Annotated in this window: 106 protein-coding genes, 2 tRNA genes and 6 pseudogenes (1 of these 114 only partly in view); 74 read left to right on the top strand and 40 right to left on the bottom strand. The window is 64.2% G+C overall.

Annotation, left to right across the window (positions count from 1 at the left end):
• The 5 genes and pseudogenes from HAP54_RS44200 to HAP54_RS44180 all read left to right on the top strand — a co-directional run.
• Positions 1–806: the 3' portion of a zinc-binding dehydrogenase gene (locus tag HAP54_RS44200; protein WP_166297704.1), read on the top strand. It extends 346 nt beyond the left edge of the window; only the last 806 of its 1,152 coding nucleotides appear in the window; its start codon lies beyond the left edge, outside the window; the stop codon is at positions 804–806.
• Between the two features lie 168 nt (positions 807–974).
• Complete coding sequence (locus HAP54_RS44195; protein ID WP_224741517.1) at positions 975–2,858, top strand: cyclic nucleotide-binding and patatin-like phospholipase domain-containing protein; 1,884 nt, start codon at positions 975–977, stop codon at positions 2,856–2,858.
• 59 nt (positions 2,859–2,917) lie between these two features.
• A complete protein-coding gene (locus HAP54_RS44190; RefSeq protein WP_166297700.1) occupies positions 2,918–4,057 on the top strand; it encodes an amidohydrolase/deacetylase family metallohydrolase in 1,140 nt (379 codons plus the stop codon).
• Positions 4,058–5,070: 1,013 nt separating this feature from the next.
• Positions 5,071–5,802, top strand: a complete 732-nt coding sequence (locus HAP54_RS44185; RefSeq protein ID WP_166297698.1) for a phosphotransferase enzyme family protein — start codon at positions 5,071–5,073, stop codon at positions 5,800–5,802.
• A gap of 28 nt (positions 5,803–5,830) precedes the next feature.
• Positions 5,831–5,968, top strand: a pseudogene (locus HAP54_RS44180) (IS5/IS1182 family transposase); the annotation flags it as partial.
• Here the strand turns inward: HAP54_RS44180 and HAP54_RS44175 are convergent.
• A pseudogene (locus tag HAP54_RS44175) lies at positions 5,965–7,183 on the bottom strand (ABC transporter substrate-binding protein). The pseudogenes HAP54_RS44180 and HAP54_RS44175 overlap by 4 nt on opposite strands.
• A 487-nt stretch (positions 7,184–7,670) precedes the next feature.
• Here HAP54_RS44175 and HAP54_RS44170 point away from each other — a divergent pair.
• Entirely contained in the window at positions 7,671–9,680 is a 2,010-nt protein-coding gene (locus HAP54_RS44170) for an SPFH domain-containing protein (RefSeq protein ID WP_166297696.1), read from the top strand.
• 192 nt (positions 9,681–9,872) lie between these two features.
• Here the strand turns inward: HAP54_RS44170 and HAP54_RS44165 are convergent, their stop codons facing one another.
• Positions 9,873–11,483 carry an ABC transporter substrate-binding protein gene (locus tag HAP54_RS44165; protein ID WP_166297694.1) on the bottom strand — a complete coding sequence of 537 codons (1,611 nt, stop codon included), beginning with the start codon at positions 11,481–11,483 and terminating at the stop codon, positions 9,873–9,875.
• Between the two features lie 385 nt (positions 11,484–11,868).
• Between HAP54_RS44165 and HAP54_RS44160 the strand changes: the two genes are divergently transcribed.
• The 4 genes from HAP54_RS44160 (at position 11,869) to coaA (ending at position 16,615) form a co-directional block, all read left to right on the top strand.
• Positions 11,869–12,729 (top strand): FAD binding domain-containing protein, encoded by an 861-nt coding sequence (locus HAP54_RS44160; protein WP_166307041.1) that lies wholly within the window; start codon positions 11,869–11,871, stop codon positions 12,727–12,729.
• Positions 12,730–12,733: 4 nt separating this feature from the next.
• Entirely contained in the window at positions 12,734–13,216 is a 483-nt protein-coding gene (locus HAP54_RS44155; protein WP_166297692.1) for a (2Fe-2S)-binding protein, read from the top strand.
• Entirely contained in the window at positions 13,213–15,471 is a 2,259-nt protein-coding gene (locus tag HAP54_RS44150; protein ID WP_166297690.1) for a xanthine dehydrogenase family protein molybdopterin-binding subunit, read from the top strand. Before HAP54_RS44155 ends, HAP54_RS44150 begins: the two co-directional genes overlap by 4 nt.
• 211 nt (positions 15,472–15,682) lie before the next feature.
• Entirely contained in the window at positions 15,683–16,615 is a 933-nt protein-coding gene (gene coaA, locus HAP54_RS44145; RefSeq protein WP_224741519.1) for a type I pantothenate kinase, read from the top strand.
• A gap of 57 nt (positions 16,616–16,672) precedes the next feature.
• Here the strand turns inward: coaA and HAP54_RS44140 are convergent, their stop codons facing one another.
• The gene (locus HAP54_RS44140) at positions 16,673–17,617 is read right to left on the bottom strand and encodes an ornithine cyclodeaminase family protein (RefSeq protein WP_166297686.1); all 945 of its coding nucleotides are present in this window, start codon (positions 17,615–17,617) and stop codon (positions 16,673–16,675) included.
• Positions 17,618–17,795: 178 nt separating this feature from the next.
• On the opposite strand from HAP54_RS44140, the gene HAP54_RS44135 reads away from it, so the two are divergent.
• Both HAP54_RS44135 and HAP54_RS44130 read left to right on the top strand, forming a co-directional pair.
• Positions 17,796–18,536 carry a hypothetical protein gene (locus HAP54_RS44135; protein WP_166297684.1) on the top strand — a complete coding sequence of 247 codons (741 nt, stop codon included), beginning with the start codon at positions 17,796–17,798 and terminating at the stop codon, positions 18,534–18,536.
• Positions 18,537–18,787: 251 nt separating this feature from the next.
• Positions 18,788–19,174: a hypothetical protein gene (locus tag HAP54_RS44130; protein ID WP_175619315.1), complete on the top strand. Its 387-nt coding sequence runs from the start codon at positions 18,788–18,790 to the stop codon at positions 19,172–19,174.
• A gap of 110 nt (positions 19,175–19,284) precedes the next feature.
• On the opposite strand, the gene HAP54_RS44125 is transcribed toward HAP54_RS44130, so the two are convergent.
• Positions 19,285–19,866: an HdeD family acid-resistance protein gene (locus HAP54_RS44125; protein ID WP_166206548.1), complete on the bottom strand. Its 582-nt coding sequence runs from the start codon at positions 19,864–19,866 to the stop codon at positions 19,285–19,287.
• Between the two features lie 251 nt (positions 19,867–20,117).
• Here HAP54_RS44125 and HAP54_RS44120 point away from each other — a divergent pair, with 251 nt between their 5' ends.
• Entirely contained in the window at positions 20,118–20,339 is a 222-nt protein-coding gene (locus HAP54_RS44120) for a dodecin (protein WP_166297682.1), read from the top strand.
• Positions 20,340–21,281: 942 nt separating this feature from the next.
• Here HAP54_RS44120 and HAP54_RS44115 read toward each other — a convergent pair.
• The 7 genes and pseudogenes from HAP54_RS44115 to HAP54_RS44085 form a co-directional block, all read right to left on the bottom strand.
• Positions 21,282–21,842, bottom strand: a complete 561-nt coding sequence (locus HAP54_RS44115; RefSeq protein ID WP_166297680.1) for a GNAT family N-acetyltransferase — start codon at positions 21,840–21,842, stop codon at positions 21,282–21,284.
• An 18-nt stretch (positions 21,843–21,860) separates the two neighbouring features.
• A complete protein-coding gene (locus HAP54_RS44110; RefSeq protein ID WP_166297678.1) occupies positions 21,861–24,218 on the bottom strand; it encodes an Orn/Lys/Arg decarboxylase N-terminal domain-containing protein in 2,358 nt (785 codons plus the stop codon).
• Between the two features lie 99 nt (positions 24,219–24,317).
• Complete coding sequence (locus HAP54_RS44105) at positions 24,318–24,740, bottom strand: cupin domain-containing protein (RefSeq protein ID WP_166297676.1); 423 nt, start codon at positions 24,738–24,740, stop codon at positions 24,318–24,320.
• 322 nt (positions 24,741–25,062) lie between these two features.
• Complete coding sequence (locus tag HAP54_RS44100) at positions 25,063–25,671, bottom strand: tetratricopeptide repeat protein (RefSeq protein ID WP_224741520.1); 609 nt, start codon at positions 25,669–25,671, stop codon at positions 25,063–25,065.
• 376 nt (positions 25,672–26,047) lie between these two features.
• Positions 26,048–27,780 (bottom strand): annotated as a pseudogene (locus tag HAP54_RS44095) (adenylate/guanylate cyclase domain-containing protein).
• Between the two features lie 144 nt (positions 27,781–27,924).
• Entirely contained in the window at positions 27,925–28,479 is a 555-nt protein-coding gene (locus tag HAP54_RS44090) for a PAS domain-containing protein (RefSeq protein ID WP_166297674.1), read from the bottom strand.
• Between the two features lie 453 nt (positions 28,480–28,932).
• On the bottom strand, positions 28,933–29,226 hold the full coding sequence (locus HAP54_RS44085) for a GIY-YIG nuclease family protein (protein WP_166307035.1): 294 nt from the start codon (positions 29,224–29,226) through the stop codon (positions 28,933–28,935).
• 210 nt (positions 29,227–29,436) lie between these two features.
• Between HAP54_RS44085 and HAP54_RS44080 the strand changes: the two genes are divergently transcribed.
• Both HAP54_RS44080 and HAP54_RS44075 read left to right on the top strand, forming a co-directional pair.
• On the top strand, positions 29,437–30,234 hold the full coding sequence (locus HAP54_RS44080) for a rhomboid family intramembrane serine protease (protein WP_166297673.1): 798 nt from the start codon (positions 29,437–29,439) through the stop codon (positions 30,232–30,234).
• 188 nt (positions 30,235–30,422) lie between these two features.
• Positions 30,423–30,851, top strand: coding sequence for a CBS domain-containing protein (locus tag HAP54_RS44075; protein WP_166297671.1), 429 nt, complete (start codon positions 30,423–30,425; stop codon positions 30,849–30,851).
• Between the two features lie 18 nt (positions 30,852–30,869).
• Here HAP54_RS44075 and HAP54_RS44070 read toward each other — a convergent pair whose 3' ends face one another.
• The gene (locus tag HAP54_RS44070; protein ID WP_414646169.1) at positions 30,870–31,904 is read right to left on the bottom strand and encodes a patatin-like phospholipase family protein; all 1,035 of its coding nucleotides are present in this window, start codon (positions 31,902–31,904) and stop codon (positions 30,870–30,872) included.
• 256 nt (positions 31,905–32,160) lie between these two features.
• On the opposite strand from HAP54_RS44070, the gene HAP54_RS44065 reads away from it, so the two are divergent.
• The gene (locus HAP54_RS44065) at positions 32,161–33,240 is read left to right on the top strand and encodes a hypothetical protein (RefSeq protein ID WP_166297667.1); all 1,080 of its coding nucleotides are present in this window, start codon (positions 32,161–32,163) and stop codon (positions 33,238–33,240) included.
• A gap of 181 nt (positions 33,241–33,421) precedes the next feature.
• A complete protein-coding gene (locus tag HAP54_RS44060; protein WP_166297665.1) occupies positions 33,422–35,905 on the top strand; it encodes a putative bifunctional diguanylate cyclase/phosphodiesterase in 2,484 nt (827 codons plus the stop codon).
• A gap of 112 nt (positions 35,906–36,017) precedes the next feature.
• On the opposite strand, the gene HAP54_RS44055 is transcribed toward HAP54_RS44060, so the two are convergent.
• Positions 36,018–36,581 (bottom strand): nitroreductase family protein, encoded by a 564-nt coding sequence (locus HAP54_RS44055; RefSeq protein WP_166297663.1) that lies wholly within the window; start codon positions 36,579–36,581, stop codon positions 36,018–36,020.
• Positions 36,582–36,664: 83 nt separating this feature from the next.
• Entirely contained in the window at positions 36,665–38,710 is a 2,046-nt protein-coding gene (gene thrS / locus HAP54_RS44050) for a threonine--tRNA ligase (protein WP_166297661.1), read from the bottom strand.
• Positions 38,711–38,939: 229 nt separating this feature from the next.
• Here thrS and HAP54_RS44045 point away from each other — a divergent pair, with 229 nt between their 5' ends.
• Together HAP54_RS44045 and HAP54_RS44040 are read left to right on the top strand one after the other, a co-directional pair.
• Complete coding sequence (locus tag HAP54_RS44045; protein ID WP_166297659.1) at positions 38,940–40,229, top strand: hypothetical protein; 1,290 nt, start codon at positions 38,940–38,942, stop codon at positions 40,227–40,229.
• A gap of 112 nt (positions 40,230–40,341) precedes the next feature.
• On the top strand, positions 40,342–41,475 hold the full coding sequence (locus HAP54_RS44040) for an MFS transporter (RefSeq protein WP_166307033.1): 1,134 nt from the start codon (positions 40,342–40,344) through the stop codon (positions 41,473–41,475).
• Between the two features lie 114 nt (positions 41,476–41,589).
• On the opposite strand, the gene HAP54_RS44035 is transcribed toward HAP54_RS44040, so the two are convergent.
• Both HAP54_RS44035 and yidD read right to left on the bottom strand, forming a co-directional pair.
• A complete protein-coding gene (locus tag HAP54_RS44035; RefSeq protein ID WP_166297657.1) occupies positions 41,590–41,757 on the bottom strand; it encodes a hypothetical protein in 168 nt (55 codons plus the stop codon).
• 135 nt (positions 41,758–41,892) lie between these two features.
• Entirely contained in the window at positions 41,893–42,204 is a 312-nt protein-coding gene (gene yidD, locus HAP54_RS44030; RefSeq protein ID WP_166297655.1) for a membrane protein insertion efficiency factor YidD, read from the bottom strand.
• A gap of 283 nt (positions 42,205–42,487) precedes the next feature.
• Between yidD and HAP54_RS44025 the strand changes: the two genes are divergently transcribed.
• Complete coding sequence (locus HAP54_RS44025) at positions 42,488–43,405, top strand: hypothetical protein (protein WP_175619314.1); 918 nt, start codon at positions 42,488–42,490, stop codon at positions 43,403–43,405.
• A 21-nt stretch (positions 43,406–43,426) separates the two neighbouring features.
• On the opposite strand, the gene HAP54_RS44020 is transcribed toward HAP54_RS44025, so the two are convergent.
• Positions 43,427–43,873, bottom strand: coding sequence for an iron-sulfur cluster assembly scaffold protein (locus HAP54_RS44020; protein ID WP_029080129.1), 447 nt, complete (start codon positions 43,871–43,873; stop codon positions 43,427–43,429).
• Between the two features lie 241 nt (positions 43,874–44,114).
• Here HAP54_RS44020 and folE point away from each other — a divergent pair, with 241 nt between their 5' ends.
• The 4 genes from folE to HAP54_RS44000 all read left to right on the top strand — a co-directional run bounded on the left by folE (position 44,115) and on the right by HAP54_RS44000 (position 47,331).
• Entirely contained in the window at positions 44,115–44,795 is a 681-nt protein-coding gene (gene folE / locus HAP54_RS44015; RefSeq protein WP_166206497.1) for a GTP cyclohydrolase I FolE, read from the top strand.
• A 28-nt stretch (positions 44,796–44,823) separates the two neighbouring features.
• Positions 44,824–45,252, top strand: a complete 429-nt coding sequence (gene hisI / locus HAP54_RS44010; RefSeq protein ID WP_166297653.1) for a phosphoribosyl-AMP cyclohydrolase — start codon at positions 44,824–44,826, stop codon at positions 45,250–45,252.
• Between the two features lie 203 nt (positions 45,253–45,455).
• The gene (locus HAP54_RS44005) at positions 45,456–46,067 is read left to right on the top strand and encodes a c-type cytochrome (RefSeq protein WP_175619313.1); all 612 of its coding nucleotides are present in this window, start codon (positions 45,456–45,458) and stop codon (positions 46,065–46,067) included.
• Positions 46,068–46,080: 13 nt separating this feature from the next.
• Positions 46,081–47,331 (top strand): c-type cytochrome, encoded by a 1,251-nt coding sequence (locus HAP54_RS44000; protein WP_166297649.1) that lies wholly within the window; start codon positions 46,081–46,083, stop codon positions 47,329–47,331.
• A 9-nt stretch (positions 47,332–47,340) separates the two neighbouring features.
• Here HAP54_RS44000 and HAP54_RS43995 read toward each other — a convergent pair whose 3' ends face one another.
• On the bottom strand, positions 47,341–48,405 hold the full coding sequence (locus HAP54_RS43995) for an IS630 family transposase (protein ID WP_166204319.1): 1,065 nt from the start codon (positions 48,403–48,405) through the stop codon (positions 47,341–47,343).
• A 56-nt stretch (positions 48,406–48,461) separates the two neighbouring features.
• Here HAP54_RS43995 and HAP54_RS43990 point away from each other — a divergent pair, with 56 nt between their 5' ends.
• The 6 genes from HAP54_RS43990 to HAP54_RS43965 all read left to right on the top strand — a co-directional run bounded on the left by HAP54_RS43990 (position 48,462) and on the right by HAP54_RS43965 (position 54,041).
• Positions 48,462–48,641 (top strand): hypothetical protein, encoded by a 180-nt coding sequence (locus HAP54_RS43990; RefSeq protein ID WP_166297647.1) that lies wholly within the window; start codon positions 48,462–48,464, stop codon positions 48,639–48,641.
• Positions 48,641–49,204, top strand: coding sequence for a cytochrome C oxidase subunit II (locus HAP54_RS43985; RefSeq protein WP_166297645.1), 564 nt, complete (start codon positions 48,641–48,643; stop codon positions 49,202–49,204). The genes HAP54_RS43990 and HAP54_RS43985 overlap by 1 nt, the downstream gene beginning before the upstream one ends.
• Positions 49,194–50,819, top strand: coding sequence for a b(o/a)3-type cytochrome-c oxidase subunit 1 (locus tag HAP54_RS43980; protein WP_166297643.1), 1,626 nt, complete (start codon positions 49,194–49,196; stop codon positions 50,817–50,819). Before HAP54_RS43985 ends, HAP54_RS43980 begins: the two co-directional genes overlap by 11 nt.
• Positions 50,816–51,604 (top strand): c-type cytochrome, encoded by a 789-nt coding sequence (locus tag HAP54_RS43975; RefSeq protein WP_166297641.1) that lies wholly within the window; start codon positions 50,816–50,818, stop codon positions 51,602–51,604. The genes HAP54_RS43980 and HAP54_RS43975 overlap by 4 nt, the downstream gene beginning before the upstream one ends.
• 88 nt (positions 51,605–51,692) lie before the next feature.
• On the top strand, positions 51,693–52,697 hold the full coding sequence (locus HAP54_RS43970; protein ID WP_175619623.1) for a transglycosylase SLT domain-containing protein: 1,005 nt from the start codon (positions 51,693–51,695) through the stop codon (positions 52,695–52,697).
• A gap of 165 nt (positions 52,698–52,862) precedes the next feature.
• Complete coding sequence (locus HAP54_RS43965) at positions 52,863–54,041, top strand: DUF2336 domain-containing protein (RefSeq protein WP_166297637.1); 1,179 nt, start codon at positions 52,863–52,865, stop codon at positions 54,039–54,041.
• A 66-nt stretch (positions 54,042–54,107) separates the two neighbouring features.
• Here the strand turns inward: HAP54_RS43965 and HAP54_RS43960 are convergent, their stop codons facing one another.
• The 3 genes from HAP54_RS43960 to HAP54_RS43950 all read right to left on the bottom strand — a co-directional run bounded on the left by HAP54_RS43960 (position 54,108) and on the right by HAP54_RS43950 (position 56,134).
• Complete coding sequence (locus HAP54_RS43960; protein ID WP_166297635.1) at positions 54,108–54,686, bottom strand: Hpt domain-containing protein; 579 nt, start codon at positions 54,684–54,686, stop codon at positions 54,108–54,110.
• Between the two features lie 9 nt (positions 54,687–54,695).
• Positions 54,696–55,241: a response regulator gene (locus HAP54_RS43955; protein WP_024582417.1), complete on the bottom strand. Its 546-nt coding sequence runs from the start codon at positions 55,239–55,241 to the stop codon at positions 54,696–54,698.
• 113 nt (positions 55,242–55,354) lie between these two features.
• Complete coding sequence (locus HAP54_RS43950) at positions 55,355–56,134, bottom strand: NAD kinase (protein ID WP_166297633.1); 780 nt, start codon at positions 56,132–56,134, stop codon at positions 55,355–55,357.
• A 162-nt stretch (positions 56,135–56,296) separates the two neighbouring features.
• On the opposite strand from HAP54_RS43950, the gene HAP54_RS43945 reads away from it, so the two are divergent.
• Positions 56,297–57,871 carry a S10 family peptidase gene (locus HAP54_RS43945; RefSeq protein WP_166297631.1) on the top strand — a complete coding sequence of 525 codons (1,575 nt, stop codon included), beginning with the start codon at positions 56,297–56,299 and terminating at the stop codon, positions 57,869–57,871.
• A gap of 699 nt (positions 57,872–58,570) precedes the next feature.
• Here the strand turns inward: HAP54_RS43945 and HAP54_RS43940 are convergent.
• Positions 58,571–59,689 (bottom strand): LysR substrate-binding domain-containing protein, encoded by a 1,119-nt coding sequence (locus tag HAP54_RS43940; protein WP_224741522.1) that lies wholly within the window; start codon positions 59,687–59,689, stop codon positions 58,571–58,573.
• Between the two features lie 182 nt (positions 59,690–59,871).
• Between HAP54_RS43940 and HAP54_RS43935 the strand changes: the two genes are divergently transcribed.
• The gene (locus tag HAP54_RS43935) at positions 59,872–60,333 is read left to right on the top strand and encodes a (2Fe-2S)-binding protein (RefSeq protein WP_166297629.1); all 462 of its coding nucleotides are present in this window, start codon (positions 59,872–59,874) and stop codon (positions 60,331–60,333) included.
• Between the two features lie 2 nt (positions 60,334–60,335).
• On the top strand, positions 60,336–62,513 hold the full coding sequence (locus HAP54_RS43930) for a xanthine dehydrogenase family protein molybdopterin-binding subunit (protein ID WP_166297627.1): 2,178 nt from the start codon (positions 60,336–60,338) through the stop codon (positions 62,511–62,513).
• Between the two features lie 184 nt (positions 62,514–62,697).
• Here the strand turns inward: HAP54_RS43930 and HAP54_RS43925 are convergent, their stop codons facing one another.
• A complete protein-coding gene (locus HAP54_RS43925) occupies positions 62,698–63,594 on the bottom strand; it encodes a DUF2189 domain-containing protein (RefSeq protein ID WP_166307029.1) in 897 nt (298 codons plus the stop codon).
• A gap of 566 nt (positions 63,595–64,160) precedes the next feature.
• Here HAP54_RS43925 and coxB point away from each other — a divergent pair.
• The 17 genes and pseudogenes from coxB (at position 64,161) to HAP54_RS43840 (ending at position 80,959) form a co-directional block, all read left to right on the top strand.
• Complete coding sequence (gene coxB / locus HAP54_RS43920) at positions 64,161–64,994, top strand: cytochrome c oxidase subunit II (RefSeq protein ID WP_166297625.1); 834 nt, start codon at positions 64,161–64,163, stop codon at positions 64,992–64,994.
• 74 nt (positions 64,995–65,068) lie between these two features.
• Positions 65,069–66,844 carry a cytochrome c oxidase subunit I gene (gene ctaD, locus HAP54_RS43915; RefSeq protein WP_166297623.1) on the top strand — a complete coding sequence of 592 codons (1,776 nt, stop codon included), beginning with the start codon at positions 65,069–65,071 and terminating at the stop codon, positions 66,842–66,844.
• Positions 66,841–67,545, top strand: coding sequence for a cytochrome c oxidase subunit 3 (locus tag HAP54_RS43910; protein WP_166297621.1), 705 nt, complete (start codon positions 66,841–66,843; stop codon positions 67,543–67,545). Before ctaD ends, HAP54_RS43910 begins: the two co-directional genes overlap by 4 nt.
• Positions 67,546–67,560: 15 nt before the next feature.
• Positions 67,561–68,283, top strand: a complete 723-nt coding sequence (locus HAP54_RS43905) for a heme-copper oxidase subunit III family protein (protein ID WP_166297619.1) — start codon at positions 67,561–67,563, stop codon at positions 68,281–68,283.
• Positions 68,284–68,292: 9 nt separating this feature from the next.
• Positions 68,293–68,700, top strand: coding sequence for a cytochrome C oxidase subunit IV family protein (locus HAP54_RS43900; RefSeq protein ID WP_029080150.1), 408 nt, complete (start codon positions 68,293–68,295; stop codon positions 68,698–68,700).
• Positions 68,701–68,777: 77 nt separating this feature from the next.
• Positions 68,778–69,686, top strand: a complete 909-nt coding sequence (locus HAP54_RS43895) for a heme o synthase (protein ID WP_166297617.1) — start codon at positions 68,778–68,780, stop codon at positions 69,684–69,686.
• Positions 69,687–69,801: 115 nt separating this feature from the next.
• Positions 69,802–70,248 carry a hypothetical protein gene (locus tag HAP54_RS43890; protein ID WP_224741523.1) on the top strand — a complete coding sequence of 149 codons (447 nt, stop codon included), beginning with the start codon at positions 69,802–69,804 and terminating at the stop codon, positions 70,246–70,248.
• A gap of 100 nt (positions 70,249–70,348) precedes the next feature.
• A complete protein-coding gene (locus HAP54_RS43885; protein ID WP_166297615.1) occupies positions 70,349–70,750 on the top strand; it encodes a FixH family protein in 402 nt (133 codons plus the stop codon).
• Positions 70,747–72,201, top strand: coding sequence for an efflux RND transporter periplasmic adaptor subunit (locus tag HAP54_RS43880; RefSeq protein WP_166297613.1), 1,455 nt, complete (start codon positions 70,747–70,749; stop codon positions 72,199–72,201). The genes HAP54_RS43885 and HAP54_RS43880 overlap by 4 nt, the downstream gene beginning before the upstream one ends.
• The gene (locus HAP54_RS43875; protein ID WP_224741524.1) at positions 72,198–75,392 is read left to right on the top strand and encodes an efflux RND transporter permease subunit; all 3,195 of its coding nucleotides are present in this window, start codon (positions 72,198–72,200) and stop codon (positions 75,390–75,392) included. Before HAP54_RS43880 ends, HAP54_RS43875 begins: the two co-directional genes overlap by 4 nt.
• A 31-nt stretch (positions 75,393–75,423) precedes the next feature.
• A complete protein-coding gene (locus HAP54_RS43870; RefSeq protein ID WP_166297611.1) occupies positions 75,424–75,981 on the top strand; it encodes a sigma-70 family RNA polymerase sigma factor in 558 nt (185 codons plus the stop codon).
• Positions 75,982–76,120: 139 nt separating this feature from the next.
• Positions 76,121–76,399 (top strand): hypothetical protein, encoded by a 279-nt coding sequence (locus HAP54_RS43865; protein WP_166297609.1) that lies wholly within the window; start codon positions 76,121–76,123, stop codon positions 76,397–76,399.
• A 167-nt stretch (positions 76,400–76,566) separates the two neighbouring features.
• Entirely contained in the window at positions 76,567–77,208 is a 642-nt protein-coding gene (locus HAP54_RS43860) for a DUF1109 domain-containing protein (RefSeq protein ID WP_166297607.1), read from the top strand.
• A gap of 87 nt (positions 77,209–77,295) precedes the next feature.
• The gene (locus tag HAP54_RS43855; RefSeq protein ID WP_166307025.1) at positions 77,296–78,045 is read left to right on the top strand and encodes a cation transporter; all 750 of its coding nucleotides are present in this window, start codon (positions 77,296–77,298) and stop codon (positions 78,043–78,045) included.
• 140 nt (positions 78,046–78,185) lie between these two features.
• Positions 78,186–78,464: a hypothetical protein gene (locus HAP54_RS43850; RefSeq protein WP_166297605.1), complete on the top strand. Its 279-nt coding sequence runs from the start codon at positions 78,186–78,188 to the stop codon at positions 78,462–78,464.
• Between the two features lie 265 nt (positions 78,465–78,729).
• Positions 78,730–79,936 (top strand): annotated as a pseudogene (locus HAP54_RS43845) (MFS transporter).
• A gap of 84 nt (positions 79,937–80,020) precedes the next feature.
• Positions 80,021–80,959, top strand: coding sequence for an NAD(P)-dependent oxidoreductase (locus tag HAP54_RS43840; RefSeq protein ID WP_224741527.1), 939 nt, complete (start codon positions 80,021–80,023; stop codon positions 80,957–80,959).
• A gap of 20 nt (positions 80,960–80,979) precedes the next feature.
• Here HAP54_RS43840 and HAP54_RS43835 read toward each other — a convergent pair whose 3' ends face one another.
• Together HAP54_RS43835 and HAP54_RS43830 are read right to left on the bottom strand one after the other, a co-directional pair.
• Complete coding sequence (locus HAP54_RS43835) at positions 80,980–81,933, bottom strand: IS110 family transposase (protein ID WP_166297397.1); 954 nt, start codon at positions 81,931–81,933, stop codon at positions 80,980–80,982.
• 310 nt (positions 81,934–82,243) lie between these two features.
• Positions 82,244–82,804, bottom strand: coding sequence for a tetratricopeptide repeat protein (locus HAP54_RS43830; protein WP_166297603.1), 561 nt, complete (start codon positions 82,802–82,804; stop codon positions 82,244–82,246).
• A 276-nt stretch (positions 82,805–83,080) separates the two neighbouring features.
• On the opposite strand from HAP54_RS43830, the gene HAP54_RS43825 reads away from it, so the two are divergent.
• From HAP54_RS43825 to HAP54_RS43810, 4 genes are all read left to right on the top strand, one after another.
• Positions 83,081–83,416: a His-rich protein BRANT gene (locus HAP54_RS43825; RefSeq protein WP_166297601.1), complete on the top strand. Its 336-nt coding sequence runs from the start codon at positions 83,081–83,083 to the stop codon at positions 83,414–83,416.
• A gap of 202 nt (positions 83,417–83,618) precedes the next feature.
• Positions 83,619–84,062, top strand: coding sequence for a hypothetical protein (locus tag HAP54_RS43820; protein ID WP_414646168.1), 444 nt, complete (start codon positions 83,619–83,621; stop codon positions 84,060–84,062).
• A gap of 275 nt (positions 84,063–84,337) precedes the next feature.
• A complete protein-coding gene (locus HAP54_RS43815) occupies positions 84,338–85,051 on the top strand; it encodes an outer membrane protein (protein WP_166297599.1) in 714 nt (237 codons plus the stop codon).
• Between the two features lie 148 nt (positions 85,052–85,199).
• Positions 85,200–85,481: a DUF6719 family protein gene (locus HAP54_RS43810; protein WP_224742002.1), complete on the top strand. Its 282-nt coding sequence runs from the start codon at positions 85,200–85,202 to the stop codon at positions 85,479–85,481.
• Positions 85,482–85,539: 58 nt separating this feature from the next.
• Here the strand turns inward: HAP54_RS43810 and HAP54_RS43805 are convergent, their stop codons facing one another.
• A complete protein-coding gene (locus tag HAP54_RS43805; protein WP_166297597.1) occupies positions 85,540–85,791 on the bottom strand; it encodes a hypothetical protein in 252 nt (83 codons plus the stop codon).
• A gap of 478 nt (positions 85,792–86,269) precedes the next feature.
• Between HAP54_RS43805 and HAP54_RS43800 the strand changes: the two genes are divergently transcribed.
• The 3 genes from HAP54_RS43800 to HAP54_RS43790 all read left to right on the top strand — a co-directional run bounded on the left by HAP54_RS43800 (position 86,270) and on the right by HAP54_RS43790 (position 88,766).
• The gene (locus HAP54_RS43800) at positions 86,270–86,638 is read left to right on the top strand and encodes a hypothetical protein (RefSeq protein ID WP_175619312.1); all 369 of its coding nucleotides are present in this window, start codon (positions 86,270–86,272) and stop codon (positions 86,636–86,638) included.
• A complete protein-coding gene (locus HAP54_RS43795; RefSeq protein ID WP_166297595.1) occupies positions 86,635–87,501 on the top strand; it encodes an alpha/beta fold hydrolase in 867 nt (288 codons plus the stop codon). Before HAP54_RS43800 ends, HAP54_RS43795 begins: the two co-directional genes overlap by 4 nt.
• Before the next feature lie 104 nt (positions 87,502–87,605).
• A complete protein-coding gene (locus HAP54_RS43790; RefSeq protein ID WP_166297593.1) occupies positions 87,606–88,766 on the top strand; it encodes a DUF2652 domain-containing protein in 1,161 nt (386 codons plus the stop codon).
• Between the two features lie 62 nt (positions 88,767–88,828).
• Here the strand turns inward: HAP54_RS43790 and HAP54_RS43785 are convergent, their stop codons facing one another.
• From HAP54_RS43785 to HAP54_RS43770, 4 genes are all read right to left on the bottom strand, one after another.
• Positions 88,829–89,383, bottom strand: a complete 555-nt coding sequence (locus tag HAP54_RS43785) for a hypothetical protein (protein WP_166293454.1) — start codon at positions 89,381–89,383, stop codon at positions 88,829–88,831.
• A gap of 528 nt (positions 89,384–89,911) precedes the next feature.
• A complete protein-coding gene (locus tag HAP54_RS43780) occupies positions 89,912–90,085 on the bottom strand; it encodes a hypothetical protein (RefSeq protein WP_166297591.1) in 174 nt (57 codons plus the stop codon).
• An 88-nt stretch (positions 90,086–90,173) separates the two neighbouring features.
• Positions 90,174–90,362 (bottom strand): hypothetical protein, encoded by a 189-nt coding sequence (locus HAP54_RS43775; RefSeq protein ID WP_166297589.1) that lies wholly within the window; start codon positions 90,360–90,362, stop codon positions 90,174–90,176.
• A 175-nt stretch (positions 90,363–90,537) separates the two neighbouring features.
• A complete protein-coding gene (locus HAP54_RS43770) occupies positions 90,538–90,831 on the bottom strand; it encodes a hypothetical protein (protein ID WP_166297587.1) in 294 nt (97 codons plus the stop codon).
• Between the two features lie 247 nt (positions 90,832–91,078).
• Between HAP54_RS43770 and HAP54_RS43765 the strand changes: the two genes are divergently transcribed.
• The 3 genes from HAP54_RS43765 to HAP54_RS43755 all read left to right on the top strand — a co-directional run bounded on the left by HAP54_RS43765 (position 91,079) and on the right by HAP54_RS43755 (position 93,113).
• On the top strand, positions 91,079–91,216 hold the full coding sequence (locus tag HAP54_RS43765) for a hypothetical protein (protein WP_166297585.1): 138 nt from the start codon (positions 91,079–91,081) through the stop codon (positions 91,214–91,216).
• A gap of 491 nt (positions 91,217–91,707) precedes the next feature.
• Complete coding sequence (locus tag HAP54_RS43760; protein WP_166297583.1) at positions 91,708–91,872, top strand: hypothetical protein; 165 nt, start codon at positions 91,708–91,710, stop codon at positions 91,870–91,872.
• A gap of 111 nt (positions 91,873–91,983) precedes the next feature.
• Positions 91,984–93,113 (top strand): IS3-like element ISRj2 family transposase gene (locus HAP54_RS43755; protein WP_166204126.1). Its coding sequence is split into 2 segments (ribosomal slippage): positions 91,984–92,236 and positions 92,236–93,113, totalling 1,131 coding nucleotides; the frame shifts between segments, so codons are not numbered across the junction.
• Between the two features lie 350 nt (positions 93,114–93,463).
• Here the strand turns inward: HAP54_RS43755 and HAP54_RS43750 are convergent.
• Positions 93,464–94,616 (bottom strand): annotated as a pseudogene (locus HAP54_RS43750) (IS3 family transposase).
• A 567-nt stretch (positions 94,617–95,183) separates the two neighbouring features.
• Here HAP54_RS43750 and tnpA point away from each other — a divergent pair.
• The 3 genes from tnpA (at position 95,184) to tnpC (ending at position 97,691) form a co-directional block, all read left to right on the top strand.
• Positions 95,184–95,630 carry an IS66-like element accessory protein TnpA gene (gene tnpA / locus HAP54_RS43745; protein WP_166205731.1) on the top strand — a complete coding sequence of 149 codons (447 nt, stop codon included), beginning with the start codon at positions 95,184–95,186 and terminating at the stop codon, positions 95,628–95,630.
• Entirely contained in the window at positions 95,611–95,964 is a 354-nt protein-coding gene (gene tnpB, locus HAP54_RS43740) for an IS66 family insertion sequence element accessory protein TnpB (RefSeq protein WP_166205730.1), read from the top strand. Before tnpA ends, tnpB begins: the two co-directional genes overlap by 20 nt.
• 125 nt (positions 95,965–96,089) lie before the next feature.
• The gene (gene tnpC, locus HAP54_RS43735; RefSeq protein ID WP_166205729.1) at positions 96,090–97,691 is read left to right on the top strand and encodes an IS66 family transposase; all 1,602 of its coding nucleotides are present in this window, start codon (positions 96,090–96,092) and stop codon (positions 97,689–97,691) included.
• An 883-nt stretch (positions 97,692–98,574) separates the two neighbouring features.
• Here the strand turns inward: tnpC and HAP54_RS43730 are convergent.
• From HAP54_RS43730 to HAP54_RS43720, 3 genes are all read right to left on the bottom strand, one after another.
• A complete protein-coding gene (locus HAP54_RS43730; RefSeq protein ID WP_166297581.1) occupies positions 98,575–98,724 on the bottom strand; it encodes a hypothetical protein in 150 nt (49 codons plus the stop codon).
• Positions 98,725–99,195: 471 nt separating this feature from the next.
• Positions 99,196–99,270: transfer RNA gene (locus tag HAP54_RS43725), tRNA-Thr, on the bottom strand.
• Between the two features lie 173 nt (positions 99,271–99,443).
• Positions 99,444–99,875: a hypothetical protein gene (locus HAP54_RS43720; RefSeq protein WP_166297579.1), complete on the bottom strand. Its 432-nt coding sequence runs from the start codon at positions 99,873–99,875 to the stop codon at positions 99,444–99,446.
• A gap of 149 nt (positions 99,876–100,024) precedes the next feature.
• Between HAP54_RS43720 and HAP54_RS43715 the strand changes: the two genes are divergently transcribed.
• The 4 genes and pseudogenes from HAP54_RS43715 to HAP54_RS43700 all read left to right on the top strand — a co-directional run bounded on the left by HAP54_RS43715 (position 100,025) and on the right by HAP54_RS43700 (position 102,227).
• Positions 100,025–100,339: a dienelactone hydrolase family protein gene (locus HAP54_RS43715; RefSeq protein ID WP_166297577.1), complete on the top strand. Its 315-nt coding sequence runs from the start codon at positions 100,025–100,027 to the stop codon at positions 100,337–100,339.
• 71 nt (positions 100,340–100,410) lie between these two features.
• Positions 100,411–101,106: an urease accessory protein gene (locus tag HAP54_RS43710; protein ID WP_166297575.1), complete on the top strand. Its 696-nt coding sequence runs from the start codon at positions 100,411–100,413 to the stop codon at positions 101,104–101,106.
• Between the two features lie 161 nt (positions 101,107–101,267).
• Positions 101,268–101,740 (top strand): annotated as a pseudogene (locus tag HAP54_RS43705) (hypothetical protein).
• A gap of 79 nt (positions 101,741–101,819) precedes the next feature.
• Positions 101,820–102,227, top strand: coding sequence for a hypothetical protein (locus HAP54_RS43700; protein WP_175619311.1), 408 nt, complete (start codon positions 101,820–101,822; stop codon positions 102,225–102,227).
• A 58-nt stretch (positions 102,228–102,285) separates the two neighbouring features.
• Here HAP54_RS43700 and rlmB read toward each other — a convergent pair whose 3' ends face one another.
• Entirely contained in the window at positions 102,286–103,110 is an 825-nt protein-coding gene (rlmB, locus tag HAP54_RS43695) for a 23S rRNA (guanosine(2251)-2'-O)-methyltransferase RlmB (RefSeq protein ID WP_166297572.1), read from the bottom strand.
• A gap of 310 nt (positions 103,111–103,420) precedes the next feature.
• Here rlmB and HAP54_RS43690 point away from each other — a divergent pair.
• Positions 103,421–103,506, top strand: a tRNA-Tyr gene (locus HAP54_RS43690).
• A gap of 195 nt (positions 103,507–103,701) precedes the next feature.
• On the opposite strand, the gene HAP54_RS43685 is transcribed toward HAP54_RS43690, so the two are convergent.
• The 3 genes from HAP54_RS43685 to HAP54_RS52680 form a co-directional block, all read right to left on the bottom strand.
• On the bottom strand, positions 103,702–104,556 hold the full coding sequence (locus HAP54_RS43685; RefSeq protein ID WP_029080180.1) for a hypothetical protein: 855 nt from the start codon (positions 104,554–104,556) through the stop codon (positions 103,702–103,704).
• 188 nt (positions 104,557–104,744) lie between these two features.
• Complete coding sequence (locus tag HAP54_RS43680; protein WP_166204320.1) at positions 104,745–106,088, bottom strand: IS1380-like element ISBdi2 family transposase; 1,344 nt, start codon at positions 106,086–106,088, stop codon at positions 104,745–104,747.
• Between the two features lie 523 nt (positions 106,089–106,611).
• Positions 106,612–106,806: a hypothetical protein gene (locus HAP54_RS52680; protein WP_166297570.1), complete on the bottom strand. Its 195-nt coding sequence runs from the start codon at positions 106,804–106,806 to the stop codon at positions 106,612–106,614.
• A 453-nt stretch (positions 106,807–107,259) separates the two neighbouring features.
• Between HAP54_RS52680 and HAP54_RS43670 the strand changes: the two genes are divergently transcribed.
• The 3 genes from HAP54_RS43670 (at position 107,260) to HAP54_RS43655 (ending at position 109,098) form a co-directional block, all read left to right on the top strand.
• Positions 107,260–107,493, top strand: a complete 234-nt coding sequence (locus HAP54_RS43670; RefSeq protein ID WP_029080182.1) for a hypothetical protein — start codon at positions 107,260–107,262, stop codon at positions 107,491–107,493.
• A 666-nt stretch (positions 107,494–108,159) separates the two neighbouring features.
• A complete protein-coding gene (locus HAP54_RS43660; protein WP_165124350.1) occupies positions 108,160–108,336 on the top strand; it encodes a hypothetical protein in 177 nt (58 codons plus the stop codon).
• 261 nt (positions 108,337–108,597) lie between these two features.
• Complete coding sequence (locus HAP54_RS43655; protein WP_224741529.1) at positions 108,598–109,098, top strand: Spy/CpxP family protein refolding chaperone; 501 nt, start codon at positions 108,598–108,600, stop codon at positions 109,096–109,098.
• Between the two features lie 78 nt (positions 109,099–109,176).
• Here HAP54_RS43655 and HAP54_RS43650 read toward each other — a convergent pair whose 3' ends face one another.
• Positions 109,177–109,440: a hypothetical protein gene (locus HAP54_RS43650; RefSeq protein ID WP_166297569.1), complete on the bottom strand. Its 264-nt coding sequence runs from the start codon at positions 109,438–109,440 to the stop codon at positions 109,177–109,179.
• Between the two features lie 155 nt (positions 109,441–109,595).
• On the opposite strand from HAP54_RS43650, the gene HAP54_RS43645 reads away from it, so the two are divergent.
• Together HAP54_RS43645 and HAP54_RS43640 are read left to right on the top strand one after the other, a co-directional pair.
• Positions 109,596–110,660, top strand: a complete 1,065-nt coding sequence (locus tag HAP54_RS43645; RefSeq protein ID WP_166204319.1) for an IS630 family transposase — start codon at positions 109,596–109,598, stop codon at positions 110,658–110,660.
• A gap of 197 nt (positions 110,661–110,857) precedes the next feature.
• Positions 110,858–111,286: a universal stress protein gene (locus HAP54_RS43640; RefSeq protein ID WP_166297568.1), complete on the top strand. Its 429-nt coding sequence runs from the start codon at positions 110,858–110,860 to the stop codon at positions 111,284–111,286.
• A gap of 51 nt (positions 111,287–111,337) precedes the next feature.
• Here the strand turns inward: HAP54_RS43640 and HAP54_RS43635 are convergent, their stop codons facing one another.
• Positions 111,338–111,568 carry a hypothetical protein gene (locus HAP54_RS43635; RefSeq protein WP_166297567.1) on the bottom strand — a complete coding sequence of 77 codons (231 nt, stop codon included), beginning with the start codon at positions 111,566–111,568 and terminating at the stop codon, positions 111,338–111,340.
• A gap of 293 nt (positions 111,569–111,861) precedes the next feature.
• Here HAP54_RS43635 and HAP54_RS43630 point away from each other — a divergent pair, with 293 nt between their 5' ends.
• Entirely contained in the window at positions 111,862–112,797 is a 936-nt protein-coding gene (locus tag HAP54_RS43630; protein WP_166297566.1) for a hypothetical protein, read from the top strand.
• The last annotated feature ends 109 nt before the right edge of the window (positions 112,798–112,906 follow it).

Here is a 112,906-nt window from a genome sequence, read left to right as displayed (position 1 = left end):
GCCTGACGCCGGTGTATTACGGCCGCTATCTCGGCTTCGACAAGCCGCCGCACATGTGGGGCGGCTGGGCCGAATATGTCTATGTCGATCTCGACATGCTGCCGGGCACCAAGATCTACAAATTGCCCGACGACATGTCGCTGCGGCTGGGCGCGCTCTCGGAGCCGTTGACCTCCTGCATCCGCGCCTTCAACCGCGCCACGCGCGCCGGCGGCTTCAGCTGGGGCGACACGGTGGTGATCCAGGGCTCGGGTCCGATCGGCATCCTCGCGGTCGCCGCCGCGCAGGAGATGGGGGCAGGGCGCGTGATCTGCGTCGGCGCGCCGGAGACGCCGCGGCTGGCGCTGGCGCGCAAGTTCGGCGCCGAGGCGACCGTCGATATCGAGCAGCTCAAGACGCCGGAGGAGAGGATCAAGGCGGTGCGCGACATCATCGGCGGTTTCGGCGCCGACCTCGTGATGGATTGCTCGGGCCATCCGACCGTCGGCCCCGAAGGCATCGAGATGCTGCGCGACGGCGGCACCTATGTCGAGATGGGCCAGTTCACCGATGCCGGCTCGATCGATACGTCGTGGCACCGCATCTGCACCAAGGATCTCAACGTGCTCGGCTCCTGGGGCTTCACCGGCAACGACCTGCCGCTCGGCGTCGACATGCTCTACCGCACCCGCAACAAATATCCCTGGCTCGACATGCAGACGATCTATCCGTTCACCGAGGAGGGTGTCGGACAGGCGGTCGCGGACGCGATGGCCATGAAGACGGTGAAGTCGACCATCGTGCCGTGGCCGGAATTGGTGGAGTGAGCCCGGCGAATGCGGTGCTGCAAATCCTGTTGCAGTGCCCCCAACAATAGTGGCGAGGGTGAGGCCGGTATGGCCCTGATATCACTCGCCGGGACGGCGGCCCGGGGCTAACATCGGAGCATGCAATCGAACCGAGTGCCGCCGAGTGCAACGTCTGCGTGGGGAAACGTGTCCGAGGACTTCCCGCTGTTCAGAACGCTCAGCGCGGAGCAGCGGCTGATCGCCGTCGGCGCAATGACCCGGCAAGATCTCGTGCGTGGCCAGCTGCTGGTCGAGCAGGGCGGCCCCTCGGACGCATTGTTTCTGGTGCTGCACGGCGCGCTCGCCGTGTACAGGACCGATCATCCTGAACCGATTGCGGAGCTCCGCGCCGGCGAACTGGTCGGCGAGATCGGCTTCTTTGCGAATATCCCGCGTACGGCCAATGTGATCGCGATCCGCGATAGCAGCGTGCTGGTGTTGACGCGTGCGGCCTATGCGACACTCGTGCAGGAAACGCCTGAGATCGTCGAGGCGCTGCTTGCCGCTCTTGCCCAGCGGTTTGCCATCCAGACCGCGCGCCTGTTGCCCGCCCGGGCGTCGCCGAAGGCACGCACCGTCGCGCTGATCTCCGGCGGACGGGAGCCGGTGCCTGCGGCCTTTGAACAGCGCTTGCGTCAGAGCCTTGCCGCCGCCGGTGCCGAGATCGTCGACCTCGCGCGGGTTCAGGCCATGTTTCCCGGCCGCCCGCTGGACGCATCCGAAGTGGCCGATTGGCTCAACAGGATCGAGTATGACGCGCCGCTGGTGGCCTATTTCGGTGGAGCTGACGCATCGGAGTGGGCGCGAAAAACCATCCGCCAGGCTGACCTCGTCGTATTCGCCTGCCGTGGCCACGCGCCCGCGCCTGACCTGACGGAGATTGAAAGGTTCGCCTGCGGGGTGCATCCGGCGTCAACGCGACGCCTCGTTCGGGTTCATGATATCAGGCGCAACGAGGTCAGCGGCACCGCGGCCTGGCTGATGCGGCTGCCCTGCTTCATGCACCACCATGTCGCGCTCGAGGACATGATCGATATCGACAGCCTGGTCCGCTTTCTCTGCGGGCGCGCCGTCGGATTTGTCGCCGGTGGCGGCGGCAGCCTCGGCACGGCGCATGTCGGAATCTACAAGGCGTTTCGTGAGCGCGGCGTGATGTTCGATATCTTTGTCGGCACCAGCGTCGGTTCGGCGATGGCGGCGGGCTTTGCCAAGAACTACGACGCCGAGCATCTCGAGCGCGGCACGCATGAGATCTTCGTCTCCAGCCGCAGCTTCCGCCGTCCGACCTGGCCGCGCTACGCACTGCTGGACCACAAGGCCTTCGATTCCGCACTTGCCGATCAGTACGGCCATCACTGTCGGATCGAGGACTGCTGGCGGCCGTTCGCGGCGGTTGCGACCAATCTTTCGACGCACAGTCTCGAATTGATCCGGACCGGCCTGCTCTGGCAGGCGGTGCGCGCATCGAGCGCCATCCCCGGCCTGCTGCCGCCGTTCTATACCAGGGACGGCTTGATGCTGGTCGATGGATGTCTCGTCGACAACGTTCCGCTAGCGCAAATGCATCAGTTGAAGAGCGGCCCGAATCTGGTGGTCCATTTCGGCGAGCCGGCCAGTGAAATGTTCGACGTCGACTATGCCAAGCTGCCGGGACGGCTTGAACTGCTTGCGTCCCTGCTGACGCCGTTCCGGAGGAAATCGCTCCCGGCCGCGCCGAGCGCCGTCAACGTGTTGTGGCGGAGCCTCGTCGCCCATCAACGCTACGATACGTTGCCGACCACGCCGCTCGACATGGTGATGCGCCCGCCAACGCCCGATGGCATCGACGTGACCGATTTCGACCGCCATCAGGAGATCTTCCAATCCTCCTACCATTGGGCCCGCGAGACCATTGCTGCCTCGGAGGCGGCGCAGAACCCGGCTATTGCGGCCATCGTCGCGTCGGCCAAGGCGGCGGATGAGGGGGCCGACAACAGCGCGGATGAGGCGACGGTGACCGCGCCGCTTTCCCATGAGGCCCGCGCCGGCTGAGCCGCTTGCAGGCTTAGGCGATCTCGACCATCGTGCCGGACTGAAATCCGGAGATGACGATGCCTTTCGATTTGATTCTGCGCGGCGGACGTGTGATCGACCCGTCGCAAAAGCTCGATGCCGTGACTGACGTGGCGTTCTCGGGCGGCAAGGTTGCTGCGGTTGGACAGCGGCTTGTCGCCGATCCTGCAACCCAGGTGCGTGATGTCTCCGGCTTGATCGTGACGCCCGGGATCATCGACCTGCACACCCATGTCTATTGGGGCGGCACCTCGCTCGGGATCGACGCGGAGGAATTCTGCCGCGCGTCCGGCGTCACCACCTCGGTCGATACCGGCAGCGCCGGCCCCGGCAACTTTGCCGGCTTCCGCAAGCATGTGATCGAGCCGAGCCAGGTCCGCATCCTCGCCTATCTGCATGTCTCGCATGCCGGCATCTTCGGCTTCTCGGACCGGGTGATGGTCGGCGAGAGCGAGGAGTTGCGGCTGATGAACCCGGTCGACGCGGCGCGGGTGGCGGATGAGAACCGCGACCTGATCGTCGGCATCAAGGTGCGGGTCGGTTTGTTCGCCTCGGGCACTTCGGGGCTGGTGCCGCTCGAGATCGCGCTGGAGGTTGCGGAACAGGTCGGCATGCCGCTGATGGCGCATATCGACCATCCGCCGCCGAGCTATGAGGAGGTGCTGGCGCGCCTGCGCCCCGGCGATGTGCTGACCCATGCGTTCCGTCCGTTCCCCAACACGCCCGCGACCGCGCAGGGCACGGTGAAGAAGGTGGTGCTGGAGGCGCGCGAGCGCGGCGTGCTGTTCGACATCGGCCACGGCAAGGGCTCGTTCTCCTTCAAGACCGCGCGTGCGATGCTCGCCAACGGCTTTTACCCCGACACCATCTCCTCCGACATCCACCAGCTCTGCATCGACGGCCCGGCGTTCGACCAGGTGACGACGATGTCGAAGTTCCTCTGCATGGGAATGTCGTTGCCGGACGTGATCGCGGCGTCCACCGTCAATGCCGCGATGGCATTGCGGCGTCCGGAGCTCGGCAGCCTCAAGCCCGGCAGCGTCGGCGACGCCACGCTGATCTCGATCAGGGAAGGGCAGTTCGACTATGTCGACGTCGTCGGCGAGCACCTGACGGGCGATCGCAAGATCGCATCCGAAGGCGTGGTGATCGGCGGACGCTGGTGGCATCCAAGGTAGGACGCCTGTTCAAAGACCCGCGTCCGTTTGCTCTCAAGAAAACAACATCGAAGCCGGTCGCCTGTGAGATACAATCAGACATGGCAACGGCTTTGAGCGAGATGTCCGCATGATCCTCGGCAACCATGTCAATGGCGGCCATCGGCAGAAATTCCTTTGACCCTCAGTGGCCAAGTTCGGATATTTCGGCTAGTTGAGTATGCGTGGTAACGCAATTGGGACGGGATGTCCCTCCTCGAGAGGACATGGTCATGAGATTGTCGTCAAGGCTTGTCGCGCACTCAGCCGTCGCTTTCTTCTCAACTGTCTTGCTGTGCGGCCCGGCAGCGTCGCAAACCCCAACAGGCTCCGCCAGCCCGCTTCCCGGCATCACGGTCGATGCGCCGAAGGAGGCAGCAAGGCCAAACAGGCCGAAGCAGACGGCAAACACAGGGGCATCTCGCCGGACGTCGTCAACCGGTCGAACGCCATCCGCTCAAACGTCATCGTCAACTGCTCGAACGCCATCACCTGCACCAGATTCAATATTGGGGAGGATTGCCAGGCTGGAGAAAGTCGCCAGCAATTGCAACGGTGGTTGTGAATCAAGCCTCCCACACGGCAAAGACCCTTGGGTTGGATGTAGCGAGTCGGCGGGCGGACAAGCACATGGGCCTTTCTCGTCAACGTGCAGAGACAACCTCACCTACAAATCTTACGTAGACTGCGTCGAGACCAAAGTGTTCTTGGGCGACTACCGAAATAGAGCCTACTGGGTTTGCAGCAGCCTGGACGCCGCCGGAAAGTTTCGAGTCGCCGAACTCAAGCGACCAAGACATTCGCGCTAAAGCATGATCTGGAAAAATGCGAAGCGGCTTTCCCTCGCGACAAACGCGAAACGCGTTTGCGCGGAGATCATGCTTAAACAATGAGCCAAAGCGCGGTGACGATTCAACCCAATCTCATCGCGCTTTAAGACGTCTTCGAGCGGAGTTTGTCAGCCAACTCGACGAGGAGTGCCCTTGATGTCGCCAATGGGATGGGAGGCACTCGGGCAGTGGGGTGAAGACGCAGCTCGCATCGAGCCGCTCGCCGGCGGCGTCGCCAACGACGTGTGGAGCGTGCGCGTCCGAGGGCACCTCGCGGTCGGTCGTCTCGGTGCGAGGAGCGACGCTGATCTCGGGTGGGAGACCGAGCTTCTCCGACACCTCGACCGTGAAGGTCTGACCGTGCCGGTGCCGATCCCGACGACAGACGGCCGGCTGTTCGCGGACGGTCTGGTGGTGATGACATACGTGGAGGGCGGACCGCCAGAGACGGAGGCCGACTGGCGTCGCGTGGCCGACATTCTCCGCCGGCTGCATCGGTTGACGGCGGGGTGGCCGCAGCGTCCGGGCTGGCGATCGTCGACCGACCTCCTGCACACCGAGACCGGGACGAAGATCGACCTCGGCGCAATGCCGCCTGAGGGCGTTGCTCGATGCCGAGCCGCGTGGGCGCGGCTCGTCGGACGTCAGACCTGCGTCGTCCACGGCGACCCCAACCCGCGCAACATCCGCATGACCGCAGATCGGGTCGCGCTGATCGACTGGGACGAGTCGCATGTTGACGTCCCCGATCTCGACCTGGTGCTGCCCCACAACGCCGCCGGTCTCGATGGCGGCGCGCACGACATCGCCGCGCAAGCATCGGCCGCATGGGAAGCCGCCGTCTGCTGGGACGACGCGTACTCAATCAAGCGGCTTGCCCAAGTTCGAGCGGTCTGAACAGCGGCAGCGGCTCGACGACCGCTATGTCGAGCGATTCTTCAACAGGATCAAACAATGCCGTCGGGTGGCGACGCGTTGCGATAGGCTTGCCGCCAACTATCCAGCCTTCGTTCAACTCGCATCAATCAGGCTATGGCTGCGCCTCAATGAGTCCGCGCCCTAGTCGGCGACGATCGGCCCGAACGGCTCCCATCGTTCGCCGCTGAAGCGCATCATCCGGAACTCCTTGATCACGCGATAGTCGGTGCGGCTGGTGTTGATGGCAAGACCCGGCAGCAGCAGATCGAGCTTCACATTCTTCAGGCTGGCGGCCTGGCGCATGATGTTGTCGCGCGAGACATCGTCGCCGCATTGCTGCAGCACATGCACCAGCAGCTCGGCGGCGCTATAGCCGTAGACCGTGAACAGGCTCTTCCTGTCGCCGTCCGGATAATAGGAGTCCATAAACGCGCGCCATTTCTTCATGCCCGCATCGTCAGCCCAGGTCGGGTCCCTCCTTGAACGAGCTCGCCGAGATCAGCCCTTTGGCATTCTCTGTTCCCGCCGGCACCAGCACCGCGTCGATCGAGGACGAGCCGACGCCGAGCAAATGCAGCGGTTGCCAGCCGAGCTCGGCCGCTTTGCGGATGGCCTGGGCGGCGAATTTCGGCGCGGCCATGTCGATCAGCACGTCGACCGCTGCCGCCTTGAGCCGGACCACCTGCGAGTCGATGGTCGGGTCCGTCGCATCATACGGGGCTTCGGACGCAAGCATGTCCGGCGCCCGCGCGCCGAGCGCGTCCTTGAGCCCCGCGAGATATTCCTTGCCGCTCTCGTCATTTTGGTAGAGCAGGCCGATCCTGGCGTTCGGATAATTGTCGAGAATGAACCGCGCATAGACGCGGATCTCGGTCCGCAGGTTCGGCGCGAATCCCATGGTCCAGGGAAAGCCGACCGGATCCTCGAACCGCGTGGCGCGCCCACCCGCGAACAGCTGGGGGACATGGCGGTCGTTGAGATACTTCTGCACCGCGATGTTTGAGGCGTTACCGACGCCCTGGAACGTGAACAGGACCTCGTCGCGCTCGACCAGTTTGCGAACCTGCTCGACCGTCTTGGCCGGCGTTGCCGCATCGTCATAGGAGATCAGGTTGATCCGGCGGCCGTTGATGCCGCCGCCGTCGTCGTCGATCATCCGGAAGTAGGCGGCCTGCACCTTGCCGATGACGGACAAGGCCGACACCGGGCCGCTATAGGGCATCGTCTGTCCGACCTTGATCTCGACATCGCTGGCGCCGGGATCATATTTGCGGCCTTCGGCGCAGAGGTCGGCCGCCGCGAACAGACTGAGGCTGATGATTGCGGCTCCGGCTGCCGGTTTGTACCAGCTCTTACGCATCACGCGGCTCCACGGCCGTCGATGTTGTCGACGGGACGTCCGCGCATCGGCTTGTGGCAGGAGTGGTACGACCGTTGACCAGGCGCCGGCTCTCGGCTGCCTGCTGCCGCGCAAGCATTCCCTCGTGGTAGAATCTGCGTGCTTCCATGCCGGTTCTCGCGACGCGCCGGTTCAGCAAACGGACTCCATAGCATTGGCGCGCGCATGCGGTCTCGCAATGTGATAAGGCGTTTTGCCCGAAGCGGCGTGGAAATATTCCCGGCTGACCAGGTGCTGCGAATGATGCGCAATCGCAGCAAATTGATCGCGCCAATCGATGTCACGCGACTCGATCGGCGGTTCATCCTGTCATCAAAAAAAGATTGGCCGAGCGAACAATATTCACCGCCTTGCGCGGACAAGGCCGCACACCACATCTCCGCACCGCAATTCTTGGGTGCAGGTTTGGGTTCCCAAACCGCCCAGTTGCGAATTGTGGAGATGGACTATGGACTTCCTCGGTTTTCTTAATGGCTCAGGTTTAACCCAGCCTGCCATTTGGATCGCTGCAGCGGTCGTATGTGTGATCCTGCTGCGCGTATCAAACGTGTTTCGCTACATTCCCAACAATCAGGTCGGCATCGTCGAAAAGCTGTGGTCGCTGAAGGGCTCGATCGATGACGGCTTCATCGCACTGAACGGCGAGGCCGGCTACGGGCCTGAAGTGCTGCGCGGCGGCCTGCATGTGCTGTTTCCCTTCATGTACCGGATTCACCGCTCGGATCTCGTGACCGTCGGCCAGGGCAAGATCGCCTATGTGTTCGCGCGCGACGGCGCGGCGCTGGAGTCGTCGCAGGTGCTCGGTGCCAACGATACCGAGGAGAAGTCGGACTTCCAGGACGCGCGCCGCTTCCTGCTTGGTGGCGGCCAGAAGGGCCCGCAGCGCAAGGTGCTGCGCGAGGGCACCTATGCGATCAACACCACGCAGTTCGCTGTTATCACCGACGAGCGCGTCTATGGTCATGCGCTGAGCGAGCCTGAACGCGGCGTGCTCGAGGGTATGCAGCTCACGATCACCGAGCGTTGGGGCTTTGCGCCTGTCGTGCTGGCGGCCGATCACGATCTGGTCGGTATCGTCACCGTGCATGACGGCCCGTCGCTGCCTCCGGGCGAGATCATCGCGCCCGAGGTCGGCACCGTTCTGCGCGACGGTGAGACGTTCCACAACAACTTCCAGGAGCCCGAGAAATTCCTGCGCGGCGGCGGCTATCGCGGCCGGCAGCTGCAGGTCATCGTCGAGGGCACCTGGTACATCAACCGCCTGTTCGCGACCGTCGAGGCGGTGCCGAAGACGGTGATCCCGGTCGGCAATGTCGGCGTCGTGATCTTCTACACCGGCCCACGCACCGACGACGTCTCGGGCGAGCAGTATCGCCACGGCGAGCTGGTGCTCAATGGCGGCCGCGGCGTCTGGAAGGACCCGTTGCTGCCCGGCAAGTACGCCTTCAACACCTATGCCGGCAAGATCGAGATCATCCCGACCGTCAACTTCATCCTGAAATGGGTGCGCGGTGAGGTCGGCTCGATGCAGCTCGACGAGAACCTGTCGGAGATCTCGCTGATCACCAAGGGCGCGTTCGAGCCGACGCTGCCGCTCTCGGTGGTGATGCATATCGACTACAAGAAGGCGCCGATGATCATCCAGCGCTTCGGCGACGTGAAGAAGCTGGTCGAGCAGACGCTCGACCCGATGGTCAGCGCGTTCTTCAAGAACATCGCGCAGAAGATGACGCTGATCGAACTCTTGCCGAACCGCGCCGCGATCCAGGAGGAATCGGCGCGGGTGATGAAGGCGAAGTTCGAGGGCTATTCGCTCGACCTCCAGGAGGTCCTGATCGGCACGCCGCGGGCTGCGACCGGCGACCACACCATCGAGAATATCCTGATCCAGCTCCGCTCGCGCCAGATCGCGCGCGAGCAGATCGAGACCTATCAGGAGCAGGAGAAGGCCGCGGTGCAGGAGCGCGCGCTCAACGAGGCCAAGGCGACGGCGGCGGCGCAGTCGGCGCTCACGCAGTCGCTGATCCAGGTCAAGGTCAACGAGAACGAGGGCGCGGCGGCGCTCGCCCGCGCGCAGAAGGATGCTGAAACGAGGAAGGTCACGGCGGCCGCGGTCGGCGAGCAGTCGCGGCTCGAAGGCCAGGGCGAGGCTGACCGGGTGCTCGCGGTCGGCACCGCCAACGCGCAGGCGACCAAGCTGTCGGTCGATGCCTATGGCGGGCCGGAGTACCGGCTGGCCGAGCAGAACTTCGCGAAGTTTGCGGACGCGCTGACCCGGATCAACCAGCCGCTGGTGCCGCAATTCCTGATGTCGGGCGGTGCCGCGCAGGAGAACAGCAATGCGGGGTTGATCCCGACCGCGATGCTGAGCTCGATGTTCGGACAGATGATGCCCGGCGCGCTGGAGAGGCTGAAGGACGAGGCGCCAAAGGCCGCGCGCCGGATCAACGGCCAGTAGGGCGGCGGCAGTACGGCGAACGATAGCCGCGAAGGAAGTGCGCTCCCTCTCCCGCTTGCGGGGGAGGGCCGGGGTGGGGGTCTCTCCACGAGTCCTATCGAGGAGAGAGCCCCCACCCGGATCGCATCTGCGATGCGATCCGGCCTCCCCCGCGAGCGGGAGAGGCGAAGCGAGTCTGCGGGCAGACCGATCCTATTCGGTCTTGTCGACGTTCCAGAACACCGGTGGCGCGGGGCCGTCCAGCATGCCGCTCAGCGATTTGCGCCAGGCGCTCGGCATCCGGAACTGGCCGAGCGGGATATAGATCACCTGCTCATAGGCCTCCGTCTGGATGTCGACTGCGAGCTGCTTCTGCGCGTCGGGGGCGGTCGCGCGCGCAAAGGCGTCGCGCATCTGCTCGATCTTGGCGTTCTCCGGCCAGCCGAACCAGGCACGCTTGCCGTTCGCGGCGATCTGGTTGTTGACGATCGGGTTCATCGTTTCGGTGGCGCCCGTGAAGGTGAAGAACATGTTCCAGCCGCCTTCCTTCGGCGGCTTCTGGCTGGCGCGCCGGCTGACCACGGTCTGCCAGTCCGTCACCTGCGCGTCGACATTGAAGCCAGCCGCGCGCAACAGCTGCGCCGCGACGGTCGGCGGTCCCTTCAACGTCTGCACGTCGCCGGGGATCATGATCACGACCGGCGTGCCGTCATAGCCCGAGGCGGCCAGCGCCTTTTTGGCCTCGGCCATGCCGTTGCCCTTGATCAGCGTCTCCGCGCCGGCGTCGCTGGCGAGCGGCGTGTCGCAGGCGAAAAAGGCGCCGCAGATCTCGTAATATTTGGAATTGCCGACGGTGGCGTCGAGCACGTCCTTCTGGTTCATCGCCAGGAACGCGGCGCGGCGGATCTTGGGGTTGTCGAACGGCGGGTGCAGGAAATTCATCCGGCCTTCGATCTGGAAGCCGAACTTGTTCAGCACGGCCACGGTCAGATCGGGATTGGTCTCGAGCACCGGCACCATGTCGATCGAGGGCTGCTCCAGGAAATCGATGTCGCCGGATTGCAGCGCGTTGATCGCGGTCTGTGCGTCGGGCATCGTGATCCATTCGATGCGATCGACCTTCGCCACCTTGCCGCCGGAGGTCCATTCCGGCTTCTCCTTGCGCGGCACGTAATCGGCGTTGCGCTCATAGACCGCCTTGACGCCCGGCTGGAATTCGGCGGTCAAGAACTTGAACGGGCCGGAGCCGATCTGTTCGGCGATCTGCTTGCCGGGAGGCGTCTCCGCAAGCCGCTTCGGCATCATGAACGCGACATAGGAGGAGGGCTTTGCGATGCTCTCCAGTACCAGGCCATAGGGCTCCTTCAGCTTGAGCACGATGGTTTTGGGTCCGGCGGCCTCGAGGGACGCCGTGAAGTCCATCAGCTTCTGTCCCGTGCCGTCATTGGTGGCCCAGCGCTTCAGCGAGGCGATGCAGTCCTCCGCCGTGACGGGCGCGCCGTCGTGCCATTTCAGTCCGTCGCGCAGCGTCAAGGTGTAGGTGAGCTTGTCGTCGGAGATCGTCCACTCCGCCATCTGCGGCCGGACCTTGAAGCTCGCATCGATGCCGAGCAGCGTGTCGTAGACCATGTAGCCATGGTCGCGGGTGATGTAAGCGGTGGTGAAACCGGGATCGATGATGCGCAGGTCCGAATGCATCACCGCGGTGATGGTCTTGCCCTTGGCCGCGGCGATCGCGCGCGATGGGAGGATAGCCGGGACCGCGATCGCCGGCGGCACGCTGGCCGCGAGCTTGAGGAGCGTTCTGCGCGAAACATCGACCATTCGCCGTCTCCCGATTTGTCGTTGCGCCGGCACGCATGCCGCAGCGATCGGCATGCTTCACCAATCCGCTGCCCAGCGCAAGCAAGCCTCATGCCGCCGGTCTCGGATGCGCACAAGCCGGGCCCCGGCGCCGGATTCGCCCGGGCTCTGGACGTGAACGTTCCATGACCGCCGCCGTGGCGCGGGCTGCGCCGTGGCCGCGCAAGCGCGCATCCTGCATAGGAGCCTGCGCTTTCCACCGCACCTCGACGGCTGTTCGGAGCGTGCTCGGCCGTGTAGGCTTGCGATCTGCAAGCCGTCAATAAGGCCGCCAGCAATAAGGCCATATCCCGCCAATTTATGGGAACAAGCAGCCGAGGGAGTCCAGAAAAGCCACATGACCGATATCCGATACGTAGCACCGCGCTCGCTTGATGAAGCGATTGGCGCATTCGCTGCCGCCGGAAGTGCCGCCCGCATTATGGCAGGGGGTACCGATTTGTTGGTGCAAATGCGCGCCGGCCTGGTGCGGCCGGGATTGATCGTCGACATCAAGAAGATCGGCGAGATGACCGAGATTACCGAAACCGCCGACGGCGGTTTCCGCGTGGGTGCTGCCGTCTCCGGCATGGAGCTCGCCGAGCACGCACGCTTCGGCAAGGTCTGGCCCGGCGTGCTCGAGGCCGTGAACCTGATCGGCTCCAAGCAGGTTCAGGGCCGCGCATCCGCCGGCGGCAATCTCTGCAACGGCTCGCCGGCCGGCGACAGCGTGCCGGCGATGATCGCGGCCGGCGCCGTCGTCACGGTGCAGGGCCCGAACGGCCGCCGCGAGCTCAAGGTCGAGGATGTGCCGGCCGGGCCGGGACGGACCAACCTCAAGCCGGGGGAGATCCTCGTCAGCTTCACCTTGCCGCCGCGGCCCAAAGGCTCGAGCGACGCTTACTTGCGGATGATCCCGCGCACCGAGATGGACATCGCCGTCGTCGGCATCGGCGTCAGCCTGACCTTGAAGGACGGCGTCTGCACCGCGGCCCGCGTTGGGCTCGGCGCAGTGGCACCGACCGTGCTGCTGGTCGCGCCGGCTGCGCAGGCGCTTGTTGGCTCGAAACTCGACGCTACAGCGCTGGAGGCCGCCGCCGCTGCATGCCGCGCCGCCTGCCGTCCGATCGACGACAAGCGCGGCACCATCGCCTACCGCATCAAAACCGCCGGCGTGCTGCTCAAGCGCACCGCCGCGATCGCCGCCCAGCGCGCCGGAGGACACTAGCACCATGGCGAAACTGCACGTCACCACCTCAGTCAACGGCGAGCCGGTCGAATTCCTGTGCGAGCCCTATGAGACCATGCTCGACGCCTTGCGCGGGCAATTGGCGCTCACCGGCTCCAAGGAGGGCTGCGCCTCCGGCGATTGCGGCGCCTGCTCGATCACGCTCGACGGCCGCCTGGTCTGCTCCTGCCTGATGCTCGCGGCCGAGGCCGAGGGCCATGAGATCAGGACCATCGAGGGCATGGCCAAGGGCGGCGAGCTGCATCCCCTGCAGCAGAAATTCCTCGAGCATGCCGCGCTCCAGTGCGGCATCTGCACCTCGGGGATGCTGGTCGCCTCCGAGGCGCTGCTCGCCAGGAATTCCAATCCGACCGAGGAGGAAGTCCGCTTCTGGCTCGCCGGCAATCTCTGCCGGTGCACCGGTTACGACAAGATCGTCCGCGCGGTGATGGAGACCGCGGCTGAAATGCGGGAGATTGCTCGATGAACGTCGTCAACAACAAATGGATCGGCCAGCGCACCATCAGGCCCGATGGCGTCGACAAGGTGACGGGCCGCGCGGCGTTTGCCGCCGACACCACCATGCCCAGCATGATCTGGGGCAAGGTGCTTCGCAGCCCGCATCCGCATGCCCGGATCAGGTCGATCAACACCGCCAAGGCCGAGGCGCTACCCGGCGTCAAGGCGGTCGTCACCTCGCGCGACATCGTCGACTTCGGAATCGAGAAGGGCGCCGTGATGCTCGGCATCCAGGACATGCGCTGGATGTGCCGCAACGTGATGGCGCGCGACAAGGCCCTGTTCCCCGGCCATCCCGTCGCCGCTGTCGCCGCGACCACGGAAGCGATCGCAGCCGAAGCCTGCAAGCTGATCGAGGTCGACTACGAGGTGTTGCCCTGGGCGATCGAGATCGACGACGCGCTGAAGCCTGACGCGCCGATCCTGCACGAGTTCAACAAATTCGACGGCAAGCCGTCCAACATCATGGGCCGGATCGAATCCAAGAAGGGCGATATCGCGCAGGGGTTCAAGGACGCCGATGTTGTGATCGAGCGCTCCTTCACCACGCGTCCGGTGCACCAGGGCTATATCGAGCCGCATGCCTGCCTGATCTCGGTGGCGGCCGACGGCAAGACCACGATCTGGTCGTCGAGCCAGGGCCAGTTCATGGTGCGTGCGATGACCTCGATGCTGACCGGCATCCCGCAGAACGATATCCGCGCCATCCCCGCCGAGATCGGCGGCGGTTTTGGCGGCAAGACCATCGTCTATCTCGAGCCGCTCGCGACAATGCTTGCCAAGAAGTCCGGCCGCCCGGTCAAGATGGTGATGACGCGCGAGGAGGTGATGCGCGCCACCGGACCGACCTCGGGCTCCAAGAGCACGGTGAAGATCGGCGCCAGGAAGGACGGCACCATCGTTGCCGCCCACGGCACCTTCTATCTGCAGGCCGGCGCCTTTCCGGGTTCGCCGATCCGCGGCGCGGTCGGTTGCAGCTTTGCGCCCTACGACATTCCGCATGTGCTGTCGGAGGGATTTGACGTCTGCTCCAACCGCTCCAAGGTCGCGGCCTATCGCGCGCCCGGCGCGCCGATCGGCGCCTATGCGGTGGAATGCGTGCTCGACGAGCTCGCAGATAGCCTCAAGATGGACCCGCTGGAGTTGCGGCTGAAGAACGCAGCCAAGGAAGGCACCAAGGCGGCGCACGGCCCGGTGTTTCCGCGCATCGGCTATATCGAGACGCTGGAAGCCGCCAGGAACCATCCGCATTATGCCGCGCCACTCGGCAAATATCAGGGCAGGGGCGTCGCCTCCGGCTTCTGGTTCAATGCCGGCGGCGAGTCCTCCGCGCAGGTCAACATCACCGAGGACGGCAACGTCGTCGTCACGACGGGGCATCCCGATATCGGCGGCTCGCGCGCCGGCATCGCCAACATCTGCGCCGAGCTGCTCGGGATCGACTATAAGCGCATCTCCGTCATCATCGGCGACACCCAGACGGTCGGCTTCTCCAACCTGACCGGCGGCAGCCGCGTGCTGTTCGCCTCCGCGATGGTGGTGACGCAGGCGGCCGACAAGGTGATCGCGACCTTGCGCGAGCGCGCGGCAAAGATCTGGGAGATCGATCCTGAAGCCGTGAAGTGGGAGAACGGCGCCGCGCATCCGGTGAGCCCGAATGCCGGCCAGTTCGAGCCGTTGACGCTCGCGGACCTTGCCGAGAAGGCGCCGTCGCAGGGCGGCCCGATCGGCGCCAGCGTGCAGCTCAACACGCAAGGAGCCGAAGGCGGCTTCGGCACGCATATCTGCGACGTCGAGGTCGATGTCGATCTCGGCATCGTCAGGGTGATCCGCTACACCGCTGTGCAGGATGTCGGCCGCGCCGTGCATCCGAGCTATGTCGAGGGCCAGCTGCAGGGCGGGGTCGCGCAGGGCATCGGCTGGGCGCTGAACGAGGAGTACATCTACAACAAGGATGGCAAGGTCGATAATCCGGGCTTCCTCGATTATCGTATGCCGGTCTGTTCCGACCTGCCGATGCTCGACTGCGCCCTCGTCGAGGTGCCGAACCCGAAGCATCCGCAAGGGGTCAAGGGCGTCGGCGAGGTGCCGCTGGTGCCGGTCATGGCCGCCGTCGCCAACGCCGTGCACAACGCGCTGGGCAAACGCTTCTACAGCCTGCCGATGTCGCCGCCAAAGGTGTCGGCGGCGCTCGACGCGCCGACGCAGCAGGCCGCGGAGTAGGGCAGCGTAGGGCAGGTTACGGTTCACAGACCCGCCCTACAACCGTTTTCACCGCGTAGCCCGGATGAGCGAAGCGATATCCGGGGAGAGGTCTCCCCGCACGTCGCTTCGCTCATGCGGGCTACCGAACCGAAACAACGGCCATTGACGTCTCCGGCTGCACCTCGGCAAGATCGATCGGATGCATCAAGCTCACCCTGAACGGATGAGAATGGCCCACCCCGACGAGCTCTCCGCCTATATGGTGTTCGGCCGCAGCGATTGGGCGGCCTTGCGCGCCAGCACGTCGCTGACGCTCTCGGACGCCGATCTCGCGGCGCTGCGCGGCTTGAACGAGCCGATCAATGCTGCCGAAGTTGCCGATGTCTACCTGCCGCTGACCCGCCTCTTGAACCTGCATTTCGCGGCGGCGCGCAACCTCGCGCAGGTCAAGGCGGAGTTTCTCGGCCGGCCGGCGCGCCGTTCGCCCTACATCGTCGCGCTGGCCGGCAGCGTGGGCGTCGGCAAGAGCACCTTTGCCCGCGTGCTGTGCGCGCTGCTGGCGCGATGGGCCGATCATCCGCGAGTCGAGCTGGTGACCACCGACGGCTTCCTGCATGCCAACGCCGTGCTGGAAGAACGCGGTCTGATGCGGCGCAAGGGCTTTCCCGAGAGCTACGACCTGCCGCGCATGCTGCGGTTTCTCGCTGCCGTCAAGGCGGGCGAACGCGAGCTCGAGCTGCCGGTCTACTCGCATCTGATCGGCGATATCGTGCCGTCGGAACGTCAGGTCATCCGGCAGCCGGACATCCTGGTGTTCGAGGGCCTCAACGTGCTGCTGGCGCGCGGCACCGCGCCGGTGGTGGTGTCGGATTTCTTCGACTTCTCGATCTACCTCGATGCCGATGAGGCCGACATCCAGACCTGGTATGTCGAGCGCTTCCTCAGGCTGCAGCCGACCGCGTTCCGAAATCCCGCTTCCTATTTCCACCACTACAGGGACCTGCCGCCCGGCGACGCGCGGGAGGTTGCGGAGCGGCTGTGGCGCGAGCATCACCGCGCCAATCTGCGCGAGAACATCCACCCGACGCGGACCCGGGCCGACGTCGTGCTGCGCAAGCGCGCCGACCATTCGATCGGTGAGGTCTGGTTGCGGGAGACGTAGCAGCATAGCGGCGTAGGGCGGGTTACGCTTCGCTAACCCGCCCTACGGCAGCGACGCTTACCGCAACTCCTTCCCCAACTGCGCGAACACCGTCTCGCAGGTCATCAAATCCAGATGTCCGCCGCCGGCGTTCTTGAAGAAGGTGATGTCGTCGGCTGAGAGCCGGCCTTTGACCGCACCGCTCGCGAGGTCGTAATGGTCGCCGAGCACGTCGCTCTCCTTGATGGCGCCGCTCTTGATCGGCTGCAGGATGTCGCCGACGCCGTCGAAGGCGGATTCGCGGCGGTCGACGAAGATGCGCGCGCGCCGCGCCGCCTCGTCGTCGGACTCGCGGGTCTCCGGAGTGAAGCCGCCGACCAGGTCGAGATGGGTGCCCGGCCGCAAATTGGCGCCCTTGACCAGCGGCTCGCGCGAACGGGTGCAGGTGGTGATGATGTCGGCCTCGCGAGTTGCGGCGTCGAGGTCGGTGACAACATCGGCGGCGATGCCGTCGGCCTCCAGCAGCGTCGCCAGCTCCTGCGCGCGCTCCACCGTCCGGTTCCAGACCCGCACCCGCTTCAGCTGCGGCCGCACCGTGCGGTGCCCGCGCACCAGCCAGTGCGCCATCTCGCCGGCCCCGACCACCAGCAGCGTCTCGGCGTCCGGTCGCGCCAGGTGTTTGGCGCCGAGCGCGGAGTCCGCGGCGGTCTTCCAATGGGTGATCTCGGCGGCGTCCATCACCGCGAGCGGCCGCCCGTCATTGCCGTCAAACAGCACGCAGACCGCCTGCACGGCGGGTAGCTTGCCGTGCGCGAGATTGCCCGGAAAGCTGGTGTACAGCTTGGTCATCATGAAGCGGCCGGCATCGACCGCGCTGCGGGTAACCAGCTGCTGGCCCTTGTTGTCGCCGAGATAGCCGTCCTTTACCGCGATCTTCGGCCGCCGGTGCGCGGCCTCGATCGCCTCGATCAGGATCGGAAAGGTCAGGACGCGGTTGACCTCGTTGTCGTCGACAATATGCACGTGTTGCTCTCCCAGGGCGCCCTTGCGCTCCGCCCAGGCGCGCCCGGCGCGCCAAAAACCGGTCCGGACTGGATAGCGTGTGGGCAAGGTTAGTCAACAAGGCCAGTCAACCGGACATGCACCGCGGCGCGTCACTTGCTATCCTGTTGACTGATTCTCTCGCAGGTCCTTGCAAGCCGTGGTTGCAGTCGTCGTCGCTATCCTGATTTTCATGCTGTTGAGCGGCGCCGCGCTTGGGACCATGGCGATCCATGCCCGGCTCCGGGACCATCACCGCAGCGACGAGACCAACACCTCGGTGCGCATGGTCGCGACGCTGTTCGTCACCATGCCGTCGCTGCTGCTCGGGCTGATGATGAACAGCGCCGCCAACACCTATGTGGCGGTCGATCGCAACCTGCATGTGTTCGCGACCGACATCATCCTGCTCGACCGCGGCCTGCGGCCGCTCGGCCCCAGCGCCGACGAGCCGCGCCGCCGGCTGCTCGCCTATGTCGAGCAGGTGCTCAAGGATGTTCCGATCTCGCGGGCGAACGAGGTGTCCGAACATCTGCTCGACGAGGTCGGCACCAGCCTCCGCGAGCTGCGGTTCGACGACGAGCAGAAGGTCGCGCTGTGGAACGACGCGCGGTCGGTCTACCGGCAGGCGGTGCAGCAGCGCTGGACCTTCGTCGAACAGTCCGACAGCTCGTTTCCGTCGCCGCTGATCTGCATCCTGGTCGCCTGGCTGACACTGATGTTCGTGACGCTCGGCTTCCGCGCGCCGCGCAACGCGGTGGTGATCGCGACCTACATCGCCGCCGCGGCGCTGATCTCGGCCGCGATCTACCTGATCCTTGAAATGAGCTCGCCGTTCTCCGGCCCGATCCAGCTCTCCGACCGCCCGCTGGTGCGCGCCGCCGAGGAGATCAGGCGCTAGCAAGATGTAGCCCGGACGAGCGAAGCGATATCCGGGACCGTTCCCGCATGTCGCGGAGCCTGTCATCGGGCGCGCATTCGCGCGACCCGTTGGCTCATGCGGGCTACACGCCGGTATTGGCGCGCGCTTCAGGCTTTATTCCGCTTCGATCGCGAACAAGCGCGAAATTCTTTCAGCGCCGCTGGCGGAATATGGTGCGGCGTCGGGCGTCCTTACGCATGCAAGTCGTTTGCATTCGAAAAGGAGACATTATGAAGACATCGATCTCGCTCGCACTCGCCACCGCCATGTCGTTCGCACTCGCATCCGCCGCCTTTGCCGCCCCGCCGACCAAGACCGGCACCACGGCAAAGGGCTCGGTGCTGACCGACGCCAAGGGGATGACGCTCTACACCTTCGACAAGGACTCGGACGGCAAGTCGGCCTGCAACGGCCCGTGTGCGACGAACTGGCCGGTGCTGAAGGCGGAGGCCAGCGACAAGGCCGAAGGCGGCTACACCATCATCTCGCGTGACGACGGCTCCAAGCAGTGGGCCTACAAGGGCAAGGCGCTCTATACCTTCGCCAAGGACCAGAAGGCCGGCGACATCACCGGCGACGGTTTTCTCAACGGCGCCTGGCACCTCGCGCAGCCGTGAGGATTTTTGCAGGTTCGTAGGGCGGGTTAGCGCAAGCGTAACCCGCCATCTCTCCGCGCGTGAGATTTTGCGGCGGGTTACGCTATCGCTAACCCGCGCTACAATCGCGCCTACGTCCTGCTCTTCAGCGCCATGCCCATGCTGATCCAGCTGACGCCGGCGCAGATCAGATCGACGCTGAGGAAGATGCCGAGCACGTAGAGGCTCGACACCGGCCAGCGCGCCAGGATCATGACGCCGAGCACCAGCGTAATCAGGCCGGAGATCGCGACCATGCCCCACGGCGCCGCCGAGTTCATGCCGAAGGCGAGGAAGATGCGGACGATGCCGGAGACGACCAGGGCGATGCCGAGGAACAGCGTCAGCGTCGCCGCGGCGAGCAGGGGATTCTCGAAGGTGATGAAGCCCGCCACGACATAGAGCGCGCCGAGCAGCAGCCAGAACAGGAACTTGCCCCACGACTTGAACTGGAACGCGTTGACGATCTCGGCGGCGCCCGCCACGATCATCATGGCGCCGACGAACAGCACGCTGACGACGGTGGCGAACAACACGCTGCCGAACGCGAGCACGCCCGCGATCAGATAGATCACGCCGAGGGCGACGATCCAGCCCCACTTCGCGCGAAGGTTGGCAAGCCCGGATCCGAGGCTGTGAGGAGGTGTAGCGGGTGAGCTGGACGCGCTGGACATCGTATCGCTCCCGAATGCTGAACCAAAACCATGCTACCATAGGTGAAGGCGCGGACAAGGTCGGGTGCCGAGGTGGCACGAAATGCATGCTTGGTGGCACCTCCGGCGCCCGGAGACGTTGATTCAAATCAATCGATGTGTTGCCGCGCAGCATTCGTCCCGCTCGGCGGCAGCCGGTCCGCATCGGACGACGGACTGTCCGGATCGGAGAGCATATTATCCGGATCGCGCATCCACCCAAGGAGGTCGACATGCCCACCACGCACGACGCGGATCACACCTACAAAATCCTGGAACTGGTCGGATCGTCGGACAAAAGCATCGAGGCGGCGATCGAGAACGCCGTCACCCGCGCGTCGAAGACGATCCGCGAGATGAAATGGTTCGAGGTGGTGCAGACGCGCGGCCATATCGAAGATAACAAGGTCCGGCACTACCAGGTGACCTTGCGGGTCGGCTTCACGCTGGAGTAGGGCGCGTCGGGCGGTTTGCTAGTCACGCAGATCGGCGCAAGGCACGGCCCGGCGGATTCCGGGCCCGACACCTCGCCATGCGTTGGAATGACGGTGAGGTGAGCACGCGACTCAGGCTCCCTCCCCCTTGCGGGGGAGGGTTGGGAGAGGGGTGGCCCCGGGCGAGATGATGATTGATGAACGCATCGTCCTCGCAAATGCGGTGATTGTCACCTCGAAAAATACGGAGGGAGTTCGTCGTGTGGCACCCCTCTCCCTAACCCTCTCCCGCAAGGGGAGAGGGAACCCTGCCGCCGCTGCCTTCCTCACACGCCAATCACTGAGTTGCCCGACGGCGCAAGCCCCTCCGTCGAAAATATTTCGCTTTATCAGAAGTGCAACTCAGTGTAGGGTTCGCCGGTCTCACCCGATCGAGGGGCGCTTCGCGATCGTCACGAACGCGGTGTGAGATGCGGTGGACGCCGGGCGTGGCACTGACGAAAACACGCAAGGCGGACGGCGAAGTCGTGTGGTCCTGACGCCCTAGTGGCCGGTGTCTCGTCGCAGGACGCGAAGGCGTTTTGCGAAGGCGGTGACAAACAAGCCAAGTCTCGCCGGGGAGAGCACGAAATAAGTCGTAAGCCATCGCGCAGGGAAAGTCGGGTTGTTTCCGGTTACACCTGTGGTCCTACCCCCGTGCTTTCTACCTTTGCACGGGGCCCATGGGTGCGATCGGCACCCGGCTTTCCCTGCGCCCTCTGTTCAAGAGAGGGCGGAACGACAAGCAAAGCTCGGACGATTCATGTCGCGAGAACGCGAACTTGCGTCCCCACCCACACTGTCATCGCCCGGCTTGACCGGGCGATCCAGTACGCCGCGGCCTCTCGGCTCAAACACTGGCGTCTCTGGAATACTGGATCACCTGCATGCGCGGGTGATGACACTGAGCAAGCTGTTTACCCATCACCTTCGCGACAGCGGCGCGGGCGGGGGCGGAGCGGTGGCGCCGGCGGCGAGCGAGCGCTGCACCATCACGGTGTCGGACCAGCGGCCGTAGCGATAGGCGACACCCGGCAAGTGCCCGACGCGGACGAAGCCGAAGCGGTCGTGCAGCGCGAGCGATGCGGAATTGTCGCTGTCGATGTAGCCGATCATCTGGCGGAAGCCGGCCGCGGCGCAGGTGTCGACCAACTCCTGCAGCAGCCGCCCGCCGACGCCCTTGCCGGTGAATCGATGATGCACATAGATCGAATGCTTCACCGTGTAGCGATAGGCCGGGCGTTTGCGAAACTGCACGACATAGGCGTAGCCGACCACCTCGCCGTCGCACACCGCGACCAGATGCGGCAGGCGGGTGTTGCGCAGATTCTTGCGGCGGTCGCGCAGATCGTCGGGCTCGGGCGTGCCCGAGTCGTCGACGCTCTCGTCGATGCCGTGGCGGATATGGTGCCGGTAGATCGACAGCATCGCGTCGATGTCACTGTCGCGCGAGGGACGGACGGTGATCTTGTGATCATTCTCCATTGCGCTGCGTCCGTTCGCCTATTCGGACACGACATAGGTGTAGAAGCGGACGCGGCCGGAATCGTCGATCTCCTTGTAGATGCCCTGCACCTCGACCTCGAAGCCGGGGAACGCGTTGAAGCTCGCCTCGAACATCTTGAGGTAGTCGATCATCGGCTTGCTGCGTTCCGACAGCCGCTCGCCGGGCACGATGGTGGCGATGCCGGGCGGGTAGACCACGAACGGCGTCGCGGCGATGCGGCCGAAAATCTGGTCGATCGGCAGGTAGTCGACGTCGTTGCGGATCAGATATTGCGCCGCCTCGCGCGGCGACATCGCGATCTCGGGGAGATGTTCGGGCAGGAATTGCTTGGCCTGCAGCGTGCTGACGCCGCCGTCCCGGAAGAAACGGTGCATGTCTCCGCAGAGGTCGCGCAGCCGAACCCCGGTGTAGCGTTGGGGGCGGCGGCGGAAAAATTCGGGGATGACGTCCTCGACCAGCGCGTTGTCGTCATGCAGCTTCTTGAAGGCGACGAGCCCGGACACCAGCGTGCCGGCCTTACTGGCCTCGACGCCGGGCGTGAGCAGGAAGAGCAGGGAGTTGAGGTCGTTCTTCTCGGCAACGATGCGGTTCTCGCGCAGATATTGCGCCACCACGGGGGCGGGGATGCCATGGTCGGCATAGGCACCGGTGGCATGGTCAAAGCCGGGCGTCAGCAATGTGAGCTTGTTCGGGTCGGTCATGGCAAAGCCCTCCGTCAGCTCGGGGAAGCCGTGCCACGCCTCGCCAGGGTTGAGCTGCCAGTAGGACGGATTGGTCGCAAGCTGATCGGTCGAGATCGTCTCCCAGGCGACATTGTGGACGCCGTTCTCGCGCGCGACGTCCGGGATCATGACGCGATCGGGCACGAAAGGTTCGAAGAACCAGCGCCGCTCCGCGCGCGTCTCCTTCTCCTCGAACTCGCGTTTGACGGCACGGATCTTCTTGCGCAGCTCGATGCCGAGCCGGATCGTATCGTCCCACAGCACTTCGCCGGAGCGGCCCTTCATCATCTGCGCGCCGACGTCGAGCGAGGCGAAGATGGGATAGAACGGCGAGGTCGAGGCGTGCTGCATGAAGCTTTCGTTGAAGCGGCGGTGCTCGACGCGGCGCTTCTGCCCCTTGATGTGGCGGTCGCGGATGTGGATCTGCGAGGCCTGCGAGAAGCTCGCGAGCTGCTTGTGGGTCGATTGGGTGGCGATGATGCCGGGCGCCTCGGGGCCGAGATCGGACAGCCCCATCGCGAAGCGGCCGGAATAGATCGGGTGGAATTTCATGAAGCCGGCCCAGGCCTCGTCGAACAGGATGTAGTCGCAGAGATGGCCGATCCGCTTGAGGATCATCTCGGCCGAATGGATGGTGCCGTCATAGGTGCACTGCTCGACCACGGCGACGCGGAACGGGCGTTCCTTCTTCCAGGCGTTCTCGTCCTTGACCAGCGGGTGCTTGCGGATGTGGTCGCGCAAGCTCCCTTCGTCGAGCAGGTCCCAGCGCATCGGGCCGATCAGGCCCCAGGCGTTGCGCACGGTGGGCACGTAGACCGGGATGCCGCCGCCGATCAAAAGCGCGCCATGATGCGCGGCCTTGTGGTTGTTGCGGTCGAACAGCACGAGGTCGCCGTCGGTGACCAGCGATCCGAGCGCGACCTTGTTGGAGGTCGAGGTGCCGTTGAGCACGAAATAGGTCTTCTCGGCGCCGAAGATCCGCGCCGCCTCCTTCTGCGCCTTCAGCGCCGGCCCCTCATGGGTGAGCAGGTCGCCGCGGTCGAGCACGGAATTGTCGAGGTCGTCGCGGAACACGGCTTCGCCGAGATGTTCGACGAAGACGCGGCCGATCGGGCTGCGGCTGTAGAACACGCCGCCATTATGGCCCGGGCAGGTCCAGAGCTGGTTGCCTTCCTCGGCATAGTCGACCAGCGCGCCGAAGAACGGCGTCTTGAGGTTCTCGGCATATTGCTTGAGCCTGGAGATCAGGTTCTTGGCGATGAAGGGCGGGGTTTCCTCGGACAGGAACACATAGCCGTCGATGAAATCGAGCACCTCGACCGGCAGGTCCTCGAACCGCTTGCGGCGGATCAGCAGGATGATCGGGAAGTCGAGGCCGCGCCGGCGCATCAGGTTGATCAGCGCCGCGGTCTTGCCTTCAAGTCCCTTCTTGCCCCAGTCGACCACCATGCAGCCGATCGCGGCATCGGTCTGCACCGCGATCTCGGCGTCTTCCAGCTTGCGGGCGCGGACCACCTCGAAGCCGGAGCGCTCGATCTCGGCGATGATCTGGTTGAAGCGGATGCCCTCGAGGTCGTCGGCCTCGAACACCGGCGCGGCGAACAGGAAGTTGAAGCGTTTGAAATAGTCCATGCGTGTCCCTGAACTGTATCGGCTGAACCTGTCGGCACAATTCATGACAATCAGATGACAATGGGCGGGATGGCTCCGGCGCAGCGAAGAATCCGTATATCATCCCGCCACCGGCACCAGGCCGTAGCGCAGCATCGTCTCCTTCATCTTCGCCGGATCGGGCGCGCCGCCGGCCATCAGCGCGGCCATCTCTTTGAAATATTGCGGGCCCAGCGCACCGGGGCTCAGCAGGCACAGACAGGTCGCCGGACCGTTCGAGCGGTTGGTGAAACCGTGCACGGTGCCGCGCTTGATGAACACGGTCTCGCCGGGAGCGAGGTCGATGTCCTTGCCGTCGACCCGCCAGGTCGAGACGCCGGACAGGCCGTAGATCGTCTCGTCCCAGCTCTCGTGATAATGCGGGATCGGCATTCGTGCATTCGGCGCCAGCGTCATCTCGAACAGGTCGATGCTGCCGCCGGTCGTGTCCTTGCTCTCCAGGAATTTGAGCTGCAGCGCGCCAATATCGATCAGTTCGGGCATGGTGTCCTCGCGTGTGGTTCGCGGGCCACGATAGCGGATGGTGTGCGGCGAGGCGAATCGCGCTGGGCGCGCGTGTCAGTGTCTCGACGAATCCGTTGGGGCGCGCGGAAGCTAGCCGGCGAAGACATCAATCGAAATGGCACAATTCCGTAAAACCGGACACGCGGATGTCCGCGCACAAGCGGCGTGTCCGCCGCAATTGGTAGCCCGGATGAGCGGCAGCGACATGCGGGGGCGGTCCTGCCCCGCATGTCGTGGAGCCTGTCATCAGTCGCGCACTTTGCGCGACCCGTTGGCTCATGCGGGCTACACGCTGACGCGCTCAGTAGACGAGGTTCGTGCCCGGCGGCTTCTCGAGCGCCGCCGCCAGCGTGCGATACTCCTCGCAGTCGGTGCCGCAGATCTCGGCGATCCGGCTCAGATGATACTGCGCCTGGTCGCGGTTGCCCTGTTCGATCTGCCAGAGGCCGTAATAGTTCCACGTCAGCACGTGGTTCGGATCGGCCTTCAGCGCGCGCTCGTACCAGACCTGCGACAGCTTGTAGTCGCCGAGCTTGCGATAGGAGTAGCCGATCAGATTGGCAACGTTCGGATGATCGTCACGGCCGAGCGCGTGAAGCTGGTCGATCGCGGCGGCGTAGTCGTTGCGTTCGTAGACCGTCGCATAGGCCGCGCGATAGGCATCGCGGAATGCCGGATCGTCGAAGCCGGATTGCTTGGTCGGCTTCTTGACCCGGTGCGTGCTCTTCCTGCCTTTCTCCTGAGGGTAGGATGGCGCCGGAGTGTCGTAGCTCGACCCGTAGGGATTTCCGCCGCCACCTCCGCCTCCACCACCTCCGCCGGCTGCGACGGCGGTCTGCGGTGGGAACAGGATGATCGGCGCTGTCAGAAATGCCGCAAGCATTGCGAGCTTCATCGGTGACTTGATCATGCACACCTCCCGATTCGACGTGGACAGTCGTTGGTCAGAAGCACTAACTCCCGATCGCGGGAGACATTCCGCTCGTTCTGAAAGATTGTCCGTGACAGCCGATGCGGCAATCGCACTGTCTCTTCAGGACGTCGCGGCTGCACATGCGTGCTGGCCGAGTGTGTTGTTCGCGCCATCGAACGGCGGAGTCGTAACTAACATCGGTGTTAGAATTGCGTCGGTCGCGCGAGGTCTGTGCGAAGGGCGAGCCAGCGTCAACGCGTGTAGCCCGAATGAGCGTAGCGATATCCGGGGTCTCTCTTCGCCGCATATCGCGGAGCCTGTGATCGGGTACGCATTCGTGCGACCCGTCGGCTCATGCGGGCGACAACCGTCGCTACTTCTGCTCCATATGCCAAGCGCCGTCCCAATCCGCGGCCGGCGGATTTTGCATGAAGCCTGCGACACGCGTCTTCATGGCGATCGACGGCCCATCGCCGGGCACTGCAGCGAGCGCCGCGGCAAAGGCGGTCTCGGCGTCATCCCAGCGCCGGTCGCGATAGGCGGCGAGACCATCCGCGTAGTGCTGCCGCAACTCGGTCTGCGCCGGCGTCAGCTCGTCCTTCTTGCCGATGATCTCGAACACTGCGACCGGCTGGCTCTGGCCCATCACGACGAGACGGTCGATCTCGCGCAGCTCGATGGTCGCGGCGCAGGCTGTGGCGGTGGCCTCCGAGATCAGGCTGCGACTGCCGTAGAACTTGTTGGCGCCTTCGAGCCGCGAGGCGAGGTTCACGGTATCGCCGAGCACCGTGTAGCTCATCATGAACTCGGAGCCGATGCTGCCGACCAGCGCCTCGCCGGTGGCGATCCCGATCCGGATGTCGCAGTCGGTCGGGATCGCGCGCACGCCGAGCAGTTCGGGCAGATCCTTGCGCAGCTGGCTGACCTGGCCGATCATGTCGATGGCGGCAAGCGCGGCCAGATGGGTCTGCTCGGCCTCCTCGACGAAGGGGGCGCCCCAATAGGCCATGATGGCGTCGCCGATATATTTGTCGATGATGCCGTGATGCGCATGGACCGGCGCGGACATCGTCGACAGATAGAGGTTCATGATCTTGACGAGGCCGCTCGGCGTCACACCTTCGCTCAGGCTGGTAAAGCCCTTCATGTCGCAGAACATCACCGTCATGACGCGGCGCTGTCCTTCGGTAGCGGCGATCGCCGGCTGTTCGAGCAGGCCCTCGGCGATCCGCGGATTGATGTAGCGGCCGAAGGTCTCGCGGATCCGCTGGTTGTGGCGCAGCGTCTCGATCATGCGGTTGAAGGCGGCCGAGAGCTGGCCGATCTCGTCCTGGGTCGTGATGGCGATGGCGCCGTCGAGGCGGCCGGCCTCGACCTCGCGGGTGCCCTCCAGCAGGCGCATCACCGGGCGCGTGATGCCGCTGCCGACCAGCATCGCGAACACGAAGCCGAGGATCGCGGCAATCGCGGTGACGACGCCGGAGATGATGATCGCCCGTTGCTGGGCGGACATCACCTTGGCCGCCGCCGAGCCGACCTGCGCCAGCATGTCGGCGCGGATGCTCTCGATCCTGGCATTGAATTCGTCGCGCAGCGCGTCGGCGCGAAGCGTGGTCTCGCGCGCGGCCGTAAAGTCCTTGGCGTCGAGTTGCCCGAGCAGCGTCTTGTTCTCCGCGTTCAGGCGCATCAGGAGGTCGTTGACGGCATTGTCGATGCGGTCATCGAGGCGCCCGAGCGCGGCATTGTCGGAGGGGTCGAGGGATCGGCGATGATCGCATCGATCAGCACCCGCGCGGCATCGGCCTCGCGCTTGATCAGCGGCTCGATCTCGTCGAAGGTCTTGCGCGCGCTGTCGTAGCCGGTCTCTTCGCCGGGCGCCTGCATCTTCGCCATCATCATCCGGCGCATCGCCAAAGACCGCTCCAGCGCGCGGATGTTGACGCGGGCGAGATGGCCGTAGGCGGGGATGTAGCGGTTGGTGAGCTCGTCGAGGAGATGGCCGACCTGACCCGCCATCACCATCGACAGCAGCGAGGTGATCACCGCGAGGATGATGAGCCCCGTGGCGATGCCGACGATCTTCTGCCTGATCGAATTTCGAAACATGCCCGGCCCTGCCGCGGCTGCAATAGGCGGGTGTATCCCGCCGTGGCGGCGAAACAGCTAATAGAGTTCCGCGGGCTGCGGTGCAAGCGACGACCGGCGCCCGCTATCCCGTCCCTGTCCCCGGGCCCGGTTCGGGGCGCGGAGCTAGCGCAGGCCTTCGTAGACCATCAGGCCGCGGGCGATCGCGAGCTTGCGCAGGGCCCGTGGCACAAACCGTTCCTGGGGATGCAGGTAACGCCACGAGGTCAGAACCAGGTCGCGCAGCCGGGTGACGTCGTCCTCGAACGGGGCGAGCAGGCCGGTGAGGCTCGCCGGCGTATGGACGCGGGCGGTGAAGGGGAGCAGCAGCAACTCAAGATGCGCCTTGGACCCGGTCTCGGTCGTGGCGGTGACGCCGGCGATGGCCGGCAGGGTCTCTTCGACGACGCAGGTGATGATGTCTTCGATCTCGCCGCGGCTCTCACCCGTGAACAGGGCGGAAAAACTGCGGTTCTTGAGGTCGCAGCCGAGCAGGGCGGAGGTGCGGGTGCCGGCGACGCGGAACGGAAAGCGGGTTTCGCCGTCATAGGCCAGCACGAAGATGTCGGACAGCAGCTCGCGCACCGCGGACGGTTCAAACTCACTCCGGTCAGGTGCACGTGCGGTGCCGCGCTTCGCATTCCAATAAGCGAAGTACTCGCGGCTGGAGCTGTGTTTCATCTAAAGAACCTTGCCCGGCGCCTGTCTCGGCGGGACACATCTGTCCCGGTTTTGCTCAGGCGCCTTCCCTTCTCTGTTGTGCAGGGAAGGCTGTGCAGCGTCCATGCCGCGGCCGCGCTTTGGGCGGCTTATCGGCAGCTTTGTGTTGTTAACGTAAATTTAACTATGTCCTTGGCGCCCGTGGAACCTCCGCGTAGGGTCCGCGCGTTCCCGTTCGCCGGCTGCCCCAAGCGCCGGCGTGGTTGGTACACAGGTGGCGTCAAACAGTATGGTCATCGTGCGGGGAGGGGTGGGGATGTTCTCCCGATCCCTCTGGGACACGAGAAGATCAGCCGATCAGGGAGGACGTTCTCAGCGTCCTCCCTTTTCTTTTCGCCAGGATATCGTGTCCCGGAGGACGCAGTGCAGCGCGAAGCGGCGCGCTGCAGAGCCGGGACCTATGCCAGACCCCAATCAAGAATTGAGCTGATCAGACAGATCTCGCCAATCCGGATTGAGCCCCTCAATCAACTTGATCTTCCAGGCACGACGCCATCGTTTGAGGGAGTGTTCACGCGAGCGCGCCTCCAGAATGGATTCGAATACCTCGAAGTAGACCAGCTGATCGACGTTGTATTGTCGTGTGAACCCCGGGACGAGCTTCGCCTTGTGTTCAGCGATTCGGCGCGCAAGGTTATTCGTCACGCCTACATAGAGGGTCCCGTTTCGCCCGCTCGCGAGGATGTAAACGAAGAATTGCGTGTTCATCTTGGAGCAGATGGATGCGGAAAGCGCCCTAAGTTTCGCAAGTTTAGGGAGCATTGCCAATTTCCATGGGTCCCGGCTCTGCATCGCACCACTGCGTGCTGCGACGCGTCCGGGACACGAGAGGTGTCCGATTTCGGGATTGTGCACTTGCACAGTGGTGTCAAAGCCGCCTATCTCTGATTCACCGCCGCATGCGAGGTCGCCGACCCCTTGGACTCCCATCCTGAATCCCCGCTCGCGCCGCCGCCGGAGGCGCCGCGCGAGCCGATCCTGACGTTGCCGCCGGCGCTCACCGCCTACATCCTCCTGATCGCGGTGATCCATCTGCGGGTGCTGCTGCCGCCGGAGATGGAAAACTGGACCATCGACGTCTTCGGCTTCATCCCGAAGCGCTACGATTCGACGCTGCTCGACATCACCTTCCCGGGCGGGGACGGCGCCAAGGTCTGGACCTTCGTCACCTATTCGCTGCTGCACGCCAACCTCACCCACATCGCCTTCAACGTGCTGTGGCTGCTGCCGTTCGGCAGCGCGCTGGCGCGGCGCTTCGGCGCGGTGCGCTTCTTCGTCTTCATGGCGGTGACGGCGGCCGCGGGCGCGCTCGCGCATCTGCTGACCCATGAGCACGCGATTGCGCCGATGATCGGCGCATCGGCGTCGGTGTCGGGCACGATGGCGGCGGCGATCCGCTTTGCCTTCGTGAAGGGTAGCTTCCTGTCGTTCAACCGGGGCGACGCCGAGGCGGCCGCCAAGGTGCCTGCGCTGTCGCTGTGGCGGGCGCTGCGCAACGGACGGGTGCTCGCGTTCCTGGCGATCTGGTTCGGCGTCAACATTCTGTTCGGCGCCACCTCGCTTTCGCTCGGCGGTGAGGGCGCGAGCGTCGCCTGGCAGGCCCATATCGGCGGCTTCCTCGCCGGGCTGTTGCTGTTCTCGCTGTTCGATCCGGTCCCGCGCGCGCGGGACGATGCTGCAGATGCGTCGTCGGTGGATCAGTCGGGGCGCGTCTGATCGCCGCTTGCGGCTCGGATCGAATTCCTCCATCATCTTTGCGACGCAGAAACAAAGCGGGCCGACAGATAGAGCCCTGCTACTGACCGCGCCCCGGAACCGAAATCGGCGCGGAACTGTTGATTGAAGACTCTGGCGAACAGGCGCGAACTCCTCAAAGGGGCGCTGACGGATTCAGGGAGACGACAATGACGGTACGTTCCATTCTCGATGCAAAGGGCCATCAGGTGATGAGCGTCGCGCCAGGCGCGAAGCTCTCGGCCGCGGTCAAGCTGCTCGGCGAGCGCAAGATCGGTGCGGTGCTGGTGATTGAGCAGGGCCGCATGGAGGGTATCCTGTCGGAGCGCGACATCGTTCGCGTGATCAGCGAGCGCGGCGCAGGCGCACTGGACGAGCCGGTGAGCGCGGTGATGACCAGGAAGGTCGTGAGCTGCCGCGAGTCCGACACTGTCAGCGGCCTCATGGAGGTGATGACCACCGGCAAGTTCCGCCATCTCCCTGTTGTCGAGGACGGCAAGGTGGTCGGGCTGATCTCGATCGGTGACGTCGTCAAGCGCCGCGTGCAGGAATACGAGCACGAGCAGGAGGCGCTGCGCGACTACATCAAGACCGCCTGAGCGCTATTTCCCTGACGTTCAGGCGCCGGTCGACGGCGGCGCCAGGATTTCGATCGCTTCCTCGATCGCGCCGATGGCGCGCTCGGCCGCGCGGATGCCATGCGCGATCAGGTCGTCGGCGCGGTGGAAGTCGAACCAGCCGATCTGGCCGACCCGCGGCGAGATCAGCATGTCGGGCGGATCGCCGGCGAGGCGCGCGCGGGTGATACGATCCTGCATGATGTTGAAGGCGTCGACCATGACGCTGGATATGCCGGGCCGGCTGGCGCTGCCGAAAAACTCCCGTTTCACAGTGCGTTCGGCCGAGAAGAAGCGGCCGAAGCGCCGCTTCGGCGGCTCCGGTTCGATTTCTGCCTCGGCGGTCACCGCGACCGTCACTTCGGGGGCTGGGGCGGTCGCGCCGTGATTGTAGATCGTGGTCGAGTGCGCGAACACGTCGCTGGAAAGGTTCGCCGCGATCACGATCTCGGCGCCGAGCGCACGGGCGGCCGAGACCGGCACCGGGTTGACCAGCGCGCCGTCGACCAGCCAGCGGTCGCCGATCAGGACCGGCGCGAAGATGCCGGGCAGGGCGTAGGAGGCGCGCATGGCGTCGACCAGGGGCCCCTGGGTCAGCCAGATCTCGTGGCCGGTCCGCACCTCGGTGGCAACGCTTGCGAACTTGACCGCGAGGTCCTCGATCATGGATTTTCCGAGGGCGCCCTCGATCTCGGCGGCCAGTTTGGCGCCGCCGATCAGTCCGGAGCCGTTGAGGCGGATGTCGAGGTAGCCGAGCACGCTGCGCGGCTGCAGGCTGCGGGCCCATTTCTCCAAAGTATCAATATGGCCGGCCGCATAGGCGCCACCGACCACCGAGCCGATCGAGGTGCCGACCACGACGTTGGGGACGATGCCGTGGGCCAGCAGGGTCTTGATGATGCCGATATGGGCAAAGCCGCGAGCGGCGCCGCCGCCGAGCGCAAGCCCGATCACCGGCCGGCGAACCGTTCCCAGTCCTACCTTGTCGGGGCCGTCGGAGCTCTTGTGGCCTCGGCCCATCCAGCTATCCAACACGACAAATCTCCTGCCAGCGCAAGACTAGGCCGCGCAGCAGGGCTGCGCCAGCGTCGTCCATCTTCATGGTTATTCCCCGCAGGCATAATTCATGCCCGGCCCGATCGCGGTAGGCAGGGATTGTGACTGGACCGCGACGAAAGGGCTAACATCGGCTTGATCGGCCGGTTCCAAATGGGGGACGGCTGCGCCGGGACTGTGACAAAGCCTTGGACGAAGGCTTGAATTTGCCGCGTTTTCGTTGAAAAGCATGGTGATGACTTCGAGGGGCAACGGCATCGGCGGATGCGGGCGGGGCGCGCGGCTCCTTCCGCTGCTGGCGCTTGCGGCATTTTTGCTCGCCCTGATCCCTGCTTCCGTCTCGGCGCAATTCTTCAGCGACCGGCCGCCGCCGATCCCGCCGGCCTCGGTGCCCGAGGTGGCGCCGTCCGGCCCGGCGCTGAATCTGGCGCCGCCGTCCGGGCCCGGTTCGGGGCCCGTTCTGCCCGGTCCGCTGACCCAGCCGACCATCGTCCAGCCGTCGATTGCGACCACGCCGCCGGCGGCGCCGCCTCCGACCGGCGCCGCGCCGACTGCGGGGCAGGCGGTGCTCTCGTTGACGGCGCGCTACGGCAAGGACCTGCCGGTGATCAATGCCGGGCTGGTGTGGCGAGTGTTCGCCGACAAGCCCGACGACAACGGCACCTACAAGCTGATCCGCGAGGAACGGGGGGCGACGCCCAACCTCGTGCTGCCGCCCGGCAATTACGTCGTCCACGTCGCGCTCGGCCTCGTCAGCGCGGTGCGCGCGGTCAGCCTGAAGTCGGAGACCGACCGCGAGTCCTTCGTGCTGCCGGCCGGGGGTCTGCGGATCGAAGGCCGGGTCGGCACCAGCAAGATCCCGGCCAACCAGATTTCGTTCGCGATCTACAAGGGCAGCCAGTTCGACGGCTCGGATCGCGGTGCGCTGGTGCCCAACGTCGCCGCCGGCGACGTCGCGCTGCTGCCCGAGGGCACCTACTACATCATCTCCAACTATGGTGACGCCAACTCGGTGGTGCGTTCCGACATCCGCGTCGCGGCCGGCAAGCTGACCGATGTCACCGTCACCCATCGCGCGGCCGTCATCACGCTCAAGCTGGTTAGCGAGAAGGGCGGCGAGGCGCTCGCCAACACCGCGTGGTCGGTGATCACGCCGGGCGGCGACGTGATCAAGGAATCGATCGGCGCGTTCCCGCGTGTCGTGCTGTCCGAAGGCGAGTATCGCGCGATCGCCAAGAACGAGGGCAAGGTGTTCGAGCGTCCCTTCAACGTCGTCAACGGCGTCGATGGCGAAGTCGAGGTCGTGGCGCGTTGACGCCTGACAGGGCTGCATTTCATGCAGCTGTCATAGTCTCTAATCCGAGCTAACCATCGCGCGAATTTGAGCCGTCACAATCGCTCGCCGCGACGCGCGGCCTCGCTATTTTTACATGACGTTAAGCCGCGGCATGACTTGGATGCCATGGGGATTTGCGTTTGCGTGAACGGGGCGTGCCATGATCATGGCCAACAAGAAATCAGTAAAGACATCGGCCAAACTCAATTCGGAGATGTTCGCCGACGTTCCGGTTCTGCAGCGCAAGTGGCAGGCCGCGGTCCGTCCCGGTGAGAAGCTGCCGCACTATGAAGACGTCATGCTCGGCAGCCTCGGCCGGCTCGCGGATCACATCGTGCTGCTGCGCAACGTTGACGGCGTGCTCATCGTGTCTCACACCGGCCGCTACGTCCAGACCTGGCTGAACGATGAGCGCTGGGACATTCCGCTCAGCGCGCTGCCGCCGGATTGCGCAACCGCGTTGACCGAAGCCGCTGCAAACGCGCGCGAGAACTGCAGGCCGTATCTCGCGTCGGCGCATTGCGTGCGCGACGGTCTGGTGCGGACCTTTGACGTGCTGGCGCTGCCGACGCGGTCGCGCTGGGGCGGCATCCTGGTCGGCGTCTATGTCAACGAGCGCAATGCGCAGTACAATCTTCTCGATACGATTTTCTCGGCCACTGACGAGGGCGTGCTGTCGCTTGCCGCCATCCGCGATGCGCGGGGCGAAGCGGCCGACTTCCAGATCGTGCATCTCAACCAGGGCGCGGCAAGGCTGCTGATGCAGCCCGCGACCGACTTGCTGTGGCGCCGGCTCAGCGCCGGCGGCAATCCGCTTGCGGCGCCATTGGTGATGAACCGTCTGCGTCGATTCGTCGGAAGCGGTCCCGGCGGCCAGTTCGAGATCGACAGCGGCGATCGCTGTCTGCGGCTCGGCGTCACAGCGTTCGGCGACATGCTGTCGCTGACGGTCTCCGACGTCACCGCGTTGAAGCGGCGCGAAGAGTCGTTCCGTTTGCTGTTCGAGAACAACCCGATGCCGATGTGGGTGTTCGCCGCCGACACGATGGAATTCCTCAGCGTCAACGACGCTGCCGTTCAGCACTATGGCTACAGCCGCGACCGATTTCTCGGCATGACGCTGCGCGAGATCTGGCCGGAAGATGAGTGGAGTGTGCACAGCGCCGCGCTGCGCGAGATCGGCGACGTCTATCAATCGAGCCGCGACTGGCGGCATATCAGGGCCGACGGCACCGAGATCCACGTGTTGACCTTCGGACGCAAGGTGACCTTCGAGGGCCGCGACGGCTATCTGGTCGCGGTGGTCGACATCACCGAGCGCCGGGCCGCCGAAGCGCGGATCGCGCACATGGCTCACCATGACGGGCTCACCAATTTGCCGAACCGCGACTTCTACCAGGAGCGGTTGCGCGAGGCGCTGGAGCGCGGCCGGCCCAGCAGCAAGCGCGTTGCGGTGATGTGCCTCGATCTCGACCTGTTCAAAAACGTCAACGATTCCTTTGGGCATCCGATGGGCGACCGGCTGCTCAAGCTGGTGGCGGAGCGGCTGCGCGAGTTGGTCCGCGACGACAATGTGGCGGCCCGTCTCGGCGGCGACGAGTTCGCGGTCGTGCTTGCCGCCGACGTCTCGCCGAACGAGGCGAGCGGCTTTGCCGAACGGCTGATCGACGTGCTGAGTGCGCCCTACAGGATCGACGGGCTCGAAGTCGTGGTCGGCGCCAGCATCGGGATCGCGCTTTCGCCGGGCGACGGCACGACTTCCGAAGAGTTGATACGCAATGCCGACATGGCGTTGTACCGCGCCAAGTCCGAGGGCGGCGGCGTGCACCATTTCTTCGAACCCGAGATGGACCAGCAAGCGCAGAAGCGCCGCGACATGGAGCGCGATTTGCGCGCGGCCTTCAGCAACGGCGAGTTCGAGCTGCACTACCAGCCGCTGGTCGACATTGGAGCCGACCGCATCTCTGGCTTCGAGTCGCTGCTGCGCTGGCAGCACCCGCAAAAAGGCATGGTCTCGCCCGCGGAGTTCATCCCGGTGGCGGAAGACATAGGCCTGATCGTCGCGCTCGGCGAATGGGTGCTGCGCGAAGCCTGCGCCGAGGCGATGAAGTGGCCCGCCAACGTCAAGGTCGCGGTCAATCTGTCGCCGGTGCAGTTTCGCAGCCGCCATCTGGTCCAGGCCGTGATCTCGGCGCTGGCGCATTCCGGCCTGCCGGCGCGGCGGCTCGAGCTCGAGATCACCGAGTCGGTATTCCTGGCGGAGACCGAAGCCAACCTGGCGATCCTGCACCAGCTGCGCGAGCTCGGCGTCAGCATCTCGATGGACGATTTCGGCACCGGCTATTCCAGCCTCAGCTATCTGCGCAGCTTCCCGTTCGACAAGATCAAGATCGACCGCTCCTTCGTGAAGGATCTGGCGCGGCGCTCCGACTGCCTCGCCATCGTGCGCGCGATCTCCGGCCTCGGCCGAAGCCTCAAGATCACGACGACGGCGGAAGGGGTCGAGACAACGGACCAGCTCGACTGGCTGCGCGCCGAAGGCTGCAACGAGGTGCAGGGTTTCCTGTTCAGCGCGGCGAGGCCGGCGGGCGAGATCGCGGCGCTGCTGAGCGGCTTTGCGGCGCGCACGTCGAAGGCGGCCTGAGCTCCGTCTCCGCTCGTCATGGCCGGGCTTGACCCGGCCATCCATCGTTCTTCAGAAGAGTCTTTCGGTGATGGATTGCCGGGTCAAGCCCGGTAATGACAGGTCTACGGTTTCAAAACCGCGTCACGATATCCGACAGCGCCGGGCGCGGGCGATCCTCGCTCGGTTTGGTCGGCGTGCCGATGTGGATCAGGCCGGCGAGCTTCTCGTCCGGCTTCAGGCCGAGACCGTCGAGCACGTCGCGGTCGAACACGAACCAGCCGGTCAGCCAGCAGGCGCCGTAGCCGAGCGCGGTCGCCGCAGTCACGATGTTCATTGCGCTGGCGCCCGCCGACAATTCCTGCTCCCACGGCGGCACCTTCGGATGCGGCTTGGTGAAGGAGACCACGCCGATTACCAGCGGCGCATCGGTCAGCCGCTTCCTCTCGACCTCGATGTCGGCCGCCGGCGCGCCGGGGTTCTTGCGGGCGAACACCTTTGCGATCACGTCGCCGGCGCGCGAGCGGGCATCGCCCTCGAACACGATGAAGCGCCATGGCGCAAGCTTGCCGTGATCGGGCACGCGCGCGCCGATCGTCAAAATGGTCTCGAGCTCGGCCGCGGACGGGCCGGGCCCGGTCATCTCGCGCGGTTTCATCGAGCGGCGTGTCTTCAACAGTTCAATGGCATCGGGCACGGAAATGTCCTTCAGGGGAGTCGTGCCCCCAAGATGGGGACACGAGCTGTCAGACGAAAGCCAGTTTAGACCGATTGTGAAGATCAGGCGACGGATCGCGCCCGTTTCACGTCCGGCGGCGTCGCTTCGTCGACCAGCGCGGCGATCGCCTCGTCGGTCGGCATCACGGTCTGGCGCTCGCTGCCGAGGCGGCGGACCGAGACCGAATGCGTCTCGGCTTCCTTCTTGCCGACCACGAGCAGGGCCGGGATCTTGGCCAGCGAATGCTCGCGGACCTTGTAGTTGATCTTCTCGTTGCGCAGGTCGATCTCGACCCGCAGGCCGGCGCGGCGCGCCGCTGCCGCCACCACCTTGGCGTACTCGTCGCCTTCGGAGGTGATGGTCGTGACCACAAGCTGCGTCGGCGCCAGCCAGAGCGGGAAGTTGCCGGCATAGTGCTCGATCAGGATGCCGATGAAGCGTTCCATCGAACCGCAGATCGCGCGGTGCACCATCACCGGCGCCTTCTTCGAGCCGTCGTGATCGATGTAGAACGCGCCGAACCGCTCCGGCAGGTTGAAATCGACCTGGGTCGTACCGCACTGCCAGTCGCGGCCGATGGCGTCGCGCAGCACGTACTCGAACTTCGGCCCGTAAAACGCGCCTTCGCCCGGATTGACCTCGGTCCGGATCCGGTTGCTGCCCTTGGCCTTGATCTCCGACAGCACGGTCGCCATCACGCGCTCGGCGTGATCCCACATCTCGTCGGTGCCGACCCGCTTCTCCGGCCGGGTCGAGAGTTTCACCGTGAGTTCGCCGTCGAAGCCGAAATCGGCATAGGTCGACAGGATCAGGTCGTTGATCTTGAGGCACTCCTCGGCGAGCTGCTGCTCGGTGCAGAACACATGGGCGTCGTCCTGGGTGAAGCCGCGCACCCGCATCAGGCCGTGCATCGCGCCCGAGGGCTCGTAGCGATGCACGACGCCGAATTCGGCGAGCCGCAGCGGCAAATCGCGATAGCTCTTCAGCCCGTGCTTGAAGATCTGCACATGGCCCGGGCAGTTCATCGGCTTCAGCGCGAACCAGCGCTTGTCCTCGGCTTCATCGCCGGCGGATTGCGCCGCGAACATGTTCTCGCGGTACCAGTCCCAGTGGCCAGACGTTTCCCACAGCGCCTTGTCGAGGATCTGCGGGGCGTTGACCTCGTTGTAGTCGCCGAGCAGCCGGCGCCGCATATAGGCGATCAGCTGCTGGAAGATGGTCCAGCCCTTCGGGTGCCAGAACACCACGCCGGGGCCTTCCTCCTGGAAGTGGAACAGGTCGAGCTCGCGGCCGAGCTTGCGATGGTCGCGCTTCTCGGCTTCCTCGATCTGCCTGAGGTAAGCGTCGAGGTCTTCCTGCTTGGCGAAGGCCGTGCCGTAGATGCGGGTCAGCATCGGATTGTTGGAATCGCCGCGCCAATAGGCGCCGGCCACCTTCATCAGCTTGAAGGCGTTGCCGATCTTGCCGGTCGAGGTCATGTGCGGGCCGCGGCAGAGATCGAACCAGTCGCCCTGGAAATAGATCTTGATCGGCTCGCTGCCGGGAATGGCGTCGACCAGCTCGACCTTGAAGGCTTCGCCCTTGTCGCGGAACACCTGCTTGGTCTTCTCGCGATCCCAGACTTCCTTGGTGAACGGCTTGTCGCGCGCGATGATCTCGCGCATCCGCTTCTCGATGGCGGCAAAATCTTCCGGCGTGAACGGCTCGTTGCGGAAGAAGTCGTAGTAGAAGCCGTTCTCGATCACCGGGCCGATCGTGACCTGAGTGCCCGGCCACAGCGACTGCACGGCTTCGGCAAGCACATGCGCGGCATCGTGCCGGATCAGTTCCAGCGCGCGCGGGTCGTCGCGGTTGACCAGTTCGATCCTGGCGTCGGTTTCGATCGGATCGTTGAGATCGGCAAGCGTGCCGTCGAGCGCCATCGCGACGGTGCGCTTGGCGAGCGAGGGCGAGATGCCCCTGGCGATGTCGAGGCCGGTGGTGCCTCTGGCGAATTCGCGGGTCGCCCCGTCTGGAAAGGTGAGGGCGATCTTGTGCAAGGGTTCCGCGGGCTTGAGGTTGGAGAGGCTGTACTGGAATCCGGATTCGGATTTGGGCGTATCAGTCATCGAAGGCTCCTGGAGCTCACTCCTGCGAACGAGCGCAGGTAAGCGGGAAAGCAGCGGTATAGCAGGGGATTTGGCGCCTGCAATCCGGCAATATCAAGAAAATGGGCCTCTGGCCGCACCGAATCGAGCGAAGCTCGCCTGCACCGGATGCCGCCCAACATTGCGACCGCGGCCATCATCGTCTAACGTCGAAAGCCCGTTCTCCGCCATCGCGCGATCCGCAAGGTTCATGTTTTCCCGTCTCCTGTTTTTCGTGGCGTTGCTTCTGATCCCCAGCGTTTTGCGGGCGGAAGAAACACCGGTCGAAAAGGCCGGATTTGCGAAACGGCTGACGATCTATCTTGCCAGGGGACCGGCAAACGCCTGCGGTGCCGGCTGCGATCGCTGGATCGCCATCGAAGGCGAGATCGATCGGGACGCCGCGGCGCGGATCCGCCGTTTCCTCGCCGGCGTCAAGGATACGCAGCTTCCGATCTACCTTCATTCGCCGGGCGGCAACGTCGAGCAGTCCTACGCGATCGCGCGGCTGCTGCGCGCCCGCAAGGCGGTTGCCCGGGTCGGCCGCACCAGCGTGCCGGCATGTTCCACCGGCACGCAGGTCGATGCCGCTTGCCTGAAGATCAAGAGTGCGAAGGGGGAGGTCGAGGCCGAGCTCGCCACGCGCAACGCGATGTGCGTTTCGGCCTGCGCCTATCTGTTCCTCGGCGCGACCAGCCGCGAAGTGGCACCCGATTCGGTGGTCGCGGTGCATAACTCCAAGCTGATGTTCGTGGTTCACGGGCATCCGCCGCCACAGATCGTCGCGGACTTCAGGCGGCGCGAGATGGTGAGCGCCGATCGTGACCGCAACGCATTCCTCGCCGCGATGGGGATCAGCCATGAGCTCAGCGAGCTGATCCGGACCGTGAAATACGAGAACCTGCATGTGCTGACGCGGCCGGAACTCTATCGATTTGGGATCGATACGCGGCCGTTGCCGGAAACCCTGTGGGCGGTGGAGAAGGAAACACGGCCCTATGTCCGCAAGATCGCCCAGCAGAAGAAGGCCGACGGCAGCGCGTTCCGCATGATGGAGTGGCGCCTGCTTTGCGAGAACAAGGACCGCGGGCGGCTGATGTTCGTGCGCGAGTTCGACGAGGGCGCCGCCGGCAAGAGCACGGTGGTGATGACGGCCGGCGCCGACAAGACGGTCGCCTTCGGCAGATTGCCGGCACGGTTCGGCAAGTACGAGGTCTGGAGCGACGCGGTGAGCTCGGACACCGTCAAGGCGATGCTGGCGGCGCCGCATTTGCAGGTCGGCGAGAGCACACCGTCATCCGATGCCAAATCCGATCCTAAGTCTGACCCTAAGCCCGGCTTGGTGACATTCGACATCGACACCACCGGGCTGGAGCAGGGATGGACGCAGCTCTTGGCGTCGTGCCCGGCGGCAACTGCCGGCCCAAAGCCTGCGAGCCCGTTCCCGGCCGTCGTGTCGCCGAGCGTCAACGCCGCGCCGGCGGCATCGCCGTCGCCCTGAGCGCAATCGATCACGTGTCATATCGGTCAAGTGCTATGCATTTAGATGCAGTTGCATTGATTGTGGGGTCTGCTATCAACGCGGCGTGAAACGCTTCGCTCCCACGGCATTGATGCTCGGCAACATCGTCACCGGCTGCTCGGTGCTGGCGCCGGCCGGCATGCTGGCGGAGTTGTCCGACGGGCTCGGCGTCACGATCCACACCGCGGGTCTGTTGATCACGTTCGGCGCGATCGTGTTGTGCGTGGGATCGCCGGTGACGGCGTGGCTGACCAGCCGGATCGAACGGCGCGCGCTGCTGACGGCGACGCTTCTGGTGCTGACGCTGACCAATGCGGCATCCGCCTTCGCGCCGGATTACAACAGTCTCCTGATCATCCGCATGGTGATGCTCGCGGTCGGCGTGCTCTACACGCCGCAGGCGGCCGGCACCGCGGCGCTGATCGTGCCGGTGGAGAGGCGCGGCAGCACGATCGCCTATATCTTCCTCGGCTGGTCGCTCGCGGCCGCGATCGGGCTGCCGTTGATCACCTTCATCGCAAGCCGTTACGGTTTTCGCGCGACCTACGGCGCGATTGCGCTGACCGGGCTCGCAAGCTGCCTACTGCTGTGGTGGCAGCTGCCCGGCGGGTTGCACGGTGCGCCGGTCGACCTGAGGACCTGGGCCGATCTCGGCCGCAACCCGACCGTCATCATGCTGCTGTCGATCACGACATTGCAGATGTCCGGCCAGTTCGTGGTGTTCACTTTCATGGGGCCGCTGCTCGCCAAGCTGACCGGCGCCAATGCCGACGCCATCGGCATCGTGTTCGCGCTCTACGGCATCTTCGGCTTCGTCGGCATCGCGATCGCAACGCGCATCGTGGACTCCTGGGGCGCCTGGAAGACGTCGGTGCTGTTCACCGCACTGCTGCTCACCGGCGTGGCCGGCTGGGCGCTGAGCGCCGGCGCCTATGCATTGATGGCCGCCTCGGTTGCGGTGTGGGGCCTCGGATTTGCGTCGACGAATTCGATGCAGCAGGTGCGCCTGGTCGGTGCGGCGCCGGCGCTCGCCGCGGCGTCGGTCTCGCTCAATACCTCGGTGCTGTATATCGGCCAGGCCATCGGCTCCGCGATCGGCGGATTGCTGTTCGCGCGCGAATGGCTCCTCAGTGCGGGCTATGTGGCCACGGCGTTCGTCGCGGCGGCGCTTGCCGTTGTGCTCATCACGCGGCCGCGGTCGGCCGCGCGCGCTGCCGCCGAGTGAGCTTCCCTTTTGACGCGGCGCTGAGGTTGTTCGCGGGGAGTGCAGTTCGTTGCTCGACCGGCCTCTGCAGCGACTTCCGGTTTTGCTGCAGACCGGAGGCCGACGCCTCGTCGATCACCACTTCACGCTTTGGCTCGGCACGATGAACGCCGTCGTGCTCGGCTTGTTCGAATTGTGGGTGAAGTAGCCGTAGGCGGCGACGATCACGACCAGCAACGCAAGCACGGCCAGCAAATCGATCTGCCGGGGATCGTGACCGTTGTGGCTGATTTTCCAGCGCATTGTTGTTTCCTCCCCAAGGGACAACACGGGGGCGATGAAACAATGCACCAAGTATCGCCACAGTTCCGCCGGACAGCAATGCGCGTCGCGCTTGGCAGCGCCGCAGCAACTCCTCAATTCTCGTTGACGCCGGCGTCAACCCTCGTTGACGCCGCGCCAACGGCCATAGCGCCAGGGCAGATACCAATGCGCGCCCGGCGGCCTTGCCGACGGCACGTTATCGATCCCGGAGGTGCCCCAGGGCTGGCAGCGCAGCAGTCTTGCCAGCGTCATCCACCCGCCGCCCCACAAGCCGAAGCGTTCGATCGCCTCGTCGCCATAGACCGAGCAGGTCGGCAGATGCCGGCAGTTGTAGCCGACCAGCGGCGACAGCGTGTGCCGGTAGATCCAGATCAAGGCGCGTCCGAAATTGCGCGGCAGGCGGCGCATGGAGGTGGCACAGTCCATGCATCGCGGATGGTGTGACGTTGAATGATCTGTCTGCGGCATACGCAAGTATGTACGTAGTCTTGCGGGGGTTCCAAGCCAAGGAACTGTTCTGCTGCAGATATTTACGCCACAGTTCGCAATTATCGCACAGCGCGGGTCGCGCTGCAGCAAGAGGGTCTATGGACGGTCCGGGTCAGCAACGCTACCGTTCCCATAACGCGCCGATGACAGAATCGAGGCGCATTGCCATGGGGCCATTGCCGCCGCTCGCATCACCAGGGGCTTGGGGGAAGGAACCAAATTGAGGCTCGTGAACTCGCTTTCGTCGCGCAGTCGGGCGCTTATCGGCGCCGTTGCCCTTTGCTTCGCAGCTACCGGTTCCGTGACGACGCCGGGTCATTCGGCGCAGGCTGGCTCGACCCTCGAAGAACGCAAGCTGCCGATGAAGTTCAGCTGGATCGCATGCCAGCCGAATTGCCGGGGCTGGGTGTCGGCGGTCGGCATCATCACGGCCGACAGCCCCAAGGATTTCGACGAGTTCGCGCGCGGGCGCCAGCTCAGCGGCGCCACCATCGTGCTCGACTCCAGCGGCGGCTCGGTCAACGACGCGATCGCGCTCGGCCGCCGCTTCCGCGGTCTCGGCGCGCTGACCACGGTCGGCACCAGCATCGTCGATCAGGCGGCGGCGGGCGACCGCGCGAGCGTGCTGCCGGATGCCTATTGCGAATCGATGTGCGTGTTCCTGCTGCTGTCGGGCAAGACGCGTTACGTTCCGCCGGCCGCCCATGTCCGCGTGCATCAGATCTGGATGGGCGACCGCGCCGACGATGCCAAGGCCGCGAGCTACACCGCTCAGGACCTGATGATCGTCGAGCGCGATATCGGCCGCCTTGCCAAGTACACCTTCGACATGGGCGGCGCCGGTGAGCTGCTGTCGCTCGCGCTCAGCGTGCCGCCGTGGGAAGACCTGCATGAATTGTCGGCGGCCGAATTGCGACTGACCAATCTCGTCACGACAGATGCGGTCGCCGACGTGCTGCCGCGGCAGGACAGTGCGATCCCTGTCGCCGAAGCGAAGCCGAAGAACGCCGATCGCTTCGTGAGTAGCGCGATGGAAGGTGAGGCGCAGCCGCAGGTCGCCAAGGCGACCAAGACCGCCGAGGCCGTGGTGCCGACCGGCGGCACCGCCGCGCCGGCGCCGGTCCAGCCGTCTCAGTAAGGTCTAGGCTGGCAGTAAGGTCTACGCCGGCTGTTTTGCCTTGGCCTCGATCTGGCCGATCGCATCGACCACGGCATCGAAGGTCAGGAGCGTCGAGGCGTGGCGGGCCTTGTAGTCGCGCACCGGCTCGAGCAGCGCGATATCGGCCCATTTGCCGCCCTGCGGGGGCTGGCCGTTTTCCTTCAGCATCTTGCGGACCGTCTCGCGCAATTCGCGCAGCTCGTCCGCGGTCGAGCCCACCACATGGCTTGCCATGATCGAGGAGGAGGCCTGGCCGAGCGCGCAGGCCTTCACGTCATGGGCGAAGTCCGTCACCACCGGGCCGTCCATCTTGAGGTCGACCTTGACGGTCGAACCGCACAATTTGGAGTGGGCGGTGGCGCTGGCGTCCGGCTCGGCCAGCCGTCCGAGGCGCGGAATATTGCCGGCCAACTCGATGATCCGCTTGTTGTAAATGTCGTTCAGCATGGGGACAGATGCCTGGTTCCGGCGGCGCCGGGCGCTCTTGGCGGCTGGGTTTCACCGTCCTATATATGGACGGCAGCGCCGGAAACATAGCCCGGCAATGCAGCGACCGCGGCACAGCTGCGCCGCGGCGGTGCTATAACAATGGGACTCAGGCGCCCGGCGGCTCGACGATCCGCCCCGTCTGCCCGGTGACACATCCGGCCCCGAGGGCAATTGCCAGGGCCGGTCGAACGGAGAAGACATGGACGCCTTGATCAAATCGATCCGCCCCAACAAGCCGACCGACGCCAAAGCCAGCGAGCTCGACCCCGCAGAATTCATGGCGGCGGCCGTCCGTGCCGACCAGCCGCGCCCGTCGCGGGCGGAAGCCGAGGATGCCGTGAAGACGCTGCTCGCCTATATCGGCGAGAACACCGGCCGCGAGGGCCTGCTCGACACGCCGCGCCGCGTCGTCGAGGCCTATGATGAGCTCTATCAGGGCTATCATCAGTGCCCGGCCGAAGTGCTGAACCGCACCTTCGGTGAGACCGCCGGCTACGACGATTTCGTCCTCGTCCGCGACATCGAATTCACCTCGCAGTGCGAGCATCACATGATGCCGTTCTACGGCAAGGCGCATATCGCCTATACGCCGGTGGAGCGCGTCGTGGGCCTCTCCAAGCTGGCGCGGCTGACCGACATCTTCGCCCGCCGCCTGCAGACCCAGGAGCATCTCACCGCCCAGGTCGCGGCTGCGATCGACGAGGTCCTGAAGCCGCGCGGCGTTGCGGTGCTGATCGAGGCGGAGCATACCTGCATGTCGGTGCGCGGCGTCGCCAAGCATGGTGCATCGACCTTCACCAGCCGCTTCACCGGCATGTTCCGCGACAATCCGGCCGAGCAGCAGCGCTTCCTGTCCCTGGTGCGAGGACCGAACCGGTAACCTCGCGTTTTCTTAAGCGAGGTTTTCCGTGTCCGCATCGACCCACGATCACGACCGCGAAGAGGGGCTGGCCTTCCAGCCCAAATTCGACGCGGCAGGTCTCGTGACCTGCGTCGCGACCGATGTCGCGACCGGCGATGTGCTGATGGTCGCGCACATGAACGACGAAGCCCTGCGCAAGACGATCGCGACCGGCGAAGGCTGGTACTTCAGCCGCTCGCGCAATGCGCTGTGGCGCAAGGGCGAGAGCTCGGGCCAGACCCAGCGCGTGGTCGAGATGCGGATGGATTGCGATCAGGACGCGGTGTGGCTCAAGGTCGAGCAGATCGGCGCCGCCTGCCACACCGGACGGCGCTCCTGCTTCTATCGTGCGGTAAGGGGTGAGGACGGCGATGTCAGCCTGTCCTTTGTCGATGCCGAGCGGCTGTTCGATCCGGCGCAGGTCTATCGCAAATAGATCATTGATCTGAATCAAGTACAACGCGTCAAAGTCGTGCACTTCGTGGCCTCCTGTTACGCCATGCGCAAGCCATTGCGCATCGTCGTCACTGGGGGGGAACTGTGGCGCATAGCCTGATACCGCTTGTTGGGTTTCTTGCCTGGGCTGTGTGGCCGATCGGTGCGGCGCAAGCGCAAACGGCGGAGCGTGCGCCGGATACGATGGCCGCGCGCGTCCTTGCCTGCGCGCCCTGTCACGGCGCCGACGGCGAGGGCACCAGCGACGCTTATTTCCCGCGGCTCGCCGGCAAGCCGGCGGGCTATCTCTACAATCAGCTGATCGCGTTCAGGGACGGACGGCGGAAATATCCGCCGATGAACTACCTGCTGGAGTTTCAGACCGACGATTACCTGAAGAAGATCGCCGAGTATTTCGCTTCGCTCAGGCCGGCATTACCGCCGCCGGTCCCGCCGGTCGACAGCAAGGAGATCCTGGCACGCGGGGAATCGATCGTGAAGAACGGCGATCCGCAGCACGGCATTCCGCCCTGTTCGGCCTGTCATGGTCCGGCGTTGGGCGGGATGGAGCCCGGCATTCCCGGACTGCTGGGCCTGCGCGCGGCCTATATCAGCGGCCAGCTCGGCGGCTGGCGCTACGGCACGCGGACGGCGCTCGCTCCCGATTGTATGCAGATCGTCGCAGGCCTCCTGACCGAGGACGACGTGAAGGCGGTGGCAGCCTACCTGTCGTCGCGGCCGGCACCGGCAGATCCGTCCTTCGCGCCGCGAGGCAGCCTTCCGATGCCGCTCGAATGCGGCAGCGAACCGCACTGAAGGGATCGTGCCGATGTCGCGAACCTCAATAGGACTGCTTGTCGGACTGGTGCTGGCGCTGTCGCCGCTCGCGGCATTGGCGCAGCAGAAGGCGGCCGATCCGGCGGTCATCGCCAAGGGCGAGTATCTCGCGCGTGCCGGCGATTGCATCGCCTGCCATACCGCGCGCGAAGGCAAGACCTTCGCCGGCGGCCTTCCGATGAAGACGCCGTTCGGCACGCTCTATACTTCGAACATCACGCCCGACCCGCAGACCGGGATCGGCACGTGGACGTCCGACCAGTTCTACCAGATGATGCACAATGGCCGCTTCCCCGATGGCGGCCTGGTCTATCCGGCGATGCCGTTCGCCTCCTATACCAAGGTGACGCGCGAGGACAGCGACGCGATCTACGCCTATCTACGCACGGTGCCGCCGGTCAGGCAGCTCAACAAGCCGCATGACCTGACGTTCCCGTTCAACAACCGCTCGCTGATCCTCGGCTGGCGCACGCTTTACTTCAGGGAAGGCGAGTTCAAGCCGGATCCGACCAAATCCGCGGAGTGGAACAGGGGCGCCTATCTGGTCGAGGGCCTTGGCCATTGCGGCATGTGCCACACCGCGATCAATGCGCTCGGCGGCAGCTCGCAGTCGCAGGCCTTCGAAGGCGGCCTGATCCCGATGCAGAACTGGTACGCGCCATCCTTGACCTCGAACAAGGAGGCGGGGCTCGGTGACTGGTCGCTCGAGGAGATCGTCGACTATCTGCGCAAGGGCGTCTCCGCCAAGGGCGCGGTGTACGGCCCGATGGCCGAGGTCGTCTACAACAGCCTGCAATATCTCAATGACGATGACGTGCGCGCGATGGCGATCTATCTGAAGGGCCTTGCGCAGGGCACATCGCCCGAAAAGGCGTTCACGCCACTGCCTACGGCCGAGAGCAGCCTGCTGCACTCTTTCGGCAAGCAGCTCTATGACCGCGAATGCGCGAGCTGCCATGGCGCGACCGGGCTGGGGATGCCGCCGGATTATCCGCCGCTCGCCGGCAACCAGTCGATCCAGATGGTCTCGGCGGTCAACGCGATCCGGATGGTGCTCAATGGCGGCTATCCGCCGGGCACGTCAGGCAATCCGATGCCGCACGGCATGCCGCCATTCGCGCAGAAGCTGTCGGACGACGAAGTCGCGGCCGTCGTGACCTACATTCGAACGGCCTGGGGCAATCGCGGCGAGCCGGTGTCGGCGCGGCAGGCCAACGAACTGCGTGCGGCAACGCTGAACTAGTACCCAGAATCAGAGCTGAGTGATACGGCGGCCTTTGAAACGGCGTTGACGGACCTTTTTCTTGGTCCAGACGAAGGGCTCGGCTCTGTCGTTGTATGCGTTGACGTAGGCATCGATGTGCTCCTGAAGCTGCGTGAGGCTTGTGAAGGAGGTGCCGCTGAGCGACTGCCCCTGCAAGATCGAAAACCATACCTCGACCTGATTGAGCCAAGACGCACTTGTCGGCGTGAAATGAAATTGCACGTTGGGGTGGGCCTTGAGCCAATGCTCGTTCTTCTTGTGGGTGTTGAGGTTGTCGAGGATGACGTGAAGCTTCCGGTTCGGAAAAGCCGCGGTGACGCTGTTCATGAAGTCGAGAAACTCGACGCGGCGTCGGCGTTTTGAATGCGCCGCGATGATCTTTCCGGTGGCGACTTCGAGCGCCGCAAACAATGTTGTGGTGCCATGCCGCTTGTAATCGTGGCTCTGGCCGGTCAAGGCGCGGCCATTGGGCAACTTCAGATAACCCTGCGCTCGCTCCAAAGCCTGGATCGAGGGCTTCTCGTCCACGCACAGCACAATGGCCTTCGCGGGCGGGGCGACATAGAGGCCGACAACATCGGCGGCTTTGGCCGTAAAGTTCGGGTCGTTGCTCTCACACCAGGACTTACGAGCCGCGAGGTCAATCTTGTGGCTGCGCAGGAACCGCCAGACATATTGGACGTCAACATCGCCCAGCGCCCCGGCCAGCAGGGGCCCGGTCCAGCGTGCGAACCCGTCCGGCGGCGGCTTGTCCAGCAGCTTCAGAATCCGCTTGTCGGTGGCCTTCGTATAGATTGGCTGCTTGCCCGGTCGCGGCTTGTCTTGCAGCCCTTCAAGGCCTTGGTCGGCATAGCGATGCCGCCAAAGGCTGACAATCCGCGGCTGGACCCCAACTTCCTTGGCGATCGACCGAGTGCTGCGTCCATCCGCCGCCAACAGAACTATCCGCGCCCGCTTCAAATCGCGCTGCAACGTCACCGGGGAGCGGCAACACGCCTCAAGCACCTTGCGATCTTTCCTCGAAAGGTGGACTTCTCTTGCTTCGGGTATCATCCCGACCTTGAATCACGACTCACGCTTTAAGAACAGTAGGTACTAGAGGCGCGATCATGATCAACTCATCTTCGCCGCAACCGCCGGCATCCGGCTCCGAAGACGAGGCCGTCGAGACCATCGTGCGCGCTGGTCCGGGTGGCGCGATCGCGGTCGCGGGCATTGCGACGGCCGTCGTGGTCGGATTGTGGTTTGCATTCTACCTGCTCGTCTTCCTGCCGCGGAGCGCTCCCTGATGGCGACCGAGACGGATCACAGCCTTGGCGAAGCCGTTGCCGCACGGATCGAGCGGCGCTGGGCGACGCTGTCGATCGTCATTGTCGGCCTCCTGGTCGGCATGGCGGCCTATATCGGCATCCATCAGGCGACGATGCCGCAGGGCCGGGTCGAAACCGCCGATCCCAAGACGCTGCATCTGTCCGGCGAGTTCGTCGAGAGCAATCTCGGCACTGCCGTGGAGGCCGACGGCTCGGTCACGGTGCGTGCGATCGGTCAGCAATATTCCTTCACGCCGCAATGCATCGTGGTGCCGGCGGAAACTCCGATCACCCTCCGCGTCACCAGCGCGGATGTCGTCCACGGTTTCCTGATCGAGGGCACCAACGTCAACACGATGCTGGTGCCGGGCTACGTCACGGACCTGCCGGTGCGTTTCAAGGCGCCGGGCGATCATGTGATGCCGTGCCAGGAATTCTGCGGCATCGGTCACCAGGGCATGTGGGGCAAGGTCAAGGTGGTCGACAAGAGCGCGTTCCGCGACATGGCAGCAGCGAAGCGGAGACTGACCTGTGTTGACTAACAAGCGGCTGATAGCGGCGCATTTCTGGCTCGCCTTCATCGTGTTCGGCGCGGCGCTGGTGCTCGGTGCCTGGCAGATGTTCGTGCGCAGTCCGTTGAATGCCTGGCATTTCAATCCGGAGTTCTACTATCGCTCGGTCACCGCCCATGGCTCCGCGATGGGATACGTATTCCCGACGCTGATCGCGATGGGGTTCGGCTATGCGATCACCGAAGCGGCGCTGGAGAAGGCGCTGATTGGGCGGCGCTGGGCCTGGGCCGGCTTCCTCCTGGTCGCCGTCGGCGCCGTTGTCGCGATGATCCCGGTGTCGCTCGGGCTCGCCTCGGTGCTCTACACCTTCTATCCGCCGATGGTCGGCAATCCCTTCTATTACATCGGCGTCGTGATGGTCGTGGTCGGCTCATGGATCTGGGTCGCACTGATGGTCATCAACTTCGTGATCTGGAAGCGCGAGAACCCCGGCAAGCCGGTGCCGCTTGCGATGTATGCCAATGTCGCGGGCTCATTGCTCTGGGGCTGGACCGCGGTCGGTGCGGCGCTCGAAATCCTGTTCCAGATCCTGCCAGTGGCGCTAGGGCTCAAGTCCACGATCGACGCGGGGCTGGCGCGCGTCTTCTTCTCCTGGACCCTGCATGCCATTGTCTATTTCTGGCTGATCCCGACCTACATCGCCTACTACACGATCTTCCCGCGCGCGATCGGCGGCCGGCTCTTTAGCGATGCGATGGCGCGGATTTCGTTCATCCTGTTCGTCGTGGTGGCGATGCCGATCGGCGTGCATCATCTGTTTGCCGACCCGCAGGTCGGCGCCGGATTCAAGTTCATGCACTCGGTGTTCACCGGCCTCGTCGCACTGCCGACGCTACTCACGGTGTTCACGATCTGCGCGTCGGCGGAGATTGCGAGCCGCCTGCGTGGCGGCCGCGGCGCCTTCGGCTGGATCGGCGCTCTGCCATGGTCCAATCCGATCATGCTGGCGACGGCGCTGTCGCTGGTCATGCTCGGCTTCGGCGGCGCCGGCGGCCTGATCAACATGAGCTATCAGCTCGACGCCAGCGTGCACAATACGCAGTGGATCACCGGCCATTTCCACCTGATCTTCGGTGGCGCCATCGTCATCATGTACTTTGCCATCGCCTATGATCTGTGGCCGCATCTGACCGGACGTGCGCTGGACAGCTTTGGCCTGATGCGCGCGCAGCTCTGGCTATGGTTCATCGGCATGATCGTGACCACCTTCCCATGGCACTATGTCGGCATTCTCGGCATGCCGCGCCGCATGGCGTATTATGACTATGCCAACCCGGCGATCTCGCCGCAGGCCTTGTCGGTCACGATGTCGGCGATCGGCGGCTTCATCCTGCTGATCTCGGGCTTTCTGTTCCTGCTGGTGCTGATCCGCGGGCAATTCGGCGCGCGAGGCGAGGCCGGCGCGTACCGCTTTGCGGTGCCGCTGCACATGCCGGCGCGGATTCCGGTCGCGCTCAACTCGTTCGGCCTGTGGCTCGCATTGATGGTCGGTCTCACCGTGGTGAACTATGGTTTCCCGATCGCGCAACTGATGGCGCTGAACGAGACCAGTGTGCCTGCGGTCTATGTCGGAGCGGGCCGATGAGCGATCAGCCGCTGTTCTCGCTGCGCAATCCGTGGTTCGCCACCAGCGTCGGCATCACGGTCGCTATCGCCGTGCTGTCGGCCATCGCGGGCCTGATCTGGTTGCCGCTGGCGCAACCGGATCTCAAGCTTGCCGGCGTCTGGGACGCGATCTGCAGTGCGGCCGGTGTTCCGCGCGCCGCCGTGCAGGAGGCTGGCGTCAAGCCGGACTTCAAGACCTCCAATGTCGTCATGACGTCGGAGATGCTGACCAAGGTGAATCAGGTTTCGATCGGGCGGGGCGCGACGCTGGCGCAGCGCTGCGCGATCTGCCACGGACCGCAGGGCGTCAGCGACGCCCATTCACCAAACCTCGCCGGGCAGTTTGCCGCGGTGACGTACAAGGAGCTCGCCGACTTCAAGACCGGCGCGCGAGTGAGCGTGGTGATGACGTTCGCGGCGACGATGAGCGATCAGGACATGAAGGACGTTGCGGCCTATTACGCCTATCTGCCGCGCGTGCCCTCGAACAATTTGGATACTGGCCGTCCTGCGCCGGCGATCGTGGTGACAGGCGCCCCGATGCGTAACATCCCGCCCTGCGGCTCCTGCCACGGCGATATCGACAACAAGGCGGGGAGCCCTTGGCTCGGCGGCCAGTCGGCGGTCTACATCAAGGCGCAGCTCGACGCCTTCGCGTCGGGCGCCCGGCGCAACGACATCAGCCAGCAGATGCGCAACATCGCCCGCCAGATGACGGCCGAGGAGATCGACCAGGTCGCGCACTACTACGAGGCCCAGCCCTGAGCGGGATGTTAACGCGCCGTTAACCATAATTACGGCAGGTTGACATGACATGGGTGCCGATTGCCGGCGCCCGCAAGGCACCGGATCGATGGCGGTCGACCTCTACAATGCCACGGCTGCGGCAGGTGTCGATTCCTCGCGCCTGAAAGTTGCGAGCTCGATCAAGCAGGCGGCCGCGACCACCGGCACGAGCTTCGAATATCTACTCACGACCGCGAAGATGGAATCCAATTTCAATCCGCGGGCCGGCGCCACCACCTCGTCGGCGCATGGGCTTTATCAATTCATCGACCAGACCTGGCTCGGCACCGTCAAGGAGGCCGGAAGCCAGCTCGGCTACGGCCAGTATGCCGACGCCATCACCAAGAATTCCGACGGCAGCTATTCGGTCAGCGATCCCACCGCGCGCAATGCGATCATGAAGCTGCGCGACGATCCCGATGCGGCGTCCTCGATGGCGGCGGTGCTGACGCAATCCAACAGCTTCAAGCTCACCGGCAAGCTCGGCCGTCGCCCGACTGATGCCGAACTCTACATGGCTCACTTCATGGGCGTGGGCGGCGCCGGCAAGTTGATCTCGAGTGCCGAGGATAGTCCGAGCGCCAGTGCGGCTGCGATGTTTCCAAAGGCGGCGGCGGCGAACCAGTCGATCTTCTACGACAAGTCGGGCAGCGCGCGCAGCGTCTCGCAGGTCTATTCGGTGTTGACCACGCGCTACGCCGCGGCTGCGGATTCGACGGATACGCGCACCGCGTTTGCCGCGGCGGGCGGCGACACGATGAGTCCCTACGCGATCGCAAGCGCGGCGCCGACACCGGCGCTGACCATGGACACCGCGTCCTATCTCTCGACCTTCCCGGACGCCCGTTCGACCACGGCGGTCAGTGCGACCTCGACCGTCGCATCCGCGCAGCCGGCGCCAGCCTTCCGCTCGCTCTATCAGGGCGGCGACCGCTCACAGCCGATCTCGCCGGCGGTGCAGGAGCTGTGGGGCAGTTCCTCCGCGCTGACCAGCTCGGCGACGCCAAAGGTCCGCGCGCCGGGGCGGCTGGATCTGTTCAGCGATCCCAACGGCACCTACAGCAGCGGCTAGCACCGCCTTGCTGCGCGCGCGAAGTCGTGGCGCCTCGGCCGTCTTAACGAAACGTCAATAATCCCAAACGTTTATGGTGAACCCTTTGTTAAGCGTCATGGTTTATTTTTCCTTGTAGTTGGCGTCGTAAGTCGATGCCGTTTCGTTGCGTAAGCCGGAAGGACCATGATCGTTCGGCAGTTCATTAGTTGGATTAGGACCGCTCCGGCAGGCGAGCGAGCAGAGGCGACGCGGGCGTTGGCCCGGGCCTGGCTCATTTCGGATCTCGCCGAGGAGGATCGCATCGCCGCCGAAGGCGCGCTGCTGATGCTGCTCGACGACCCGTCGCCGCTGGTGCGCCAGGCGATGGCCGAGGTGTTCGCCCACAGCGCGGAGGCGCCGGCGGCGATCGTGCAGGCGCTGTCGGCCGATCAGCCGATGATCGCGCTGCCGGTGCTGGAACATTCACCGCTTCTGATCGATGCCGACCTGGTCGACATCGTCGCGACCGGCTCCGACGAGATGCAGTGCGCGATCGCGCGCCGCATCAACCTGCCGGCCTCCGTCGCCGCCGCGATCGCCGAGGTCGGCTCGGCGGCGGCCGCGCTGGAACTGATCGAGAACCCGTATGCGGGCCTCGCGCCGTTCTCCTGGGACCGCATCGTCGAGCGCCACGGCCATCTCGCGGCGATCCGGGAATCGATGCTGCAGCTCGAAGACCTGCCGTCCGCGACGCGGCTGGCTCTGGTCGCAAAGCTCTCCGATACGCTGGCGCAGTTCGTCGTCGCGCGAAACTGGCTCGGCGCCGACCGGGCCGACCGGATTGCCGGCGAGGCGCGCGAGCGTTCCACGGTGAATATCGCCGCGCGCGCCTTCGGCGACGACATGCATGGCCTGATCACGCATCTGCGCGCCACCGGGCAACTGACCGCAGGCCTGATCCTGCGTGCGCTGCTGTCGGGCAATCTCGACTTGTTCGGAGCTGCGCTCGCCGAACTGTCCGGACTGCCCTATGGCCGCGTCTCCGCGCTGGTGAACGACCGCGGCGGCAATGGCCTGCAGGCGTTGCTGCGTCGCGCGGGGTTGCCGGAATCCACCTATGTCGCGTTCCGTGTCGCGCTCGAAGCCAGCCATGAGGTCGGCTATGTCGACAGTGGCGACGGTGCAGCGCGGCTGCATCGCCGCATGGTCGAGCGCGTGCTGACCCATTGCGAGACCGACCATTCGGCGGCCGAGCCGCTCTTGATCCTGCTGCGCCGCTTTGCGACCGAATCCGCCCGCGAGGATGCGCGGATGTTCTGCGAGGAGCTCGCCGCGGAAGACGCGATCGCGGTGCTGCCTTACGACGATCTCGTCGCGGCCTGAGGGCTGCGTTTCCAGCGATTGATGGAAGCTTGAGAGGTTGCCGCGGCGCGGCAGCCGGCCGCGCGGCTATTCGCTCGGTGCGATGCTCGGCGCGAGGATCGCCTCGAGATGCTCGGGCCGGTCGCGGTTGGCGTGGGTCAGGAATTCATCGGTGATGCCGCGGAGCTGCTTGCTCAGCACGCCGGCGACGACCGCGGTGTCGAGCTTGGTGCGCTCGCGCACGATCGCCTGCACCGCGTTGATGTGGTGGGAAATCAGCTGCGGCGGCACCGCGCTAAGGTCAGGCGCGTGCTCGATGATGCGGCACAGGCTCTCGGCGGCTACGGCCGCCGACGGATAACCGAATGTCGCGGCATCGCCCTTGATGTCGTGCGCGGCGCAGAACAGCTCCTCGCGCGTCTTGTCGTTGAAGCCCTCGCGCTGCACCGTGGTGTGTGCAGCGGAGAGGCGGTCGGCCTCGATCGTCATCCATTGCTTGAACTCGCCCGACAGCCCGGCGAGCGCCTTCTCGGCGCGACCGACCGGATCGTCGAGATCGCTCTCGGGGACCCGCAGCAGCATCTTGCGCAGCGGGTTCGGCTGCGTGATGACATGGTGCGTGCCAAAGCTCTTGACCTCGATCGTCCCGGGTTTGTCTTTCGCCATGACGGTGTCCTAGATGGTCGAGCGCGCCTTTTCGAGCAGCGACGGCTGTTGCAGCACCTCGACCTCGCCGCTGCCGCGGCGCTCGGGGCCGATATAGGTGTTGGTGGTGTTGCGGCGGCGGTCGGGGCCGAAATAGGTCTTGGTCTTGATGAACGGACGCGGATTGGCGACCACGTTCATGATCCGCTGGTAGAGGCCCTTGGCCGAGATCGGCTTGGCCAGGAATTCGGTGACTCCGGCATCGCGCGCCACCGTGACGCGGCGCTTCTCGGAATGCCCGGTCAGCATGATGATCGGCGCGTAGGGATTGCCCTTGGATTCCGGCTGCCGGATCATCTGCGCGAGCTCGAGCCCGTCGAAGATCGGCATCGACCAGTCGGTGATGACGATGTCGGGCACGTAATGGGTATACATCTCGAGCGCGGTGGCGCCGTCTTCGGCCTCATACACCTCGCGCGCGCCAAACGAATGCAAAAGCGTCCGCAGGATGCGGCGCATGTGCGGATTGTCGTCGCAAATCAAAAATCGCAGCTTGTTGAAATCGATGCGATACATGGTCCGGTCCCGAAAGGGCATACCGGGCCAACGCGGTATTACCCGACGTTAACCATATCCTGCCCGGGGTTAATGATTGGTTGCCGGGTAAGGGGAGCAAGGGGGCGCCGTCCTCAGTAGCCGAACTGCTCGCGCAGGATGCGCTCTTCCAGCGAATGGCCGGGGTCGAACAGCATCCGCATCGCGATCGTCTTGTCGGAGAGCACTTCGACCCGGCGGACGTCGCGGACCTCGTCATGGTCGGCCACCGCCGCGACCGGGCGCTTCTCGCCCTCGATCACCTCGATCACGACGAAGGCGGAATTCGGCAACAGCGCGCCGCGCCAGCGCCGCGGCCGGAACGCGCTGATCGGGGTCAGCGCCAACAGCGCCGCGTTGATCGGCAGGATCGGACCCTGGGCGGACAGGTTGTAGGCGGTCGATCCGGCCGGCGTCGCCACCAGAATGCCGTCGGCCATCAGCTCCGCCATCCGCTCGTGCTCGTCGATCAGGATGCGCAGCTTGGCGACCTGGTAGGTCTGCCGGAACAGCGCGACCTCGTTGATGGCATGATGCAGGTGCACCGCGCCGTGGATGTCGGTCGCGCGCATCAGGAGCGGATTGATCAGCGACTCCCGCGAGGCCGCCAGCCGCGTGCGCAGATCATGCGTCGAGTATTCGTTCATCAGGAAGCCGACGGTGCCGCGGTGCATGCCGTAGATCGGCTTGCCGCTGCGCATGTTGGCGTGCAGCGTCTGCAGCATCAATCCGTCGCCGCCGAGCGCAACCACGACGTCGGCATCGGCGGGTGGAAGGTTGCCGTACATCGCGGTCAGCGCCTCGAGCGCCGACTGCGCTTCCGCGCTTGCGCTGGCGACGAAGGCGATCTTGTCATACCGCTTGGGGCTGGCCATCGCTCACGAACTCGTTTGGCACGGAATACGCCGCGCTCGTCTATACATCCCCGGCGGCCTTGTCGAGATGGTCCGGAAAAGGACCGCATGCCCCACAGGTGCCGCCAAGCTAGCGCAATTTCCAGGTGGAATGCGTAAACGCCGGCCCAGGGAGTGAACGACATGGCTAACAGTTTTGCGACACGGTGTGCTGCGGCGCTGTTGGTGGCCTGTCTTGCGACCGCGGCGCGGGCCGATGACGAGACCCCGCAGCCTTCGCCGTCGCCGAGCGCGCAGGCTCCCAGCGGCCAGAAGGGACGGGGAGGACGCGGCGAGGCCGGCTCCGGCGCCAACGCCGCGGCCAGCACGCCCGCCGCCGAGCAGCACCGCCTGCCGCCGGACTCCACCACAAAGCAATCCGTCGCGCTGCCCGGCCGCACGCTTGCCTTCAGCGCGACCGCGGGCTCGATCCGCGTGTTCGACGACAAGGGCGAGCCGCTCGCCGACATCGCCTACACCTCCTACCAGCTCGACGGCGCCGAGAAGGCGAGCCGTCCGGTGACCTTCCTGTTCAATGGCGGTCCGGGCTCGGCGTCGGCCTGGCTGCAATTCGGCAATGTCGGGCCGTGGCGGCTGCCGTTCGATGGCGACGGCGCGGTGTCCTCGGCCTCGCCCGAGCTGCAGGCGAATGCCGACACCTGGCTCGATTTCACCGATCTCGTCTTCATCGATCCGGTCGGCACCGGCTACAGCCGCTTCGTCACCACGTCCGAGGATGCGCGCAAGCGCTTCTTCACGGTCGACGGCGATGCCAATTCGGTCGCGCTGGTGATCCGCCGCTGGCTGGAGAAATACGACCGGCTGACCTCGCCGAAATATGTCGTCGGCGAAAGCTATGGCGGCATTCGCGGGCCCAAGGTGGTGCGCAAGCTGCAAATGCAGCAGGGCGTCGGCCCGCGCGGCCTGATCCTGATCTCGCCGGTGCTCGATTTCCGCGAATATACCGGCTCCAGCCTGCTGCAATATGTCGCGAGCCTGCCGACCATGACGGCGGTCGCGCGGCAGGCCAAGGGAGCGGTGACGCGCGAGGATCTCGCCGATGTCGAGCGCTATGCGCAGAGCGATTTCCTGCTCGACCTCGTCAAGGGCCAGGCCGACGCCGAGGCCACCACGCGGCTCGCCGACAGGGTCGCGAGCCTGACCGGCATCGATCAGGCGGTGAGCCGCAGGCTGGCCGGCCGTTTCGACATCGGCGAATTCCGCCGCGAGTTCGATCGCAAGAACGGCAAGGTGACCGGCCGCTACGACGCCTCGGTCGAGGGCTTCGATCCCTATCCGGATTCCAGCTACTTCCATTTCAACGATCCGTCCGGCGATCCCTTGATGGCGCCCTTGACCAGCGCCGCCGTCGACCTCACCACGCGCAAGCTGAACTGGCGGCCGGACGGCTCCTATCATCTGCTCAGCGAGAGCGTGAACAAGGCCTGGGAGTTCGGTCACGGCATCAGCCCGGCGGAGTCGGTGACGCAGCTGCGCCAGATGCTGGCGCTCGACCCCAAGCTGAAGCTTCTGATCGGCCACGGCCTGTTCGATCTCGCCACGCCATACTTCGCCTCGAAGATCATCCTTGACCAGCTGCCGGCTTTTGCCGGTCCGAGCCGCACCAGGCTCGTGGTCTATCCCGGCGGCCACATGTTCTACTCCCGCGACGGCTCCCGCCAGGCGTTCCGCAAGGAGGCAGAGGCGCTGATGAGGTGAGGGGGATGGCTGCGTGGATTGCGCTGTCCGCTGCAAATGTTGTCGTCGTCCTGGCCTAGTGCGCAATTGCGCACGGGAGCCATGACCCATAACCACCAAATTTGATTGTGAACGTGACCGTGGCCCCGGCGTCGCGCAACAATTTCCATTTGGGGTAATGAGTCCTGGTTTTCGCCAGGACGACATCGAATGTGTTGCGGCATCAAAAGTCAAACATCCGCATTCTCGCTGTCATCGCCCGGCTTGCCGCCTTCGCTAAAGCTTCGGCGTGCCTGGGATTCGTGGCCTCGTCGAAGCCTTGGCGTAGACGGGACCGGGCGATCCAGTATTCCAGAGACGATGGTACTCGAACGGATAAGCCGCGGCGTACTGGATCGCCCGCCTTCGCGGGCGATGACAGGTGTGGGTGGGGACGTAGCTTCGCGTTCTCGCGACATGAAGCGTCCGAGTTTTGCATCTCGTTCCGCCCTCATCTTGAGCAGAGGGCGCAGGGAAAGCCGGGTGCCGATCGCACCCATGGGCCCCGTGCAAAAGTAGAAAGCACGGGGGTAGGACCACAGGTGTAACCGGGAACTCCGGCTTTCCCTGCGCGATGGGTTACGGCTTACTTCGTGCTCTCCCCGGCGAGACTTGGCTTTTTTGTCACCGCCTTCGTAAGACGCAATTGCGTCTTCCAAGGGGACACCGGCCACTAGGGCGTCAGGACCACACGACTTCACCGTCCGCCTCACGTGCTCTCGTCAGTCGCACGCTGGGCGTCCACCGCATCTCACCACAACACCCGTGACGATCGCGAAGCGCCCCTCGATCGGGTGAGACGAGCGGACCATACACCAAGTTGTGCTTCCGAAAAATCGAAATATTTTTGTGAAGCGGGCTTGCGCCGTCGGGCAACTCAGTGATTGAATTCGCGGGGCGCACTCGGCATGCCGCACCGGTCCCCCATACGTCTCGACGATGAAGTCGATCAGCGCCCGCAGCTTCGGGGTCATTTTGCGGTTCTTCGGCCACAGGATCTGGCGCGCGGCTTTGCGTCGTGTAGTTCGGCGGCAGCAGTTGCAGCCGCCCCGCGGCGATATCGTCGGCGAGCAACTCGTCGCGCATCAGCACGATGCCTGCGCCGGCGAGCGCCGCATAGCGGATGCCGAATGCGCTGTTGATGAAGAGGCGGCTCTCGACATCGACATGCACCTCGCCCTCCGGCCCGAAGAAGGTCCATCGCTGTCCGTCCGACCAGCCGGGATAACGCAGGCACTCATGGCTGGCGAGATCCGCGGGATGGGTCGGCGTGCCGTGTTCGGCGAGATAGTCCGGCGCGGCGCAAACCACGCCGGTATAGGGCGACAGCGAGCGCGACATCATGGTGGAGTCGGTCGGCGTGCCGACCCGGATCGCCGCATCCAGCCCTTCCTCGAGCAGATCGACCATCTTGTCGCTGAGGACGAGGTCGACCGATACTTCCGGGTACCTCTTCATGAAGCGGACGAGCGTGGGCGCCAGGCTGTACGATCCGAAGGCGACCGAGGTCGCGATGCGGAGCTTGCCGCGCGGCGCGCTCAAGGCCTCCTCGACCAGCGCATCGCCGGCCTCGGCCTGTTCCAGCAAATGCTTGCAGTGATCGAGATAGCTGCGGCCGAGCTCGGTGAGGCCCTGCCGCCGCGTCGACCGGTTGATCAATTGCGAGCCGAGCCGATCCTCGAGAAACCGGATATGCTTGCCGATCATGGTCGGCGACATCCGCAACTCCTTGGCGGCCGCGGTGAAGGAGCCGAGATCGGCGACGCGGGCGAACACGGACATGCTGGTCAGTCGGTCCATGATTATAAACCAATGGTTATTTCATTGCGGATCAAAGCGCCCCTTATAGGGCGCAGCATTTGTATTTATTACCACGAGTGAGCAATCAGCGCGAATGCGCGTACGATCGCTTTGGAAATGTGGCCGGTTGCGCCCGGAGGGGCGCGGACCGCGCGGTCTCGAACCAGGACAGGAGTGTCACGATGCCTTTCCAGATCACCATCAATGGGACCAGTCATTCGGTCGACGCCGACGGCGATACGCCGCTGCTGTGGGTGCTGCGCGACGTGCTCGGCATGACCGGCACCAAGTTCGGCTGTGGCATGGCGCTGTGCGGCGCCTGCACGGTGCATCTCGATGACGCCGCGGTGCGCTCCTGCATCACGACGATCGACAGCGTCGGGGACTCCAAGATCACGACCATCGAGGCGGTCGGCACCACGCCCGCCGGCAAGAAGATCCAGGACGCCTGGCTCGCGCATGAGGTGCCGCAATGCGGCTACTGCCAGTCGGGACAGATCATGTCCGCCTCCGCGCTGCTTGCGAGCAAACCGCAGCCGACCGACGCCGATATCGACGACGCGATGTCGGGCAACATCTGCCGCTGCGGCACCTATGTCCGCATTCGCGAAGCCATCAAGCAAGCCGCGCAGTCGGGAGGTTGATCATGACGCTGATGGACAATGTGTCTGAGCGCTCCGCCGATCTGTCGCGGCGCAACTTCCTCCGCGCGAGCGCGATCGCAGGCGGAGGCCTGCTGCTCAGCGTGAGCCTGCCGTTCGCGGGCCGCGAGAGCGAAGCCGCGGCCGCCGATGGCTTCGCGCCGAATGCCTTCATCCGGATCGGCGGCGACGGCAAGGTCGTGCTGACCATGCCCTATGTCGAGATGGGGCAGGGCACCTACACCTCGATCCCGATGCTGATCGCCGAGGAGCTCGAGATCGGCCTGAAGCAGGTGCAACTCGAGCACGCGCCGCCGAGCGACAAGCTCTATGCCAACCCGCTGCTCGGCGTGCAGGCCACCGGCAATTCGAACGCGATGCGCGGCGGCTGGCAGCCGATGCGGAAAGCCGGCGCCACCGCGAAGGCGATGCTGGTCGCAGCCGCGGCGAAACGCTGGAACGTCGAGCCCGCTTCGTGTCGCGCCGAGAACGGCGAGGTGCATCATGCAGCCTCCGGACGCAAGCTGGGTTACGGCGAGCTGGCGACTGACGCGGCGCAGATGCCTGTGCCGGAGAATGTGACGCTGAAGAGCCCGGCCGAGTTCAAGCTGATCGGCACGCCGGCCAAGCGGCTCGACACACCCTCCAAGATCAACGGCTCGGCGGTCTACGGCATCGACGCACGGCCGCCCGGGGTGAAGATCGCGACGCTGGCGCAGTCGCCGGTGTTCGGCGGGCGGGTGAAGCGCGTGGATGACGCAGCGGCAAAAGCCGTCAACGGCGTGCGCCAGATCGTGAAGCTCGATGACGCAGTCGCCGTGGTGGCCGATCATATGGGAGCGGCGAAGAAAGGTCTCGCGGCGCTCGTGATCGAGTGGGACGAGGGGCCCCACGCCAAGCTCGCCACGTCAGATATCGCGCGCGAGCTCGAAGCCGCCACCACCAAGCCGGGCACGGTCGCGCAAAACATCGGCGACGCCGACAAGGCGATGGCGGGCGCTGTGACGAAAGTCGAGGCGACCTATCAGCTGCCGTTCCTCGCCCATGCGACGATGGAGCCGATGAACTGCACCGTGCACGTGCGCCCCGATGCTTGCGAGATCTGGGTCGGCAGCCAGGCGCTTTCGCGCGCCCAGGCGGTGGCCGCGAAGGTACTGGACCTGCCGCCGGAGAACGTCGTGGTGCACAATCATCTGCTCGGCGGCGGCTTTGGCCGCAGGCTCGAGGTCGATGGTGTCATTCGCGCCGTGCAAATCGCAAAGCAGGTCGATGCGCCGGTCAAGCTGGTGTGGACCCGCGAGGAGGACATCCAGCACGACATGTATCGTCCCTACTGGTGCGACCGGATTGCGGTCGGACTCGATGCATCCGGCAAGCCGATCGCCTGGAACAACCGCTTCGCCGGCTCGTCGGTGCTGGCGCGATGGGCGCCGCCGGCGTTCCGCAATGGTCTCGATCCCGACACGACCGAGGGCGCGATCGATCTCGTCTACGACATCCCGAATTTCCACGTCGAATATGTCCGGGTCGAGCCGCCCGGCATTCCGACCGCGTTCTGGCGCAGCGTCGGTCCCTCGCACAATGTGTTCGTCACCGAAAGCGTGATCGACGAGATGGCGGCGGCCGCCAAGCAGGATCCGGTCGACTATCGCAAGGCGCTGCTGGGCAAGTCGCCGCGCGCCAAGGCGGCGCTGGAACTTGCGGCGGCCAAGGCCGGCTGGGACGGGAAGCTACCTGCCGGGCGCGGACGCGGCGTGTCGCTGCAATTCGTGTTCGGCAGCTACCTTGCGCAGGTTGCCGAGGTTGAGGTTGCCAAGGACGGTTCGGTTCGCGTCCACCGCGTCGTCTGCGCGATGGATTGCGGCACCGTGGTCAATCCCGACACGGTGCAGGCGCAGCTTCAAAGCGGCATCAATTTCGGCGTCACTGCCGCACTCTATGGCGAGATCACGCTGAAGGACGGGCGCATCGAGCAGACCAACTTCGACAGCTACCAGATGTTGCGCATCGATCAGGCCCCGGCCATCGAGGTCCACATCGTGCCGAGTTCGGAGCCGCCCGGCGGCATGGGTGAGACCGGGACATCGGGCATCGTGCCTGCGATCGGCAATGCGATCTTCGCGGCGACCGGCAAGCGGCTGCGAAAGATGCCGGTCGACCCGGCATTGTTGAAGCAAACGTAAGCTACCGGCCGTCATGCCCGGGCATAGGCGAGCGCAAGCGACGCCGTCCTTCGGACGGCTATGCCCGGGAAATGACGGAATGCTGGCGCGATCGTGAAGCCAAGCGGATTTGCGCCCCGCATTGATCCGACAAGCGGGCATGCATGTGAGGCGCTTCGCGAATCTCTGGCTCGCGCCGGTATCACTAACGCTCACGGCTCCACGGGAAGAGAGAGGCCGGGAAATCAGCCGCGTAGCGGTGACCGATCGGCGGGCGGGGCTCTTCTTGCGGGGGATTCGGGTCAGGCTCGACCACCTTCCTGTAAAGATGCCAGGTCGCATGACCAAGCACCGGCAGAACGACGCAGAGACCGACGAAGAATGGCAGTGAGCCCACGGCCAGCAGTACCGCAACGATCAATCCCCACGCAGCCATCTCAACTGGATTCATCTTCACGGCCCGTATCGAGGTGCGGATCGCATCGATCGCTGTTGCATGGCGGTCGAGCATCAGTGGAAATGAGACGACGCTGACGCACAGGGCAATCAGGGCGAAAAGGAAGCCGACGCCGCATCCGATGATGATGAGCGACCAGCCTTCGGGCGTCGTCAACACGCGCTGTGCGAAATCAGGGATGCTCGCAGCCGGAGCATAGCCGAAAGTCGCAACGTAGATCGCGTTCGCGGCGGCGATCCAGACCCCGAACAGAACGAACAGGAGAAACCCAAGTTCGAGCATGGCGCCGAACGACGGCGCGCGCAGCACCTGCATTGCGTCCCAGGCTCCCGGCTCCTCTCCCCGCTCGCGGCGGCGGCTCAGTTCGTAGAGGCCGAGTCCGGCGAAAGGACCGATCAGGGCGAAGCCGGCGGCGAGCGGAAACAGCAGCGGCAGCACCGAATAGCCGATCACAAGTCTGAACAGGAAAAGTCCGAGGACGGGATACATCACGCACAGGACGATTGCGTGGGTCGGGATGGCTTTGAAGTCTTCCCAGCCGAGGCGCAGCGCGTCGCCCAAATCGGAAAGGCTGATCTTGCGTACGACAAAGGCGGTAGAGACGCCAAACAATTGCAGTTTGGGCCGTGCGAATACTGTGGTCATGGTTCCGGCCTCCTTGCTGGTGGTCGCAGGGGAACGGAGCGCCCTCAAAACACGCACATCCGCCTCATGCGCGAAAATCGCGACCGAGTCCGGCAAATCAGATTCAACCAGAAGGAGCTTGCCGGACGACATCTGTCGCAACCGGTCCAATCAAACTAGTCCGATATGCAGCAGAAGCAAGATGGCGAACGCGTCGGGAGAATTGTGCAATCGCACAAAGCCAGGTTTTGCGATGCACCATCTGATGGTGGGTCCCGATCGGTGCTCTCCGGCATGCAACGCATTCGCGCCAACACGCGCCGGACCGAGGCGGGGCATACTCCTCTATTGACGCCGGGCTCGACGAGTACCATCTTGAATGCACTGAACGCCCCCAAGCTCCGATGAGATTGCGGTCGTGACGTTGACCCTTTGTCATGATGTCCCAGCGTCGCGACCGGCAGAATGGGCGAGGCAAAAGGCACGGTGATGGTGTACGTGACACCATACCTTGACACCATACCTTTGACGTGAGCTCCGCCCTTTCGTTCGTCTCCGCAGCCTTAAATGGCAAGGAGGAATGAGGGATGGCTGTCGCGCTCGTACTGCTCCTGGTTGCAGTCGCCTCGGTGCTGTTTCACATCTACAGCCCGTGGTGGTGGACGCCGATCGCCTCGAACTGGCGCTACATCGACGACACGATCAACCTGACGTTCTGGATCACCGGGGCGGTTTTCTGCGCGGTCATCGCGTTCATGGCTTACTGCGTGTTCCGCTTCCACCACAAGGAGGGACGGCGGGCCGCCTACAATCCCGAAAACAAGAAGCTCGAATGGTGGCTCAGCATCGTGACGGCGGTCGGCGTCGCCGCCATGTTGGCGCCCGGCCTGGTCGTCTGGCACCAGTTCGTCACCGTTCCCGACGACGCGACCGACGTCGAGGTCGTTGGACAACAGTGGATGTGGAGTTATCGGCTTCCCGGAAAGGACGGCCGGCTCGGCACGTCAGATGCGCGCCTGATCAGTTCCGACAATCCACTCGGGTTGAATCCCAATGATCCGAACGGACAGGACGACGTCGTCGTTCAAAACGAGGATCTGCATCTGCCGATTGGAAAGCCGGTGAAGGTGCTGCTCCGCTCGATCGACGTTCTGCATGATTTCTATGTGCCCGAGTTCCGGGCGAAGATGGACATGATCCCGGGCTCGGTGACGTATTACTGGCTCACGCCCACGCGTACCGGAACATTCGACGTCCTCTGTGCGGAGCTGTGCGGCGCCGCGCACGCGCAAATGCGGAGCAAGGTCGTCGTGGAGGAAGAGAAGGAATATCACGCGTGGCTCGAGAAGCAGCGGACGTTCGCGGAATTGTCAGGCCAGCGCGACGTCGCGAAGGCCGCGTACAAGACCGGTAGCGAATGAACATGCCGACGCGGATGCGCCGGATATTGTGAAGCGAACTCGTCGCTGAGCAGAAGACCAAGGAGGGAATTCCGATGGTCGATATCCCGTTTGATCAGGTCGCAGGTATACCGCCCGCCGAAGTGAGTGAGGTCGAGCTCTATCACCCGAAGAGCTGGTGGACGAGGTACGTCTTTTCGCAGGACGCCAAGGTGATCGCCGTCCAGTATTCGATCACGGCAATGTCGATCGGAATGGTGGCGCTGGTGCTGTCGTGGATGATGCGCCTGCAACTGGGATTTCCCGGTACATTCTCCTTTATCGATGCCAATGAGTACCTTCAGTTCATCACCATGCACGGCATGATCATGGTGATCTACCTGCTCACCGCCTTGTTCCTTGGCGGCTTCGGCAACTACCTCATCCCGCTGATGGTCGGCGCGCGGGATATGGTCTTCCCCTACGTGAACATGCTGAGCTACTGGGTCTACCTGCTCGCCGTGCTGGTGCTGGCCGCGACGTTCTTCGTGCCGGGCGGGCCGACCGGCGCCGGCTGGACGCTCTATCCGCCGCAGGCGATTCTCTCCGGCACCCCCGGGCAGGACTGGGGCATCGTTCTCATGCTGGCCTCGCTGATCCTGTTCATCATCGGCTTCACGATGGGCGGGCTCAATTACGTCGTGACGGTGCTGCAGGCGCGTACGCGCGGCATGACGTTGATGCGCATGCCTCTGACGGTGTGGGGCATCTTCACGGCCACCGTGATGGCGCTGTTGGCCTTCCCGGCGCTGTTCGTCGCCTCAGTGATGCTTTTGCTGGACCGCCTGCTGGGAACCAGCTTCTTCATGCCGACGCTGGTCGAGATGGGCCAGCTGACGAAGTATGGCGGCGGCAGCCCGATCCTGTTCCAGCATCTGTTCTGGTTCTTCGGCCACCCCGAAGTCTACATCGTCGCCTTGCCGGCCTTCGGCATCATTTCCGATCTGATCAGCGTCCACGCGCGAAAAAACATCTTCGGCTATCGCATGATGGTTTGGGCGATCGTGGCCATCGGTGCGCTCAGCTTCGTCGTGTGGGCGCACCACATGTATGTGAGCGGCATGAACCCGTATTTCGGGTTCTTCTTCGCCACCACGACGCTCATCATCGCGGTCCCCACCGCCATCAAGGTCTACAACTGGGTGCTGACGTTGTGGCGCGGCGACATCCATCTCACGACGCCGATGCTGTTCGCCCTCGCGTTCATCATCACATTCGTCAATGGCGGTCTCACCGGGCTGTTTCTCGGCAACGTGGTCGTGGACGTTCCGCTGTCCGACACGATGTTCGTCGTCGCGCACTTCCACATGGTGATGGGTATCGCGCCGATCATGGCCGTGTTTGGCGGAATCTATCACTGGTATCCCAAAATCACCGGACGCATGCTCAACGAGGCGCTTGGGCGATTCCATTTCTGGGTGACGTTCATCGGGGCCTATGCCGTGTTCTTCCCGATGCACTATCTCGGCCTGCTCGGGATGCCCCGCCGCTATCACGACATCGGCGAGACAACCTTCGTCCCGGCATCCGCCCATGACCTCAATGCGTTCATGAGCGTGGCGGCGCTGATCGTCGGCTTCGCCCAGCTTGTCTTCCTGTTCAATATGATCTGGAGCCTGTTCAAAGGAAAAGAGGCTGGCGGCAATCCGTGGGGAGCCGCCTCGCTGGAATGGCAGACACCGGAAACCCCGCCGGGACATGGCAACTGGGGAAAAGAACTCCCGATCGTCTATCGCTGGGCCTACGATTACAGCGTGCCCGGTGCTGCCAGGGACTTTGTGCCGCAGAATGAACCACCGGCCGGATTGGTGGCGCAGGGAGCCCACCCGTGAGCGCCATCATCCTGTTCATTGCTACAATTGCAGCGATCGCGGGATGGTGGCTCTCGCAGCAGCGGCTGGCGGCCAAGCCGTGGCTGGAGCAAGGCGTGGACGTCGATCTTCGCGGTGAGCGCGGTTCGTCGGTGCCGACGGCGAAGATCGGACTGGGCGTGTTTCTCGCGGTCGTCGGCTCGTTGTTCGCGCTCCTGATCAGCGCCTACTCCATGCGCAACAGCATGGTGGACTGGCGGGAGCTGCCCCTGCCCAGACTGTTGTGGTTCAATACCGGCGTCCTGGTCATAAGCAGTGTGGCGCTGCAATGGGCGCTGATCGCCGCGCGACGCGACGACATTGACGGCTTGATCGTCGGCCTGCTGATCGGCGGCGCGTCCGCTGTAACCTTCCTGGTTGGGCAGTTATGGGTGTGGCAGCAACTGAACGTCGCCGGGTATTTCGTGGCGTCCAATCCTGCCAATTCCTTCTTCTACCTGATCACCGCGGTGCACGGACTGCATCTGACGGGCGGACTGGTGGCGCTCGGCAGGACGACCGCAAAGGTGTGGCGCGGCGCGCCGATGATGCAGGTGCGCCTGAGCGTCGAGCTGTGCGCGATCTATTGGCATTTCCTGTTGTTGGTCTGGCTGGTCTTGCTCGGTCTGCTGACGGGCTGGACCGACAATATCGTCGACATCTGTCGCCAGTTGCTCAGCTAGCGAGGGCAGGAAGCGATGACGGAAACCACACTGGCAACCCCCAACGCGCCGCCCGGAACGCTACCCGGATGGCGCGGCATCGCCGCCGACTGGGCCTCGGACCAGCGTGCCTTCAAGCACGTGTCCTGGGGCAAGGCCATGATGTGGATCTTCCTCTTGAGCGACACGTTCATCTTCAGCTGCTTCCTGCTGTCGTACATGACCGCGCGGATGTCGACGACCGTGCCGTGGCCGAACCCGAGCGAAGTCTTCGCCCTCAATATCGCGGGCCAGCACATCCCGCTGATCCTGATCGCCATCATGACCTTCATCCTGATCTCGAGCAGCGGGACGATGGCGATGGCGGTCAATTTCGGTTATCGCCGCGATCGCGTCAAAACGGCGGCCTTGATGCTGGCCACCGCAGCGTTCGGCGCAACCTTCGTCGGAATGCAGGCCTTCGAATGGACCAAGCTGATCATGGAGGGCGTGCGGCCATGGGGCAACCCGTGGGGCGCGGCGCAGTTTGGTTCATGCTTCTTCATGATAACCGGCTTCCACGGCACGCACGTGACGATCGGCGTGATCTTCCTGATCGCGATTGCGCGAAAGGTCTGGCGGGGCGATTTCGACGTCGAGCGGCGTGGCTTCTTCACGAGCCGGAAGGGGCATTACGAGATCGTCGAGATCATGGGCCTGTACTGGCACTTCGTCGATCTCGTGTGGGTGTTCATCTTTGCCTTCTTCTATCTCTGGTGAGGTAAGCGCATGACAAACGCAGCGGTACATGTGGAAGGGCAGGCAACGCAACATGCGCTCCACACTTATGTGCATGACGCAGTCGCATCGGGAGCCACGCACGCCGAGGGCCAGCAGCACCCGATCAAGCTCTATCTCGTGGTCTGGGGATGGTTGTTCGTGCTCAGCACCTGCTCATACCTTGTCGACTTCTTTGGCATCCATGGCCATCTCCGTTGGTCATTGATCCTGCTGTTCATGGTGCTGAAGGCCGGCCTGATCGTTGCTGTGTTCATGCACATGGCCTGGGAGCGGTTGGCGTTGGCCTACGCCATCCTGTTGCCGCCGGTGCTGGTGCTGGTTTTTGTAGCGATCATGGTGTTCGAATCCGACTATACGCATCTGCTTCGGGTCATGTTTTTCGCGTCAGCGAGCTAGAAGCAGGACGGTTGTGCTGCGAACAAGGCCTTCAACCGATGGCCTTTTGAGTATCGAACTGACGAGGAATCAATCTCGTGCAAATCAATCGTTCAATTCTTCGCCGGAGCTATGCCAACATCGGAGACTACGTCGCACTGACGAAACCGCGCGTCATGTCGCTGGTCGTCTTTACCGCCCTGGTCGGTCTCATGGTCGCACCAGGCGGCATCGATCCCGTCACCGGCGTCGCTGCTCTCGTCTGCATTGCTGCGGGAGCCGGCGCCGCAGCTGCGCTCAATATGTGGTACGACGCCGACATCGATGCGGTGATGGCGCGTACCGCCATCCGTCCAATTCCTAGCGGCCGCGTATCGCGCTCGGAAGCATTGGTTTTCGGCTTGATGCTCGGCGCGTGCGCCGTCCTGGCCCTCGGCACTTTGCTGAACATGGCCGCTGCTGCACTGCTTGCTTTCACAATTTTCTTCTACGTCGTCGTCTACACGATGTGGCTTAAACGCCGAACACCGCAAAACATCGTCATTGGCGGTGCTGCCGGTGCGCTCCCTCCGGTGATCGGCTGGGTTGCGGTCACCGGACAAGTCGGGCTCGAGCCGCTCATCCTGTTTCTGATCATCTTCCTTTGGACGCCACCGCACTTCTGGGCACTTTCGCTTAATCTTTCCGGAGAATATGCCCGCGCCGGTGTGCCGATGTTGCCGGTCGTGGCCGGCAAGACCGAAACAAAGCGCCAGATTCTTCTCTATAGCGTGCTTCTGGTTCTGATCTCACTGCTGCCTTGTGCACTGGGGTTCGCGGGAGCCATCTATGGCGCGGCCGCGGCGGTGCTGGGAGCGATCATGATTGTTCTCGCATGGCAGGTACGTCGGAGCCACGACAAGGAATGGCGGCCGGCGCGTCGCTTGTTCGTGTTTTCGATGCTCTATCTGGTCCTTCTTTTTGGGGTGCTGCTGATGAATGCCGCACCCTACGCTCAGCCGCGCTAGCTGGGACGCATTCGAATCGACAGCCGTAGGGCCTACTTCGTGCCGGGGACGTCCCGATACGCCGTCAGGCGAAGCCAAGCTGGCGGAATCGTGAATTTGCAGGTTGCATTGATCCGTGCGACAAGCAGGTATGCATGTGAAGCGGCTCGCCAATCTCTGGATTCTGCTGCTCGTCGCGGCCGGGCTGTTGCTCGCGCCCGTGGCGCCGGCGTTTGCCAGGATGATGCCGGATGCATCGGCCACCGCCATGCAGGCGATGTCCGGCCACGAGGCCATGTCGGACCAAGCCATGCACGGCATGGCCAAGTTCGATCAGGCCATGTCGGGGCAGGCGATGGCCGGCGACATGCCGTGCTGCCCGGACCAGACCAAGAGCAAGGGTTGCGACGACTGTCCGTTCCTTGCGCTCTGCATGCTGAGCGTCTCGCTGCCGCTTCCTGCCGGAGCCGTGTCGTTGATCGCACGCGAACCATCGCAAGGCGGATTCGCCGCGCGCGATGACCGCCTGCTTGACGGCCTCGGCGCCAAACCTCCGGATCATCCGCCTCGAACCGACGTCTGACGGGCGCGCAAGCGCCTGATCGCTGACGCGTGCGCCTGATGGCGCGCGTGTCGTCGCATGCCGCTCACGCGGTGCACCAGACGTATCGAGGATCACAACCATGAAGACTTTCCACCTCGCGCGGGCCGCTGCAGCCGCGCTGTTCGGCGTTGCCCTGGCGGGTGCGCCCGCCCACGCCGAGATCAAGAACCACGAATTCCAGCTCATCCAGCCGACGGTCAAGGCCGGGGACGATCGCATCGTCACGGTGCGGCTGGTCGACAAGACGACCGGAAAGGCCGTTCCCGACGCGGTGATCTTCTCGACCCGGCTCGACATGGCGCCCGACGGCATGCAGGAGATGGCCACCAAGGTGACGCCGATGCCGGGCACCGAGCCCGGCACCTACCGGTTCAAGGCGACCTTCGGCATGGCCGGCCGCTGGCAATTATCGCTCGGCGCCAAGGTGCAGGGCGAGACCGGCTCGGTCGAGAACAAGCTCGTCGTCACGGCCGAGCAATGAGCCGCCTCGCGTGGGCCCTCACTTGGGCCGGCGCTGCCGCTGCGATCGCCGCAGCGGCAGGCGCCGCATGGACCGGTCACGGCCTGCCGCCGCGGCCTATGACCGCCATCGTCTCCGCCGCGCAGGCTGCGGAGAGCGCTGCGCCGATCTATTACCGCGATCCCGACGGCAAGCCGTTCTACTCGGTGACGCCGAAGAAGACGGCGGACGGGCGCGACTATCTGCCGGTTTTTCCGGATGCCGATGCGCAATCCGGCGCGCCCGAGCGGCCGGCGGACATCAAGGCCACGGCCGCGAAGAGCGAGCGCAAGATCAAATATTATCGCAACCCGATGGGGCTTCCCGACACCTCGCCGGCGCCGAAGAAGGATTCCATGGGGATGGACTATATCCCCGTCTATGACGGCGACGACAGCGACGATGGCTCGATCACGCTGTCGCCCGGCAAGATCCAGCGCACCGGCGTCAAGTCCGAAGCGGCGGAGATGCGCCGCATCCGCACGCTGGTTCGTGCCCCCGGCACGATCCAGCTCGACGAACGGCGTGTCTCCGTGATCGCGATGCGCGCCGAGAGCTATGTGCAGAAGGTCGCCGACGTCACGACCGGCAGCCGGGTGACCAAGGGACAGAAGCTGATGGAGATCTACAGCCCGGCGGTGTCCTCGGCCGCCGCCGAATATGTTGCGACCATCGGCTCGAAAGCGGCTGCGGGGATCGATCCATACGGGCGGGGCTCGCGGCAGCGGGTGATGAACCTCGACGTGCCCGAGGCCGTGATCGCGGAGATGGAGCAGAGCCGCACGGTCCCGATCGTAATTCCATGGTCGTCGCCGCGCGACGGCATCGTGCTGCAACGCGCCGCGATCGAGGGCATGCGCGCCCAGCCCGGCGACGTGCTGTTCCGGGTCGCCGACGTCTCAATGGTGTGGGCGCTGATCGATGTCGCCGAGCGCGATCTCGGCAACATCGTAGTCGGCCAGAAGGTCACTGTGCGCACGCGCAGCTATCCCGGTCGCGCGTTCGCCGGCCAGATCGCCATGATCTACCCGCAGGTCAACAAGGAGACGCGCACCGCACGGGTGCGGATCGAATTGCAAAACGCCGATCTCGCGCTGCTGCCGGACATGTATGTCGACGCCGAGATCGATACCGGCAGCCCGGCGCCGGTGCTCACGGTGGCTGACAACTCCATCCTCGATACCGGAAGCCGCCAGACGGTGCTGCTCGACCGGGGCAACGGACGGTTCGAGCCGCGTGAGGTCAAGCTCGGGCGGCGCGGCGACGGTTATGTCGAAATTCGTGACGGGATCGCCGAGGGCGATGCGGTCGTCACGTCAGCGACATTCCTGATCGATGCCGAAAGCAATCTGAAGGCGGCGATCAAGGGCTTTGGCGGGGCCGGCGCTGCGCAGGCGGCGGGCGAGGGCGAGATGACGGGAGGCAAGCCATGATTGCCCGTCTCATCGCCTGGTCGGCGCGCAATCTGCTGCTGGTGCTGTTCGGCACCGGCTTTGCGGCGGCCGCGGGTCTCTACGCGCTGCTCCATCTGCCGCTCGATGCGATCCCCGATCTCTCCGACACCCAGGTCATCGTCTACACCGAATATCCCGGCCAGGCGCCGCAGGTGATCGAGGATCAGGTCACCTATCCCCTGACCACGGCGATGCTGACGGTGCCGAAGTCGAAGGTCGTGCGCGGCTTCTCGTTCTTCGGCGTGTCGTTCGTCTATGTCATCTTCGAGGACGGCACCGACATCTACTGGGCGCGCTCGCGCGTGCTCGAATTCCTCAACGGCGCGGCGTCGCGGCTGCCGGCGGGCGTATCGCCGACCATCGGTCCTGACGCGACCGGCGTCGGCTGGGTCTACCAGTACGCCGTGATGTCGAAAGAGCTGAACCTGGCCGACACCCGCACGATCCAGGACTGGAACCTGAAGTTCGCCCTTGCCAGGGCCGAGGGCGTGGCCGAGGTCGCGAGCGTCGGCGGCTTCGTCAAGCAGTACAATGTGATCCTCGATCCGCAGCGGATGCGCGACCGCGGCATCACTATGCAGCGGATGCGCGACGCGATCCGCGCCAGCAATGCCGATGTCGGCGGCCGCACCGTCGAGCTCTCCGAGTTCGAATATGTCATCCGCGGCAAGGGCTATCTGAAGGACATCAACGATCTCGGCAACATCGTGCTGAAGACCGACAACGGCACGCCGGTGCTGCTGCGCGACGTCGCCCGCGTCGAGCTCGGCCCCGACGAGCGGCGCGGCATCGCCGAGCTGAACGGCGAGGGCGAGGTGGCCAGCGGCATCGTGCTGCAGCGTTTCGGCGTCAACGCGCTCGACGTGATCGAAAACGTCAAGAAGCGATTCAAGGAGATCGCGACCAGCCTGCCGAAATCGGTCGAGATCGTGCCGGTCTACGACCGCTCCAACCTGATCTATGCGGCGATCGAGACGCTGAAGCGCACGCTCTTCGAGGAGAGCGTCGTGGTCGCGCTGGTGTGCTTCGTGTTCCTGCTGCATGTCCGCAGCGCACTGGTCGCGATCCTGATGCTGCCGGTCGGCGTCCTGATGGCGTTCGGCGCGATGAAGCTGCTCGGGATCGGCTCCAACATCATGAGTCTCGGCGGCATCGCGATCGCGATCGGCGCCATGATCGATGCGGCGATCGTGATGATCGAGAACGCGCACAAGCACCTCGAGCGCGCCGAGCCCGGCCGGTCGCGGGTCGCGATCCTGATCGAGGCGGCGGCAGAAGTGGGACCGGCGCTGTTCTTCAGCCTGCTGATCATCACCGTATCCTTTATGCCGATCTTCACGCTGGAATCGCAGGAGGGGCGGCTGTTCTCACCGCTCGCCTTCACCAAGACGTTTGCGATGGCGGCGGCGGCGCTCTTGTCGGTCACGCTGGTGCCGGCGCTGATGGTGATCTTCGTCCGCGGCAGGATCGTCCCCGAGCACAAGAACCCGATCAACCGCTTCCTGATCTGGATCTACCGTCCCGTGATCAACGGCGTGTTGCGGGCCAAGACGCTGGTGATCGTGCTGGCGCTTGCAGCACTCGCCGTCACAGTCTGGCCGGCGCGGCAGCTCGGCACCGAGTTCATGCCCGACCTCAACGAGGGTACGCTGCTCTATATGCCGACCACGCTGCCGGGCATCTCGGTGACCAAGGCGGCCGAACTGATGCAGACCCAGGACCGCATCATCCGCAGCTTTCCGGAAGTCGCCTCGGTCTACGGCAAGGCCGGCCGCGCCGCCACCGCGACCGACCCGGCGCCATCGGAGATGTTCGAGACCATCGTCAACCTCAAGCCGAAGCAGCAATGGCGCAAGGGCCTCGCGCTCGACGGTCTGATCGCCGAGATGGACAAGGCGCTGCAATTTCCCGGCGTCTCCAACGCCTGGACGATGCCGATCAAGGCGCGGATCGACATGCTTTCGACCGGGATCCGGACGCCGGTCGGCGTCAAGGTGATCGGTCCCGATCTCGCCGTGATCGACAAGCTCGCCCGCCAGGTCGAACAGATCGTGAAGGGTGTGCCCGGCACCTCGTCGGCCTATGCCGAGCGTAGCCTCGGCGGCTATTACCTCGAGATCACGCCGAACCGCGAGGCATTGTCGCGCTACGGCATCGCCGTGCAGGACGTGCAAGACACGATCGCGACCGCGCTTGGCGGGCAAAGCGTGACCACGACGGTCGAGGGGCGCCAGCGCTTCACCGTCAACATGCGCTATCCGCGCGACCTGCGCGACAATCCCGGTGCGATCGCAAGCGACATCCTGGTGGCGATGCCGGCGGGCGGGGCGGTGCCGCTCGGCGAGGTCGCCGATATCAAGCCGGCGCGCGGGCCGACCACGATCCGGACCGAGAACGGGCAGCTCGCGACCTACATCTATGTCGATATCCGCGAGCGCGATCTCGGCAGCTATGTCGCGGATGCGCAGCGCGCGGTGCAGGCGAGTGTGCAGTTTCCGCCGGGGGCCTACGTGATCTGGAGCGGGCAGTACGAATATCTCGAACGCGCCACGGCGCGGCTCAAGATCGTGGTGCCGGTGACGCTTTCGATCATCTTCCTGCTGCTCAACCTCAACTTCCGCTCGGTGGCGGAGACCATGATCGTGATGCTGTCGCTGCCGTTCGCGCTGGTCGGCGGGCTCTGGCTGATGTGGGCGCTCGGCTTCAACCTGTCGGTTGCGGTCGCGGTCGGCTTCATCGCGCTCGCCGGCGTCGCTGCTGAGACCGGCGTGGTGATGCTGATCTACCTCAACCACGCGCTGGCCGAGATCACGGCGCGGCGCGCTGCCGAGGGACGCACGATCGGCTACGACGACCTGCACCGTGCGATCATCGAGGGCGCGGTCGAGCGTGTCCGCCCGAAGATGATGACGGTGGTCGCGATCATGGCCGGGCTGTTGCCGATCATGTGGAGCACCGGCACCGGCTCTGAGATCATGCAGCGCATCGCGGTTCCGATGATCGGCGGCATGATCTCGTCGACCTTGCTGACGCTGATCGTGATTCCCGCGATCTTCGCCATGGTGAAGGGCTTTCGACTGCCGCCGGCCGGCGACAGCGGCGAGCTGCAGCCGGAAGCCGCTGTCGAGACTACGCAGACACGCGCGCGCACGCTCAAGCACATCGCCTAGACGAGCCGAACTGCGAGGCAGGACTGCCGACATGACCAGTGACGAAATCGAGCTCAAGACGCTGATGCTGGCGAGCCAGCGTGGCGATGCGGCCAGCCACGGCGCGCTGCTGGCGAAGCTCGTGCCGCGTCTTCGCGGCTACTACAAGCGCAGGCTGATGGGAGCCGGGCGCAGCGCGGAAGAGGCGGAGAATCTGGTCCAGGAGACACTGCTGACGATTCATCTCAAGCGCCACACCTACGATCCCGAGGCCCTGTTCACGCCCTGGCTACACGCGGTCGCGCGCTACAAGCTGATCGACTACCTCCGCGCCAACAAGATGTCGCGGATGAATGTTCCGATCGACAACCGTGAGGATCTGATGGCGGCTGACGATCAGACCTCGACAGAGAGCACGCACGACATGGCGAAGCTGCTCGGCCGGCTACCGCGAAAGACGCGCCAGGCGATCGAGGCGGTCAAGCTGGAGGGAAACAGCGTCGCGGAGACCGCGGCACGCTATGGCATGTCGGAATCCAACGTGAAGATCAGCATCCACCGCGGCCTGCAGGCGCTGGCGTCCTTCATTCGCGGGGACCGCGACGCCTGAAGGCGGCCCTTCAATTTCCTGCGTGGCTTGATGCCGCGTTGCGGCCGAAATCCACCATCCTCACCTCGGCGTGATCGTGTAACCGGCCGACGAAAGGCTCCGTACTCCCTTACAGAAGCGCGCATGGAGCGCCCTTCACATGACAACGGAGCAGACAATGTCAACGAAGTTTACCAAATCCATTCTCGCGATCTCAGTTCTGACATCGCTGGTGGCGATGTCCGCGGCGGCGAATGCCGGAGCGATGACCTCTGGCACACGCGCTCACCGCGCGACCACGGCACAACATGCGCCGCGTGACGCCTACGCCGCGATTGGCTGGGCGGCCGAGCCCGCCGCCGGACGTGCCGTGGAAGTCAATTCGTGGCGCTATTCCGGCGGCCCGAAATCGTCCGTTCCGCCGTCCCGCGGTTTCTAGTGCGGGGCCCTGGCCGATCGGCACGGGCGTCGGACGACCAATCTCGACCGCAACCTGCTGCGCTGACCGAAAGAGGCGCTGGAAAGCGCCCCTTGTGATAGAGACGGGGACTTGACCTTGACGAAGGGAGCGTTCGTCAGACGGCCGGTGCTGGCGGAGAGCAGGTGATGAAGACCGACGATCTTGTTGTGGCGCTGAGCGCAGGAGTTGGCCCCGTCGATTTCAGGGCGGTCGGCCGCCGTATCGCGATGGCCGTCGCTGCTGGCGCGGCCATCTCCGTGGCGGCCATCCTGATCGGATTTGGGCCGCGCACGGGTCTGTCCAGCGTCGGCGCGTGTGCACTGCTGGGTGTGAAGATCGCCTTTGCCGCAGCCATCGCCGGCGTGGCGGCAATGTACCTGATCAGGCTGTCGCGCCCCGGCGGCGGGTCGAAGCCGGGCGCGCTGCTCGTCATCCTGCCGTTCCTGCTGATCGTTGTGCTGGCCGTCGTCAGCCTCGGCGCGGCGCCTGCCTCGCACTGGAATCGGATGGTCGCAGGTGACGCGTGGTTGGAGTGCCTGGTGTCGATCCCGGTGATTGCGGTCGTGCCGTTTGCACTGGCGATGTGGGCGGTGCGACAAGCGGCGCCGACCGATCTGCGCCGGGCGGGTGCATTCGCCGGCCTGCTCGCCGGCGGCATCAGCGCATTGGCTTATGCGCTTCACTGCACCGACGATTCGTTGCCTTTTGTCGCGGTCTGGTACGGTGGAACGATCTTGTTCTGCACGATCGCGGGCGCGGCGCTGGGGCCCCGACTGTTGCGGTGGTGAGTAACGCGCGGATTGGCCCTGTTTCGCGCGGACTGGGTTGAATCGGTGGCATCGGCGGTCCTATCCTGCTCTCCCAAAGGAAGATCAATGAGCGATTGCTGCGAGCAGAAAACCTCCGAGTGCTGTGCGCCACCGCCGCTGACGCTGCCGATGAAGGCTGGCGTGCGAGCAGAGGACCGCAATCGCGCGGCGGATGCGTGCGGCTGCTCGGGCGGCGTGCCGGTCTTTGACGGCCTCAACCCGCGCTACAAGCGCATTCTCTGGACCGTCATCGGCATCAATGGCGCGATGTTCCTGACCGAGATGGTCGCGGGTCAATTGGCCGGCTCGCAGGCGCTCAAGGCAGATGCGCTCGACTTCCTCGCCGATACGGTCACCTACGGCCTGAGCCTTGCGGTGATCGGCGCGAGCCTGCGCGTGCGTGCCTCCGCGGCGCTGCTGAAGGGCGCCTCGCTGAGCCTGATGGCGTTGTGGGTGTTCGGCTCGACCGTCTACCAGACGTTCGTGCTCGGCGTGCCGAAAGCCGAGGTGATGGGCGCAATCGGTGCGTTGGCACTCGCCGCCAATCTTGGGTCGGTTCTGCTGCTGCTGCCGTACAAGGACGGCGACGCCAATGTCCGCTCGGTCTGGCTCTGTTCGCGCAACGACGCCATTGGAAACCTCATCGTGATGGTGGCCGCCCTGGGCGTTTGGGGAACGGCCACGCCATGGCCCGATCTCGCGGTCGCCGCCGTGATGGCTGCAATATTCCTGACCTCGTCGGTGCAGATCCTGCGGCAGGCCTGGGCAGAGTATTGCGAGGGGGCGTTGCGCGGCGCGACGGCGGCGCGTGGTTGATCGAGCCGCCTGTGCTCCCTGCCATTGGCCGTGGCAGGGTACAGAATTCGCCTCGCATTTACCTTAAATGAGGGCGCCGGGGGAACGTCCGTGGCAGCCGCGCGTTGCTGTGCATCATTCGTGTGCAGAAGGCTCCCTCCATGACAGTCAACGCGGCAATACTGATGGCAGCCTTGGTGCTATCGGGAACCGTGTTGGCACAGAGCTCCGGCCCTTCGACCGGCGCGGCGGGGGCCGGGCAGGCGGCCAATTTGACCACCATCGGCCAGGCGCTGAACAGTAACACGAAGACGGGTGACAGCGGGCCGCCGATCGAGAGGGCGCCGCATCCCGCGAAGCCGGATGCTGCCGCGGCCGGCAACACGGTGGGTGCCAACCGCCCGCCGAAGCCCGACCGGCGCCTCGAGCATTATCCGTAGCCTGGGGCGACCGCAGCGGCCGCAGACTGGGCCTCAACATTATCTCCGTCGTCATGGCCGGGCTCGTCCCGGCCATCCACGTCTCTGGTTGCCGAAGCAAAGACGTGGATGCCCGGCCCAAGGCCGGGCATGACGAGTCTTAGGAGAGGGGGCTGCAATCTTGGGGATCTTTACGTTTCCGAGCGCGATCCAGCGCACCCCAGTCATGATACCGTCATGCCACGTCGGTTAGCGAAGGCGTTTGGTTGAAACGCGGCGGGTGGGAATGGCGAAGGCGGACCGGGCACGGTTCCTGGGAATGGATCGAGACATCGCCGGCGTCCTGCTCGTGCTGGCCATTGCGCAAGTGTTCGGGTGGGGGACCCTCGGCCTGCCGGCCATCGTCGGCCACCGGATTGCTGCCGACCTTGAGATCGCACTTCCCACGGTGTTTGCGGGCACATCGACCTTTTACGTCACCATGGGCCTGTGCGGCCCGCTGCTGGCGGAGCCGTTCCGGCGCTTTGGCGCGCGGCGCGTCATGATGACCGGCAGCGTGATCGCCGCGCTCGGTTTCATAGCACTGGCCTGCGCGCGCGAGCCGGTGCTGTATTTCATCGCCTGGACGGTCCTCGGCGCTGCCGGCAGCGCGGCACTGAGCACGGCCGCCTACATCATGCTGAACGAGGTGGCCGGGCGGAACGCGAAAGGCGCGATCGGCGCGCTGATGCTGGTCACCGGGCTTTCCAGCAGCATCTTCTGGCCGACGACAGCGTTTCTCGCGGAGGCCCTGGGCTGGCGCGGGACCTGTCTGGCCTATGCCGCCGCGATGGCTCTCGTCTGCCTGCCGCTCTACAGCTTCGGGCTGCCGCGCCGGGCGGTCGGCGAGGCGGCATCCGCATCGCCATCGGACCGGTCGGGGGCGCCGCCGCCGGCCGGCAGGAGCACGTTTTTTCTGGTGGTCGCGGCGATCGGGCTCAACGCCTTCGTCAGTTTCGGCTTCAGCGCGGTGCTGGTCGAGCTTCTGAAGGCAGGCGGTCGCGTTCGGCTCGACGCTCGGCGTCGTGCAGGTGTCGGCGCGCGCGATCGACTTTCTCGGCGGCGGTCGCTGGGACGGCATCACGACCGGGCTCGTCGCCGGCACGCTGCTGCCGGTCGCGATGCTGATCCTGATCGTCGGCCATGGCACCTATTGGGCGATCGCGGGCTTCATCCTGATCTATGGCCTCGGCAGCGGCGCGCTCGCGGTCGCGCGCGCGACGATCCCGCTGGTGTTCTACGACAAGAGCGAATTCGCCAAGGCGACCTCGCATATCGCGCTGCCGCTGAACCTGATCTCGGCGGCGTCGCCGCCGCTGCTCGCCTGGCTGCTGACGCGGTCCGGCAGCAATGCCGTGCTGGAGCTCGCGCTCGCCTGCTCGATCGGAGCACTCGTGATGCTCGCCATTCTCGGCCGCCGCCGGCGCGAGGTCGGGATCGCCGCCGCTTCGTGACAGATCGCAGGATGGTGATCCTTCGTCGCGGGCACGCTTCTTGCTTGACATTGGTTGTGATGCGGCAGCGCGCACGCTCACGACATGACCCGGGGCATTCACATGACCCAGCAGGTGATCGGCTTTGTCGGCTTCGGCGAGGCGGCGCAGTGCTTCGCGAGGCATCTCGCAGCCAAGGGGCGCGTGAAGGGTGGTTCCGCGCCGCTGGTGTTTTGCGACGGCAAGACCAACCGTCCGCCATATTCGGAAGCATTCCGGACCATGGCGTCCAATTGCGGGGTCGAGCTGGTCGACAGTCTGCCCGCGCTGATGGCGCGCGCCGACATCGTGTTCTCCGCGGTCGTGGTCGCGACCGCCGTGCCGGCCGGGCAAGCCATCGCCAGCCTGGTTCGGCCTGAAATGCTGGTGGTCGACGTCAACGCCTCCACGCCCAAGGCCAAGCGGCTGGTGGGCGATGCCGTCGCGGCGAACGGCGGTGCCTTCGTCGATGCCAATTTGATGGGCGCAGTCAGCATCTACGGCGCGGCGGTGCCGCTGTACTGTTCGGGCGATGGTGCCGCGCGCTTCGCCGAATTGTTTGCGCCCCTCGGTTTCACCATCGAGCAGGCCGGCCCCGAGGCGGGCACGGCGGCCGCGGTGAAGATGCTGCGCAGCGTGGTGACCAAGGGCATGGAGGCGCTGATCGTCGAGGCGCTGACGGCCGCCTCGCTCGCGGGGGTGCGCAGCGAAGCGTTGCGCGGCATTTGCGAGCCGATGGATGCGACGCGCTACAGCAAGTTCGTCGACATGTGCGTGCGCACCGACGTGCTGCATGCCGAGCGCCGTGCGGTCGAGATGGACGGCATCGCGGAGGGACTGCGGGAGATCGGCCTGCAACCGATCATGACGGAAGCCACCGCCGCGCGGCTCTGGACATCGGCGAGGCTCGGCCTGCGCGATGATTTCGCGGCACGCCAAGCCTACAGCGCCGACGACGTACTCGATGCCTATGCCGCAAGGGCGGCCGATCTGCCGCGTCCGTAATCGGTAGCCGGTAGCAACCATTAAGTCGCGGACGCCTGTTCGCGCCAAGGCGTTCCGCGCTGGATGACAGTGTTGGCATAGATCAGCAGCTTTCGCGCGCAAGCGATGAGAGCTGCGTTGTGGGCCTTTCCGGCTGCGGTTAGGCGTGTGTAGAGCACAATGAGGGCCTTGTTCCAGCGGAATGCCGCCGGAAGCGCCGCAGCAAACAGCGAACGTCGCAGCCGAGCCCGACCGCCGGCGATGCGCCGTTGGCCTTTATGTTGCCCACTGTCGTTGTCGAAGGGCGCGAGCCCCGCGAGGGCCGCAGCCTCCTCGCGGCTGACACGGCCGAGTTCGGGCATGCGGATCAAGAGCGCGAGTGCGGTGCGTTCGCCGATCCCGGGAATGCTGAGCACGAGGTCAAGGCGGGCAGCGAGATCGCGGTGAGCGCGTAGTTGCCTGGCAAGGTAACGGATCTGGGCGAGCCGCCGTGCCTTCAGCCGGGCAATGTCACCCAGCACCAGGCGTCTCAGCGCGGGCTGATCGATATGCTCCAGCCGGGTCTTGCAGCGCTTGATGTCGTCCTCGATCTGCTCGAGGAAGGTCAGATGTTCGGCCAGCTCCGCCAGGCGCGGATCGGGCGCATCTCTGACCTGCTCGATCGCTGCCGCGCAGGCGGCGATCAACACCGCATCCAGCACATCGTTCTTGGCGCGTCGCAGATGCACCCGGCCGAACGCCTTGACCTGGATCGGCTGCAGCACCAGCACCGTGAAGCCTGCCGCACGCAGGTGTTCGACCGCGCCGCGCTCATAGCCCCCGGTCGCTTCGATACCGATTCGGCTCACGTCAGCCTCGGCCAGTTTGGTCGTCAGAATACGCCATCCCGCCAGTGAGTTGGCGACCTGCCAATGTTCGGTCCGGCCGTGAACCGCAACATCGAGCTTGCTCTTGGACGTATCGATTCCAGCCGTCCTTGTGCTAGTCTGTGTCATCCTCGTCGACCCCGCCTTGTGAAGCGAACCTAACCGTTCCGGCAACCATCCGGGTCCGATGAAGGTGCTGGCGCGATCCTGCTACGGGGCAGCCACGAACTGCTCAGGATGGGTGCGATCCGATCGGCAGCGGCCTGTCGCGGTCGCTAACCGCGACAGGCCATTCCTCTCGGAATATGCCGACGATAACCGATCGCGTTATTACAAGGATGGGTAGAGCCAACGGGTCCGCGCAAAGCGCGGGCCCGATGATAAACTCCGCGAAACCCATCATCGACACCGCCGGCTTGATGTCAGGATGATCGGCCGCTCAGTAAACCAGGCCGGTGCCGGGCGGCTTTTCCAGCGCGGCGGCGAGCGAGCGATATTCGTCGCTGTTGGTGCCGGCGAGCTGGGCGATGCGGTTCAGGTGATATTGCGCCTGATCGCGGTTGCCCTGTTCGACCTGCCAGAGGCCATAATACTGCCAGGTGCGCACATGCGCCGGATCGGCCTTGAGCGCGCGCTCGTACCAGACCTGCGAGACCTTGTAGTCGCCGAGCTTGCGATAGGAGTAGCCGATCAGATTGGCGACGTCGGCACGGTCGTCCTGGCCGAGCGCCTTCAGCTGCTCGATCGCGGCGGTATAGTCGTGCTTGTCGTAGATCGTGGTGTAGGCGGTGCGATAGCCGGCGAGGAACTTCTGATCGTCGATCGCGGAGCTCTTGTCCTTTTTGGCCTTCTTGCCCTTGGTGGCGCTGCTGTCGGAGGCCGGCGGCGAGGGATTGTCGCTGCCTGCGGCGTAGGCCGAGATGACCGGCCCGGTGGCGAGTGTCATCGAGAGCACTGCGAGGCCCAAAAACTTCCAACGAAACTGCGGCGTCTTGCTCATTCCTGGTTGCTCCTGATCGTTCCTGATCGTGCTCGGTAATCCTACACCGAAGCCTGCTGACTTGAACACCCGAGGCTACAAAACATTCCCGGCCGATCCCACGATCGCGTGTTCCCGCGGCGTGGCGGGCAACATGACAAAGATGTCATTCACATGAATGAATTCCGTCAGCGCCCTTCAGAACGGGTTCAGTGCGCGGCCCATAAGGTCACGTGCATTGATCGGTGAGGCCGACCATCCGGCCGGAGACCTCTCGATCCCGAACAGGAGACCACCATGTTCAAGACGATTTCCGCCGCGCTGCTCGCCATCTCCGTGATCGCAGCGCCCGCGCTCGCCGCCGAAACCGGCAAGGTCGCAACGCCCGCGCCGGCGACCACGACTGCCCCGGCGACCAAGGCCGCCCCGGTGATAAAGAGCGAGCAGCTGCCGTCGAAGGTGCGCAACGCCAACGCCAAGATGGGCCACCACAAGCACTATCGCCATCACCGCCACCACAAGCACATGGGCATGCTGAAGGTGAAGTCGCCGAAGCATGCGACCGAGCACGTCTCCAAGCACGTTCTGGCGAAGGCCTCGATCAAGCACGTCGCGCCGGCCAAGCGCGGCTGATCCTGATCCGAGGGACGCAGTCCGCTCCACATTGCCCCGCTGCGCCCTCAGGATGCAGAACCGGCCCGTCCGTCCATTGCTTCCCCAATGGCGGCGGGCCGGAGTGCGTTCGGACTTCAGAAGACGCTCTGGGCCTTACGAGCCGTAACAACCGAGTTGCCCTTCCGCCGCCCGGCGGTCTATGAGACGCGACCGGGGACCCATGAGAAAGCGACGTTTGCGGATATCATCAAAACTGGCGGCGATCCTGCTGCTCTCGATTCCGCTCGCCGGCTGCCTCACCAGCGATGACAGCGGGGGCGGGCCGACGACCTTCACCGATGATCGCGGCGTGGCCAACCAGCCGTTTCCGGACCGGTACCGCGACCAGATCCTCGCCTTCATGCGGACCTACCTCAACAATCCGGTCGGGGTGCGCGCGGCGGCCATCGCCGATCCGGCGCAGCGCACGGTCGGGGGCAGGCTGCGCTACGTGGTGTGCCTGCGCTACAGCGCGAAGGATACCGACGGCAATTACCGGCCGGCGCGCGAGCGCGGCGTGCTGTTCGTCGACGGCCGGCTCGACCGCATCCTGGATAATTCCGCCGAGCCTTGCGCCGGCGCGTCCTACGCGCCATTTCAGGATCTGGAGAAGATGGCGCGCTGACCGCGGCGGCCTGTCGCGGAGCTGACCGGATCGTTAGCAAACCCCGATCACTTTTCGGGGAGCGCTGAACCTCAGCTTAGGCATTTGCGACATCCATACAGCCGAAATGCGGCTGCTTAACCGGTGAAAAAACCTTCTGTGCCAAGGAACAAACGGGCGTTGTTGCGACCCTGTCACAGCTCGGAAACATCACAGGTCTGGCACTGCCCCAAAGCAACCTAATTGGCGTCACGTTGTTTGGTTTAACAGCGCAGCGTAAGTCACGGGGATCAGAGATGAAGAAGTTTTTGCTCGGCACGGTCGCGCTGGCCGCTCTTGCGAGCCCGGCGTTTGCGGCCGACATCCCGGCCCGCACCTATACCAAGGCACCGCCGCCTACCGCTCCGGCGCTCATCTACAACTGGACCGGTTTCTATATCGGCGGCCATGTCGGCGGCGCGTTCACCGACGGCAACAACCTGATGGGCAGCGACGCGCGCTTCATGGGTGGCGTGCAGGGCGGCTTCGACTATCAGTTCGCCCCCAACTGGGTGATGGGCGTCGAGGCGCAGTACTCCTGGCTGCCGAGCTCGTCGAACAACGGTCTGGTGTTCCCCGCCGGAACGGTCGTGACCGGGAATACCGACCAGCTCGGTTCGGTGACCGGCCGCCTCGGCTACACCTGGGGCCCGACGCTGCTCTATGCCAAGGGCGGTTACGCCTGGCGTGACAACAACAACATCACGGCGTCGGTCGGCGGCGTGCCGGCGGCGTTCACGACCGACGGCGGCCACAAGGACGGCTACACGGTTGGCGCGGGCCTCGAATACATGTTCGCCCCGAACTGGTCGGCGAAGGCCGAGTACCAGTACTACAATTTCGGCAAGACCACCTTCACCAGCGGTCCGGTCGACATTGTCGGCACGAGCTTCCGGAACGACGAGCATACCGTCAAGGTCGGGGTCAACTACCGCTTCGGCTGGGGCGGTCCGGTGGGCTCCCGCTACTGATCGCGTCATCGTCGCATCGAGATCAAAGGCCGGCCGACCTTCGGGTCGGCCTTTTTTGTTGGCCCGACGCTTGCTTATTCAGCGGATATTCACGCCGGATCGTGCAATGCAAAAAATAATTCCTGCATTGCACGGAACTTTCATCGTGATGCGTTATTATGCGATCGCCGGGGCTGGTGGACAAACGAACATGCGTAGCTTTGCGTTAGGGCTGATCCTCTCTGCGGTCGCTGTGCCGTGCCTTGCCCAGACGATCCTCAAATCCGAACCCCTCGTCCTTGCGCCGTATGAAGTCGTGTTCGTGCAGGACGCGTCCTGCACGGCCGGCAAGGTGCTCAAGGTGACGGGGTCGATCCGGGGTCTGCATCGGCGGAAGATCTGCGTGTCGCTCGCGGCCGAACAGGCCTCGCTGGCGACCGCGACGCCGTAAGGGCGGGACGACCGCTTTTGCATCCGGCCGCGATGCGTGCCGGCCGGTCTGCTGTTTTTTAATTCAACCGCGGCTCCAGGCGCGCTTCGCGATCAGCATCGGCCTTGTTCTTGACCGGGTCCTCGTCCGGCTCCGCCTGGCAGGGCCGGATCTCATAGTTATTCTCGAGCAGCGGGCGGGGCGAGGACTGCTCCTCGCCGGAGACGGCATCCACCACCAGCCCCGATTTCCTGGCGAGCCTCCAGACATCGGCCTCGGTTGGATAGGCCTTGCTCAGCTTGGCGTCTTGATAGAACAGCGCGTATGGCATTCGTCGTTTTCCCCAATCCCCGACAACGCCAGCACCCGTCCCGGGTTTCAGGCAATATCACCGTTCCAATCACGGAACCGTGAGCGGGGTTCCGGGCCAAGCATCTGAAAATATGAGTCATTTCGGCCCTTTCGCCGGGGACCCTGAGTCCTTAACGGGTGGTAAACCCCGGAAAAAAGAATCCCCGGGACTCCACGGGTAGAATCGCCGGATGCTTTCCCCATGAGAGCGATCCTTCAGACCCCCCATGAACGCGTGCACTTCGTGCTCGCGATCGCGCTGCTCGCGGCCTGCGCCGCGAACGTGGCGCTAGTCTGGTCGTGGCTTTAGCGAAATTTGGCTCTAGCGACCTAAGCGAAAACGCCGTGGCCGCGCGACGGCTGTAACGATTGACGGCCCCTGCATTCCTTCCATCATTGTCGGCAGAACAAGCGCCCGCCGCCGCCTGCGCGGACGGGCCGCCATCGGGGAGCGAACATTGATCGAAACGCTGAAGGAACGGGTCAATTGCGACGCCGGCCTGGTGCGGCGCGGCCGCTACCTCACCACGACATTCCTGCTCGAGATCGGCGCGGCCGTCTGGCTGATTTCGATCCATGAGGGCCGGATCGTGTCGGTGACCAAAGGGCCGTTCGTGATGCCCTCGTCGTCCTTTGCGCTGCGCACCTCGGAGGCGGAGTGGGAGCGCTTCTGCGAGCGGCGGCCGCCGCCGGGCTCCAACGACCTGATGGCGCTGATCAAGCGCCGCGTGCTGAAAGCCGAGGGCGAACTGCAAATCTTCATGGCGAACCTGCGCTACTTCAAGGAGGCGCTCGGCAAGCTGCGCCGCGAGGGAGTGGCGGCATGAGCGTCAAATTCGAGCCGATCATCGGCCGCTATATGCAGATCGAGCTGTCCGGCCGGGCGCACCGCGTCTATGTCGAGGAGGCGGGCGAGGGCACGCCGCTGCTCTGCCTGCACACCGCCGGCGCCGACGGGCGGCAATATCGCGGCCTGATGAACGATGAGCGCGTCACCCGCAACCATCGCGTCATCGCCTTCGACATGCCCTGGCACGGCAAGTCGTCGCCGCCGCAAGGCTGGCACGACGAAGAATACCAGCTCACATCAGCGCAATACACGACGATGATCCTGGCGGTGATGGATGCGCTCGACCTCGACAGGCCGATCGTGATCGGCTGCTCGATCGGCGGCCGGATCGCGCTGCATCTCGCACTCGAGCATCCCGAACGCTTCCGCGCCATCATCGGCTTGCAGGCCGGCGCGCATGTCGATCCGTATTACGACCTGAATTTCCTGCACCGGCCGGACGTGCATGGCGGCGAGGTCGCGGCCGCCATCGTCTCGGGGCTGGTCGGGCCCGACGCGCCCGACAAGGAGAGGTGGGAAACGCTGTGGCACTACATGCAAGGCGGGCCCGGCGTGTTCAAGGGCGACCTCTATTTCTACAAGATCGACGGCGACATCCGCGCCCGCATCGCCGAGATCGACACCAAACGCTGCCCGCTGTTCCTGCTGTCAGGCGAGTACGATTATTCCTGCACGCCGGAGGAGACATTGGCGGTGGCAAGCAGCATTGCCGGCAGCGAGGCCACCATCATGAAAGGCCTTGGCCATTTTCCGATGAGCGAGAATCCGGGCGAGTTCCTGAAACATCTGCTGCCGGTGCTGGAGAAGATCGGCAGCCGCCAGAGCGCCGGTTCGCGCTGAGAAATCGCGTCAGAACAACAGCCGCGCCCCTCGACCGCGGGCGGCGCGGGTGACACACTGCGCATCCGCACGATTGGCGTGAACCGGTTGCGTAGGAGGTCTCGATGCTTCCGAAAGCTGAAGCAGCCTATTTCGCGATTGCCGACATCTCGGGCTATACGAACTTCCTCGCAGCGGTCGAACTCGACCATGCGCAGGACATCATCGCCGATTTCATGGACGCGGTGGTGAAAGCGCTGCGCCCGCCATTTCGCCTCGCCAAATTCGAGGGCGACGCCGCGTTCGTCTACACCACCGCCGAGACAATCGACGGATCGCTGCTGCAGGACGCGATCGAGGGCGCCTATTTCAAGTTCCGCCGGCGCCTGCGCAGCGTTAGCCAGGCCTCGGCCTGCGAGTGCCGGGCCTGCGTCGCGATGGGCGATCTCGATTTCAAATTCGTCGTCCATCATGGCGAGATGGTGAAGCAGAAGATGGGCGGGCGGGAAGAGCTCGCCGGGCGCGACGTCATTCTGGTCCACCGGCTGCTCAAGAACACGGTTTGCGACAAGGTCGGCGGGTGCGCCTACGCGCTCTACAGCGACGCGGCGATCCGCGCCATGGGCGTCGATCCGGTGGCGCAAGATCTCATCGCGCATCACGAAACCATCGGCATCATCGGCGATGTGACGCTGTGGGTGCGCGATCTCGAGGCGGCCTGGCAGCAGGACGACGCGCAAAGGCGGATGGAGGTGACGCGCGCCGACGCCCACGCCATGCTGGAGTTCGATATCGCCGCGCCCCGGCAGAGGGTGTGGGAATTTCTCACCGTGCCCGGGCAGTGGCAGCAATGGTGGGACGCCGACACCATTGTCGAGGAATCCGGCAAGGGACGGCGCGGGGTCGGCACCAAAAATCACTGCATGCACGGCAACCATACCGTCGTCGAAGAGTTGCTCGATTGGCACCCGGCCGACTACTTCACGGTGGGCATCGCGCTTCCGGTCCCCGACGCGCCGCGGATCGTGATGACCCGCGCCGTTCTGGACGGTCCAGACGGAACGACGCATCTGGAGCTGCGGCTCGCCAAGCCGAAGCCGAAGGACAGGGCGTTCGTCGACGGCGCCCTGGCCAAATACGCCGAGCGCATGACCCGGGCGATCGCCGGCTTGCGATCGATGCTGGAAGGAAAGCAGCCTGCTTCCGATGCCATGGAAGAGCCGGCGCTGACGCGATCGAGCGGACGCTTCCTGACCGATCCGGTGAAATCGGGCGCGCCGCGCTGAAGTCCAATCGACCCCGGCGGACAAGCGCGGGGGGCAAGGCCATCAGGTGAACAGGTCGCTGGTTACTTGCCGGAGCGCGGCAGCTCGCTGTTGTCGCGGATCGCGGCGCGCACCTTGGCCATCGTCGTGGTGCAGTATTCCTCGCGCTCCTTGAGGAAGCGCTGCTGCTGGGCGCGGAAATTGGCAACCCGCTCGCGCACCTCGGACCCGAAGTCGCCACTGATGTCGAGTTTTGCGAATTGCGGCGGCTGCGCCGGCGACGGCGGGACTTCGACGACGGTCACTGCCAGAGGCGGCGGAGCCGGCGGCAGGCCCTCGATCACGGTCGGCACGGGGAGCGGCGGCGGGACGGCCGCGGGCCGCGTCTCGGCCGCAGGCTTGGGCTTGATGTCGAATGTGGCGATGGCCTCGGCCAAGGCCTCTGCAGCGGCGGCGAGTGCCGGCGTGGCGGGTGCGGGCGCAATAGCAGGCGGCGCGGCGGTCTGCTGGGCGGCCGGTGGCGCTGATGTCCGCGGGGCAGGCGTCGGCATCCCGGCGTCGGGCTGCTTGCCCTTCACCGACTCCACGAAAGCCATTGTCTGCGCGATCAGGAGATCGCGTTCCTTCATCCACTTCATGGCGCACCTTGAGCGGGCGGATTGCAGCAGAGCAACCGCGCGGAATCAAGCACTCGCCATCATGATGGTTGACGAAGACGCCTGTTTTGCAGGCGCGGTGACAAAATTGTGACGTACCCGGCGTGCGAGGCGGGTCAGCGCTGGCGGGGGCTGGTGTTCGGGACGAACGGGGTGCCGACGATCCGGACCGGCGTCAGGTCAGGGGCCGGCACCTGATTGGGGGCCGGCCTAACCGCGGCATTGGCCGGCGGAGATGCCGGATCCACCACCGCAACGGCGCCGGCGGCAGCCATGCTGAGCAGTGTGAACGTGCCCAGAAGGAGCATGTTGCGGTTGGGTTCGCGTAGCCTCATGCGAGGAAAATCGCGTGAGGGGGCTTAATGTTCCGAACAAATCCTCAGGCGGTTTCGCGTGGATTTGGCGCGGCGCTCAGAGAGCGCGTCAGGAGCGGACCTGAAGGCCTTGGGCGTGCTGATCAGGGGACGAGCCGGCGGGCGGGCGCAGCATCGCGACGGGGTGGGGCTCAGTCTAGTGCGCGGCGGCCGGCGCTGGTTCGGTGCTGCGGGCCTCGATGAGGTCGGCGTAGCGGCCATACTCCTCGGCCATTTCGAGCAGCTGCTGGCGGACCGTGGCGTCGGTGACCTGGCGGGCCAGCCGTCGTGCCTGATCGGACTGGAAGCGGTAATGTGCTGTATCGGACATGGGATGGCTCCTCACATATGTGTAAGGGCCATCAGGCAAAGGTTCATCAAGCCGTCATTGACGGGAAGGCGTCCTTCAAGGGAAGGCGCTATTGAAGGGTCTGTGAGCGATCGGTCAGCGCGGCCGGGGCTGCGTGCCCCGCCTTGTCCTCGCGGACCTCGACCTCGAACCAGCCCATCTCCTTCAGCTCGCGCGCCTTCTTCTCGGCCGCATCTTCGCTGTCGCGCTTCAGCACGATCTGGCTGGTGCCATCACGGGCAAGGATCAAATAGGTCATTGGCTGAGTCCCATCCCGCATTCTGCATACCCCATTCTGGGCCGCAAGGACAGAAACAAGGCGGAGGATGGGTGATCCTACGGGAATGATCCCACGATTCCTGCCAAGGCGCAGGGCGTCGCGGGTGTTTCCGAACCGGCCCTCCGGCAAGGGCCGGTCTGGAGGGCGATCGAGCCTAGCGCTTCACCACCGTTTCGATATGGCGGTTTCTGTCGTCCCACCGGCCGCTCTGCAGACAGCTCTGACGGTAGCTGTCGCAGACGGCGAGATCGCCGCCATGGGTGCGATTCCAGCTCTTGCAGGTCGACGCGATGTAGGAGCAGGTGCATTTGCCCGACGCGCACTGACGCTCGACAGCGCCAAGCTGACCAGCCGCAGCGGCTTCGTCAGCAGGCCGCGATGCTTGCTTCGTCTTTTTCTGCCTGGCGGTGCATGCCTGCAATTCGGCGTGGCGCTGGCCGTTGTCCATCGCGCCTTGGGGCTCCCGCATGCAGGACGATGCGCAGCACGCGGCCGAGTAATCGAACTGGTTGGTGTAGCGAGACGGGAAGGCGAACGGTCACCGCGGGGATGGTGTGGGGACTTGATCCTCGCAGGCAGTGGGATCCTGCGTGGGGATCCAACTCCCGCTGCTGCACTGGAGGCCGCGACCTCCGCCGAGGCAGATGAGGGCTCCCTGGGAATAAAACGCGTTGTTGTAGACACAATTCCTCGTCATGGAATCGATCTTCTGGGGGTCCGGCAGGAAGATGTCCTGCGCCGATGCGACACGCGACATCATGCAGGCGATGACGGCTATTGCCAAAGCTGATCTCCTCATTCGCGCTCTCCTTCTCAGCAATCGGGAATCTTGAGATGGCCGCGGTGAGGCGGATCGCCGGAAGGTAATTGTTTCGTATGACGGCTCAGCGTCGGTCGGCGCGTAGCATGCAGCGGGGGGCCGTCAGCGCGATCGATGATGTGAAGCGCCGGCGGACAACCGGGAAACTACGGCCTCCTGTGTACGTTGTGGGTAAGCCGCAAGGCGCTTTGATTGAGCCGCAAATAAATGCTCGGCTTGGTCCAACACAACTCGGCTTAAGCCGAGTCTATCTGGATGGAGGACTCGATGCCCAGGCACTTCGGTTTGAAGGCAACAACGGCGGCAGGACGGTCGGCGTTCACGGGGTCATCAAGAGACTTGCAGGAGCGGACTGCATCGGCGGCGGCGTCGAAGGGCCATCCTCCGGCCAGTCCTGCAGCGACAAGGCTCGCGTCCCCAAACTCGGAGCTGCCGTATTCTCCTGCGAGCTGGCGGGGCTGCCGTGGTCGGCGGACGATCTCGGTCAGCTGAGGTCACTTCCCGATGAAGGCCGGCGCAAAGAAACTACGCGCCGAAGCCGACTATGCCGACCAGATCGCCAGAAGCGCTACAGACCAGAAGAAGCTAGAACTGTACGAACGCCTCGCTGCCCACTTTAGGAATCTGGCTGTGGAAATCGATAAGGCGATGGCAGATCGCTCGGGGTAAGGCCGCGTCAGTTGGCGGTCTACAGAGCTGGCTCCGCAAATTCGGACAGTAGCTTGAGTGGATTTTCTGCCTGACAGCGGCGAGGATTCTTGCCGCGAATCAGGAGCGAAGATGACGAAGAAGAGCCGCCGGATGCATTCTCCGGCATTCAAGGCGAAGGTTGCTTTGGCTGCGGTCAAAGGCGACAAGACGCTGGCGGAGCTGGCGCAACTGTTTGATGTTCATCCGAACCAGATCACGATCTGGAAAAACCAGCTCCTGGAAGGCGCCGCCGGCGTGTTTGGGCATGACAAGGCGTCGGCCGAGACGCCGGTCGATTTGAAGGCGTTACATGCCAAGATCGGCGAGCTGGCGTTGGAAAACGATTTTTTGTCCGGCGCGCTCACCAAGGCGGGCCTGCTGAGCGCAAAGCGATGATCGACCGCGGTCATGATCTTTCTATCGTGCGCCAGGCGAAGGTCCTGAAGCTGGCTCGCAGCACGGTCTACTATGAACCTCGGCCAGTTTCGGCCGAGGACCTTGCCTTGATGCGTCGGCTCGATGAGCTGCATCTCGATTATCCCTTCGCGGGAGCGCGTATGCAGCGATCGTTGCTGCGGCGGGAGGGCGTATACGCCGGTCGCCGCCACATCGCGACGCTGATGAAGCGCATGGGGATCGAGGCGGTCTATCGTCGCCCGAACACGAGTAAGCCGGCACCGGGTCACAAGATCTACCCGTACCTGTTGCGCGGATTGAAGATCGAGCGGCCCGACCAGGCGTGGGCAATGGACATCACCTACATTCCGATGCGGCGTGGCTTCGTCTATCTCGCGGCGGTCGTCGATGTGTTCAGCCGACGGGTCCTGGCCCATCGCGTCTCGATCACAATGGAGGCGGCCTTCTGCGTCGAAGCGGTCCAGGAGGCGTTGGCGAAGCACGGCAGGCCCGAGATTTTCAACACGGACCAGGGCAGCCAGTTCACCAGCCTCGAGTTCACCGATGTGCTGCTGGACGCGAAGATCGCCATCAGCATGGACGGCAAGGGCGCCTGGCGCGACAACGTGTTTGTCGAGCGGCTCTGGCGCACGGTCAAATACGAAGAAGTTTATCTCCGCGCCTACGACAGCGTGTCCGAGGCGCGAGCGTCAATTGCCAAGTATCTGGCCTTCTACAATCAGGGACGCCCTCACTCGAGCCTTGACGGGCGCACGCCCGACGAGGCTTACTTCGGCACGCAAGCTATGGTGATGGCCGCATGACCGTCGCCGACGATTTTGTCGTCGCTCTGGTCGGGCTACGCCCTCCCGACGCAACGACAAAATCGTAAGGCCCCGCGTTCAGCATAACCCGGCAGGAATCCACTTAAATCCCGCGGGGCGCTGTCCAAACAACCGGCGCCAGCTCTTACCGTCGAGCCACAGCAAACGTTCCGGCCCCATCATTCCTTGGGGCGCCAATCATTCAGCGAGTTGCGACAATAAGCCTGAAATAAATAGCTCGCTATTCGCTCCAGACAGGCACACAGTAAATCCATCACCGCCCGAACCCGTGGCTTATATCGGTGATGAGAACGCTCGATTGAGCTGCTGCCGGTTTGATGGACACCCGCTTAAGCTAATCCCACCTTGCGCTCGAACTCAACCGGGCTGAGATAGCCGATGGTCGAGTGCCTGCGGGTCGTGTTGTAAAATCGTTCGATGTAGTCGAACACATCGGCGCGTGCCTCATCTCTGGTTTGATAAATCTTGTTGGCCGTACGCTCGGTCTTGAGCGAGGAGAAGAAGCTCTCCATCGCCGCGTTGTCCCAGACGTTGCCGGAGCGGCTCATGCTGCAAACGATGCCGTGGTGGCCATCAGGCGCTGGAACTGCTCGCTGGTGTACTGGCTGCCCTGGTCGGAGTGATGCAACAGCGCATCCGGCTTGCCGCGCCGCCAGACGGCCATCAACAATGCGTCCGTCACGAGCTGTGCCGTCATGGAGGCACTCATCGACCAGCCCACCACGCGGCGTGAGAACAGGTCGATCACCGCTGCGACATAGAGCCAGCCTTCGGCCGTCCAGAGATAGGTGAAGTCGGCGATCCACTTCTGGTTCGGCCGCTCGGCGGCGAACTGCCGGTCAAGGAGGTTCGCCGGTACGGTCTCGAGCTGTCGATCGCCGCTGTCCTTCGGTAAGCGCCGACGTCGCGGCCGCGCCCGCAAGCCTTGCAGGCGCATCAGCCGCTCAATCCGGTGCAGGCCGCAATCCGCCCCGTCGGCGAGCAGGTCACGCCACACCCGGCGTGCGCCATAGGTGCGGTCGCTGGCGGCGAAGCTGGCCTTGACCTTGCCGCCGAGCTCCTCGTCGCTGCGGGATCTGGCGCTGGGAGAGCGGTTCAGCCAGGCATGGAAGCCCGACCGCGACACTCCCAGCGCATCGCATAGCCATGCCACCGGCCAGATCGTCCGGTGCTTCGCGACGAAGGCGAACTTCATGTCGCTTCCTTCGCGAAGTAGGCTGCGGCCTTTTTTAGGATATCCCGCTCGGCCTTCAGCTTGGCGACCTCACGGCGCAGCCGCTCGATCTCCTGCTGCTCCGGCTTCATCTGCCCGTGGCCGGGAAAGGCTTGCGCCGGGTCGGAGCCCAACTCCTTCACCCATTTGCGGAGAACATTCTCATGAACATCCAGGTCACGGCCAGCTTGCGCCACCGACACCCCACGTTCCCGCACCAGCTTGACCGCCTCGACCTTGAACTCGCGGCTGAACTTCCGTCTTTTCATCGCCACCTCCGGCTTCATGAAACACCTAATCTCGGTGTCCATCAAACCGGCAGCAGCTCAAGCGCCAGCGCCTAGTCCGCAAGGCTCGTCTGGCCGAAACCGGCTCACACTTGGGCGAATGGCAGCGGTCCCCGGGTTTGCGAGCGCCGACGTGATGGGTCGATACCCATCCCAGCCGCCATACAGAAGGAGAAAGACAGGCTCCTCAAGTAAAGAGGTCATCGCACTCGAAAAGTGCAATATCCGGGATTTTGTTCGTACCCTCTCGGGGCTAGGGAAACGCCGTCCGTATTTATTTCAAACGGGCGGCGTTACTTTGTCTGGGCCGCCTCAGTTGGAAACCTCTTTCTGCGACGCGAAGTTCGCTGGAACTTTTCTGTCTCCCGCGCTTTTTGATTCCGTTTTCGGGGCCGCAACGTCAGCTTGGAGAGAGGAGCCATGAAGCGACGACGCCGCGTTAAGCAGCTTGTCCCGCTTGAAGAACGTAAGCGCTCCTTTCTACGCACCTATGCAGTTGAGCGCGGGGATGGGATGAGGTGTCCACCATGAGCGAGGTGGACACGATCGATGATCACTCCAGAAGAACCTTTGAGACTTGAGACGGTCGGCGTGTTGCGCAATGGCCGGCGTCGCTATGATCCGGCCAGCAAACAGCGGCTGGTCGAGGCCTGTCTGCAGTCTGGCGTGTCGCTGGCGGGGCTTGCGCTGCAACACGGCGTGAACGCGAACCTGCTGCGCAAGTGGGTGGCCAAGCGACAACTTCAGAACGGGGATGGCCAGCCGGAGGCGCGGGCGCCGATTGCGCCAGCCTTTATTCCGGTTCGCGCGCCGTCGCCGTCGCCAACTCGATCTGCTGGCGCGATTGCGGTTTGCGCGACGGAGCGATCCTGTGCAGGGCGGCTGACGGCATCGATGCCCAACGGCGTGACGCTTTCGCTGGAAGGCGGCGACGCGCAGTTGCTGTCGGCGGTGATTGAAGCGCTGGGGCGTTGCGATGTTCCGACTGGCGTCTGATCTTCGGGTCTACCTTCACCGCGAACCGATTGACTTCCGGGCGGGCATCAACAGCCTGGCGATCGTGGTCGAGCAGTCGATGGGGCTGGATCCGTTCCAGCGCGCGGTGTTCGCGTTCTGCAATCGTCGCCGCGACCGGATCAAGCTGCTGATTTATGATCGGTCAGGATTTTGGATGCTGCTGAAGCGGCTGGAGGCCGACAGATTCCACTGGCCCCGAAGTCAGGAGGCGGTGCTGACGCTGACGACGGAGGAGCTGCACTGGCTGCTTGACGGCATCAACATCGCGGCGGTGCGTCGTCATCCGGTGCGGCAATATCAGAGCGTGGGCTGAGCGTGTTCGATGCGGGCGGCGTCATCGGGCTTCGGCATGGCCGTTCTCAGATGACGCGGCCGAAGACATGACGAAGACATGGGAGCCCGGTTGACGCGGCGGCATGACTTCGATTCAAGACTCCGATGAGTCGCAAGCCCACGACGCACGAACTGGAAGCCTTGATCGCGGCGCACGCGGCCGAGATCGCGGCGCTGAAGGCCGAAAACGAGAAACTCGCACAACGCGTGCTGCATCTAGAGGAGCAGTTGCGCCTGGAGCGCCTGCACCGGTATGCGCCGAAGAGCGAAAAGCTCAAGGAGCGCATCTTCAACGAAGCCGAGCAGGCCGCCGCTGAAAGCCGGGACGACGACGATGTCGAGGCGGTCGCCGTGCCGGACACGGGATTGCCGGAGGCTCCAAAGCCGGCGCCGAAGGCACGCGGCCGCAAGCCGCTGCCTGACGATCTGCCGCGCCAACGCGTCGAACACGATCTGGGTGAGGATCAAAAGGACTGTCCGTGCTGCCATAATCGGATGCATCGGATGGGCGAGACCGTCACCGAGCAGTTGCACGTCGAGGTCAAGGCGTCGGTGCTGCAACATGTGCGGTTCAAATATGCCTGCCGTCACTGCGAGCGCACCGCGCTGAACACCCCGATTGTGACCGCGCCGATGCCGGCGCAGCCGCTGCCGGGTAGCGTCGCCACGCCATCGACGCTGGCGCTGGTGCTCGCCAACAAATACGTCGACGGCACGCCGCTGTACCGTGTGGCGGACGCGCTGGGGCGCGCCGACGTCAGCATCAGCCGCGGGACGCTGGGCAACTGGGTGATCCGGGCGAGCGAGTTGCATCTGCATCGGGTCTATGACGCGCTACAGCAAAAGCTCATGTCGCAGCCCCTGGTCCACGGCGACGAAACCTGGGTCCAGGTTCTTAAAGAGGACGGCCGTGATGCGCAGGCCAAATCCTTCATGTGGGCCTATCGCAGCGGCCAGGACTGCGCGCAGCCGGTCGTGCTGTTCGATTACCAGCCCGGTCGCGGCCAGCAACATCCTCAGGCCTTCCTGGCCGGCTATCGCGGCTTGTTGATGAGCGACGGCTATGACGCCTGGCGCACGCTGACAGGCGCGACCCATCTCGGCTGTATGGCGCATGCGCGCAGGAAATTTACCGATGCGCTCAAGGCCAGGACAAAGCCTGGCGGTCCGCCATTGCAGGCGCTCAAGTTCTTCGAGGCGTTGTACGAGGTCGAGAGGGTGGCGCGCCAGACGCCGCCCGACGGCGAAACGCGCGCCGCATACACCTTGCGGCTGCGCCAGCAGCATAGCCTGCCGGTATTGGCCGCCTTCCGGACCTGGCTCGACGACCAGGCGCCGAAGGTGCTACCCGAAAGCTTGACCGGCAAGGCGATCGCCTATGCACGCAACCAATGGGATTATCTGACCCGTTACACCAGTGACGGTCTCGCCCCGATCGATAACAATGTTCTGGAGCGCGACATCAGGCCGTTTTGCACCGGACGAAAAAGTTGGCTGTTCAGCGACACCGTTGCCGGCGCCAAGGCAAGCGCCGTGATCTACAGTTTGGTGCTGACATGCCGGGCATGCGGCGTCGATCCCTATGCATGGCTACGTCACGCGCTCACCGAATTGCCCCAACGCGCGCCAGACGCCGATATCGAAGATCTGTTGCCGTTCAATTGCACCGCTCAAAAAAACCTGCCAGCTGACAACGACAGCGGCTGACCGTCAAACGCTCAGGATCAATCAAGCCGTTCCGATGATCCCGCTGGGCCCCGGCGCCACGCGACGCCGCGGCCAGCCGCGCGCGCAGCCTGTGCAGTAAAATGCGCGCTTACTGAAGAACGCCTTGCCCAAGAAGCCCAAGTGTTACGCCAACGGGCTAGAGAACTTCCCCCATGTAGAGAGCGAGAGGCCTTGCTGAGGAAGGCGCGGCACGACGAGACTGCCGCTCATTTGACCGAGTGGCTGATGTCCCCCGGTCCACGAGCGCCCATCTAAGGAGGGCGCCGATGCACACGAACCACCACCCAATTGACGGCATCGAGGCTGCCTTTGTCTGCGCAGCGGCGGTGTCTTTCGTGGCCCTGATCGCAAGCGTTGCGTGGCTCTTTCTCGGATGAAGCGCCCGCAATGAGGTGAGCGGAGTTAGGAAGCGCCACTTCGAAAACGTTCCATGCCCGTTCTGGATTCTGCCATTCGCTCCAGGAACAAGTGTTCACTTTGTAACTTAAGGATTCGCCTCGCTGGAGGGCAAGTCCATGAGCGCAATGCGCAGAAAATCCAAGAGATCGAACTGCAGCCGGTCAAAGCCTGTCGGTGCGGCAAGCCACAGGATTTGGTCCGGACCATGCTGAACGTTCGCACCGGGAAACACGTTCGCATGTTTGAGAGCAGGACGTGCGGCGAACGAACCTGGGACGAGTGAGGGCTGGTTCAGTTCAATGTGCGACAAATGCGATCGACGCGGAGATACAGCACGTGAGGCGCGCAAGGACCACTGCGATCCGGATTCAAGACGCGCGCGCAGCCGAAGCGGCCCTCGATTTGATTGGGGAGATGGAGGCTCGAAAGAAGGAGCTCTATCCGACGCAGGAATAAGGCCGCCTCATTTGTCCTCCGGAATCTTGCCCTTGCCGTCGCAGGTCTTGCATTTGACCGGATAGATTTTGTGGCCCGGGTGAACAGGCTGCTCAACCGGCGGGAAGCCCGTTCCTTTGCAGGCCGGGCAGATACGCTCTTTGACCTTCGGTTGCATTTGAAGCCTCTCCGGCCGCCTCAGTTGGCGGCCTTTCAATGGTGGGCTGCCACAAGCGCACTCAGGGCGGCCGCCAAGACCCAGACCATCAGCGATAAAGAGTAGAAGGACGGACGATCCACCTTCGCTACTCATCTTGGGAGAATCGAAAGGGGCCGCTCCACGCGCGGCCCCTTGCCGGTTTAGTCTGAAAATTTGTTTGGGATGAAAAGCTAGCCCCGGCAACAGTTAGATTAAAGTTTTCAACAGGCTTTTAGGATTCCGGGGAAATACGGTGTTTCGCCATCTGAACCCGGAAATCCGACATGAGAGTTTGTCGATAGCGTCGTGGAAGGCCGGGGAGCCCCATCGGCTGGAAGCCCGGTGATGACCGGCCAGCCGGATTGATTGGCGGTCCTGGTGGACCGCCAAAGGCCGCACGGGCGATCTCGTCCACCCCAATGGATAAGAGCGGAATGTCGGCCAAACCAATGGTGCCGGCTGAGGGGATTGAACCCCCGACCTTCAGTTTACAAAACTGCTGCTCTACCGCTGAGCTAAGCCGGCGAAATGGGAATGATTTGCGCGCTCGCATAGCAGACTTGGTGCGCCAGGGCCAGAACCTGAAGAACCGATTGTCCAGAACCTGAAGGCCAGAACCGATCCCTTCGCTTCGAGCGGAGGGGCACGGAAAAGGCGGCCCGCAGGCCGCCTTTTGCGCCGTCAGCGGCTTGCGTGAGCTACTGGCAGGGATGCCGGAGGCCGTCGCTGCCGCGGAACCAGGTGCCGGGGGTGCAGACGAAGCCGTTCTGCCGGGCATATTCCTCGCCGCCGATCGGGGTGCGGGCGTATTCCGGACCGCCAAACGGGGCGGTGGCGATCGCAGCCGCCGTGCCGACCGCGCCGCCGACCACACCGGCCGCGACGTCGGCAGGCCCGGGGTCATACCGATTGTAGCTGCCCTGCCAGTCGCGATCTCGCCGATAGGTGCGGTCGCGAGTGGTGGTGGCGGTGGTGCCAGGCGCCATCCTCTCGCATCGGGCGTCCGGCCAGGCATTCGAGCAGCGGGCGGTGGTGCCGATGGTCTGTTGCGCCATCGCGGGGCTCGCCACGACCGATGCGAGCAGGGCTGCTGCGCCAAGGAAGCGTCCAAGGATCTTCAGTTGTGTCATGCGATATCTCCTCTTGTCGTCGTGAGGGGCTAATCTCGCTGCACGGCGCCTGTTCCGGCGCAGCCTTGCCCTGCGTTCAAACCAGTGTGAAGTTCCGCAATGCTCGCGCATGATGCGTTCCGGATCACGCAGCCTTTGACGAGCACTGCATGCACACACGCGACGTCGATTATGCTGGCGGCGACGCCTCTCTGCGTGGCTATCTCGCCTTCAACGACGCCGAGCTTGTGCTGACCGGGGCCGACGATCCGCTGACGCCGCCCGATCAGGTGGTGGCCTTCGAGAACGAGATGCGTGCCGGCAAGGTTGCCGACTGGCAGGTGATCAGCTACGGCAACACGCTGCACGGCTTCACCAACCCGACCGCCGACGGCTCGATCATGAAATCGGCACTCTACGATGCGCGGGCCGACCGCCGCTCCTGGGCGGCGATGCAAGGCCTGTTTGACGAAGTGCTTGTTTGACCAGGTGCTGGCCTGACAAGATCAGCGATGTGGTGTTTGATCTGCAGTGACGGCGCGGGCGCGGGGGATCGATGTTCGGAATCTTGAGTCTTGGCTTTCTGCTCGGCATGCAGCACGCGCTGGAGCCCGATCACATCGCAGCCGTTTCGAGCATCGCGGCACGCCGGACCCATGTCGGCGACATCGTCAAGCACGGCCTGACCTGGGGCCTCGGCCACGCGTTGACATTGTTCATCTTTGCCGGTGCCGCGATCCTGCTCGGGCGGGCGATCCCCGAGACGGTCGCGCAGCCGATCGAGACCGCGGTCGGCGTCATGCTGGTCGGCCTCGGCGCGCATCTGTGGTGGCGGCTGTGGCGCGACCGCGTGCACTTCCACACCCATTCGCATGGCGACGGCACTGCGCATTTCCACGCCCACAGCCACGCCGGCGAAATCTTGCCGCATGCCCGCGCCGCACACAGCCACGCGCACGGTTTCCGCTGGCGCACGCTCCTGGTCGGCCTGATGCACGGCATGGCGGGCTCCGCGGCGCTCCTGGTACTGACGGTGTCGCAGGCCCCAAACCCGGTGATCGGGCTTGGCTATGTCGCGCTGTTCGGCGTCGGCTCGATGATCGGCATGGGCGTGCTGTCGAGCGTGATCGCGGTGCCGCTCGCGGCCTCGGCGCGCTGGCTGACCTGGGCCAATCGCGGGCTGCAAATCGCGGTCGGCGCGGTCACGATCGCGATCGGGATCCATTCGATCGTCGAGAATGCGTTCACCTGATCCGCCAGCGGCCGTTAACGATTTCTGATCCCGCATCGCCGCATTGAGCGGATGCCGATGCTTACGCGTTAGGCTTACCGGAAGTTTGGCCCGCGTCCTTAACCCTTCCGCCAAGGGCTTGGATTAGGCTGCGGATCGAACAATTCGGGACGCTGGGTGACATGCGCGTAAGTCTTGCGCTGGCGATATTGGCTGCGATGACCTCGACGGCGCTGGCCGGGGGCGGCTTCGACATTGTCGTGCCCGTGCGCCCGGGCGTGCCCATCATCATCAACGGTGTCGACGCCTCCTACGCGGTGATCGAAAGCGCGATGGGCCTTGCCCGCAACGACTCGATGGTGCCGACCGTCTATGGCGGCCGCCCGATCGATCCGGTGCCGAATGTCGGCCACTATTATCCGAGCCTCGGCCGCATGCCGGGTTACGGCCGCCTCGAGATCGAGCCGCCGGCCAACCGGGCCTGCCGCAGCCGGCCGCGAGCTATCATGAATCATGGTCGGCGCATTCCGCGCCGCTGCCGGCGCAATCCAATGTGCCGGTCGATCCGCCGCCGGTGATCTACGCGCCGCAGTTCAACGGGCCGCAGCGGCTTCCGGGACCGGTGCCGCGGCCACTGCGACCAAGAGGCCCCTAAATCGGGAGCCCCTCAAGCAGGGGGCCCATCATAGCCATCAAGAGCGACGCGACGACAACGAGACCCACAGGAGAGAGTAATGCGTCAAATGATCAAAGGACTGATTGCGGCCGTGGCCGTCATGGTGACCGCGCCCGCAATGGCGTGCGGCTTCAACCCTTGCGGCTATTCCGCGCCAGTCGTGAATTACGGCTGCGGCGGTTGCGGCGGCTATGGCTATGGCGGTTACGGCGCGGTCGAACGTCTGCCCGACCCGGATGCCGCCTATCCCAGCGCGGCGCAGCAGTACTATTACGTCAACCAGGGCCCGACCTACACCGGTCCGGGCAATTGGGCGCCGCGTCCGTATTATCGCGAGGGCTATGGTCGCCCGTACGGCTATGGCTATCGCCACTACGGCTACCGGCACTACGGCTACCGTCATCACTACCGGTCGTCGCACTATGGCTATCACTACGGCCACCGCGTGCTGCGCCGCTACTACTGATCCGACGATCTGTCGAAGACATCAGCGCCCGTTCGCGTCTCGCGAGCGGGCGTTGCTATTACATCAGCCCGAGCCGGCTGGCGCCGATATAGAGCGCGAGCACGGCGGCGTTCGAGACGTTGAGGCTCTTGATCTCGCCGGGCATGTCGAGGCGGGCGACGACGCGGCAGGTCTCGCGCGTCAATTGCCGCAAGCCCTTGCCTTCGGCGCCGAGCACCAGCGCGAGCGGCGCCTGCAGCTGAACCTTGCCGAGATCCTCCGAGCCCTCGCTGTCGAGGCCGACGGTCTGGAAGCCGCGCTCGTTCAATTCGTTCAGCGCGCGCGCCAGATTCTGCACGGTGACAACAGGCACCAGCTCGAGCGCGCCGGAGGCGGATTTCGCCAGCACGCCCGTCGCCTCCGGGCTGTGGCGGGCGGTGGTGACGATCGCCTTGACCGCGAATGCCGCGGCCGAGCGCAGGATAGCGCCGACATTGTGCGGGTCGGTGATCTGGTCGAGCACCAGCACGATGCCCTCCAGCGCCAGCGTGTCGATATCGGGCGAGGGCAGGGGATCGGCCTCAGCCAGCAGACCCTGATGCACGGCATCCGGGGTGAGGCGCCGGTCGATGTCGCCGGGACGGACGATCTCCGGGGTGACGCGGGTCGCGATGTTTTCCTCGGCGAGCCGTCTTGCCGCGTTCTCGGTGAGGTAAAGCTTGCGGATCTGGCGGTCCGGGTTGGCCAAGGCCGCCGCCACCGTGTGCCAGCCATACAGAATCACCGGCCCGTCGGAACCGGATTCTCGGTCCCGCCAGGCCGGCGGACGGGCGAATTTTGGCCCTTTTTGGAAGGGTTTACCGCCCTTGCCTCGGAAATTGGGTTTGCGGTCGCGATCACTCATGTGAGGCTTGTGTCACGGCTCCCGAATATTGGCAATTTACACAGCGTTTTCGAGCGAAGTGGGGACCGGTTCGCGTGAAGAAAACGCGTCAAAAACAAGAATCTAGCCCCCGCATTTGCCGATTTGGAACAGAGATCTCGCCAGCCCGCAAAAGTATGCCAAATAGGCGGCCGGCTTGGTTGACTTTGGGGACCGCCTTCGCCCATAAACGCGCCCGACCGCGCACCCGCTTCGGGTCGGCCGGTTATCAGCGTCATTTCGATGACCCGGTCCGCCGCCACTCGCGCGGCCGGTTCTGATGCTGTTGGACGGGGGAGTGTCCCGAGTGGCAAAGGGAGCTGACTGTAAATCAGCCGCCTCATGGCTTCGCAGGTTCGAGTCCTGCCTCCCCCACCAGCCTTCGCTCGCTTCGCGAGCTACGGCTGGGCAAGCCAGCAAAACTCCATCGTAGCGAAGTGAGCGAAGGCTGCCACGCCGAAGCCCAAAGGGCGAAGGCGGGCTGTATCCGCGAAGCTGTGGCGTTGTCCGATGTGGGCAGCAGACGAGCCCGACCAATCGCGCTCAGACGTCATCGTCTGCCAGGAAAGGGGATTATCTCTGGGGGCCGGACAGATTTACCTCGCGTTCAGCCCGGAAGACGTTGCTGTGAAGGTTGGCGATCCATTGGCGACCGCTGGACGTCACATTAAGATAGCGGATCGCAAGCTGGATCTGTGGTGCGACATTGGTCCAGTAAAACTGCGGGAATTTATAGACGATATCGGCGGGTGTCGCGTAGCCGAGCTTCTTGTTCAGCCCGATTTCCTCGAACTCGTGGAAAAGCGCATTTGACTTTCGCATGTAATGGGGGTCGCCGAGTTGGCCGATCAGATCGGCGGCGCGCAACAGTAACCCTTCCTCCTCGTTGAGATCGTCCGTGTCGATGTTTGGTGTCGTCGCATAGGGGAAGCGGGTGTACTCGATTGCCCGGGCAATTCGGGCCGCATCGACTTCCTCCACGGCATCGAACCGCTCAATCACAAACAGCTTTGAGCGGTCGACATGGTAGGGCGCAAGCGCGGCGTCGGACGATCCAACCGGTAACTGGACGGTGCGGCCGCTGAGGTCCGCGACATACGCGTCATCCTCGTCGCCCTCGACGATGCCGCGGACGTATCCGATGTCGTGGGCAAGGCAGGCCAGAATGAAGTTCGCGTAGTCGTCGGCCGTGGTGGTTCGCTGCAGCGCCCTTCCGGCCAAGATATCGTTCCCGACCAGGGTCACCAGCATGGTGTGTTCGATATCGTGATAGAGTGCATCGCTGTTACCGATGCACTCCAGTGTCAGCCTGGCGGCAAAGGGCAGCAGCTTGGTCAAATCGGAATGTGAGGAGCGGAATCGGCCTTCAGTTTCCTTGGCAAGAAATGAGCCAAGGGCTTGCGCGGTCAGTTGAGGAATCGTGATCATCTTGGCATCCTCTCCAGCCTAGCCCGTCCTATTCGTGAGAGTGCTTTTTTTAGTCCGATTGATGTGGCCGCACATCTGCTCTGACGAGGCGCGCGGGATTGCCTTCGGCTTTTCACCGCCTGACGACCCGTACTTTGCAACGCGCTTGAGGGATGGGTTGGGCGAACGGGGGGCGGACGCCCCGCCGGTCAAGGACCGAGCGGCAGCAGCGCGCCTGGCAAGCCGCGGATCAGGTCGGCTTCGGGACATGCCGCGGCAAACGCAAGGCGAATGCGGCTCGTGGTCTCGACCACACGGGCAGCGAGTTTCAAGAGACGAAGACGCAGCGTCGCGAACTCGGCTGTGGCCAATTCCCGGGCTTTGGGAATCGCGTCGCGCACGGTCAGCATCAGCCAATAAGCGGCGGTGTGGAGAACGAGGCGGACTTGATTGGCGAGCGCCGAACGGCAGCTGGTGCGATCGGAGGCGAGCTGTGTCTTATGCAGCTTGATCAGATTCTCGGCTTGGCCGCGCGCGCAATACAGGCTGTCGTAGATCCACTCGGCCGAGCCGACATCGAGGCTGGTGACGACGAAACGGATGTCGAGGCCGAGCATCGTCGCCTCAATACGGGCGACGGTACGCCGTTCGCGATCCCAGGACTTGGCCTTGTGGCGCGTCTCGGTATAGCCACGCAGAACCGGCAGGTTCTCGATGGCGCGTCGCGTGCGGATGTCGTCGGCGGCCTCGTCGAGTTTTCTGGCGAGCGGCTTGGTGCCGGACAGACCGAAGATGTAGTCGATGCCGTTGGTCTCGCACCACGCCATTGCCTCCGGCCGGGCATAGTGCCCGTCGCCACGGAACGTAATTCGCGTGTTGTGCCACCGCGTCCGGATATGCCGTATCAGGCGGCGCAGATGGGCACGCACCTCGACGCCGCCCGGCGTCTTGCCGGGCCGCAACACGACCGCCACGGGCCGGCTCTTCTCCGTGTCGTAGACGTGGATCGGCAGGAAGCAGCGTTCGTCATAATGAGCGTTGAACAGCGAGAGCTGCTGATGGCCGTGGACGACATCGCAGGTATCATCGATGTCGAGCGTGACGGATGCCGGCTCGCGCGGGTAGCTATCCATCCATGCGTCGACCAAAGTGTAGGTCAGTCGGATCACGTCGCGCAGGCGCGGAGCATTCTCCAGCCGCGACAGCGTCGGTTGGGAACACAGATCGCGACCCGTGTCCGGCAGCCGTCCGCAGGCCAGCTTGAATGCGGGATCGGACCGCAGATGATCGAGGTCGTCGGCGTCCTCGTAGCCGCAGCAGATCGCGAACATGCGCGCGCGGAACATATCGACAAGGCTGTGCACGACCCGCGTCGGATCGCGCCGATCCGGGAACACCCGGGCCAAATTGTCGGCCAAGCCGAGACGCCGCTCGGCCATCGCCAGAAGCATCACGCCCCCGTTCGAGGTCAGCCGACCGCCATCGAAGGCAGCTGTGACTTTCTTGGCGTGAACGGCTGGAAACGAGAAGGGCAGAATCGTATCATCGGTCATGGCGGGCCTGGCGTTCGCGGTTGAGGTGATGGGGTTGGCTTTGCAACCGAATCCTACGCCGCATCAGCGCTTTACACCACGCTCGCCAGCCTCTCAGGCGCACTCTGACGAATAAGACGGGCTAGCTGTGTCTGCGTCACGACCGATGGCGCCGGGCTCTGACCATAGCTCCAGCCGGCGGAAACCTGCGCCACAGCTCGCACACGTTACATCCGTTTTCAGCACGTTCATCCTCGCCCTGAGGCGATCCTGCCCTTTACATGAACACGGCCAAAGCGAAGGAGGTTGGAGAAATCACGGCCAGAACGTCACTATCCCCGAAGCCGTCCCGATCGCCGCATGTCGCCGCCAAAGTGCAAATCGTGCCAAAGGAACATTGCTTGCGGTTCCGAGAGCCGGGAAACACCTGACGTTCGAAAGCGCCACGGCGGGGCGAGTTTCATTCCGACGCGATCGCATTCCGTTGATCTGTCAATCTCGCGGCGCCTACGAGTCGCAGCTTCGTCGTTCGCCAAATCGTTCGTTAGAGAAAGGGCGCGCCATGCTTCGTTGGATCCTCGCCGCTTCGGCAGTTCTGCTTCTCGTTGCTGTCTGCGTGTTTCCCGATGATGCCTATGCCCGTCGTGGAGGAGGCGGCGGATTCCGCGGCGGCGGAGGTGGCTTTCACGGTGGCGGGATGCGTGGCGGTGGCATGCATATAGCTGGCGGAAGGGTTCATGGTGGAGGATATCGCGTTGCCGGCCGCCCGCGGCCATCACACCCGATCGCCGGCCGTCCGGGCTATCCGGGCCGGCCGATTGCAGGTCGCCCCGGCCGCCCGGTCGCCGGTTATCCCGGATATGGCAGAGGTTACTATCGCCCTGGCTGGGGTTACGGTGCTGCCGCCGTCGGCGCCGCGACCGCTGCCGGCGCATACTATGGCAGCTACGGCTATTACGGAAACCAAGGCTGCTATTACGATCAGTCCGGTCAAATGGTCTGCCCGCAGTCCCAGTATCAATACTGATCCGGTTGAGCGGTGGTGGATAGTTCAGCCGTCGCTCCGCTACGCTTCGTTGATCAGAACCGGTCGCACTTCAGCACGACCGCGTTTGGATTTGTTGCACGCAAAAGATCGCCGCGATCGCCGTCGTGGCGAGCTCCTCTGTTTGAGTCTTTAAGGAGAGGATCGATGGAGTACGGCGCGTTCACCGACGCGAGCCTCAAGATGATGTACGAGGCTGTTCGCGGCGCGCTCGAAGCCGACGATGAGTTCGAGGCTATTGGTGAAGATCCAAAATTCCGGGTCCGGTCGACGGCCGAATGGAAGCTGCATGCGAGCAATCTTGAGACCGAGATGCTGAGGCGAGGGCTCCGGATCGATCTCATCGATTGGACGAACGGCCAGGGCGAGCTCCCGCTTTAAGGTCTTCAAGATCGGCGAGAACGCAGACCCGAATTCCGCCACCCGGGGGTCCGCGCAGCGAACGCATCTGGAAAAGCTTGATCCAGATCAACGGCTCTCCGGGTTCTTGGCTTTCAAACCAGACCGGGTAGGACCCGCAGATTGGAGGAAGAGCCATGCCGACAAATTCGAAGACGATCACGCTAGCGACGTCCATCTTCGCGTGTGCCATGCTGCTGTCTTTTGACTGGTCGGAGCAGAGCGGTGTCTCGATCTCTGTCCAGAGCGCGCAAGCGCGCGTCGGTCGCCCTTTGACGCCGGTGAGCGTCGCGGGTGTCGCCCGTCGCCAGACACGAAGGGCAGTGGTCGGAACCGCTGCTGTGGGAGCAGCGGCTGCGGCCGGCGCTTATGGCTATTATAACTATCCTTCCAGCGGTCAGGGTTTTGTCTGCACACCCGGCACGTATTTTCGGGGTGAGGATGGCCGCCAACACCTCTGCCAGTAAGCCGAGGAGGTATCGAGGCTAGCGGGACGTAAGCCGTTGCCGATCACTCGATGGCAGAGGAGAGGCGTAACGTGGCACTCAGATCGTTGTCCGAATGCCGGAGGAAAGGGGAGCTCACTCCAGCCCCGGCAACACCGCTGCCAGCCACATTGAACGACGATTGGATCGCTTCGGAGGACCAATGGCCGACACCCCAAAGCTCTCGGTCGAGAAAGCGCTCGAAAAGTTACGCAATAGCGATAAGCCAAAGTCGAAGGACGAACGCCACGAGGAGAAAATGAGTGCGCTCGACGAAGAAATAAAGCGCATGAGAGCGCAGAGGCTGCGCCTGGATCGGCCCAAACGTAACCGCGACTAGGCGTTCCGTTGTTGCTCAAATCGGACCGCGCGATCCAGGTGGCGCTATGCAGCGTCATGGCGAAAATCGCATGGATGAGCACGCCGTTACGCCGGTCATAGCCCGAGGTGGACTGACCTGAAGTCGCGCGGCATTTCCTGAACGGCTCGACGCGTGTCCATGTTTCCGATTCCGTGCCATTTGACCTAGATCAACCCGCGGCCGATCCGGTTGTGCGCTTCTTGTCAGGGACATCAATGAGAAGCAGCTCAGGAGTTTGTCATGACTAGAATTACAGCTGCCGCAGCGATTGCACTTTTGCTCACAACGTCGTCTCTCACCTGCGCAGCGGAGACATCTCCGACTGCCGGAGCAGCACAACCCAGCGCCGCCGACTTGAAAGCCTTGACGGATATGCGCGTCGGCATCGTCAAGGCCGCCCTGCAATTGACGCCCGACCAAGAGAAATACTGGCCGGCCATCGAGGATGCCATCCGCGCGCGAGCGAAGAATCGGCAAGCCCGATTGGAGCGGATAGCCGAATTGCACGAGAAAGGCTCGATTCTCGGTGACGGCAGTCCGGTTGAACTCATGCAGCGACGGGCGGATCGGCTCATTCAACGCGGGACTGATCTCAAGAAGCTCGCGGATGCCTGGGAGCCGCTCTACAAGACGTTGAGCGATGATCAGAAGAGGAGAATGGCCTTCGTATCGTTCGCCGTCATGCGCGGGATGCGAGATGCGATCGAGCATGACGACGAACCCGAGGACGAGGACGATTAGAGCCAGGCCGAGAGGCGGGCCTGCATGGCCGGCTTTGCCGAAGCTCGGCCGTCGTGGACGATCGCGCCATCTGGAGCGTTATTTCGGAAGGCATTCCACGTTGTAAGCAATGATGATCTGTGCCGGGTCGGCTTTGCCAACACTTTTCAGGTCTTCCAGGCCGCTCCTTAGCTTCGCGCCCGCCTCTTTGAGGCTGCCTTCAAGTGTGGCCTTGGCCGCCCTGCATCGCTCCTCGCTTGTGAATTCCTGGAACACCACGGTCGGGAGCAGCCTCCAGTCGGCCTTGTCGATCGTAGCGGCCGGGCTGACCGAATAGGAGAACACGTACATCAGCACCCACATCAGCGTGCTCCTTTTGCGATGCGAGGATCGCCCGATGCTTGCGCATTATCGCAGGGATTGAGCCGTCACCTACGTGATGTCGTGGCGAAGGTCCCGGGTCCGCCATGATCTAGTACCTACTGTTCTTAAAGCGTGAGTCGTGATTCAAGGTCGGGATGATACCCGAAGCAAGAGAAGTCCACCTTTCGAGGAAAGATCGCAAGGTGCTTGAGGCGTGTTGCCGCTCCCCGGTGACGTTGCAGCGCGATTTGAAGCGGGCGCGGATAGTTCTGTTGGCGGCGGATGGACGCAGCACTCGGTCGATCGCCAAGGAAGTTGGGGTCCAGCCGCGGATTGTCAGCCTTTGGCGGCATCGCTATGCCGACCAAGGCCTTGAAGGGCTGCAAGACAAGCCGCGACCGGGCAAGCAGCCAATCTATACGAAGGCCACCGACAAGCGGATTCTGAAGCTGCTGGACAAGCCGCCGCCGGACGGGTTCGCACGCTGGACCGGGCCCCTGCTGGCCGGGGCGCTGGGCGATGTTGACGTCCAATATGTCTGGCGGTTCCTGCGCAGCCACAAGATTGACCTCGCGGCTCGTAAGTCCTGGTGTGAGAGCAACGACCCGAACTTTACGGCCAAAGCCGCCGATGTTGTCGGCCTCTATGTCGCCCCGCCCGCGAAGGCCATTGTGCTGTGCGTGGACGAGAAGCCCTCGATCCAGGCTTTGGAGCGAGCGCAGGGTTATCTGAAGTTGCCCAATGGCCGCGCCTTGACCGGCCAGAGCCACGATTACAAGCGGCATGGCACCACAACATTGTTTGCGGCGCTCGAAGTCGCCACCGGAAAGATCATCGCGGCGCATTCAAAACGCCGACGCCGCGTCGAGTTTCTCGACTTCATGAACAGCGTCACCGCGGCTTTTCCGAACCGGAAGCTTCACGTCATCCTCGACAACCTCAACACCCACAAGAAGAACGAGCATTGGCTCAAGGCCCACCCCAACGTGCAATTTCATTTCACGCCGACAAGTGCGTCTTGGCTCAATCAGGTCGAGGTATGGTTTTCGATCTTGCAGGGGCAGTCGCTCAGCGGCACCTCCTTCACAAGCCTCACGCAGCTTCAGGAGCACATCGATGCCTACGTCAACGCATACAACGACAGAGCCGAGCCCTTCGTCTGGACCAAGAAAAAGGTCCGTCAACGCCGTTTCAAAGGCCGCCGTATCACTCAGCTCTGATTCTGGGTGCTAGATCAAGGGTGCAAGCGTGCACGCTTCCTATCGACCGAGTTTTCTTGCTTTGGATCAATTGCAGAGATCCGGACCGCGGTGCGCGGAGCGATAGATTGATCTATCTCAAGACCGTATCTGGAACGAAGGCTCAGCTTTCGTTCGGAAGGCAGCGATGCGTCATGCAGATAATCGGGAGGTGAAGCATGTACCGGCATATTCTCATTCCGACAGATGGGTCGGAACTGGCGGAGCATGGAGTCGCGCAGGGGGTAGCGCTCGCGAAATCCCTCGGAGCCAAGGTATCGGTGATCTTTGTCCTGGAGCCCCTTTCAGAGCTGGGGGCACGGTACCGTGAGGTGCTCGCCGGATATGCTGCGATACGCAAGGAACAGGCCACCAGCGCGCTGGATGGCGCGGCTCGTGAGGCCCGGGAGGCCGGTGTGTCCTGCGAGACGATCCAAGCGGAGAGCGGGCAACCGCATCAGGCCATCATCGCAGCGGCCAAGGACAAAGGCTGCGACCTTATTGTCATGTCATCGCACGGACGTAGCGGACTCTCCGCAGTTCTGATCGGCAGCGTGACAAACAAGGTGCTGACGCAGGCGAAGACCCCCGTGCTGGTTTGTCAGTGAACGCGCAGATCGCTCGATAGAAAGCGCCGGCGCGGGCCTCGAGCGCGAAGTTCACGCCCGCAATGCGCGCCGCAGCAGTTTGGCGAAATCCTGCGCCATCTGCGACGGCGCTTTATGCGTGGGAGAGAGGACCGCGATCCGGCAGTGGATCTTCGGCTTGAACGGGCGGATGGCGAGGCCCTCGGTGAACGGCTTGCTCACCACCGGATCGACGATGCGCCGAGCTGACACGTAGCCGAGAAGAATTCCGTCTCCGACATCACGTTCCAGCGCGCGCCACATTCGGAGAAGGCCGACGCCAGCTAGATCGGGTCGCCGCGAAACAGCGTGACCAACAGGACGCCGTTGCGGCTTCGGCGTGGTCGCGGTCGCCGGTCAGGAAAGATCCGAAAAAATTACCGCAAGATCATCGACCCGGGTTCAATTCGACATCAAGTAAAATCGAAGCCGACAAATTGCCTCGCAAAGCCAATTTTCGCTATGCTCGCCCAACCGGACAGCAATGATCCCGGATGGTTATCCCCGGCGCGATGGACCGGGCGCGACACCATCGTGGATTGAGGTTGGGGAGAGCTATGGCGAGCTTCGTTCAGTTCTTGCAGAATTCTGGTGTGTTCGCTGCGCAAAACTTCATGATCGTTCCTCGGGAAGGCTTCAACCTGGTTTGCCTCCGCGACAGCAAGGACGTTGGCCTGTCGTATGATCGCAATCGGTTGCTGGTCGAGGATGTGCGCCTCGATGACGTCGAACGCGTCGCTCAGGAATACATCAAGTTTCGCTTCAGGGAGCAAAAGGGTCAGGAGCGCGACGATCAGTTGCTGCGTCTGCGTACAGCGCTGTATGCCACCGCACGGCCGGACGGCCCTGCGCGTGGCCTCAAGGTCTCGCCCAAAGATAAAGGCATTCCGGAACTTAAGGCCATCCGCGGCAACGCAAGCATCAAGTTGGATGTCGCCATTCTGCCGCGCAAAGATTTCACGGTCGCGTTCAAATTCCTCAAGCGCCTCGATCAATCCGGCAAAGTGATCAACGCCACGAAATGGACGCCGGATGACGTGCCATCGTTCCTCACCAAGCTGAACTGGACGTTCGGGGCTCAGGCAAATATCTTTTTCACCCCGGCCGAGGCCACATGGATTACGGTCCAGAAAGCCCTGGCGCCCAAAATCCCGCGGGATGTTTTTCGAAAGGATATCGTGCCGTTGAAGGGGCGCGGCGCCGACCTTACGTGCTTTCTCGTCGGCGACTATGATGCAAAGGATAATGAGGCGGCCGGGGAGTATCTGCCTGATGAGCAGGTATGCGTGGTTGTCGACCAGGGCAATCCACCCGTGTTCGACTATGGCGAAGCATTCATTGGCGTCATGGCGCACGAGTTCGGTCACTTCTTGCACCACAAACGGAACATGCCCGGGAGTGGACACCATGACCGAAGCGGTATTTTGCTTTCCAGTGGCATGGAAAGCCTGTCCCTGGACAGGCAACTCGTCAGCAACTTCAACGCGTGGTGAGATCGCTCGTTCTCGGCTTTTACGGTTTGGCAGCAACGTACCCGTAGTAATTCATAAGTATGCGACGACGAACTGCGGATCGTTTGGCTGCAGGGGCTCGTTATTCTCG

Source organism: Bradyrhizobium sp. 2S1 (assembly GCF_011516625.5).
In the GTDB taxonomy this organism is placed as follows: domain Bacteria; phylum Pseudomonadota; class Alphaproteobacteria; order Rhizobiales; family Xanthobacteraceae; genus Bradyrhizobium; species Bradyrhizobium septentrionale.
Note: the sequence above shows the minus strand (reverse complement) of the source record. Positions and strands in the feature narration are given on the sequence as shown.

Coding starts and splice junctions, on each gene's coding strand:
- HAP54_RS44190 (WP_166297700.1), top strand. CDS start 2,918: ATGCCTTTCGATTTGATTCTGCGCGGCGGACGTGTGATCGACCCGTCG.
- HAP54_RS44185 (WP_166297698.1), top strand. CDS start 5,071: ATGGGATGGGAGGCACTCGGGCAGTGGGGTGAAGACGCAGCTCGCATC.
- HAP54_RS44170 (WP_166297696.1), top strand. CDS start 7,671: ATGGACTTCCTCGGTTTTCTTAATGGCTCAGGTTTAACCCAGCCTGCC.
- HAP54_RS44165 (WP_166297694.1), bottom strand. CDS start 11,483: ATGGTCGATGTTTCGCGCAGAACGCTCCTCAAGCTCGCGGCCAGCGTG.
- HAP54_RS44155 (WP_166297692.1), top strand. CDS start 12,734: ATGGCGAAACTGCACGTCACCACCTCAGTCAACGGCGAGCCGGTCGAA.
- HAP54_RS44150 (WP_166297690.1), top strand. CDS start 13,213: ATGAACGTCGTCAACAACAAATGGATCGGCCAGCGCACCATCAGGCCC.
- coaA (WP_224741519.1), top strand. CDS start 15,683: ATGGCCCACCCCGACGAGCTCTCCGCCTATATGGTGTTCGGCCGCAGC.
- HAP54_RS44130 (WP_175619315.1), top strand. CDS start 18,788: ATGAAGACATCGATCTCGCTCGCACTCGCCACCGCCATGTCGTTCGCA.
- HAP54_RS44125 (WP_166206548.1), bottom strand. CDS start 19,866: ATGTCCAGCGCGTCCAGCTCACCCGCTACACCTCCTCACAGCCTCGGA.
- HAP54_RS44120 (WP_166297682.1), top strand. CDS start 20,118: ATGCCCACCACGCACGACGCGGATCACACCTACAAAATCCTGGAACTG.
- HAP54_RS44115 (WP_166297680.1), bottom strand. CDS start 21,842: ATGGAGAATGATCACAAGATCACCGTCCGTCCCTCGCGCGACAGTGAC.
- HAP54_RS44110 (WP_166297678.1), bottom strand. CDS start 24,218: ATGGACTATTTCAAACGCTTCAACTTCCTGTTCGCCGCGCCGGTGTTC.
- HAP54_RS44105 (WP_166297676.1), bottom strand. CDS start 24,740: ATGCCCGAACTGATCGATATTGGCGCGCTGCAGCTCAAATTCCTGGAG.
- HAP54_RS44100 (WP_224741520.1), bottom strand. CDS start 25,671: ATGATCAAGTCACCGATGAAGCTCGCAATGCTTGCGGCATTTCTGACA.
- HAP54_RS44090 (WP_166297674.1), bottom strand. CDS start 28,479: ATGAAACACAGCTCCAGCCGCGAGTACTTCGCTTATTGGAATGCGAAG.
- HAP54_RS44085 (WP_166307035.1), bottom strand. CDS start 29,226: ATGAACACGCAATTCTTCGTTTACATCCTCGCGAGCGGGCGAAACGGG.
- HAP54_RS44075 (WP_166297671.1), top strand. CDS start 30,423: ATGACGGTACGTTCCATTCTCGATGCAAAGGGCCATCAGGTGATGAGC.
- HAP54_RS44065 (WP_166297667.1), top strand. CDS start 32,161: ATGACTTCGAGGGGCAACGGCATCGGCGGATGCGGGCGGGGCGCGCGG.
- HAP54_RS44060 (WP_166297665.1), top strand. CDS start 33,422: ATGATCATGGCCAACAAGAAATCAGTAAAGACATCGGCCAAACTCAAT.
- thrS (WP_166297661.1), bottom strand. CDS start 38,710: ATGACTGATACGCCCAAATCCGAATCCGGATTCCAGTACAGCCTCTCC.
- HAP54_RS44045 (WP_166297659.1), top strand. CDS start 38,940: ATGTTTTCCCGTCTCCTGTTTTTCGTGGCGTTGCTTCTGATCCCCAGC.
- HAP54_RS44040 (WP_166307033.1), top strand. CDS start 40,342: ATGCTCGGCAACATCGTCACCGGCTGCTCGGTGCTGGCGCCGGCCGGC.
- HAP54_RS44035 (WP_166297657.1), bottom strand. CDS start 41,757: ATGCGCTGGAAAATCAGCCACAACGGTCACGATCCCCGGCAGATCGAT.
- yidD (WP_166297655.1), bottom strand. CDS start 42,204: ATGGACTGTGCCACCTCCATGCGCCGCCTGCCGCGCAATTTCGGACGC.
- HAP54_RS44020 (WP_029080129.1), bottom strand. CDS start 43,873: ATGCTGAACGACATTTACAACAAGCGGATCATCGAGTTGGCCGGCAAT.
- folE (WP_166206497.1), top strand. CDS start 44,115: ATGGACGCCTTGATCAAATCGATCCGCCCCAACAAGCCGACCGACGCC.
- HAP54_RS44005 (WP_175619313.1), top strand. CDS start 45,456: ATGGCCGCGCGCGTCCTTGCCTGCGCGCCCTGTCACGGCGCCGACGGC.
- HAP54_RS44000 (WP_166297649.1), top strand. CDS start 46,081: ATGTCGCGAACCTCAATAGGACTGCTTGTCGGACTGGTGCTGGCGCTG.
- HAP54_RS43995 (WP_166204319.1), bottom strand. CDS start 48,405: ATGATACCCGAAGCAAGAGAAGTCCACCTTTCGAGGAAAGATCGCAAG.
- HAP54_RS43990 (WP_166297647.1), top strand. CDS start 48,462: ATGATCAACTCATCTTCGCCGCAACCGCCGGCATCCGGCTCCGAAGAC.
- HAP54_RS43985 (WP_166297645.1), top strand. CDS start 48,641: ATGGCGACCGAGACGGATCACAGCCTTGGCGAAGCCGTTGCCGCACGG.
- HAP54_RS43975 (WP_166297641.1), top strand. CDS start 50,816: ATGAGCGATCAGCCGCTGTTCTCGCTGCGCAATCCGTGGTTCGCCACC.
- HAP54_RS43970 (WP_175619623.1), top strand. CDS start 51,693: ATGGCGGTCGACCTCTACAATGCCACGGCTGCGGCAGGTGTCGATTCC.
- HAP54_RS43965 (WP_166297637.1), top strand. CDS start 52,863: ATGATCGTTCGGCAGTTCATTAGTTGGATTAGGACCGCTCCGGCAGGC.
- HAP54_RS43960 (WP_166297635.1), bottom strand. CDS start 54,686: ATGGCGAAAGACAAACCCGGGACGATCGAGGTCAAGAGCTTTGGCACG.
- HAP54_RS43955 (WP_024582417.1), bottom strand. CDS start 55,241: ATGTATCGCATCGATTTCAACAAGCTGCGATTTTTGATTTGCGACGAC.
- HAP54_RS43950 (WP_166297633.1), bottom strand. CDS start 56,134: ATGGCCAGCCCCAAGCGGTATGACAAGATCGCCTTCGTCGCCAGCGCA.
- HAP54_RS43945 (WP_166297631.1), top strand. CDS start 56,297: ATGGCTAACAGTTTTGCGACACGGTGTGCTGCGGCGCTGTTGGTGGCC.
- HAP54_RS43940 (WP_224741522.1), bottom strand. CDS start 59,689: ATGGACCGACTGACCAGCATGTCCGTGTTCGCCCGCGTCGCCGATCTC.
- HAP54_RS43935 (WP_166297629.1), top strand. CDS start 59,872: ATGCCTTTCCAGATCACCATCAATGGGACCAGTCATTCGGTCGACGCC.
- HAP54_RS43930 (WP_166297627.1), top strand. CDS start 60,336: ATGACGCTGATGGACAATGTGTCTGAGCGCTCCGCCGATCTGTCGCGG.
- HAP54_RS43925 (WP_166307029.1), bottom strand. CDS start 63,594: ATGACCACAGTATTCGCACGGCCCAAACTGCAATTGTTTGGCGTCTCT.
- coxB (WP_166297625.1), top strand. CDS start 64,161: ATGGCTGTCGCGCTCGTACTGCTCCTGGTTGCAGTCGCCTCGGTGCTG.
- ctaD (WP_166297623.1), top strand. CDS start 65,069: ATGGTCGATATCCCGTTTGATCAGGTCGCAGGTATACCGCCCGCCGAA.
- HAP54_RS43905 (WP_166297619.1), top strand. CDS start 67,561: ATGACGGAAACCACACTGGCAACCCCCAACGCGCCGCCCGGAACGCTA.
- HAP54_RS43900 (WP_029080150.1), top strand. CDS start 68,293: ATGACAAACGCAGCGGTACATGTGGAAGGGCAGGCAACGCAACATGCG.
- HAP54_RS43885 (WP_166297615.1), top strand. CDS start 70,349: ATGAAGACTTTCCACCTCGCGCGGGCCGCTGCAGCCGCGCTGTTCGGC.
- HAP54_RS43880 (WP_166297613.1), top strand. CDS start 70,747: ATGAGCCGCCTCGCGTGGGCCCTCACTTGGGCCGGCGCTGCCGCTGCG.
- HAP54_RS43875 (WP_224741524.1), top strand. CDS start 72,198: ATGATTGCCCGTCTCATCGCCTGGTCGGCGCGCAATCTGCTGCTGGTG.
- HAP54_RS43870 (WP_166297611.1), top strand. CDS start 75,424: ATGACCAGTGACGAAATCGAGCTCAAGACGCTGATGCTGGCGAGCCAG.
- HAP54_RS43865 (WP_166297609.1), top strand. CDS start 76,121: ATGACAACGGAGCAGACAATGTCAACGAAGTTTACCAAATCCATTCTC.
- HAP54_RS43860 (WP_166297607.1), top strand. CDS start 76,567: ATGAAGACCGACGATCTTGTTGTGGCGCTGAGCGCAGGAGTTGGCCCC.
- HAP54_RS43855 (WP_166307025.1), top strand. CDS start 77,296: ATGAGCGATTGCTGCGAGCAGAAAACCTCCGAGTGCTGTGCGCCACCG.
- HAP54_RS43850 (WP_166297605.1), top strand. CDS start 78,186: ATGACAGTCAACGCGGCAATACTGATGGCAGCCTTGGTGCTATCGGGA.
- HAP54_RS43840 (WP_224741527.1), top strand. CDS start 80,021: ATGACCCGGGGCATTCACATGACCCAGCAGGTGATCGGCTTTGTCGGC.
- HAP54_RS43835 (WP_166297397.1), bottom strand. CDS start 81,933: ATGACACAGACTAGCACAAGGACGGCTGGAATCGATACGTCCAAGAGC.
- HAP54_RS43830 (WP_166297603.1), bottom strand. CDS start 82,804: ATGAGCAAGACGCCGCAGTTTCGTTGGAAGTTTTTGGGCCTCGCAGTG.
- HAP54_RS43825 (WP_166297601.1), top strand. CDS start 83,081: ATGTTCAAGACGATTTCCGCCGCGCTGCTCGCCATCTCCGTGATCGCA.
- HAP54_RS43820 (WP_414646168.1), top strand. CDS start 83,619: ATGAGAAAGCGACGTTTGCGGATATCATCAAAACTGGCGGCGATCCTG.
- HAP54_RS43815 (WP_166297599.1), top strand. CDS start 84,338: ATGAAGAAGTTTTTGCTCGGCACGGTCGCGCTGGCCGCTCTTGCGAGC.
- HAP54_RS43810 (WP_224742002.1), top strand. CDS start 85,200: ATGCGTTATTATGCGATCGCCGGGGCTGGTGGACAAACGAACATGCGT.
- HAP54_RS43805 (WP_166297597.1), bottom strand. CDS start 85,791: ATGCCATACGCGCTGTTCTATCAAGACGCCAAGCTGAGCAAGGCCTAT.
- HAP54_RS43795 (WP_166297595.1), top strand. CDS start 86,635: ATGAGCGTCAAATTCGAGCCGATCATCGGCCGCTATATGCAGATCGAG.
- HAP54_RS43790 (WP_166297593.1), top strand. CDS start 87,606: ATGCTTCCGAAAGCTGAAGCAGCCTATTTCGCGATTGCCGACATCTCG.
- HAP54_RS43785 (WP_166293454.1), bottom strand. CDS start 89,383: ATGAAGTGGATGAAGGAACGCGATCTCCTGATCGCGCAGACAATGGCT.
- HAP54_RS43780 (WP_166297591.1), bottom strand. CDS start 90,085: ATGTCCGATACAGCACATTACCGCTTCCAGTCCGATCAGGCACGACGG.
- HAP54_RS43775 (WP_166297589.1), bottom strand. CDS start 90,362: ATGACCTATTTGATCCTTGCCCGTGATGGCACCAGCCAGATCGTGCTG.
- HAP54_RS43770 (WP_166297587.1), bottom strand. CDS start 90,831: ATGGACAACGGCCAGCGCCACGCCGAATTGCAGGCATGCACCGCCAGG.
- HAP54_RS43765 (WP_166297585.1), top strand. CDS start 91,079: ATGGAATCGATCTTCTGGGGGTCCGGCAGGAAGATGTCCTGCGCCGAT.
- HAP54_RS43760 (WP_166297583.1), top strand. CDS start 91,708: ATGAAGGCCGGCGCAAAGAAACTACGCGCCGAAGCCGACTATGCCGAC.
- tnpA (WP_166205731.1), top strand. CDS start 95,184: ATGATCACTCCAGAAGAACCTTTGAGACTTGAGACGGTCGGCGTGTTG.
- tnpB (WP_166205730.1), top strand. CDS start 95,611: ATGTTCCGACTGGCGTCTGATCTTCGGGTCTACCTTCACCGCGAACCG.
- tnpC (WP_166205729.1), top strand. CDS start 96,090: ATGAGTCGCAAGCCCACGACGCACGAACTGGAAGCCTTGATCGCGGCG.
- HAP54_RS43730 (WP_166297581.1), bottom strand. CDS start 98,724: ATGCAACCGAAGGTCAAAGAGCGTATCTGCCCGGCCTGCAAAGGAACG.
- HAP54_RS43720 (WP_166297579.1), bottom strand. CDS start 99,875: ATGACACAACTGAAGATCCTTGGACGCTTCCTTGGCGCAGCAGCCCTG.
- HAP54_RS43715 (WP_166297577.1), top strand. CDS start 100,025: ATGCACACACGCGACGTCGATTATGCTGGCGGCGACGCCTCTCTGCGT.
- HAP54_RS43710 (WP_166297575.1), top strand. CDS start 100,411: ATGTTCGGAATCTTGAGTCTTGGCTTTCTGCTCGGCATGCAGCACGCG.
- HAP54_RS43700 (WP_175619311.1), top strand. CDS start 101,820: ATGCGTCAAATGATCAAAGGACTGATTGCGGCCGTGGCCGTCATGGTG.
- rlmB (WP_166297572.1), bottom strand. CDS start 103,110: ATGAGTGATCGCGACCGCAAACCCAATTTCCGAGGCAAGGGCGGTAAA.
- HAP54_RS43685 (WP_029080180.1), bottom strand. CDS start 104,556: ATGATCACGATTCCTCAACTGACCGCGCAAGCCCTTGGCTCATTTCTT.
- HAP54_RS43680 (WP_166204320.1), bottom strand. CDS start 106,088: ATGACCGATGATACGATTCTGCCCTTCTCGTTTCCAGCCGTTCACGCC.
- HAP54_RS52680 (WP_166297570.1), bottom strand. CDS start 106,806: ATGAACCCTTCCGCCAGCTATATGCATGCCACCGCCACGCATCCCGCC.
- HAP54_RS43670 (WP_029080182.1), top strand. CDS start 107,260: ATGGAGTACGGCGCGTTCACCGACGCGAGCCTCAAGATGATGTACGAG.
- HAP54_RS43660 (WP_165124350.1), top strand. CDS start 108,160: ATGGCCGACACCCCAAAGCTCTCGGTCGAGAAAGCGCTCGAAAAGTTA.
- HAP54_RS43655 (WP_224741529.1), top strand. CDS start 108,598: ATGACTAGAATTACAGCTGCCGCAGCGATTGCACTTTTGCTCACAACG.
- HAP54_RS43650 (WP_166297569.1), bottom strand. CDS start 109,440: ATGTGGGTGCTGATGTACGTGTTCTCCTATTCGGTCAGCCCGGCCGCT.
- HAP54_RS43645 (WP_166204319.1), top strand. CDS start 109,596: ATGATACCCGAAGCAAGAGAAGTCCACCTTTCGAGGAAAGATCGCAAG.
- HAP54_RS43640 (WP_166297568.1), top strand. CDS start 110,858: ATGTACCGGCATATTCTCATTCCGACAGATGGGTCGGAACTGGCGGAG.
- HAP54_RS43635 (WP_166297567.1), bottom strand. CDS start 111,568: ATGTGGCGCGCGCTGGAACGTGATGTCGGAGACGGAATTCTTCTCGGC.
- HAP54_RS43630 (WP_166297566.1), top strand. CDS start 111,862: ATGGCGAGCTTCGTTCAGTTCTTGCAGAATTCTGGTGTGTTCGCTGCG.